Source organism: Paraburkholderia ginsengisoli NBRC 100965 (assembly GCF_000739735.1).
Lineage (GTDB): Bacteria > Pseudomonadota > Gammaproteobacteria > Burkholderiales > Burkholderiaceae > Paraburkholderia > Paraburkholderia ginsengisoli.
In genome coordinates this window covers 1-115,343 of sequence record NZ_BBJF01000019.1, presented here as the reverse complement: position 1 = coordinate 115,343, position 115,343 = coordinate 1, and the positions used below count along the sequence as shown (strand labels likewise).

98 protein-coding genes (1 of these 98 running past the window's edge) are annotated in these 115,343 nt (G+C 63.0%); 61 read left to right on the top strand and 37 right to left on the bottom strand.

The features are described 5' to 3' along the window. From BGI01S_RS23990 to ppk2, 3 genes are all read right to left on the bottom strand, one after another. Positions 1–295, bottom strand: the 5' portion of a protein-coding gene (locus tag BGI01S_RS23990) for a YsnF/AvaK domain-containing protein (protein WP_042328575.1). 182 nt of this gene lie to the left of the window's left edge; only the first 295 of its 477 coding nucleotides appear in the window; the start codon lies at positions 293–295; the stop codon falls past the left edge of the window. A gap of 30 nt (positions 296–325) precedes the next feature. After that, positions 326–1,042: a hypothetical protein gene (locus BGI01S_RS23985; RefSeq protein WP_042328574.1), complete on the bottom strand. Its 717-nt coding sequence runs from the start codon at positions 1,040–1,042 to the stop codon at positions 326–328. A gap of 278 nt (positions 1,043–1,320) precedes the next feature. After that, complete coding sequence (ppk2, locus tag BGI01S_RS23980; RefSeq protein ID WP_042328573.1) at positions 1,321–2,136, bottom strand: polyphosphate kinase 2; 816 nt, start codon at positions 2,134–2,136, stop codon at positions 1,321–1,323. A gap of 246 nt (positions 2,137–2,382) precedes the next feature. On the opposite strand from ppk2, the gene BGI01S_RS23975 reads away from it, so the two are divergent. The 15 genes from BGI01S_RS23975 (at position 2,383) to BGI01S_RS23905 (ending at position 19,498) form a co-directional block, all read left to right on the top strand. After that, complete coding sequence (locus BGI01S_RS23975) at positions 2,383–3,063, top strand: membrane protein (RefSeq protein ID WP_042328571.1); 681 nt, start codon at positions 2,383–2,385, stop codon at positions 3,061–3,063. 343 nt (positions 3,064–3,406) lie between these two features. Next, a complete protein-coding gene (locus tag BGI01S_RS23970) occupies positions 3,407–3,994 on the top strand; it encodes a BPSL1445 family SYLF domain-containing lipoprotein (RefSeq protein ID WP_042328570.1) in 588 nt (195 codons plus the stop codon). Between the two features lie 1,321 nt (positions 3,995–5,315). Next, positions 5,316–6,425: a PAS domain-containing sensor histidine kinase gene (locus tag BGI01S_RS23965; protein WP_232624438.1), complete on the top strand. Its 1,110-nt coding sequence runs from the start codon at positions 5,316–5,318 to the stop codon at positions 6,423–6,425. Further along, a complete protein-coding gene (locus tag BGI01S_RS23960; RefSeq protein WP_042328569.1) occupies positions 6,422–7,045 on the top strand; it encodes a response regulator transcription factor in 624 nt (207 codons plus the stop codon). Before BGI01S_RS23965 ends, BGI01S_RS23960 begins: the two co-directional genes overlap by 4 nt. A 162-nt stretch (positions 7,046–7,207) precedes the next feature. Beyond that, positions 7,208–7,594 (top strand): response regulator transcription factor, encoded by a 387-nt coding sequence (locus BGI01S_RS23955; RefSeq protein WP_042328568.1) that lies wholly within the window; start codon positions 7,208–7,210, stop codon positions 7,592–7,594. Positions 7,595–7,797: 203 nt separating this feature from the next. Beyond that, a complete protein-coding gene (locus tag BGI01S_RS23950; protein ID WP_042328635.1) occupies positions 7,798–8,190 on the top strand; it encodes a hypothetical protein in 393 nt (130 codons plus the stop codon). 16 nt (positions 8,191–8,206) lie between these two features. Continuing rightward, on the top strand, positions 8,207–9,520 hold the full coding sequence (locus BGI01S_RS23945) for an efflux RND transporter periplasmic adaptor subunit (protein ID WP_084585480.1): 1,314 nt from the start codon (positions 8,207–8,209) through the stop codon (positions 9,518–9,520). Positions 9,521–9,533: 13 nt separating this feature from the next. Beyond that, on the top strand, positions 9,534–12,752 hold the full coding sequence (locus tag BGI01S_RS23940) for an efflux RND transporter permease subunit (RefSeq protein WP_042328567.1): 3,219 nt from the start codon (positions 9,534–9,536) through the stop codon (positions 12,750–12,752). A 1-nt stretch (position 12,753) separates the two neighbouring features. Beyond that, entirely contained in the window at positions 12,754–14,313 is a 1,560-nt protein-coding gene (locus tag BGI01S_RS23935) for an efflux transporter outer membrane subunit (RefSeq protein WP_042328566.1), read from the top strand. After that, a complete protein-coding gene (locus BGI01S_RS23930; RefSeq protein ID WP_042328565.1) occupies positions 14,310–15,605 on the top strand; it encodes a paraquat-inducible protein A in 1,296 nt (431 codons plus the stop codon). The genes BGI01S_RS23935 and BGI01S_RS23930 overlap by 4 nt, the downstream gene beginning before the upstream one ends. Continuing rightward, the gene (locus BGI01S_RS23925) at positions 15,589–17,208 is read left to right on the top strand and encodes a PqiB family protein (RefSeq protein ID WP_042328564.1); all 1,620 of its coding nucleotides are present in this window, start codon (positions 15,589–15,591) and stop codon (positions 17,206–17,208) included. The genes BGI01S_RS23930 and BGI01S_RS23925 overlap by 17 nt, the downstream gene beginning before the upstream one ends. Then, positions 17,205–17,795 (top strand): PqiC family protein, encoded by a 591-nt coding sequence (locus BGI01S_RS23920; RefSeq protein ID WP_042328563.1) that lies wholly within the window; start codon positions 17,205–17,207, stop codon positions 17,793–17,795. The genes BGI01S_RS23925 and BGI01S_RS23920 overlap by 4 nt, the downstream gene beginning before the upstream one ends. A gap of 56 nt (positions 17,796–17,851) precedes the next feature. Then, positions 17,852–18,109 carry an RNA recognition motif domain-containing protein gene (locus BGI01S_RS23915; RefSeq protein WP_042328562.1) on the top strand — a complete coding sequence of 86 codons (258 nt, stop codon included), beginning with the start codon at positions 17,852–17,854 and terminating at the stop codon, positions 18,107–18,109. 17 nt (positions 18,110–18,126) lie between these two features. Continuing rightward, positions 18,127–19,149, top strand: coding sequence for a hypothetical protein (locus tag BGI01S_RS23910; protein ID WP_042328561.1), 1,023 nt, complete (start codon positions 18,127–18,129; stop codon positions 19,147–19,149). A 34-nt stretch (positions 19,150–19,183) separates the two neighbouring features. Next, entirely contained in the window at positions 19,184–19,498 is a 315-nt protein-coding gene (locus tag BGI01S_RS23905) for a hypothetical protein (protein ID WP_052400516.1), read from the top strand. Between the two features lie 32 nt (positions 19,499–19,530). On the opposite strand, the gene ydiK is transcribed toward BGI01S_RS23905, so the two are convergent. The 3 genes from ydiK to BGI01S_RS23890 all read right to left on the bottom strand — a co-directional run bounded on the left by ydiK (position 19,531) and on the right by BGI01S_RS23890 (position 21,984). Continuing rightward, positions 19,531–20,697: an AI-2E family transporter YdiK gene (gene ydiK, locus BGI01S_RS23900; protein WP_084585479.1), complete on the bottom strand. Its 1,167-nt coding sequence runs from the start codon at positions 20,695–20,697 to the stop codon at positions 19,531–19,533. Between the two features lie 133 nt (positions 20,698–20,830). Then, positions 20,831–21,415, bottom strand: coding sequence for a hypothetical protein (locus BGI01S_RS23895; protein ID WP_042328631.1), 585 nt, complete (start codon positions 21,413–21,415; stop codon positions 20,831–20,833). Between the two features lie 95 nt (positions 21,416–21,510). After that, positions 21,511–21,984 (bottom strand): glycine zipper family protein, encoded by a 474-nt coding sequence (locus tag BGI01S_RS23890; protein ID WP_042328560.1) that lies wholly within the window; start codon positions 21,982–21,984, stop codon positions 21,511–21,513. A gap of 325 nt (positions 21,985–22,309) precedes the next feature. Here BGI01S_RS23890 and BGI01S_RS23885 point away from each other — a divergent pair, with 325 nt between their 5' ends. The 4 genes from BGI01S_RS23885 to BGI01S_RS23870 all read left to right on the top strand — a co-directional run bounded on the left by BGI01S_RS23885 (position 22,310) and on the right by BGI01S_RS23870 (position 27,040). Beyond that, complete coding sequence (locus tag BGI01S_RS23885; RefSeq protein WP_042328559.1) at positions 22,310–23,686, top strand: DUF3300 domain-containing protein; 1,377 nt, start codon at positions 22,310–22,312, stop codon at positions 23,684–23,686. Continuing rightward, positions 23,619–24,656 (top strand): DUF2950 domain-containing protein, encoded by a 1,038-nt coding sequence (locus tag BGI01S_RS23880; protein ID WP_255219771.1) that lies wholly within the window; start codon positions 23,619–23,621, stop codon positions 24,654–24,656. The genes BGI01S_RS23885 and BGI01S_RS23880 overlap by 68 nt, the downstream gene beginning before the upstream one ends. Positions 24,657–24,842: 186 nt before the next feature. Further along, positions 24,843–26,609, top strand: coding sequence for a SulP family inorganic anion transporter (locus BGI01S_RS23875; protein ID WP_042328558.1), 1,767 nt, complete (start codon positions 24,843–24,845; stop codon positions 26,607–26,609). Positions 26,610–26,641: 32 nt separating this feature from the next. Next, complete coding sequence (locus BGI01S_RS23870; protein WP_232624439.1) at positions 26,642–27,040, top strand: RT0821/Lpp0805 family surface protein; 399 nt, start codon at positions 26,642–26,644, stop codon at positions 27,038–27,040. A 134-nt stretch (positions 27,041–27,174) separates the two neighbouring features. On the opposite strand, the gene BGI01S_RS23865 is transcribed toward BGI01S_RS23870, so the two are convergent. Beyond that, positions 27,175–27,888 (bottom strand): hypothetical protein, encoded by a 714-nt coding sequence (locus BGI01S_RS23865; protein ID WP_408638633.1) that lies wholly within the window; start codon positions 27,886–27,888, stop codon positions 27,175–27,177. Between the two features lie 367 nt (positions 27,889–28,255). On the opposite strand from BGI01S_RS23865, the gene phaP reads away from it, so the two are divergent. The 4 genes from phaP to BGI01S_RS23850 all read left to right on the top strand — a co-directional run bounded on the left by phaP (position 28,256) and on the right by BGI01S_RS23850 (position 29,816). Then, positions 28,256–28,795 carry a TIGR01841 family phasin gene (phaP, locus tag BGI01S_RS23860; RefSeq protein ID WP_042328556.1) on the top strand — a complete coding sequence of 180 codons (540 nt, stop codon included), beginning with the start codon at positions 28,256–28,258 and terminating at the stop codon, positions 28,793–28,795. 224 nt (positions 28,796–29,019) lie between these two features. Beyond that, the gene (locus BGI01S_RS30665) at positions 29,020–29,178 is read left to right on the top strand and encodes a hypothetical protein (protein WP_167335676.1); all 159 of its coding nucleotides are present in this window, start codon (positions 29,020–29,022) and stop codon (positions 29,176–29,178) included. Between the two features lie 44 nt (positions 29,179–29,222). Continuing rightward, positions 29,223–29,477 carry a hypothetical protein gene (locus tag BGI01S_RS23855; protein WP_042328555.1) on the top strand — a complete coding sequence of 85 codons (255 nt, stop codon included), beginning with the start codon at positions 29,223–29,225 and terminating at the stop codon, positions 29,475–29,477. 102 nt (positions 29,478–29,579) lie between these two features. Further along, positions 29,580–29,816: a hypothetical protein gene (locus BGI01S_RS23850; RefSeq protein WP_232624440.1), complete on the top strand. Its 237-nt coding sequence runs from the start codon at positions 29,580–29,582 to the stop codon at positions 29,814–29,816. 41 nt (positions 29,817–29,857) lie between these two features. Here the strand turns inward: BGI01S_RS23850 and BGI01S_RS23845 are convergent, their stop codons facing one another. Then, positions 29,858–31,279, bottom strand: coding sequence for an aldehyde dehydrogenase family protein (locus BGI01S_RS23845; protein ID WP_042328553.1), 1,422 nt, complete (start codon positions 31,277–31,279; stop codon positions 29,858–29,860). Between the two features lie 98 nt (positions 31,280–31,377). Here BGI01S_RS23845 and BGI01S_RS23840 point away from each other — a divergent pair, with 98 nt between their 5' ends. Then, entirely contained in the window at positions 31,378–32,325 is a 948-nt protein-coding gene (locus BGI01S_RS23840; RefSeq protein ID WP_042328552.1) for a LysR family transcriptional regulator, read from the top strand. A gap of 135 nt (positions 32,326–32,460) precedes the next feature. On the opposite strand, the gene BGI01S_RS23835 is transcribed toward BGI01S_RS23840, so the two are convergent. The 5 genes from BGI01S_RS23835 to BGI01S_RS23815 all read right to left on the bottom strand — a co-directional run bounded on the left by BGI01S_RS23835 (position 32,461) and on the right by BGI01S_RS23815 (position 37,626). Then, positions 32,461–33,462 (bottom strand): transketolase family protein, encoded by a 1,002-nt coding sequence (locus BGI01S_RS23835; protein ID WP_042328551.1) that lies wholly within the window; start codon positions 33,460–33,462, stop codon positions 32,461–32,463. Continuing rightward, positions 33,459–34,295, bottom strand: coding sequence for a transketolase (locus BGI01S_RS23830; protein ID WP_042328550.1), 837 nt, complete (start codon positions 34,293–34,295; stop codon positions 33,459–33,461). The genes BGI01S_RS23835 and BGI01S_RS23830 overlap by 4 nt, the downstream gene beginning before the upstream one ends. A 34-nt stretch (positions 34,296–34,329) precedes the next feature. Further along, entirely contained in the window at positions 34,330–35,658 is a 1,329-nt protein-coding gene (locus BGI01S_RS23825) for an MFS transporter (protein WP_042328549.1), read from the bottom strand. 65 nt (positions 35,659–35,723) lie between these two features. Next, a complete protein-coding gene (locus tag BGI01S_RS23820) occupies positions 35,724–36,473 on the bottom strand; it encodes an SDR family NAD(P)-dependent oxidoreductase (RefSeq protein ID WP_042328548.1) in 750 nt (249 codons plus the stop codon). A 253-nt stretch (positions 36,474–36,726) separates the two neighbouring features. Continuing rightward, positions 36,727–37,626: a LysR substrate-binding domain-containing protein gene (locus BGI01S_RS23815; protein ID WP_042328547.1), complete on the bottom strand. Its 900-nt coding sequence runs from the start codon at positions 37,624–37,626 to the stop codon at positions 36,727–36,729. A 382-nt stretch (positions 37,627–38,008) separates the two neighbouring features. On the opposite strand from BGI01S_RS23815, the gene BGI01S_RS23810 reads away from it, so the two are divergent. The 8 genes from BGI01S_RS23810 to BGI01S_RS23775 all read left to right on the top strand — a co-directional run bounded on the left by BGI01S_RS23810 (position 38,009) and on the right by BGI01S_RS23775 (position 48,306). Then, positions 38,009–39,544, top strand: a complete 1,536-nt coding sequence (locus BGI01S_RS23810; RefSeq protein ID WP_042328546.1) for an ATP-binding cassette domain-containing protein — start codon at positions 38,009–38,011, stop codon at positions 39,542–39,544. Positions 39,545–39,589: 45 nt separating this feature from the next. Continuing rightward, on the top strand, positions 39,590–40,585 hold the full coding sequence (locus BGI01S_RS23805; RefSeq protein WP_042328545.1) for an ABC transporter permease: 996 nt from the start codon (positions 39,590–39,592) through the stop codon (positions 40,583–40,585). 35 nt (positions 40,586–40,620) lie between these two features. After that, positions 40,621–41,646, top strand: coding sequence for a substrate-binding domain-containing protein (locus BGI01S_RS23800; protein WP_232624441.1), 1,026 nt, complete (start codon positions 40,621–40,623; stop codon positions 41,644–41,646). Between the two features lie 105 nt (positions 41,647–41,751). Next, on the top strand, positions 41,752–42,639 hold the full coding sequence (locus BGI01S_RS23795; protein WP_198488133.1) for an amidohydrolase family protein: 888 nt from the start codon (positions 41,752–41,754) through the stop codon (positions 42,637–42,639). Between the two features lie 630 nt (positions 42,640–43,269). After that, positions 43,270–44,415 (top strand): branched-chain amino acid ABC transporter substrate-binding protein, encoded by a 1,146-nt coding sequence (locus BGI01S_RS23790; protein ID WP_042328543.1) that lies wholly within the window; start codon positions 43,270–43,272, stop codon positions 44,413–44,415. A 322-nt stretch (positions 44,416–44,737) separates the two neighbouring features. Continuing rightward, the gene (locus BGI01S_RS23785) at positions 44,738–45,280 is read left to right on the top strand and encodes a sugar dehydrogenase complex small subunit (RefSeq protein ID WP_042328542.1); all 543 of its coding nucleotides are present in this window, start codon (positions 44,738–44,740) and stop codon (positions 45,278–45,280) included. Positions 45,281–45,310: 30 nt separating this feature from the next. After that, on the top strand, positions 45,311–46,909 hold the full coding sequence (locus BGI01S_RS23780) for a GMC family oxidoreductase (RefSeq protein WP_042328541.1): 1,599 nt from the start codon (positions 45,311–45,313) through the stop codon (positions 46,907–46,909). Positions 46,910–46,911: 2 nt separating this feature from the next. Further along, a complete protein-coding gene (locus BGI01S_RS23775; protein ID WP_042328540.1) occupies positions 46,912–48,306 on the top strand; it encodes a c-type cytochrome in 1,395 nt (464 codons plus the stop codon). A gap of 126 nt (positions 48,307–48,432) precedes the next feature. On the opposite strand, the gene BGI01S_RS23770 is transcribed toward BGI01S_RS23775, so the two are convergent. Further along, positions 48,433–50,199 carry a tannase/feruloyl esterase family alpha/beta hydrolase gene (locus BGI01S_RS23770; RefSeq protein ID WP_042328539.1) on the bottom strand — a complete coding sequence of 589 codons (1,767 nt, stop codon included), beginning with the start codon at positions 50,197–50,199 and terminating at the stop codon, positions 48,433–48,435. Between the two features lie 1,208 nt (positions 50,200–51,407). Between BGI01S_RS23770 and BGI01S_RS23765 the strand changes: the two genes are divergently transcribed. The 5 genes from BGI01S_RS23765 to BGI01S_RS23745 all read left to right on the top strand — a co-directional run bounded on the left by BGI01S_RS23765 (position 51,408) and on the right by BGI01S_RS23745 (position 57,940). Next, positions 51,408–52,757 carry an MFS transporter gene (locus BGI01S_RS23765; protein WP_042328538.1) on the top strand — a complete coding sequence of 450 codons (1,350 nt, stop codon included), beginning with the start codon at positions 51,408–51,410 and terminating at the stop codon, positions 52,755–52,757. Positions 52,758–52,883: 126 nt separating this feature from the next. Next, complete coding sequence (locus BGI01S_RS23760) at positions 52,884–53,909, top strand: amidohydrolase family protein (protein ID WP_042328537.1); 1,026 nt, start codon at positions 52,884–52,886, stop codon at positions 53,907–53,909. Between the two features lie 2 nt (positions 53,910–53,911). Then, positions 53,912–54,595, top strand: coding sequence for a 4-carboxy-4-hydroxy-2-oxoadipate aldolase/oxaloacetate decarboxylase (gene ligK, locus BGI01S_RS23755; RefSeq protein WP_042328536.1), 684 nt, complete (start codon positions 53,912–53,914; stop codon positions 54,593–54,595). A gap of 14 nt (positions 54,596–54,609) precedes the next feature. Continuing rightward, the gene (locus BGI01S_RS23750; RefSeq protein ID WP_042328535.1) at positions 54,610–55,317 is read left to right on the top strand and encodes a substrate-binding domain-containing protein; all 708 of its coding nucleotides are present in this window, start codon (positions 54,610–54,612) and stop codon (positions 55,315–55,317) included. Between the two features lie 1,057 nt (positions 55,318–56,374). Beyond that, the gene (locus BGI01S_RS23745; protein ID WP_042328534.1) at positions 56,375–57,940 is read left to right on the top strand and encodes a hypothetical protein; all 1,566 of its coding nucleotides are present in this window, start codon (positions 56,375–56,377) and stop codon (positions 57,938–57,940) included. A gap of 66 nt (positions 57,941–58,006) precedes the next feature. On the opposite strand, the gene BGI01S_RS23740 is transcribed toward BGI01S_RS23745, so the two are convergent. Beyond that, positions 58,007–59,014 (bottom strand): ATP-grasp fold amidoligase family protein, encoded by a 1,008-nt coding sequence (locus tag BGI01S_RS23740; protein ID WP_042328533.1) that lies wholly within the window; start codon positions 59,012–59,014, stop codon positions 58,007–58,009. 45 nt (positions 59,015–59,059) lie between these two features. Further along, positions 59,060–59,983 (bottom strand): helix-turn-helix domain-containing protein, encoded by a 924-nt coding sequence (locus BGI01S_RS23735; protein WP_174447438.1) that lies wholly within the window; start codon positions 59,981–59,983, stop codon positions 59,060–59,062. 1,377 nt (positions 59,984–61,360) lie between these two features. Here BGI01S_RS23735 and BGI01S_RS23730 point away from each other — a divergent pair. The 6 genes from BGI01S_RS23730 (at position 61,361) to BGI01S_RS23705 (ending at position 70,067) form a co-directional block, all read left to right on the top strand. Next, entirely contained in the window at positions 61,361–63,703 is a 2,343-nt protein-coding gene (locus BGI01S_RS23730) for a polysaccharide biosynthesis tyrosine autokinase (RefSeq protein WP_174447437.1), read from the top strand. A 64-nt stretch (positions 63,704–63,767) separates the two neighbouring features. Further along, positions 63,768–64,883, top strand: a complete 1,116-nt coding sequence (locus BGI01S_RS23725; protein WP_042328529.1) for a glycosyltransferase family 4 protein — start codon at positions 63,768–63,770, stop codon at positions 64,881–64,883. 20 nt (positions 64,884–64,903) lie between these two features. Beyond that, positions 64,904–66,346 (top strand): hypothetical protein, encoded by a 1,443-nt coding sequence (locus tag BGI01S_RS23720; RefSeq protein ID WP_174447439.1) that lies wholly within the window; start codon positions 64,904–64,906, stop codon positions 66,344–66,346. Positions 66,347–66,467: 121 nt separating this feature from the next. Continuing rightward, positions 66,468–67,478 (top strand): glycosyltransferase family 2 protein, encoded by a 1,011-nt coding sequence (locus BGI01S_RS23715; RefSeq protein WP_042328528.1) that lies wholly within the window; start codon positions 66,468–66,470, stop codon positions 67,476–67,478. 30 nt (positions 67,479–67,508) lie between these two features. Continuing rightward, a complete protein-coding gene (locus BGI01S_RS23710; RefSeq protein WP_042328527.1) occupies positions 67,509–68,825 on the top strand; it encodes a lipopolysaccharide biosynthesis protein in 1,317 nt (438 codons plus the stop codon). Between the two features lie 51 nt (positions 68,826–68,876). Further along, positions 68,877–70,067, top strand: a complete 1,191-nt coding sequence (locus BGI01S_RS23705; protein ID WP_042328626.1) for a glycosyltransferase family 4 protein — start codon at positions 68,877–68,879, stop codon at positions 70,065–70,067. Here BGI01S_RS23705 and BGI01S_RS23700 read toward each other — a convergent pair. Beyond that, positions 70,043–70,678, bottom strand: a complete 636-nt coding sequence (locus BGI01S_RS23700) for a phosphatase PAP2 family protein (protein ID WP_042328526.1) — start codon at positions 70,676–70,678, stop codon at positions 70,043–70,045. The genes BGI01S_RS23705 and BGI01S_RS23700 overlap by 25 nt on opposite strands. A gap of 72 nt (positions 70,679–70,750) precedes the next feature. Continuing rightward, positions 70,751–71,032, bottom strand: coding sequence for a hypothetical protein (locus tag BGI01S_RS30370; RefSeq protein ID WP_157004259.1), 282 nt, complete (start codon positions 71,030–71,032; stop codon positions 70,751–70,753). A gap of 537 nt (positions 71,033–71,569) precedes the next feature. On the opposite strand from BGI01S_RS30370, the gene BGI01S_RS23695 reads away from it, so the two are divergent. The 4 genes from BGI01S_RS23695 to BGI01S_RS23675 all read left to right on the top strand — a co-directional run bounded on the left by BGI01S_RS23695 (position 71,570) and on the right by BGI01S_RS23675 (position 75,544). Then, positions 71,570–73,084: a mannose-1-phosphate guanylyltransferase/mannose-6-phosphate isomerase gene (locus BGI01S_RS23695; protein WP_042328525.1), complete on the top strand. Its 1,515-nt coding sequence runs from the start codon at positions 71,570–71,572 to the stop codon at positions 73,082–73,084. A gap of 41 nt (positions 73,085–73,125) precedes the next feature. Continuing rightward, entirely contained in the window at positions 73,126–74,508 is a 1,383-nt protein-coding gene (locus BGI01S_RS23690; protein WP_042328524.1) for an undecaprenyl-phosphate glucose phosphotransferase, read from the top strand. A 354-nt stretch (positions 74,509–74,862) separates the two neighbouring features. Then, complete coding sequence (locus BGI01S_RS23680; protein ID WP_042328522.1) at positions 74,863–75,189, top strand: hypothetical protein; 327 nt, start codon at positions 74,863–74,865, stop codon at positions 75,187–75,189. Positions 75,190–75,325: 136 nt separating this feature from the next. Next, positions 75,326–75,544, top strand: coding sequence for a hypothetical protein (locus tag BGI01S_RS23675; RefSeq protein WP_042328521.1), 219 nt, complete (start codon positions 75,326–75,328; stop codon positions 75,542–75,544). Between the two features lie 53 nt (positions 75,545–75,597). On the opposite strand, the gene BGI01S_RS23670 is transcribed toward BGI01S_RS23675, so the two are convergent. Continuing rightward, positions 75,598–76,182 (bottom strand): TetR/AcrR family transcriptional regulator, encoded by a 585-nt coding sequence (locus BGI01S_RS23670; RefSeq protein WP_042328519.1) that lies wholly within the window; start codon positions 76,180–76,182, stop codon positions 75,598–75,600. Between the two features lie 203 nt (positions 76,183–76,385). Between BGI01S_RS23670 and BGI01S_RS23665 the strand changes: the two genes are divergently transcribed. Continuing rightward, the gene (locus BGI01S_RS23665) at positions 76,386–77,162 is read left to right on the top strand and encodes an SDR family NAD(P)-dependent oxidoreductase (RefSeq protein WP_042328625.1); all 777 of its coding nucleotides are present in this window, start codon (positions 76,386–76,388) and stop codon (positions 77,160–77,162) included. Between the two features lie 70 nt (positions 77,163–77,232). On the opposite strand, the gene BGI01S_RS23660 is transcribed toward BGI01S_RS23665, so the two are convergent. The 7 genes from BGI01S_RS23660 to BGI01S_RS23630 all read right to left on the bottom strand — a co-directional run bounded on the left by BGI01S_RS23660 (position 77,233) and on the right by BGI01S_RS23630 (position 86,152). Next, entirely contained in the window at positions 77,233–78,198 is a 966-nt protein-coding gene (locus BGI01S_RS23660) for a D-2-hydroxyacid dehydrogenase (RefSeq protein WP_042328624.1), read from the bottom strand. 17 nt (positions 78,199–78,215) lie between these two features. After that, complete coding sequence (tkt, locus tag BGI01S_RS23655) at positions 78,216–80,261, bottom strand: transketolase (protein ID WP_232624443.1); 2,046 nt, start codon at positions 80,259–80,261, stop codon at positions 78,216–78,218. A 178-nt stretch (positions 80,262–80,439) separates the two neighbouring features. Continuing rightward, positions 80,440–82,299: a TRAP transporter large permease gene (locus tag BGI01S_RS23650; RefSeq protein WP_042328518.1), complete on the bottom strand. Its 1,860-nt coding sequence runs from the start codon at positions 82,297–82,299 to the stop codon at positions 80,440–80,442. A gap of 4 nt (positions 82,300–82,303) precedes the next feature. Beyond that, complete coding sequence (locus BGI01S_RS23645) at positions 82,304–83,347, bottom strand: TRAP transporter substrate-binding protein (protein WP_042328517.1); 1,044 nt, start codon at positions 83,345–83,347, stop codon at positions 82,304–82,306. A 156-nt stretch (positions 83,348–83,503) separates the two neighbouring features. Next, positions 83,504–84,268, bottom strand: coding sequence for an SDR family NAD(P)-dependent oxidoreductase (locus BGI01S_RS23640; RefSeq protein ID WP_042328516.1), 765 nt, complete (start codon positions 84,266–84,268; stop codon positions 83,504–83,506). Positions 84,269–84,344: 76 nt separating this feature from the next. Beyond that, positions 84,345–85,343 carry a transketolase family protein gene (locus BGI01S_RS23635; RefSeq protein ID WP_042328515.1) on the bottom strand — a complete coding sequence of 333 codons (999 nt, stop codon included), beginning with the start codon at positions 85,341–85,343 and terminating at the stop codon, positions 84,345–84,347. Beyond that, positions 85,340–86,152, bottom strand: a complete 813-nt coding sequence (locus BGI01S_RS23630; RefSeq protein WP_042328622.1) for a transketolase — start codon at positions 86,150–86,152, stop codon at positions 85,340–85,342. Before BGI01S_RS23630 ends, BGI01S_RS23635 begins: the two co-directional genes overlap by 4 nt. A 211-nt stretch (positions 86,153–86,363) precedes the next feature. Here BGI01S_RS23630 and gcvA point away from each other — a divergent pair, with 211 nt between their 5' ends. Beyond that, positions 86,364–87,254, top strand: a complete 891-nt coding sequence (gene gcvA / locus BGI01S_RS23625; RefSeq protein ID WP_174447436.1) for a transcriptional regulator GcvA — start codon at positions 86,364–86,366, stop codon at positions 87,252–87,254. A gap of 390 nt (positions 87,255–87,644) precedes the next feature. Continuing rightward, positions 87,645–88,727, top strand: a complete 1,083-nt coding sequence (locus BGI01S_RS23620) for a zinc-binding dehydrogenase (RefSeq protein WP_042328513.1) — start codon at positions 87,645–87,647, stop codon at positions 88,725–88,727. A gap of 17 nt (positions 88,728–88,744) precedes the next feature. Here the strand turns inward: BGI01S_RS23620 and BGI01S_RS23615 are convergent, their stop codons facing one another. The 5 genes from BGI01S_RS23615 to BGI01S_RS23595 all read right to left on the bottom strand — a co-directional run bounded on the left by BGI01S_RS23615 (position 88,745) and on the right by BGI01S_RS23595 (position 93,314). Beyond that, positions 88,745–89,143 (bottom strand): hypothetical protein, encoded by a 399-nt coding sequence (locus BGI01S_RS23615; RefSeq protein WP_042328512.1) that lies wholly within the window; start codon positions 89,141–89,143, stop codon positions 88,745–88,747. 11 nt (positions 89,144–89,154) lie between these two features. Then, a complete protein-coding gene (locus tag BGI01S_RS23610) occupies positions 89,155–89,823 on the bottom strand; it encodes an RraA family protein (protein WP_042328511.1) in 669 nt (222 codons plus the stop codon). Then, the gene (locus BGI01S_RS23605; protein WP_042328510.1) at positions 89,820–90,860 is read right to left on the bottom strand and encodes an amidohydrolase family protein; all 1,041 of its coding nucleotides are present in this window, start codon (positions 90,858–90,860) and stop codon (positions 89,820–89,822) included. The genes BGI01S_RS23610 and BGI01S_RS23605 overlap by 4 nt, the downstream gene beginning before the upstream one ends. Positions 90,861–90,960: 100 nt before the next feature. After that, entirely contained in the window at positions 90,961–92,277 is a 1,317-nt protein-coding gene (locus BGI01S_RS23600; protein ID WP_042328509.1) for an MFS transporter, read from the bottom strand. 143 nt (positions 92,278–92,420) lie between these two features. After that, the gene (locus BGI01S_RS23595; protein ID WP_042328508.1) at positions 92,421–93,314 is read right to left on the bottom strand and encodes a LysR family transcriptional regulator; all 894 of its coding nucleotides are present in this window, start codon (positions 93,312–93,314) and stop codon (positions 92,421–92,423) included. Between the two features lie 281 nt (positions 93,315–93,595). Between BGI01S_RS23595 and BGI01S_RS23590 the strand changes: the two genes are divergently transcribed. After that, positions 93,596–94,912, top strand: a complete 1,317-nt coding sequence (locus BGI01S_RS23590) for an MFS transporter (protein WP_042328507.1) — start codon at positions 93,596–93,598, stop codon at positions 94,910–94,912. Between the two features lie 8 nt (positions 94,913–94,920). Here BGI01S_RS23590 and BGI01S_RS23585 read toward each other — a convergent pair whose 3' ends face one another. Next, entirely contained in the window at positions 94,921–95,844 is a 924-nt protein-coding gene (locus tag BGI01S_RS23585) for a LysR family transcriptional regulator (RefSeq protein WP_042328506.1), read from the bottom strand. A gap of 141 nt (positions 95,845–95,985) precedes the next feature. Here BGI01S_RS23585 and BGI01S_RS23580 point away from each other — a divergent pair, with 141 nt between their 5' ends. The 4 genes from BGI01S_RS23580 (at position 95,986) to BGI01S_RS23565 (ending at position 100,388) form a co-directional block, all read left to right on the top strand. Then, positions 95,986–97,323: an MFS transporter gene (locus BGI01S_RS23580; RefSeq protein WP_042328505.1), complete on the top strand. Its 1,338-nt coding sequence runs from the start codon at positions 95,986–95,988 to the stop codon at positions 97,321–97,323. A gap of 31 nt (positions 97,324–97,354) precedes the next feature. Continuing rightward, positions 97,355–98,530, top strand: a complete 1,176-nt coding sequence (locus BGI01S_RS23575; RefSeq protein WP_042328504.1) for an L-rhamnonate dehydratase — start codon at positions 97,355–97,357, stop codon at positions 98,528–98,530. A 76-nt stretch (positions 98,531–98,606) separates the two neighbouring features. Beyond that, positions 98,607–99,608 carry a 4-hydroxythreonine-4-phosphate dehydrogenase PdxA gene (locus BGI01S_RS23570; protein WP_042328503.1) on the top strand — a complete coding sequence of 334 codons (1,002 nt, stop codon included), beginning with the start codon at positions 98,607–98,609 and terminating at the stop codon, positions 99,606–99,608. 51 nt (positions 99,609–99,659) lie between these two features. Further along, positions 99,660–100,388 (top strand): haloacid dehalogenase type II, encoded by a 729-nt coding sequence (locus BGI01S_RS23565; RefSeq protein ID WP_042328502.1) that lies wholly within the window; start codon positions 99,660–99,662, stop codon positions 100,386–100,388. On the opposite strand, the gene BGI01S_RS23560 is transcribed toward BGI01S_RS23565, so the two are convergent. Then, positions 100,389–101,402, bottom strand: a complete 1,014-nt coding sequence (locus BGI01S_RS23560) for a LacI family DNA-binding transcriptional regulator (RefSeq protein WP_042328501.1) — start codon at positions 101,400–101,402, stop codon at positions 100,389–100,391. A 202-nt stretch (positions 101,403–101,604) separates the two neighbouring features. Here BGI01S_RS23560 and BGI01S_RS23555 point away from each other — a divergent pair, with 202 nt between their 5' ends. The 6 genes from BGI01S_RS23555 to BGI01S_RS23530 all read left to right on the top strand — a co-directional run bounded on the left by BGI01S_RS23555 (position 101,605) and on the right by BGI01S_RS23530 (position 109,329). Next, complete coding sequence (locus tag BGI01S_RS23555) at positions 101,605–102,744, top strand: ABC transporter ATP-binding protein (RefSeq protein WP_042328500.1); 1,140 nt, start codon at positions 101,605–101,607, stop codon at positions 102,742–102,744. Between the two features lie 162 nt (positions 102,745–102,906). Continuing rightward, on the top strand, positions 102,907–104,127 hold the full coding sequence (locus tag BGI01S_RS23550) for an ABC transporter substrate-binding protein (RefSeq protein WP_232624470.1): 1,221 nt from the start codon (positions 102,907–102,909) through the stop codon (positions 104,125–104,127). A 66-nt stretch (positions 104,128–104,193) separates the two neighbouring features. Next, entirely contained in the window at positions 104,194–105,099 is a 906-nt protein-coding gene (locus tag BGI01S_RS23545) for a carbohydrate ABC transporter permease (RefSeq protein ID WP_042328497.1), read from the top strand. Positions 105,100–105,156: 57 nt separating this feature from the next. Next, on the top strand, positions 105,157–106,008 hold the full coding sequence (locus BGI01S_RS23540; RefSeq protein ID WP_042328496.1) for a carbohydrate ABC transporter permease: 852 nt from the start codon (positions 105,157–105,159) through the stop codon (positions 106,006–106,008). A 54-nt stretch (positions 106,009–106,062) separates the two neighbouring features. After that, on the top strand, positions 106,063–108,027 hold the full coding sequence (locus BGI01S_RS23535; RefSeq protein ID WP_042328495.1) for a beta-galactosidase: 1,965 nt from the start codon (positions 106,063–106,065) through the stop codon (positions 108,025–108,027). 141 nt (positions 108,028–108,168) lie between these two features. Next, entirely contained in the window at positions 108,169–109,329 is a 1,161-nt protein-coding gene (locus BGI01S_RS23530; protein ID WP_042328494.1) for a glycoside hydrolase family 53 protein, read from the top strand. Positions 109,330–109,372: 43 nt separating this feature from the next. Here BGI01S_RS23530 and BGI01S_RS23525 read toward each other — a convergent pair whose 3' ends face one another. The 4 genes from BGI01S_RS23525 to prpR all read right to left on the bottom strand — a co-directional run bounded on the left by BGI01S_RS23525 (position 109,373) and on the right by prpR (position 115,086). Then, complete coding sequence (locus BGI01S_RS23525; RefSeq protein ID WP_042328493.1) at positions 109,373–109,699, bottom strand: hypothetical protein; 327 nt, start codon at positions 109,697–109,699, stop codon at positions 109,373–109,375. A gap of 244 nt (positions 109,700–109,943) precedes the next feature. Further along, positions 109,944–111,302 (bottom strand): MFS transporter, encoded by a 1,359-nt coding sequence (locus BGI01S_RS23520; protein ID WP_042328492.1) that lies wholly within the window; start codon positions 111,300–111,302, stop codon positions 109,944–109,946. A 472-nt stretch (positions 111,303–111,774) separates the two neighbouring features. Next, entirely contained in the window at positions 111,775–112,863 is a 1,089-nt protein-coding gene (locus tag BGI01S_RS23515) for a tartrate dehydrogenase (protein ID WP_042328491.1), read from the bottom strand. Between the two features lie 225 nt (positions 112,864–113,088). Next, positions 113,089–115,086, bottom strand: coding sequence for a propionate catabolism operon regulatory protein PrpR (gene prpR, locus BGI01S_RS23510; RefSeq protein ID WP_042328490.1), 1,998 nt, complete (start codon positions 115,084–115,086; stop codon positions 113,089–113,091). Positions 115,087–115,343: the final 257 nt, after the last annotated feature.

Genomic DNA, 115,343 nt, shown 5'->3' with positions numbered 1-115,343 from the left:
TTTCGGTCACCGGAACATATTCGAAGACCGGGACGATCAGAACATCGCCTTGACGGAACGGTTCGAACTCGGAATCGACAAACCGGTTGACGGGCACACGCTCGATCGTGACGGCGCGGCGCTGCAGTACCACCGGTATTTCCGTCAGCTCCTTGTGGACAATGGTTCGAACGCGGACCGTTGCCGTTTCCTGTTCCGCGACATCGACCCGCAGCCGCTGCTCGACGGCGGTGACGCTCGTCGGCGCAGCGGTCTGTGTGGCGGCGCGGTTGGCTGCTTCCTTGCTGTCGGTCATCGCAGCTCCATGGGTCGCCAATAGCGCCGATCAACGGGCCGGTTGCGCCGGCGTCGCGCGGACCGGTTGGCGGCGCGCGACGACGTCATCGCTCGATCCGCCGCCGGCTTCTTCGAACGGCGGTTGATGGCGAAAGCCTGCATGACCCGAAACGATGGAGATGATCGCGCCGACCAGCAGTGCGGCAAACGAAAACCACGACGCGCGCGCTACGCCGCGTGCCGCGGTGTCGGCGGCCTGACGTGCATCGGCTTGCGCTTGCGGACTCGACGCTTCAGCGGTGGCAGAGGCAATCGCGCCCTGCGCCCGTTGCGTCAACGAGTTGGTCATCGCGCCCACGGAACCCGACGGACTGGCCGCCGCGCCGACTGTCGCGCCGGTCGACGCGAGGCTTCCCGCGGCGCTGACAGCGCTTCCGATCAACGACGTGGCGCTATACACCACGAGGAGAATCATGACGGCCCACGCCAGCAGGCCGTGAAGCCAACCGAGCACGGGCGCGCAGCGACCCGCGAAGTAGGAGCCGATAAACACCGCGATGACCGTCATCACGATCAGATAGGCGCCGGACCCGAAACCAAAACCTTGCAGCGGGTTGGGGCGGGACAGTGGAGAAAGCGCGGACATTCCGATCGCCGCGCCGAGCACACTGAGGATGAGATAGACGGTCAGGGAAAGAATGACGCCCGCGATGACGGAACCCCATGACACACGGGGTAGACCGCCCTGGATAGTGAGGAGTCTCATAGATATACCTGCAAGGTTGCAATGCGTGGAATGACAGGAGCGAAGGCTCCGTTTAGTGGCAATCTGATAGCGCAACGGGTGTACCTGGCTGTGCGGGCGCCGTACCTCAGTTCAATTGAGGAGAAGAGATCACGTCGACGGCTACCGATGGGAAAATCTCGCGCGTGCGCTCGCAGGCTTCGCGAGGAAATCACCTTGCGCTTCAACGGTGCATGCAGGGGGGAATCGCACGTTTGACAACGCGCGGGTCAATCCGGCGGGATTGCACCCGCCCCTACTCAGAATCGCTCAATGACATACTTGAACGGATAATCCGGCTCCTGATAGCCGTGAGCTTTCTGCCGCTTCGGCAGCGTCACCTTCTTGCGGGGCATCTGCTCGTACGGAATCCTGCTCAGCACATCGCTAATGATGTTCAACCGCACGCGCCGCTTGTCGTTCGAGTTCGCCACATACCACGACGCGATCTCCGTGTCCGACGCTTCGAACATCGCGTCGCGCGCACGCGAGTACTCATACCAGCGGCTATAGGATTTCAAATCCATATCCGTGAGCTTCCACACTTTGCGACCGTCGTGAATGCGCGCTTCGAGACGGCGCGTCTGTTCCTCGGGACTGACCTCCAGCCAGTATTTGAGGAGGATCACGCCGGACTCGACGATCGCCTGCTCGACGAGCGGTACGGCTGCGAGGAAACTCTGCGCTTCCTCATCGGTACAGAAGCCCATCACCCGTTCGACGCCCGCGCGGTTGTACCAGCTGCGGTCGAAGATCACGACTTCCCCGGCCGCTGGTAAATGCGGCAGATAGCGCTGCACGTACATCTGGCTTTTTTCGCGCTCGCTCGGTGCGGGCAGCGCGACGACGCGAAACACGCGCGGACTCACGCGCTCGGTGAGCGCCTTGATCGTGCCGCCTTTGCCCGCGCCATCGCGTCCTTCGAAAACGATGCAGACCTTGCTGCCCGTTTGCACCACCCATTCCTGAAGCTTGACCAGTTCGACGTGCAACTGGAACAACGCCTTCCGGTACTCCTTGTACGACAGTGATTTGTTTTCGACGGGTGGGTCGCCTGTCGCCTCGGTCTTCGCCATTACCATGTCTCCGCGCGTACGTGAACGGGATCGCTATCCAACGATCTTTTCGCAATGTAGGGCGCGGCACGCGCGAAGGCCATACGACCTTGGTCCAATACCGGCGGCGGTTGGTGGACCTTATGCTGTACGAGTCTGCCAGTGGATCGTCGATTCGGCGATCGTCGCCGGATCGACTGCAACGCACTGGCCCGATCGCGGCCATCGCCACGGACTCAGACGTCGGTCATCGCGGCGGGAGATCTCATGGACGTTACCGGTCTAACGGATCAGCAAGGCAACGACGCTCGCGAGCCGGTTCTCGATACCGTCGACCGGGTGTCGGAATTGTGCTTTGGTCTCTTCATGGCGCTCACGTTCGTCGGCGCGGTGTCGGCCGCGACCGCCGGCGAAGGCGCCGGGCGAAAAATGTTCTACACGGCGCTGGGTTGCAACCTCGCGTGGGGTCTCGCCGACGCGGTGATGTTTCTCGTCCGCACGTTGACCAATCGCGGTCGGCGGTTGACGCTCGCGTGGACTATCAAGCATCAGTCGGACGCGGCCGCCGGCGTTCGCGCGCTGCGCAAGGCATTGCCTCCCTGGATTACACCGCTGATCGCCGATACGGAGCTCGAGCTCATCCGTGCGCGCGTGGCCACGCTACCGGATTTGCCGCGACGCCCGGTCTTCGTGCGCGACGACGTGATCGGCGCGGTGGGCATCTTCGTGATCGTGGTGGCGTCGACGTTTCCGGTTGCATTGCCCTTCGTGCTGTTTAGCGACGTCCCCACGGCGTTGATCGTTTCGCGAGTGCTGACCATCGCCATGTTGTTCGGCAGTGGGATGGCGCTCGGTTATCACGCCGGGTTCAGCGGCTGGAAAGCGGGGCTGGCGATGGCCGCGCTGGGCGTCGCGCTGACCGTCGCGATCATTTCGCTCGGCGGATGATCCGCGGACGGCTGTCGCGCCTGGCGTCGTCGCTAGCTGTCTGTAAGACCAAGGTCCGATTTCCCAATTGCCTCGCCGTGACATCATGGAAGCGGAGATGTTGCCGCCGCCGTTGCCACCCGCCGAAGACTTTCCGGTTCGACAGGTCCGGCGGAATACGGCCATCCGTGCTGTGCGAAGCAGAAGCGGCGACGCGCTTCACGGCTCCGCGCATGAAGCGGGCGATGGACCGGCAACACGAGCAGCACTGCAACTTACTGCCGGATTGTGACAGAGCAAGGGACCGAAGCGGCCGGACCTCGGGGACTGGCGATTCGCACTGTAACCACAATGGAGGTCGATAATGAACAGACGGAACTTTGTGCAAACGATCGCGATTTCAGGTGTTACTGCGAGCGCGGCCCTGGCGGGTTGCACCATGACATCCGGCAGCGGCAAGAGTCCGGAAACCAACGCATCGAAGCGGCAGGAGATCGATGCGGCCGTGAACGGAACGTTGTCGCGATTGACGTCGACGGTAAAGGGTTCGAATGAACTCATGTCGAAGGCCCAAGGCGTGCTGGTTTTCCCGTCGGTGAAAAAAGCGGCCTTCATTGTCGGTGGCGAGTACGGCGAGGGGGCGTTGCGGGTCGGCGGCGCGACGGTCGGCTACTACAGTACGACCGCCGCTTCATTCGGATTTCAGGCCGGCGTCCAGTCGACCGCGATCATCTTCCTGTTCATGACGAAGGACGCGCTGGACAAGTTCCGTAACTCGTCGGGCTGGTCGGCCGGCGCGGACATGGGGGTGTCGGTCGCGAAAGTGGGCGCCAATGGCGCAATCGACACGACGTCGGCGACTTCGCAAGTCGTGGCACTCGTATTGACCAACGCGGGTTTGATGGCGGATTTGTCGCTCGCCGGCACGAAGGTGACGAGGCTCGACATATAACGCGCGAGACTGTGCCGCCATGCCGGATCGAGCGTGGTTGTCACCGACCGTGTAATCGTTTCGCTACTCTGCAATGGCGGATGGCGGGGAGCCCACTGCGAGGCTCCCGGCTATTCCGCCAGACCGACGCAAACGCGAGGCTCGGCAAGCCGCCCGTGTTCTTCTCGACGCGCGTGCCTGTTCGACGCCGCAAACAACGCACACTGCGATGAAGCCTCTCGCTCCGCTGCGCTGCGTCTCTCTGCAAAGCAGCTTCGCTGAATTTCGACGCCGACTTTTCCGTTAATAGGTATGACGGCGTCCCACTCCATTTGAAAACCTGGCGCCGAATTGGCGCGCGGCGTCGGCGACTTTTAGTGCCGGATCGAAGCGACCGCTTCAATATCAATTACACGGCGTTGAGAGTTGCTCGAAAGCGCCGCATGCGAGTTAATGGTCCCCCTATACATGTTGGATTGGGCCAAGGGGTTAACCACGAGCGTAGCTCAAGTCGTTCGAGATTTTTGACACGCTATTCCTCGCGAGGACGTATGTATGCACACACGGAAAACGTGATTGACGCCACTCGAATGCCGCCGCGAAATCGTTTCCTGAAAAAACATAAAGCATGCGGTACCCCTGAAAGGCGGACCAGGAGATGATTCCAGCGAGGAGTCGCCGAACGCTCTCCGGAAAAATACAAAGGACCGTGCGGTCGGTTTATCGAACCTCTCGAAAGGCGAATCGATAATTGACCAGCTATGGAATCAAATTGCCGATACTCCGGCAATGCTGATGTATGTCAGAAAATACCGGATACCTTAGCCTACAGTAACAGGCGAACCCGTAAAAGTTGCGCCTATTTATTCTGAAAACGACGCTTGATGATCCTATACTGTTTCCAGATTACCGACGTACGACGCAATCGGCCACGGAATAGGACCGGGTGGTGTAATCCGGCAGGCCCGATGTTGCGGGAGTGTTGACCTGATACATGCACTAAGCATTGGTGACGGAGATACCGATGATCAATCTGATTGTGCATGGAAAAGGCCTGATGCAAGGCGTGGCCGGATTGGCTATGGCCTGCTATGTGCAACAGCGCCGTCTGCCTCAGAGCCCGCAGCGGGACGCATCGCTCTTAAGCTCCAGCCCTCACTCGATTCGTGCTCCGGAACATCGGAGTCCGGCAGCGCCGGAGCCTGGGTCCGGCATGCGCGTCGCTGCCGCTGAAACCGCGCTTGTCCGTTCGACGCCGCGCTGGCGCAGATACGCAGGCGCATGCGTGGCATGGCTGCGCGCAAGCGCACGTCCGCGACGTGGGATGACGTTGGACGAGAAAATGTCGTTGAAGGACGCGCTGGAAATCTTGCCCGTCTGCACTCTCGCGGTCGATTCGCAGAACCGGATAGCTTTCGCGAACGCCAGCACCACGCAACTATTCGGCTACACCAGAAAAGAATTGATTGGCGCGTCGACCGAGCTGCTATTTCCGATCCGTGGCTTGCGCGATTTCCGTTCGCCGGCGGCCGTGAACGATGGCGTCGGAAACAGCATCGCCGAAGACGCACGCACGCAAATGCGCTTCGCGCGGCGCAGTGACGGTGAGGGTTTCCACGTGGAAACCGCGACGACCCAATATCGCGCGTCCAACGAGATCTTGCAGATCGTCACGGTATCGAGCCGCAATGCGTGTCGCGAAGTGGATCGGAACCACAAGGAACTCACGCATCTGGCGCGAGTGGCGTCGTTGGGGGAACTGGCGAGTTCGCTTGCACACGAACTGAACCAGCCGCTTACCGCGATTCTGAGCAACGCGCAGGCCGCGCAGAAATTCATCGATTCGAAGAACATCAACAGGGAGGAACTGCGCGAAGCGGTGGACGACATCATTCTGGATAACTGTCGCGCGAGCGAAGTGATCCGGAAGATCCGCACGATGGTGCGAAAAGGCGACGTGGAGCTGCAGCCGGTGAACGTGGGCGGCGTAGTCCGCGACATTGCTCTGCTCGTGCATGGCGATGCGACCGCGCGACGGGTCCGCACGCAATTCGACATTGCCGAGTCTCTGTCGATGGTATTCGGCGACAAGGTTCAACTGCAGCAGGTCGTACTCAATCTGCTGCTTAACGCCTTCGATGCGGTAAAGGAATGCGAGCCGAAGGATCGCGTGATCGAGACGACGGTACGGGAAGAACCGGCGGGCGGCGTACGGATCACGGTGAAAGACCGGGGTCCGGGGTTGAGCGCCGAGAAGATGAGCAAAATATTCAGGCCATTTTTCACCACCAAACCTCAGGGACTAGGACTGGGTCTGTCTATCAGCCGCACGATCGTGACGGCGCACGGAGGCCAGCTATGGGCGGAGAACAACGAGGACAAGGGAGCGTCATTTCACATAGCATTGCCACAGGGTGCGGACCTGCGACGAGACCACCACCGGCCGTCGTGAGTCCGGGCGCCGCCCGTGTCTTTATCGTCGACGACGATGAGCGGGTGCGATGCGCGCTCGCCCGGCTGCTACGCGCTTCGGGTTATCACGTCGAATCTTTCGAGAGTGCGGAAGCCTTTCTGGACGAGGCCGATCTGGTCAGTACACCTGCATGCGTCGTTCTCGATCTGCAGATGCCGGGCATGACCGGACTGGACGTGCAGCGCAATCTCAACCAGCGCGTCCCCATCGTTTTTCTGACCGGGCGTGGCGACGTCAGTTCGAGCGTCGAGGCCATGAAGGGCGGCGCGCTCGATTTTCTGCCCAAGCCAGTGTGCGAATCGTTGTTGCTCGCCGCGATAGATCGTGCGCTCGAACGCGCCTGCATCGAGTTTGCGAAAAGAAGCGAAACGGCGGAGCTGCAGGAGCGCGTCAATCATCTCACGCGCCGCGAGCGCGAAGTCATGGCGCTCGTTCTAACGGGGCGTCTGAACAAGCAGGTCGCGAGCGATCTTGGCGCGGCCGAAAAGACCATCAAGATTCATCGGGCGCGCGTGATGGAGAAGATGAAGGCGCGCTCGATCGTCGAACTCGTCCGGCTTGCGGAAAAAGTCGGACTCTACGCGGCCAACGACAAGTAGTCCCGCATGGTCCGAGCGGCGCGCCCCGAGCGTCGCCCGGACTCATTCGTTGCGACCGGCGCCGCTAGTGGACCAAAGTCCTATATCTCGTTCGCGTCTGTCCCGTTAGGCTGAAAGCTCCAATGGTCTACTCATGGAGCGACCGCGTGTTCGCGCCGTCATATGGTCAACCTCAACCCAATCGTTGCTGTGGTCGACGATGACGAATCGGTTTGCCGGGCCATCAAGCGTCTGCTGCGCGCCGCTGGAATCGACGCGGAGACGTTTTCAGGTGGCGACGAGTTTCTGAATGCGCTGTCGACAGATCCGTCATACCGGCCCGCGTGCGTCGTTCTGGACGTTCAGATGCCGGGCACCGGCGGACTGGAAGTTCAGCGTCGGCTCGTGCCGCTGGGTTTGCCGGTCGTCATGATCACCGCGCACGACGAGCCTTCCGTTCGCGTTGCCGCGCTTGCGTCGGGCGCAGTGGCGTATCTGCGCAAACCGTTCGATGCGGCCAGTCTGATCGAGGTGGTGCAGGCCGCGATAGGCGGCGCGCCGCGCGCCTGAAGCACGCGTACCCCACCGCGCGATATGGGACTAAGGTCCGATTGCCGCGCGGTATTGCAGCTACCAAACTGAGCTACGTCAGCGTGTCGATCGGACACTTCGAAGCGGATGCGCGGCTACCTGATCTGACGCGTGCGCCGGTTGTCCACGCACGCGCCGGTTCACTGCGCGCGCAGCGTTCAAAGAAAATGCGGGAGTACGCGATGAAATCCGGGTCCGTTTTACTCACGATTTTACTGAGCATTGTCGCACTGGATACGTCGGCCGCCGACTTCGACGGCAGCAAGCCGCTGCTGTGCGCGACGATCGACGCGCACGCATGCGATCCCGGACTCACCTGCACCCGCTCGTTGCCCGCGGATGTCGGCGCGCCCCGATTTCTCTCTCTCGACTTCAACAAGCAGGTCATCACCGGACCGACGCGCACGACGCCGATGCATATCGCCAGCAAGGACGCCAACGAAATCATCATGAACGGCGTCGAGATGGGGTACGGATGGACCCTCATCCTCGATTCGACGGACGGATCGATGACGTTGACGATCGGCAATTACTCGGAAGCGCTCGTGCTGTTCGGCAACTGTACGGTCTTGTGATGGAGCGGGTCTCGCAATGAAAACCCTCCCCATCCTCCCCACCGCGCCGTGTTCGTCATCGCGCGGGCCCGCCGACACGTCCGGCGGTTTGCGTCGCTCGGGGCGCGCGCTGCTGCTGCTGATCGCGGCGACGGCGCTGCTCGCCGGTTGCAAGAAGCAGCCCGCCGCGCCGGCGGCGAGCGCGCCGGAAGTGACCGTCACCACCGTCGTCCAGCAGGACACCCCGGTCGATTTCGAATTTACCGCTCAAACGCAGAGCTCTCGCGAGGTCGAGATTCGCGCGCGGGTGGACGGCTTTCTCGACAAACGCCTGTATGTCGAAGGGGCGGTGGTGAAGGCGGGACAGACGATGTTCCAGATGGACAGCAAGCCGTTTGAGGCCGCGCTGCAAACCGCCAAGGGACAGCTCGCGCAGCAGCAGGCGCGCTTGCAGGTTGCGCGGGCGAATCTCGCGCGCGTGGAGCCGCTCGCCGCTCAGAACGCGTTGAGCAAGAAAGATCTCGACGACGCGATCGGCAACGAGAAGCAGTCGGCCGCCGCTGTCATCGCCGCGCAAGGGGAAGTGCAGACCGCGCAACTGAATCTCGGCTACACGACGATCAAGTCTCCGCTCATGGGTCTATCGAGCTTCGCGCGTCAACAGGATGGCAGTTATGTGACGGCCACCGCGAACGGCCTGCTGACCTACGTCTATCAACTCGACCCGATGTGGGTGAACTTCAGCATCTCCGAGAACGAGATGCTGAAGTACCGGGACCAGATTGCAGCGGGTCAGTTGAAATTCCCGGCGCACAACGATTTCATCGTCAACCTGATTCTGGCCGATGGTTCGGTGTTCTCACAGTCGGGGCGCATCGACTTTGCGAATCCTGCGTTCAACACCGAGACGGGGACCTTCTTGGTGCGCGCCGTTTTCGCCAATCCGAAGGGGATGTTGCGCCCCGGCCAGTTCGTGAAGGCGCGTGTTTCCGGCGCGATCCGGCCCAGCTCGATTCTTGTGCCCCAGCGCGCCGTCCTGCAAGGCTCGAAGAGCCACTTCGTCTGGGTCGTCGACGATCAGTCGAAAGCACGGCAGCGCGTCATCGAAGTGGGCGATTGGCACGGCGAGGACTGGTTCGTGTCGGACGGTCTCAAGCCGGGCGAGCGCATCGTGGTGGACGGCGCGCTGCGGGTCTCGCCGGGGAGCTCGCTGAAGATCGTCAAAGGACCGGCTCCCGCATCCGGCGCGGCGGCGCCCGCGGCGGCAGCCGGATCTGAAAGCTCGACGCCCGCGCCCTCCACGCAAGCTCAGGGGGCGGCGCAGGGAACCCGCAACGGTGCGACCCAATGACAGGGCGGCCGATATGAGCATCTCGCACTACTGCATCGATCGTCCGATTTTCGCATCGGTCATTTCGATCGTCATTACGCTGGGCGGCGCGTTGGCCATGTTCTCGTTGCCGGTCGCGCAATACCCGGACATCACGCCGCCGCAGATCACCATCTCGGCCACCTATCCGGGCGCCAACGCCGAGGTCGTGGCGAACAACGTCGCCGCGCCGATCGAGCAGCAGGTCAACGGCGCGGACAACATGATCTATATGAACTCGTCGAGTTCATCCACCGGCAACCTGACCATCAATGCTTTCTTCGAGATCGGCACGAATCCGGAACTGGCTCAGGTCGACGTGCAGAACCGCGTGAATCTCGCGTTGCCGCAGCTTCCGCAATCGGTTCAGTCGCAAGGCATTCAGGTGCAGAAGAAGTCCTCCGCGTTCATGATGGTGATCGCGGTTTATTCGCCTACCGACCGCTACGATTCGGTCTACATCGCGAACTTCACGAACATCTACGTGCTGGACGCGATCAAGCGCGTGCCGGGCGCGAACCAGTCCAGCATTTTCGGCAATCCGGATTACGCGATGCGTATCTGGCTCAAGCCAGACCGGATGGCGCAACTCGGCGTGACCGCCGCCGACGTGCAGAAGGTGGTGGCGAACCAGAACCAGCAGTTCGCGGTGGGCAGCATCGGGCAATCGCCGACGGGCCAGTCGGTCGAGCAGTCGTTCGCCGTGACGACGACCGGCCGCCTGGCCGAGCCGTCGCAGTTCGAGAACATCATCGTGCGCGCGGCCAGCGGCGGCGCGGCGATCGTGCGCATCAGGGACATCGGGCGCGCCGAACTGGGGCAGAAGGACTACTCGATTCGCAGCCGGTTTCAGGGCAAACCCGCGACCGTGCTCGCCGTTTATCAGCAGCCGGGCGCCAATGCGCTCGAAGTCTCGAAGAAGGTTCGCGCGACGCTGGAGGAGCTGAACAAGTCTTTCCCCGAAGGGCTGAAGTATGAAATAGCGATGGATACGACCGAGTTCACCCGGGCTTCGATCTCCGACGTCATTCACACGTTCTTCGAAGCGCTGGTGCTCGTCGTCATTGTCGTGTTCGTGTTTCTGCAAAGCCTTCGCGCGACGCTGATTCCGGTCGTGGCGGTACCGGTTTCGATTGTCGGCACCTGCATGTTCATGCTGCTGCTGGGCTTCTCGATCAACATGCTGACCCTGTTCGGGATGGTGCTCGCGATCGGGATCGTCGTGGACGATGCGATCGTCGTGATCGAGAACGTCGAGCGAAACATGACGGTGTTCAAACTGAGTCCCAAAGACGCCGCTAAAAAGGCGATGGATGAGGTCGCGGGACCGGTCGTCGCGATCGTGCTGGTGTTGTGCGCGGTGTTCGTGCCGGTGGCCTTTCTCGGCGGCATCACGGGGCAGATGTACAAGCAGTTCGCCATTACGATCGCGATCTCGGTGGTGTTGTCCGGCATTGTCGCGCTGACCTTGTCGCCGGCGCTCGCCGCGTTGCTGCTGAAGAACACGCATCACGAGAAGAAGGGCTTTTTCCGCTGGTTCGACAACAAGTTCGCGCAGATGACCTCGGGCTACTCGCGCGCGGTCAGACTGCTGATCAAGCGCTTCATTTTTGCGCTGCTGTTTTTCGTGGGCATGATCGTCCTCTCGGTACTCATGGTGCGGTCGATTCCGTCGGCGTTCCTGCCGCCGGAAGATCAGGGCTATCTGCTCGGCGCGGTGATCATGCCCGACGCGGCGAGCCTCGATCGCACCGGCGAGGTCTCGCAGAAGGTGACCGACTACTTCATGAAACAGGAGGCGGTCGGCAGCATCACGGTGGTCGACGGTTTCAGCCTCCTCGACAGCCAGAACAAGAACAATTCGAGCACGTTCTTCGTCGGTCTGAAGAGTTTCGAAGACCGCTACACGTCCGCGAACATCAGGACGCAGAACGCCCGCACGGTGCTGCTCGACGCGTACCGTCACTTCGCTGATGTGAAGGAGGGCGTGGTGTTTCCGGTCAACCCGCCGTCGATTCCCGGTCTCGGCACGACCGGCGGCACGGAAGTGTGGATTCAGAGCAAGGGCGACGCGAGCATCGCGCAACTCGCGGAGGTCGCGCAGGAGTTCGTGCAGAAAGCGCGGCAGCGTCCGGAGCTGACCGGCGTGACGATGACGTTCAACGCGTCGTCGCGGCAATTGCTGGTGGAGGTGGACCGCGACAAGTCCGAGACGCTCGGCGTGCCGGTCGAAGACGCATATAGCTCGATGCAGACGATGTTCGGCTCGCTCTACGTGTCGCAGTTCAACCGTTCGAGCCGGCTGTGGCAGGTGATCCTGCAAGCGGAGCCGTCGTACCGGTTGAAGCCCGCCGACCTCGATCAGATCTTCGTGCGCAGCAAGACCGGCGCGATGCTGCCGATCACGTCGGTGGCGACCTACCGGTTCGTCGTCGGTCCCGATCTGGTCACGCGCTTCAATAATTTCCCGGCCATCAAGATTACGGCGAATGCCGCGCCCGGATTCAGTTCCGGCCAGGTGATCTCGACCCTGGAGGAACTGGCCGCGCAAATGCCGTCCGGCTATGACGTTGCGTGGAGCGGCGAGGCGTATGAGGAACGGCAATCGGGCGGCACGTCGGGACTCGTGTTCGTGTTCGGCCTCGTGATGGTGTTCCTGATCCTCGCCGCGCAGTACGAGAAATGGAGCCTGCCGGTCGGCGTGCTGATGGCGGTGCCGTTCGCACTCTTCGGTGCACTGCTCGCGATTCTGCTACGCGGCCTGAACAACGACGTGTACTTCCAGATCGGCCTGACCATGCTGGTCGCGCTCGCCGCCAAGAACGCGATCCTGATCTTCGAATTCGCGGTGCTGAACCGCGAGACCGGCGCGTCGGTGCTCGACTCGACGATGACGGCGGCCGAAGAGCGGCTGCGTCCGATCGTGATGACATCGCTCGCGTTCATTCTCGGCTGCGTGCCGCTCGCGATCGCGACCGGCGCGTCGGCCAACAGCCGCCATTCGATCGGTACGGGTGTGATCGGCGGCATGCTCGGCGCGACCGCTATCGCTGTGTTCTTCATTCCGATGTTCTATTACCTGCTCGAATCGATGTCGTCGCGCTCGCGCGGCGGCAAGCCGACACCGGACAAGGGCGCGGCCGCGGCAGGGCCGGATTCGACCGCGGCGGAGCCCGGCTTGCCGCCGCGCGCGCCATCGCAAGAGAGCAATTGACATGGACGGGACGGTACTGGCGCGTTTGCTCGCTTCCGCCGCGCTGCTCGCGCTGGGCGGCTGCCTGCTCGGGCCCGACTACGCGCGGCCCAAGGTCGACGTGCCGGCGACCTATCGCTTCACGCAGGGCGAGGCCGCCGAGATCGCCAACGTCGCATGGTGGGAGCAGTTTCAGGACCCCGTGCTCGACGAGCTGATTGCAAGCGCGCTGCAGGAGAACCGCGATGTAAAGATCGCGGCCGCGCGGGTCGACGAATTCCAGGCGCAGTTCGTGACGACGCGCTCCGCGCTCTTTCCGCAGATCGGCGCGGGCGCCGATGCGTCGCGCCAGCGTGCGTCGGCGGCGGCCGGAATACCGATACCGAACGGTATCAGCCCGATCTACAACCAGTTCGATGCGACGGTTTCGGTCGCGTGGGAAATCGATCTGTTCGGCAAGGTGCGCCGTCAGACCGAAGCGGCGCGCGCGAATCTGCTGGCGAGCGAAGAAGGCCGCCGCGCGACCATTCTGACGCTGGTCAGCAACGTCGCTTCCGCGTACATCAACTTGCGCAGTCTCGACCGGCAACTGGAGATCGCGAAGGAAACGGTGGAAAGCCGCGGTGACTCGGTGCGGGTCTTCACGCTGCGTTTCAAGGGCGGCGAAGTCTCGCAGATGGAACTGGCGCAAAGCCAGTCTGAATACGAGGCCGCGAAAGCGACCGTCCCGCAGATCGAATTGCAGATCGGCCAGCAGGAAAACGCGCTGTCCGTGCTGCTCGGCAAGAATCCCGGCGCGATTCTGCGCGGCCGCGAACTGTCGACGATGGGCACACCGCAGATTCCGAACGGACTGCCTTCGGACCTGCTCGAACGCCGTCCGGATCTGCTGCAGGCCGAGCAGACGCTGGTGTCGGAGAACGCGCTGATCGGCGCGGCCAAGGCGCTGTACTTTCCGTCGATCTCGCTGACAGGACTGTTCGGCACGGTCAGCTCGCAGTTCTCGAATCTGTTCACCGGGCCGGCGCGAGTGTGGTCGTTCGCGGGCAGCGTGACGCAGCCGATCTTCACGGCGGGCAATATCTCCGGCCAGGTGCGCCAGGCCGAGGCGCGTCAGCAGGAAGCGCTGTTCTCGTACGAGAAGTCGATTCAGGTGGCGTTCCAGGAAGTCGAGGACTCGCTTCTCGCCGTGCAGAAGACGCATGAGCAACTCGCCGTGGTGGGCAACCAGGTCGAGTCACTGCACACCTACGCGCATCTCGCGCGACTGCGTTACGAAGGCGGTTACACGAGCTACATCGAAGTGCTCGACGCCGAACGCAGCCTCTTCAACGCGCAACTGAGCTACACGCAGACACAAGGGGCCGAGCTGACGTCGTTCGTCACGCTCTACAAAGCGATGGGCGGCGGCTGGGTGCTCGCCGCGGAGAAGCTGTCGGTGCCGCAGCTGCCTGGATCGGCGACACCGGCGACACCGGCAGTACCCACAACACCCGCAGCACCCGTGACACCGACAGACACCGCTCCCGTCGCACACAACGCCGCTCCAATGGGCGAGCCGGTCGCATTGGAGGCGAGATGACACGCCGCGAACTCATCGCCTGCGAGGAGTGCGATCTGCTGCAGCTTGCCGCGCCTCTCGAACCCGGCAGCTCGCTGCGTTGCCGGCGCTGTCACGCGGAGTTGCGAAGAGGGCGCACCAACGGGCCCGAATATGCGCTCGCTTTCACGCTCGCGTCCGCAATGCTGCTCGTCATCTCGAACGTGTTTCCGATCGTCGGCTTATCGATCAACGGCAACCACGTGCAGACGACGCTGGCCGGCTCGGTCCGCATGCTGTACACGCACGGCACCTGGCCGCTCGCGGTGCTGGTGTTCCTGACGACGATCCTCATGCCGGTGCTGCAGACCGTGTCGATGCTGTGGCTGCTCGTGCCGCTGAAACTGGGACGCGTGCCGTGGCATGCGGTCGAGGGCTTCCGGCTGTTTCAACTGGCGCGGCCCTGGGGCATGACCGAGGTGCTGATCCTCGGCCTGCTGGTCGCGCTCGTGAAGCTCGCGCATATCGCCAAAGTCGTGCCGGGCACCGCATTGTGGTCGTTCATCGTGCTGATGCTGTTGCTCGCGGCAGCGTCGGCGGCATTCGATCCGCGCGAGATATGGTCGCGCATCTGCGCAATGAAAAATGCCGGCGGGGTGTGGCGCTCGCCGCCGCTGAAGCCGCGGCGCATGGCGGTGACGGCCTCCGATTACGGGCTCGTGCTCTGCGAAGAGTGCGGGCTGCTGGTGCGTGATCCGGCGCGCGATCCGGCACGCTTGGGCGTGCACGGTTGCCCGCGCTGCAAGGCCCACTTGCATATGCGCAAGCCCGCGAGTCTGTCGCGAACGTGGGCCTATCTGAGTGCCGCGATGGTGCTGTATATCCCCGCCAATGTACTGCCGGTGATGAACACGAGTTCGCTGTTCGGCGCGCAGAAAGACACGATCATGAGCGGCGTCGTCTATCTGTGGGTCTCCGGTTCATGGCCGCTCGCCGTGCTGGTGTTCATCGCGAGCATCGTGGTGCCGATGCTGAAGATCCTCGGCCTCGCGTATCTCGCGGTGTCGACCCAGCTTCGTTCGCAATGGCTTCCCGTGCAGCGCACGCGCATCTATCGCGCGATCGAACTGGTTGGGCGCTGGTCCATGCTCGACATCTATGTGATCACGATGCTGGTGGCGCTGGTGCAGTTCCAGGCCCTGGCGACGATCGAGGCCGGGCCGGCGTCGATCGCGTTCGGGGCGGTCGTCGTGTTGACGCTGCTGGCAGCGATGGCTTTCGATCCACGTCTCATCTGGGACGCAGCGGAGAGAGATCATGTCCGCGCCCAATGACGAGCCTGATGTTCCCGATCTGCCGCCGGCGGACACGATTCCGCGTTCGCGCTGGCGCATGCAGCTGGTGTGGCTCGTGCCGATCGTGGCGGTGCTGATCGGCGGATGGCTCGCGACCAAGGCGATCCTCGAACGCGGCGAGAAGATCACCATCAGCTTCAAGACCGGCGAAGGTCTCGAAGCGGGCAAGACGAAGCTCAAGTTCAAGGACGTCGACATTGGCGTGGTCGAGGCCGTGGCGCTGTCGCCGGATCACAGGAACGTGGTGGCGAAGGCGGAGGTCGCGCGCGACGTGGCGAATCTGCTCGTCGACAACACGCGGTTCTGGGTGGTTCGCCCGCGCATTTCGGGCGGCACGGTGTCGGGGCTCGGCACGCTGCTGTCCGGGTCGTATATCGACGTCGACGTCGGCAATGCGGCGAAAGCGCGCCGCAACTTCGTCGGGCTCGAAGAGCCGCCCGTGTTTGCGAGCGACGTGCCGGGACGCGAGTTCACGTTGAAGGGCTCGGGACTCGGCTCGCTGGACGTGGGGACGCCCGTCTACTTCCGCCGGCTGCGGGTCGGCCAGATCGCCTCCTACAAGCTGGACCCGGACGGCCGCGGCGTGACGCTGAAGGTGTTCGTCAATGCGCCCTACGACCGCTTCGTCAAAACCGATACGCGCTTCTGGCACGCGAGCGGAGTCGACATGGCGTTCGACAGCAACGGTCTGCGCGTCGAAACCCAGTCGATCGTGTCCATCATCATCGGCGGCGTGGCGTTCGAGTCGCCGCCGGATTCGGACGAAGTCGCCGACGCCGCGCCCAACACGCAGTTCGAACTGTATGCAACACGAACCGACGCGATGAAACAGCACGACCGGATCGCCGATAAGTACATCGTGAACTTCATGGAGTCGGTGCGCGGCTTGACGGTCGGCGCGCCGGTCGATTTCCGCGGCGTCGTGATCGGCGAGGTGACCGCCATCTATACACGCTTCGATCGCGCGAACAATCGCTTCAGCATTCCCGTCGAGATACAGCTCTATCCGGAGCGCTTCACGTCGCGCTACCAGCGGGGCCGCGCCGAGGGGCGCATAAGCGAGGACCCGCGCGGCATGGCGAACTATCTGGTCGACCATGGCTTCCGCTTCCAGCTGAGGAGCGGCAATATTCTGACCGGCCAGCTTTACATCGCGCTGGACTATTTCCCGGATGCGCCGAAGGCGTCGATCGACTGGAGCAAGACGCCGCCCGAATTGCCGCCGATACCGCGCACGCTGCAGTCGCTGCAGGACTCCGTCACACGTTTGCTGGCCAAGATCAACAATGTTCCATTCGAGGCAATCGGCAACGATGCGCGCACGACGCTGCGCACCACCAACTCGCTGATCGCGCAACTCAACAACGAGGTCGTGCCCAAGGCGCGCGACACGCTGACGTCCGCGCAAACCACGCTCGATTCCGCGAATAGCGCGCTGCAACCGGATTCGTCGCTGCAGCAATCCACGGAAGAAGCGATGCACGAGATGACCCGCACCGCCGCCACGCTTCGCACGCTGGCCGACTATCTGTCGCGGCATCCGGAAGCGCTCGTGCGCGGCAAGCCGGAGGACAAACGATGAGGCACGCGAGCGCCTGTCTGCTTCTTGCCCTTGCAGTCGCCGGACTCGGCGGCTGCAAGTCGCCCTCGGCCAGTTTCTACACGCTGAGTCCCGACCGTTCGCTCGCCAGTTCCGGCGCAACGCGGTCGATTGCGGTGGTAATCGGTCCCGTGACGATTCCGGACATCGTGGATCGGCCGCAAATCGTGACCCGCGTCGGCGACAACCAGGTCGAGGTCAATGAGTTCGCACGATGGGCGCAACCGTTGAGCGGCGACATTGGCCGCGTGATCGCCGCCGACCTGGCGGTGCTGCTGAACTCGCCGCAGATTTCGGTGTACGACCTGACGCACGATCCGCTGGGCGTCTGGCATGTGCGTATCGACGTGATGCGCTTCGAGTCGGCGCCGGGCCGCGACGTGACCGTCGACGTGCTGTGGGCCGTGCGGCCGCCCGGCAAAGCGCGCGCCGTCACCACCGGCCGCTCCGTTGCGCGCGAGGCGGTGTCCGGTCCGGGCTACGAGTCGCTCGTGGCCGCTCACGATCGCGCGCTGGCGTCGGTCAGCCGCGACATAGCGTCCGCGTTGCAGGCGAGTCCGGGTCAGTGACGCGGCGCGCGCCGCGATCGCGCTGCGCGCAGGGCAATAGTCGAGGAGCAATCATCATGGCTGAACTGATGCTGGGCAATGTGGAGGAGAGCGTCACCGATGAGGAAATCGGCGAGTTCCTGACACGCTATGGATTTCCGCCGTTCAGTTCGATCCAGCGGATTCCGGGCGCGGGCTCGCGGCCGGCGGCGCTGGTGGTGTTCGACGACGTGACGGCCGACGGGCTGCGAACGTTGCAGCCGCGCGTTCACAACCTGTTCTGGAAGGGCCGCACGATCACCGCGCTGCTGCTTCCCGAGCGTGACGAATCGTAGGCCGCGAGGAGTCGGGCATGGGTCTGCTGTCGTGGTGGTCGGGCAGGCGCCGCGCGGCGGACGCAGACGATCTTCGGCAGGCCGCGCAGATCGTCGAGCGCATTGTCCGGCTCAGTCCGCAACTGCGCCTTGCGTGCGATTACGAGGCGCGCCTCGGCCCCGTCGCGCGCGACGCGCTACGCTATCTGCGCGGCCTCGTCGGGCAGGTGCCGGCGGCGCGTGAAGCGAGCGCGGCGGCATGGGCGGCGGACCCCTACATTCATGCATTTTTTGCTACGCCTGAAGAGGTGAGCCCGGTGTTCAGTCACTCGGAGGCGGTACGCAGCTGCTTTTACGATCATCCCGAGGCGACCGAGGTTTTCGCGGTGCTCGGGATGGCGGTCGGCGAGCGCCGCACGTTGGGCGTCGCGTTGCACGGCACGACGACGCGCACCGACGTAGCACAAACGACGGTCAGCTTCAGCGACCACCAGGTGCGCGTGTGCGCCGTGTCGGAGGCGGCGCTGCGGGAGGAAATCATCGTACGGGCCGTCGATCAGCTTGCGCTCGAAGGACTCGCGGCGATCGAGGCGGACACGCAACGGCGCGAGTCGCTGGAACACGAGCGGGCGCTGCTGAAGACGCGCTTGAAGATCCTCGAACGGCAGGGCACGGGGGTACGGTCGCTGCTGGGAAGCGACGCGTCGAACAGCTTCGCGGAAGTGGCGCGTCTGCAGGCGCAGATCGACGAGAACGATCGGGCGCTGGCGAATCTGGGCCTGAAGACCGAGTCGCTGGAGCGCGCGCTGGAAGCGGTATGCGGCGTGCTCGCGTCGGCGGAGAAACATGTGTACGTGCAGGCGAGAAAGTTTTTGCTCGACCGGATGAATGTGGTCGTCAACGACGGCGACGCGCGCGCGGCGCAGGAAGTTGAAATCCGGATCGCCCATCTGCCGGCGACGCCGAATGCAATACGCGCCTTCTCGCTGGTGCGCTTCAAACGTGGCGATCTTCTGCCCGCGCGCGACATGTTGAAGGAAGCCGGACGCCTGCTGATTTGACCGCAACCGGTTCGCTCATGGTGGAGGCCGCGGCGTGAGTATCATCGGCGGTGAGAATGCGCTGGACACGACGTTCATACGGATCGGCCGGCCGTTTTTCGACCGCGACCACGGGCTGTGTTTTTCCGCGTATGCGGTGGGCTGGGGATACGGCGCATTTTCGCTGGAGGCCGCCATCGCACATGAAGTGCTGGGAAGCGTCGACCTGTCGCCGAGGCAGATCCTGCTGGCGTTTCTTATCGAACAGGCCAGCGTCCGCGCAGCCGTGCAGCGAGCCGCGCGGCCAGGCTGCGGCGAGCGCCGGCTCGCCGCGGGCGATTTTCACTGCCCCGCCCGCCATGGCTCATGACGTTGCGCTTTTTTCGCGGCGCACCGTTCGCGTCAATCGGTGCGGGGAGACACGATGTCGGGATTGGCTTGCGCCGCCGCCCTGTTCGGCTGATCGATCCACGCCAGCAGCAGATGGTAGGTGACGGCCAGAATCACCGGGCCGATGAACAGGCCGACCGCGCCGATCGCGATGAGGCCGCCCAGCACGCCCGTGAGAATGAGCACCAGCGGCAGCGCAACCGCGCGGCGGATCAGTATCGGCCGCAGGATGTTGTCGAGCGTCGAGACGCCGATGCTCCAGATCAGCAGCACGATCGCCGTCAACTGCGAGTCGTGCATGAATAGCCAGATCACACAGCCGAGCAGCGGCAGGAGCGGCCCCAGTTGTACGAGGCACATGACGAGCATCAGCGCGCTCAGCACGCCCGCGAACGGAATGCCCGCCAGCCACACGCCCAGCGCCCCGAGCGAAGCCTGTACCAGTGCCGTCACCACGACGCCGAGCGCGATCGCGCGGATCGACTGGCCCGTGAGATGCACGATGTTCGCGCCGTTGTCCGGCGCGACGCGCAAGGCCAACGCTATCACGAGCGCAACCGTGGCTTCGCCTTTGCCGTACAGCAGGCCGCACACGATCAGCATCAGGATCAGGTGCACGGCGAACGCGCCCACCAGGCCCATCTGAACCAGCAGCCATTTCGCGACCACGGCGGCATAGGGCTCCACCTTGGCGAGGATGCCGCCGGGTCCCGCATCGGAGAGGCGCTGCCACTCCTGCGTGATGCGTTCGGTCAACGGCACGCTGTCGAGCCAGCGAGGCGGCGAGGGAAGCGCATAGTCGGGCAGGCGTTCGACGAACTTCATGATCTCGGCCGAATGATCGGCCAGCGTCGACACCGCGCCGTAGGTCGGGATGCAGATCACCACGATTTCGAGCAGCAGCATCACGGCGACGGCGAGCCCGCGTCGTCCGCCGAGCCGCTGCTGGATCGCGAGCATCAGCGGCCACGTCGTGACGACGATCGTGCCGCCCCAGATCAACGCGGGCACGAACGGATGCACGATGTAGAGGCTGCCGCCGATGAGCAGGATCAGCGCGCCGACCGCGAGCACGATCCGCGCGAGATCGACAGCGGGCCGAGGGGGCGGGCGCGCCGGCGCGGGCCCGGATTCCGGCTCGGGCCCCGGCTTGGGGGCAGGTGGGGCGATGTCGTCCATCGTCTGTGCGGCTCCAGTGGAACGACGCAGTCATGCGCAATCACCGAAGCCATGCGAGCGAGCGGCGGCAAACCGGCGCTCGCGCCGATGACGACGATGATTGGCCGACCTTCTTCCTGTGCCGCGCGCGCGGCTATTTAGCCTGCGGTTCGACGGAAATTGCCACAGCCTCGGTATAGACCACTTCCATCTGATCGCCCTTCCTGATCAGCTTGAGCTGGCTGGGATCCTGCACGATCAGATCCACCGAATTACCCTGCGGACCCTTCAACGTCACCACGCCGCTCTGATGGTTGACGGCGGTGACATTGGCCATGATCGTCACTTCTCTGCTGGCGGTGCCGCCGGGTTTGGCGCCCATCGGCGCGCGCTCCAGAGTCTGATTTTCGTTGGCCGCAAGTGGCGCGCCGCCTTTCTTGAGCGTGACGGTCATCGCTTGCGAGTACTCCGCCGTGACGACGTCGCCGATCTTCAACTGATCGAAGTTGCGCGCTTCCTCGCCCACCACGACCTGCACGACCTTGCCTTTGGCGTCCTTGAGCCAGACGGTTCGCGTGCTGGGTTCGATACCCACGACAGTCGAAGTCGTCTTCACCGTGCCGGTCACGGAAACTTTGCCCGGCGCGCTCTGCACGCCCACTTTCGGTTCCGTCTGCGCGAGACCCGCAGTCGCGAACGACACGAGTGCCGCCGCGACGATGATCTTTCTGCTTCTCATGCTGTTCTCCTTGAACGCCTGCGCGCACGTTGTTTCACGGCCTCGCCGACGGTCCTTCATGATGGAAGCGCGTTGCCGCGCCTGTGCGCTGCGGGTCATTTGATCGAGTAGCCACGGCCTTCCATGCACGCGGCGTAGGCGCGGTTGAAGGTATCCATTGCACCCTGTGTCTGCGACTGTGACGATGCCGCGGCCGCGCGCCGGTTCTGGCGCGCGCGCGATCCGCCGACCATCGTGCCCGTCGCCGCGCCGATTGCCGCGCCTTTGCCCGCGTCGCCCGCTATCGCGCCGATGACCGCTCCGCCGGCCGCGCCGCGCGCGGCGCCCTGCACGCGCTCGCCACCGCCCACCGCGGGCCCGGAAGGCGGGGGCGGGGCGTTGGCCACCACGGTCGGGTCCACGCCGGTGTTGCTCTTGGCCCACGAATAACAGGCACCGTCGTCCTGCTGCTGCTTTTGCGGGCTTTGCCCCTTGGCGGGATAGGCGATGGGTTTGCCTTGCGCCATGCCATCGAGCGGCAGCGACCCAACTAAAGCGGCGAGAACGAAGTACTTGATCAATGTAGTCATGGCAACTCCTTGTGAGCTCACGCCCATGCAGATTGCCGGTCGTCTGTTCGCGCGAACGTGAAGCGATAACCGGCACCGGTCGTTGCGGTCCTGTCAGAGTCGGGCGCTGGGCGGTGTGCGTGCATCAATGGCAGTTTCGCTTTCATCATTGCGTCCCGGCATCACGTGCGCAATCGGACCAAGGTCGTATTTGCAATGGGGCACATCCGCGGTCCAAACTGTATCTGTGCATCGTCACGTGTGGGTCTCGTTTCCATTGCTTCGGATAACTGTCTTTTGAAGCGTGAAGCCCGAGTCGGATGATGAAGCGTGAGGGGAAGTTTCAATGGACCGCGTTACGCGTGCTTTTGAACGGATCATCCCATTAGCATGGGCGGCGAAGGCCGTCGACTTGCGGCGTCGCGCGGCGATGGTTCACGCGCTGGCTGCCGCGATGCTGGCGCTCTGCGTTGCGTTGTCCGCGACGCCTTCGATCGCGCAGGCGCCCGCCGCGGACGGTGGCGCACCCGCCGCGGTTCCCGCCGCGACCCTCGACAAACTCGTCGGCCCGATCGCGCTCTATCCGGACGACCTTATCGCCATCATTCTGCCCGCCGCGACTTATCCGGTGGAGATCGTGCAGGCGGATCGCTTCATCGAACAGAAGAAGAACGACAAAACACTCAAGGTCAACGAAAACTGGCACGACCCGGTGAAGGCGTTGCTGAATTACCCCGAGGTCGTCAGGAAGATGAGTGCTGATCTCGACTGGACGATCGCTGTCGGCGAAGCGGTCGTCACCGATCAGGGCGCGGTGCTCGAAGCGGTTCAGCGCTTCCGGCGTCAGACGCAGTCGGCGGGACAACTCAAGTCCGACGACAAGCAGGTCGTGGTCGTCGAAAAAGAAGTGATCAAGATCGTCCCCGCCGATCCGCAAGTGATTTACGTGCCGCAATACAACCCGTCGACGGTCGTGGTGAGCGGCGCACCGCCGTCCTACGGCTACCTGCCCGCTCCTTATCCGGTCTACTACTATCCGTACGCGCCGGGCGCGGCACTCGCGACGGGTCTGGTGTGGGGCGCGGCGATGTCCGCGGTCTGGCACGGCGGACACTATGAGGCGCATTACGGAGGCGGCGGCAATAACAACATCAACATCAACCGGGAGAGGAACGTCGAACGGGGCAATATCAACACCGGCGACGTCAACCGCACGCGATCCCAGACAGGGCAATCGTCCGCATGGCGATCCGACAAGAAACCCGGCCAGGTCAGCGGCACGACGGGCCGGTCCGCGAACACGGCGCGGGTCGGCGATCTGCCGGCTCGCGGTGGTGCGGGAGGCGCCGGCAATGTGGGAGGAGGCGGCAATGTGGGAGGAGGCGCCAATGTTGGCGCAGGCGGCAACGGGGCGTCAGGCGGACGGCAGCAGGCCGCGCAGCGCCCCGCGTCGCCGACCACACGTGACACCGGTGCGCGCGCCTCGCAAACGCCCAGGGGAGATGCATTCAGCGGCTATGGCTCCGCGCGTCACGCGCAAGCGAATAGTTCGCGAGGCGCGGCCAGTCGTCAGTCCATCTCCAACACGCACGGCCGGACCGCTCCAACCGCCGCGCATACCGGAGGAGGATTTTCAGGCGGAGGCGGCCGCGCCGGTGGTGGTGGTTTTTCAGGCGGTGGCGGCGGTGGCGGCGGTGGCGGCGGTCGCGGTGGACGGCGTTAGGGGGATGATCATGACTGCCCGCAGCATGACTGGCAAGAACCCGCGCGCCGACTGGAGGCACCGCTTCGCTTTACGGTGCGGGTGGTGCGTGATGGTCGCCGCGCTGACGATTCCGCTGGGCGTCCTTGCCGCAGCGCAACGAACCTTCGACACACCGGAGGACGCGGTTGCCGCGCTCGCCACCGCGTTGAAGGCGCGCGACGAGGCGACGCTGGTCGCCATCTTCGGCGAGACGCACAAGGACCTCGTGGTGTCGCCGGATCAGGCAGAGAACGCGCAGAACTGGGCCAAGGCGAGCGCGGAGCTCGATGCCTATCACGTGCTGGAGGACGCGGGCCCGGATCGGCGGATTCTGCTGGTCGGCGACGAGGCCTGGCCGATGCCGATCCCCGTCGTGAAAGAGGGCGGCCATTGGCGCTTCGCGACCGAACAGGGCGAAGAAGAAATCACGAATCGCCGGATCGGCGCCAACGAGCGCGAAGCGATCGCGGTGCTGCGCGCGTATCTCGACGCGCAGCGCGACTACGCATCGCGAGATCGAAACAACGACGGCCTGCTCGAATACGCGCAGAAGCTGGCCAGTACGCCCGGCAAGCAGGACGGCCTCTACTGGAGCACGGCTGAGGACAGCGATGAGGAAGCCAGTCCATTCGGACCGCTGATCGCCGCGAGCTCCGGGTACCTGAAGGGCCACAAGGCCGGCGACGCCTATCGCGGCTATCACTTCCGCATCCTGACGAGACAAGGCAAGCATGCCCCGGGTGGCGCGTTCAGCTACATCATCAACGGACACATGATCGCGGGCTTCGCGATGGTCGCCTACCCGGCCCGATACGGCACGAGCGGCGTGATGACGTTCGTGGTCAACAACAACGGCGTGATCTACCAGAAGAATCGCGGCGAGAATGCGGCGCCGCTCACCGTGTTCGATCCGGACGACAGCTGGCAGCGCGTCAAGGAACCGTTCTGAAACGATTTCGGCAGGCTGCGTCGGCACGGACGGCGCCCCTGGGACCAAGGTCCGATAGGGATCGCTCCGGGCACCGGCTACGCTTGAGAATCGGAACGGGCCGCCGGGGCATCGTCATGCGCTGGATCGTAGCGCGGAGTGCGCGCGCGTTTCCATCGAGTCGGCTTCTGCACACGAGGCGCTACGTTGAGCAACGAATCCCGCGTCACCGATCCGGAGGCGGCCAGGCTGCCCGCGCGCGGTTGGCGCCAGGCGTTTCCCCCCGCGCAGTGGCTGCGAAACTATCAGCCTCGATGGCTCGCGAACGACGCGATTGCCGGCGTGACGCTCGCGGCCTACGGGATTCCGGTCTCGCTCGCGTACGCATCGCTTGCCGGCCTGCCGCCGCAATACGGCATCTACGGGTATCTCGTCGGCGGACTCTGCTACGCGCTGTTCGGCTCGTCGCGGCAACTCGCGATCGGACCGACCTCGGCGATCTCGATGCTGGTCGGCGTCACGGTCGCGACGATGGCCGACGGCGATCCGGCGCGCTGGGCATCGATCGCGGCGCTCACGGCGGTGCTGATCGCCGTCATGTGTCTGATCGCCTGGCTGCTGCGGTTGAGTTCGCTGGTCAATTTCATCAGCGAGACGATTCTGCTCGGCTTCAAGGCGGGCGCGGCGCTCACGATCGCGATGACCCAATTGCCCAAACTCTTCGGCGTCAGCGGAGGCGGCGAGTCTTTCTTCGAGCGGATCGCGGTGCTCGCCGGCCAGCTTTCGCACACCAATCTCGCGGTGCTCGCGTTTGGTCTCGTCTGCATAGCGTTGCTGCTGCTCGGCGAACAATTCTTGCCGGGCCGTCCGGTTGCGCTCGCCGTCGTGGCCGCTTCGATCGTCGTGTTGTCCGTCACGCCGCTGGCCAGTTTCGGATTCAGGATCGTCGGCGCGCTGCCGCAAGGTCTGCCGGAATTTCATCTGCCGGGGCTGCGGCTGCGCGATGTCGACGGCGTGATCCCGCTCGCCTTCGCGTGTCTGCTGCTGGCGTATGTCGAGAGCGTGTCGGCGGCGCGCGCGTTGGCTCAGCAAAACGGCTATGAGATCGACGCGCGCCAGGAACTGCTCGGTCTGGGCGCGGCGAATCTGGCGGCGGGACTGTTCCAGGCTTACCCGATCGCGGGCGGGCTCTCTCAATCGTCGGTGAACGACAAGGCCGGGGCGAAGACGCCGCTTGCACTCGTCGTCGCGTCGATCGCCATCGGACTCTGTCTGATGTTCCTCACCGGCCTGCTCGCCAACCTGCCCAATGTCGTGCTGGCCGCGATCGTGCTGGTGGCCGTGAAGGGACTCGTCGATCTCCGTGAATTGCGCCATGTGTGGCGTGTCAGCCGCTTCGAGTTCGCGATCTCGATGGTCGCGTTGGCGGCCGTGCTCATGTTGGGAATACTGAACGGGGTCATCGCGGCGGTGCTCGTGTCGATGCTGCTGATCATCCGGCGCGCCGCGCATCCGCATGTGGCGATTCTCGGACGCATTCCCGGCACGCGCATTTTCTCGGACATCGAGCGGCACGCCGAGAACGAGGCGATTGCGCATGTGCTGGCCGTGCGCGTCGAGGCGTCGCTGCTTCACTTCAATGTCGAGCATGTGCGCGAGACGATCTGGCGGAAGATCCGCTCGGCAACCGAGCCGGTCCGGCTGGTGATCTGCGACCTGTCCGCATCGCCAGTCGTCGACCTCGCGGGCGCGCGGATGCTGAAGTCGTTGCACGACGCGCTGCAGGCGTCCGGCACGGCGATGAAAGTCGTCGCGGCACACGCGGGCGTGCGCGACATGCTGCGTGCCGAGGGTCTGGAAGATCGCTTTGGCCACATCGGCCGACGCGGCTCGGTGGCGGACCTCGTCGACGAGTTCCAGACGCACGGGCGCGTCGCCGACGACCCCGATGCGACGCCGCGGGCCGCGACGTAGCGTGCCGCCTCAGCTATCCACGGAGATGACCTATGCCAGTCCAATTTCGCATGACCGTCCGCCTGTTACCGCATTGGCTCGCGGGCGCCGCGCTGCTGGCCGGCGCGACCCCCGGCCATGCCGCGAACCTCAACTTCCTGAAGGACACGCCGGTCAGCTACATGAAAGAAGCTGACCGTAAGGCGCTTAACGACGCGGCGCAAGTCGCGCTCGAAAAAAAGCAGGATGGCGAATCATTGAAGTGGAGTAATGCGGGCACCGGCAACTCCGTTTCGATCACCGGCACGATTACGCCGCACGATACGTCGAAACAGGGCGACAGAACCTGCCGCAAAGCGACGCTCGTGGCGATGGCCAAAGGCCAGACGCAAAGCTGGACGCCTACGGTCTGCAAGAACGGGAGTGGACCCTGGAAGATCCTCAAGCAATGAGAAAAAGTTCTGCATGCCTTAATGAGTCGGATGCAAGGCCGCCGCGGTTACACGCGCACGCGTCGGGAATCGCGACGCCGACTAAATGTTGAGGGTCGCGATTCCCGAGCCGTACTTCGCTATGCCCGTGACGATCAGTCGACCAGGCACCAGCGGCCGGACTCCGGACACACAGTCGCGTGCGCGCCGTTCAGCAGGACTTGCTCGTCTTCCGGTTGCAACGAACCTGTGGGAGCGACATCGAAATCGACTTTTAGTGCGCGCGCGACATGCGCGTCTTCGATGGGCAGTTCCCAGGTCAGGAATAGCTGAACATGATCGTGGTCCGGCGGAAACTCGGCCGCATTGAAGCCGCTGCTGCCGCGCTGAATCACACCATGTGGCTGGGCGGTATCGAAGAGCATCACCGTCCCGCGGGTCAACGGAATGCGACGGCCCGCGGCGGGGAAATGCACGTCGAGTCCCTTGTCCTCGCTGAGGAAAAGATTGCAGAAGGCCGCACCGCCGTATTGCTCGCCATCGTGGTGATATCTCGCGCCGCGGCAGGCCATCAGGGCTACGTCACGGATCGCAAGCGCGTCGGGGAGACCCAGCGCCGACGTCCAGCCGGACGCCGCCTGCACGCAGCGCGTGTAGTCGGGCCAACGCATCAGCGCCCGCGCCAACGGCATGACCTCGACGTCGCCGGGTTCCAGAACCATGCGCGACGATATTTCCCTTTGCCAGTCCGCGAGCAGACGCGCAGGGGGAGCAGGGATATCGACCGTGCCTGAGAGCACGACGTCACTCACGCTTCGAGTGCGGATGACATCTCCACTCCAGAAGTAGGACGTCAGCATGTCGCGCATTTGTTGCTCGGGGAGGGCGGGGAGTTCATCGGGAGCATTGTAACGACTTCGGGGCTTCGCTCTGGTCGCCAGCCGGTCGGTTGAAGGCACGCGGCCTGCCCGCGCTCGCCTTGACGTGTGGGTTAGCGGTCCTCTTACCTCTGACCAATGCGGCTCACATCAAACGGGCCTTTACCCAGGGTAATCACCTAGAAAAGAGCACGCCAGCTACGCATTTAACAAAGTTAGAATGAATCATCTAATGCTGCATTGCGGAACGTGCCGAGCCTTGACGGACGGCCGTCTGAGCGGCGTTCAGTTCGATGCCCGGCGGATTTTGTTGCCGTCGGCGTGAGCGAATTAATACGTATGACTAAAGGAGTGAGCGGTGTACTTTTCGACGAACGAACATCCCGGCACGTTGCAAAGCGAGAGCGTTGCCGCCGCGTTTTCGTTGACGCAACGAGCATTCCAGTGTTTCGAAGAACTCGTCCGCTTCAATCAGCAAATGATCAAGGCGACGCTCGTCGAGAGCGAAAAGGCCTGGCAGGTCGCGACGTCCGGCAAAGCGCCGGGCGAACTATGGGTCGAGCAAACCCGTGCCGCGCGATCGCTCGCGGAGAAGGCTCTCTCGTACAACCATCAGATGCTTGCACTTGCGACTCACACACAAGTCGAGTTGATGAAGTTCACCAAGGCTGGCTTCGAGTATCACAACGGCAAACTGCAAGTGCTGGTCGACGGCGTCGCCACCCATGCTCCCGCGGGTTCCGACGCGGCCGTCACCGCGTTGAAGTCGACTGTTTCCAGTGCCGCTGCTGCCTATGACGCCGTGTTGAAGGCCACCGCGCAAGCCATCGCCGTGGCGCAGCGAAATCAGCCAGCGGCTCCGGCGCCGGAACCGGGCGCGGAAAAAGTCGGACTCTAAAAACTCGCTCGACCCAGCTCACGGACGAGTCGAGCGCTGCTGGGTCATTCAAACTTTTTTCACGGAAGCAGGACGGATCGCATGATCCGGACCGGCGTGGTGTCGCATTGCCTGTTGGCTTGTTCGTGAGCGGGATTGAAGGCCGTATGAGTGCGATCACTTCTCTTCTCCGTTCATTCGTCGGAATCGCTGAATAACGTTGTTTTCTTTCAGACGAGGTTGCAATGATCGAACGATGGATGGGTTTGACGATCGGCGTCGCTGCATTGCTGATCGCGATACCGCTGGTAATCAGCCATTATCGGCGGGAATACCGGCGTGGACAGCTTCTTCGGAGCCTCGATCATGTGGACTGGTGGTATCGCACGCGCGGACCGAAATAGAAATGACACAACGCATTGATAAAAGCAGGCAGCCCCGGAGTGCAATGGGCACTGACGCTTCTTACAAGAGCGATCTCTTGCATATTGAATCGAGCGTCGTTGCGCTCGAACGAATAACGAACAGCGGCGACTCGATTGCTTCCACCTCGCTGATCAACGAGCCGGGCTATTGGCGCCGGCGCATCGAAACGCTGCTCAGCCAGCGCGATATCTCGCAGGTCGATCGGGACCATGCGCAGGCTTTATTGAACAGATTGCGCGGCATTGCCAGAAGTCAGGCAGAGAGCCAACGGATCTAATAACGGTCCGGGCATGACAAAAACGTGGTTAGACACACGCTAGGGGAACGCATGACGAGTGGACACTTCGAACCGGAATTCCAATCGCCGATAACCGGCGATATGGAACGTCAGCGGCTGGTGGTCCGCGCACAGGTTCAAGGGACGCGCATCGCGGCGATCTGGCAGGTGTTGCTGCCGTTCTCGCGCCACGTCGAGCACGTGGATATCAAAACGTTTCCGGAACGCGGCTTCGAGGAAGTGGAGATAGCGCTCGTTCAGGCACGACGTGAGTTGCTGGATGCGATCCTCGCGCGGTTCAACAGCATGTCCTGGGTGATGAGTACGAGGATTTATTGAGGGCGTAGCGCCCTCATCGCCGGGGCTCGACGCTGCGCGGATCACAGCACACCGAGCACCGACCTAGGTTCGAGAAACGCCTCCAGCCCGAACGTGCCGTACTCGCGCCCGATGCCGGATTGCTTGAAGCCGCCAAACGGCGCGGCGGGGTCATGCGCGAGTGTGTTGACGAGCACGCGTCCCGCTTCGATTCGCGACGCGACGGCGTGCGCGCGCTGGATATCGCCAGACAGCACATACGCTTGCAAGCCGTAAGGCGTATCGTTGGCGATCCTGATCGATTCCTCGGTATCGTGATACGCGATGATCGAAAGCACAGGGCCGAAAATTTCTTCGCGCGCAATCGTCATCTCGTTCGTAACGTCGCCGAATATAGTCGGACGGACGAACCAGCCTGCGTCGACGCCTTCCGGCCGCCCCTCGCCGCCGGCGATCAGCCGCGCGCCTTCGTCTATGCCGATGCGGATATAACGCTGCACGCGGTCCCATTGCTTGCGGCTGACCATGGGGCCGATGGTCGTTTGCGGATCGCGCGGGTCACCCGCGTGGACCTGTTCCATCTCCTGCTTCACCCGCGCTTCGAATTCAGCGAGCCGCGTGTGCGGCACGAGAATTCGCGTGCCCGCAATGCACGCTTGCCCGCTGTTCATGAAGCCGGCCTGCAGCGCGAGCGGCACGGCCTGCTCGAAGTCCGCGTCGTCCAGCACGATCACCGGCGACTTGCCGCCGAGTTCCAGCGTCACCCGTTTCAGCGTCTCGGCTCCGGTGCGCAAGATCGTCTTGCCGACGGCGGTGGAACCGGTGAAAGACAGTTTGGCGACGTCCGGATGCGCACTGATTTCCGCGCCGACCGTGTCGCCCCGGCCGGTCACGATGTTGAACACGCCCGGCGGCAACCCGGCATCGTGCAGCGCTTCGGTGACGATGTGCGTCTGCATTGCGCTCATCTCGCTCGGCTTGACGACGGCGGTACAACCGGCTGCGAGCGCCGCCGCGAGCTTGCCGCAGATGAAACCCGCGTCGCTGTTCCATGGCGTGATCAAACCGGCGACGCCGAGCGGCTGCATCGTCACCTCCGCTGTGCCGGCGCGCCGGGTGAACGGATAGTCGCGCAGGAGTTGCGCGGCATCCAGCAGCACACTGCTCGCGTGGCGCGCCATCCATCGTCCGCGCGACACGGGCGCGCCGTATTCGACGGTGATCGCTTCGTACAGCGCGTCTTCGCGAGCGATGACGGCGGCGTGCATGCGCTCGAGCATGTCGATTCGCTCGCGCTTGTCGGTGCGCGAGAATGCTGGAAAGGCGCGCTTCGCCGCTGCGATCGCGGCGCGCGCATCCTCGGCATCGGCAAGACGCACGCGGCCGATCACCTGCTCCGTCGCGGGATTGAACAGGTCGAACATTTCGTCGCCGTGCGGCGTGACGAACGCGCCGTCGATATAAATCGTGTCAATGATCTGCATTGCCCTTCTCCTGAATTGCGTTACCGCTCAAGATAGCCCCACGGCATTGTGCTGACTAGCCGTACAATCGTGGATGACGTATTGAGCGATCCAGGACAATGAAGACATCGGGTTTGGGAGAACTGGAAGCGGTGCTCGCGGTATCGCGCCGTCGCAGCTTTCGGGCGGCGGCGATAGAACTGGGCGTGTCGACGTCAGCACTCAGTCATGCGGTCGCGGCGCTCGAAGCGCGTATCGGCGTGCGGCTATTCAATCGCACGACGCGCAGCGTGTCCTTGTCCGAAGCCGGTGAGCAGTTCGTCGCCAGCGTCGCGCCCGCGCTCGCGACGATCCGCGACGCGATCGAGCAGGCCGGCAGCTTTCGCGACACGCCGTCGGGAACATTGCGCATCAACACCTCCACCGGCGCCGCGAACCAGGTGATGCCGCTCTTTATCGCATTCCTGCAACGCTATCCGGAGATGAAGATCGATCTCGTCACCGAGGGCCGCCTGATCGATATCGTCGTCGACGGATTCGATGCGGGCATTCGACTCGCGGACAGCGTGCCGCAGGACATGATCGCGGTGCCGTTCGGCGACGCTCAGCGTTTTGCGGTGGTCGGCAGTCCGGCGTATTTCGCGGAACACAAACGGCCTCGCACGCCCGCCGAGTTGAATGCGCACCGTTGTATCCGTACGCGCATGCCGAGCGGTGCGATCTATCAATGGGAATTCGAGCGACACGGCGAGACCGTGCGCTTCGACGGCAACGGTGCGTTGACGCTCGACGAACCGGGGCTGATGCTGACCGCCGCGCGTGCCGGCCTCGGGCTCACCTATCTGACGGAGTGGAATGTGGCCGCGGACCTGAAAGCCGGCACGCTGGTGCGCGTGTTGGAAGACTGGACGCCGCCGCTCGACAGGCTATGTCTGTACTATCCGGGACGTCGCAATGTGCCGGCCGGGTTGCGCGCGTTGATCGAGATGATCCGCGAGGCAGCGAGTGCGCAAAGCAAGCCGAAGCCGAAGCCGAAGGTGATACAGAAACCGAAGGCGCGCAAATAACGGGCTCTACTATATGAGCCCGAGGGTGGGGTCCGGGTTGCGAGTCGGCGCGAGAAATCACGCCGAACCCAGCCGCGCAGTTGCAGGCGCCCCACACAGCAGCGCCTCCAACCAGGGGATTCCGCGCGCAACCTCTCACCCCAGCCAGCCCTTGATCGCTTCCGACATCGTTTCGGTCGAAATCCCATACCGGTCATGCAACGTCGGCAGCGCGCCGGCGTCGAGGAACGCGTCCGGCAACCCAATCTGTCTGAAGCGGCACGCGACACCCTCGCGCATCAACTCCGCGGCAACCGCTTCGCCGAGCCCGCCGATCACCGTATGGTTCTCCGCCACCACCACGAGCCGCCCCGAGCGCTTCGCTTCGCGCACGATCGTCTCCGTGTCGAGCGGCTTGATGGTCGGCACATGCAGCACGGCCACGCCGACGCGATCGCGTTCGAGCGCTTTCGCCACTTCGAGCGCGCGCATCGTCATGATGCCCGACGAAATCACCAGCACTTCCGCGCCGTCGCGCAGCAGCTTCGCTTTGCCGAGTTCGAACTGATAGTCGTATTCGTCGAGCACCGCCGGCACGTTGCCGCGCAGCAGGCGGGCATACACCGGGCCCTTGTGCGCGGCGATGGCGGGCACCATCTGCTCGATGTCGAGCGCGTCGCACGGATCGATCACGGTCATGTTCGGCATCGCGCGCATCAACGCAAGATCTTCGGCGGCCTGGTGGCTGGGACCATAGCCGGTCGTCAGGCCCGGCAGCGCGCAGACGATCTTCACGTCGAGATTGTCTTCGGCAATCGTCTGGTGCATGAAGTCGTAAGCGCGGCGCGTCGCGAACACCGCGTACGTGGTGACGAACGGTTGCGCGCCTTCGTGCGCGAAGCCCGAGGCCGCGCCCATGAGCAATTGCTCGGCCATGCCCATCTGATAGAAGCGCTCGGGAAACTCCTTCGCGAAGATGTGCAGGTCCGTGTACTTGCCGAGGTCGGCGGTCATGCCGATCACGTTCTGCTTCTGTCGCGCGAGTTCGACCAGCGCGTGACCGAAGGGCGCGGAACGCGTGAGCTGTCCTTCGCCGGCGATCGACGCGATCATCGCCGAGGTCTTCAGGCGCGGCTTGCTGGTGGTGGTATTGCTCATGCTTGTCTCCCTGCTTCGAGTGCTTGCAGCGCCAGTTGCCACTCATGGGCATCGACGCGGATAAAGTGGTTTTTCTCGCGCTGTTCGAGAAACGGCACACCGCAGCCCATGCGCGTATCGGCGACGATCATGCGCGGTTGCTCGCCTGGATGCTTGCGGGCCGCGTCGAACGCGGCGGCCACGGCGGCGATGTCGTTGCCGTCGACACGTTGCGTGAACCAGCCGAACGCTTCCAGCTTGTCGACGAGCGGCTCGAACGCCATGATTTGTGTCGAGGGACCGTCCGCCTGCTGATTGTTCACGTCGACAATCGCGATCAGGTTGTCGAGCTTCCAGTGACTCGCTGACATCAGCCCCTCCCAGATCGCGCCTTCGTCGAGTTCGCCGTCGGAGAACAGCGTGTACACGAAGGACTTCGAACCTTTGCGCTTCAGGCCGAGGCAACGGCCGACCGCGATCGTCAGACCCTGGCCGAGCGAGCCGCCGGACATCTCCATGCCGGGCGTGTAGCTCGCCATCCCCGACATCGGCAAGCGGCTGTCGTCGCTGCCGTACGTTTCGAGTTCTTCGGGCGGCAAAAAGCCCGCTGCGAATAGCGCCGCATAGAGTGCAATCGCGTAGTGGCCGTTGGAGAGCAGGAAGCGGTCGCGTTCTTCCCAATCCGGGTCTTCGGGGCGGTAGTTCATCGCACCGAAGTAGGCGACGGCCAGTACGTCGGCGATGTCGAGCGCTTGCCCGATGTAGCCCTGGCCCTGCACCTCGCCCATCAATAGAGCGTTCTTGCGGATTCGGTACGCGTGATCGGCGAGCGTCGCCGTGGATGGTTGGTTCATGTCGTCTCCAATGATGGGTCGTAAAAGCATGAGTTCAGCGGTTCACCGACTTCGCGGGCACCAGGAACACCAGCGCGGCGCCGAGCGCGATGGCCAGTGAGATGAAGATCAGCCCGGCGGTCGATTTGCCGGTCAGGTCGTTCAGCCAGCCGACGATCGCCGGAGAGAAGAAGCCCGCGAGATTGGCGAAGCAATTCACCGCCGCGATGCCGGCCGCAGCCGACATGCCGCCAAGCAGCGCGGTCGGCAAAGACCAGAATTGGGAGGACGACGCGAGGATGCCGGCGGCCGCCACGCTCAGGCAGACGATCGAGGCCGGCACGCTGCCGAGGGTGGGCAGCACGATGAAGGCGGCTGCGGCGATCAGCATCGGAATGGCCAGATGCAGGCGGCGTTCGCGGCGACGGTCCGCGCTCATGCCGATCAACGGCAGCGCGATGATTGCGCACAGATACGGACTCGCGGTGAACACGCCGATCCACAGCGGGTCGGCGACGCCCGACTTGCGGATGATGGTCGGCAGCCAGAACGTCAGGCCGTACTGGCCGAGCACCACGCAGAAGTAGATCGACGCCATCAGCCACAAGCGGCGGTCGCCGATGAACGATCTGATCGACACGTGCGCGATCTTGTGCGCGTTGTCATTGGCAACGTTGCGGGCGAGCAGATTCTTTTCGGAGTCCGTGAGCCACTTCGCTTTGGCGATGCTGTCGTCGAGGTAGAGCAGGATCGCGACGCCGAGCACGAGCGACGGCAGTGCTTCGAGCATGAACAGCCACTTCCAGCCGGCCAGATCGAACGTGCCTTGCAGCGAGTGCATGATCCAGCCGGACAGCGGTCCACCGACCATGCCCGCGAGCGGAATCGCCATGAAGAACAGCGACAGCGCCTTGGCGCGGCGTGCAGCCGGAAACCAGTACGTCAGATAGAGAATCACACCGGGCGCGAAGCCCGCTTCCGCGACGCCGAGCAGAAAGCGCAGCACGTAAAAGGCGGTCGGCGATTTTACGAACACGAAGCTCGCGGAGATCACCGCCCAGGTCAGCATGATGCGCGCGAGCCAGCGGCGCGCGCCGACGCGATGCAGAATCAGGTTGCTCGGCACTTCGAACAGGAAGTAGCCGAGAAAGAAAATGCCCGCGCCCATGCCGTAGACGGTTTCGCTAAAGCGCAGGTCGCTGAGCATCTGCAACTTCGCGAAGCCGACGTTGACGCGGTCGAGATAGGCGCCGAGATAGCACAGCATCAGAAACGGGATCAGCCGGCGACTGACTTTCGCGTAGGTTTTCGACTCGAAGCTGGCCGAGTCAGTAGGGGGCGCGAGATCGGCGGGAACGGGTAAAGCCGTGGACTTCGATTTCATGTCTGTCTCCTTCCATGCCCCGGGTGGGCCCGGGTGCCTTGCACGTGACTGCTGCTGATGCGTGGCTAGTGAATGAGCATGCCGCCGTTCACGTCGAGCGTGATACCCGTGAGATACGTCGACAGGTCGCTGACGAGGAACAGACACGCGTTCGCCACATCGCTTGCATCGCCGAGCCGGCCGAGCGGAATGCCCTTGATGATGTCCGCGCGCATGGTCGGCGTGAGCTTGTCGCCGGTGATGTCGGTCTGGATCAGGCCCGGCGTGATCGAGTTCACGCGAATGCTGTCGGCGCCGAACTCGCGTGCCATCGCCCGTGAAAGGCCGAGCACGCCGGCTTTCGCCGCGCTGTAGTGAGGGCCGCCGAAAATGCCGCCGCCGCGTTGCGCGGAGACCGACGACATGCAGACGATGCTGCCGCTCTTGCGCTCTTTCATTGCCGGCAGAACCGCCTGCGACATGTAGAGCGTGCCGCGCAGATTGACGTCGACGATCGCGTCGAAGCCCGCAGCGGTGATGTCGAGCGTGCGGACCGGCTGCGTGATGCCGGCATTGTTGATGAGGCCGTCGATGCGGCCGTAGCGTTCGAGCGTCGCCTTCGCGGCCGACTCGCATGCGAGCTTGTCGGTGACGTCGCAGGCGAGACCTAGATGCGCGTCGCCGAGATCGGCGGCGGCCCGCTTCGCCTCTTCATCGCGCAGATCGAGGATCACGATGCGCGCGCCCTGTTCCGCGAGCGCTTTGGCGGCTGCCTTGCCGATACCGCGCGGCGACGCCGCTCCGGTGATGATGATGACTTTGTTCTCGAGCAGCATGGTTGTCTCCTGAGTGTTGATCTGATGGCGCAAGTGTCTACCGCGCGCCCGGTCCTATCAACGACGTCCGGCTCAACTATGTTTGAGAAATTTTCAGGTGACGTGCTGCGCGAACGCATCGCGTGCATGGTGCGACGCGGCATCGGCGCACGGGCCGCGATGCAGGCAAGCATGCGGGTCAATGCGTGCTGGAAAACCCTGGTGAAAAGTTCGGCGCGACGCGCGGGTGTTACGCGTGGACTTATGCGCGGCTTCAGGTGTTGTTGCGATCCATGCGCCCGACCTCGCGCTCGATCCACGCGATAAAGCGCGCGACCCGTGGCAACTCCGCGTTCTGCGGCGGATACACCAGATGATGCGCACCGACTTCGACCGCATGTGTGTCGTCGAAGACCGGCACGAGCGCGCCTTCCTTCATTCGCACCGACGCGAGCATCATGCTTTCGAGCGCGATGCCGAGACCGAGCGCGGCTGTTTCCAGCGACATGTACGAGCGGTCGAACGAAAAGTCGAAGGTCTTGTGGGCAGCCGACACGCCGGTGCGCCCGAACCATTGCTTCCACTGCACGAGCGGCGTTTCCGAATAGATCAGCCGATGTTTCAGCAGGTCTTCGGGCGCGCTGACCGGATGGCTTTCCAGATATTTCGGCGACGCGAGCGGCGTGATGTATTCGCCGCGCAGCGTGCGCACTTCCAGGTCGCGCCAGTTCGCGTAGCCGTGGCGCAGGTCGACGTCGTAGTAACCGCTGGTGAACGACACGTCCTCATACGAGCAGGCGAGGTTCAACTGGATATCGTCGTTGGCTTCCTGAAACGACGCGAGCCGCGGCAGCAGCCACATGAGCCCGAAGCTCGGACTCGAATGCACGCGCAGGATATCGACGTCGGTACGGCTCGACGCGCGCTCGGTGGCGCGGCTCAGGTCGGCGAGCGACCCCGTTACGTCGGACAGATAACGCTCGCCAGTCGGCGTAAGAACGAGCCCTCGGCCCGAGCGGTAAAAGAGCGGCTGGCCGATGACCGACTCGAGATTGCTGATCTGATGACTCACTGCGGAGGCGGTTAGTCCGAGTTCTTCGGACGCCCGGTTGACGCTCTTTGTTCTGGCCACGCTCTCGAACGCAACGATGGCCTTCACCGGTGGAATGCGCATAGTGAAATTTTTTTCAACTGCAGTTGAATGAAACCGCCTTGTTCGCACGCTGCTCGTACTGCCATTCTGTCGACAAGCCGGGCAATCCTTGGGCAGGCAGTCCTCTCGATACCGATCCGGCAGCTTCAATGCCGCACACAGCGGCCAATCATAAACACAGGTTGCGCAGTGCAACAACTGCGCCGGAGACAGCAATGAATTATCCAACTTTCCGCTCGAGTGCGCGATCCGTCGATGCCCGAGCGCACGTTCCCCGTTCTGTTCCTTCCCGGCCTGGCTTGCGGTCCCCGGTCGTCGCGTAAGCGAGCCGCGTTGACCCAATTCGTTGGCATCGCCAAACAAACGCGCGGCGCCGCACGGAATTCGTCGAAGGAGACGGAACATGACAGAGCAGCGTTACCTGTTGACGGCGCGTTCGATCGTCAAGAGCTTTGGGCCGACGAGCGTGCTGAGGGGCTTCGATCTGTCGATCGCGCCCGGCGAAGTGCACGCGTTTCTCGGCGGCAATGGTGCGGGCAAGTCGACGCTGATCAAGATCATCTCCGGCCAGTTCGATCGCGATAGCGGCACGCTCGAATTCGATGGCCAGGAGATTGGCGCATCGGTCGGCGCGCACGTCGCGGCCGGCACCATTGCGGTCGTCAATCAGGAACTCGCGCTGCTGCCGCATCTGTCCGTCGCCGAGAACATCGCGATGCCGCGCCTGCGTCGCGGCACGGCTCGATATAGCGAACGCGCGTCGATGGAGATTGCGATCGAAGCGTTGTCGCTGATCGATCCGCAGTTCGCGCACGAATCGTCGGGACGGCTGGTCGGCGGCTTGACGCTGCACGAGCGCCAACTGGTGGAGATTGCCCGCGCACTCGGCTCGGGCGCGAAGCTGTTGCTGCTCGACGAGCCGACCGCCAATCTGACCGCTGCGGAAACCCTTCGGCTCTTTACGGTGATTCGCCGGCTGATTGCCGATACGGGTCTCGCGGTGCTGTTCGTCTCGCACCGGATGCGTGAGATTCGCCAGATCGCGGATGTCTGCACGATCATCCGCGACGGCAAGACGGCGGTGGATCGCGTCGCGCTCGATGCGATCACGGACCGCGAGATTATCGAGTGCATGGGGCAGAGCGTGGTGGTCGACGAGGCGGCGGCCAGCGTCGCGGAATCGGCGGAACTGGAGCATGCCGCCCAGCCGTCGACGCAAACGAGCGCGGTCGCCGCGCATGGCGGCGCGCTGCGCATCGAACGCGACGGCGTGGCGATCGAGGTGCCGGCCGGCGCGATCATCGGCCTTGCGGGTGCACCGGTCGGCCCGTCGTCACTGATCGACGCGCTGACCGGCATCGCGCCAGCGGGCTCATGGGCGATCACGCGCGATGGCACGCGCGTCAGCTATCCGCACCCGTCTGCCGGCGCGCGCGACGGCGTCGGCTTCGTATCGGGCGACCGTTCGAACAAGGGCGTGCTCGCCACGCTGCCAATCGTCGACAACCTCGTCGCGGCGGCGCGTGTCGTCAAGCGGCGCAGTGTCGTGAAGCGCGACGAAGTCAAGCAGAGCTCTGCACTGCTCGACGCGCTGAAAATCCGCGCGGGCTCGCTGTGGGACCTGCCAGCCACCTTGAGCGGCGGCACCCAGCAGAAGCTGCTGATCGCGCGCTGGCTGTTGCTGCGGCCCAGGCTGCTGGTGCTCGAAGAGCCGACGCGCGGCGTGGACATTCGCACCAAGCGCGAGATCTACGCGCTGATTCGCAAGATGGCGCAGCAGGGCACGACGATCGTCTGGTGGTCGACCGAATACATCGAACTCGTTGAACTGTGCGACACCGTGCTCGCGTTCGATCTGGACGGCAAGCCGACCGAAGTCCTGCGCCACGCCGACGTCAACGAAACCCAACTGGCGGCCGCCACCGGCATGGCGGCATAGACCTCATACCCGATTGCGCCAGCACGCATTCACCCGGAGACACTCATGAAAACAGCCACTCATTCGCTCGCGGACGGACGCCCGCAACGCGCCGGCGCGGGACGCCGTCTGCTGTCGGCGTATCGCACCGAGATCGCGATTGCAATTGCGATCATCGTGATCGAACTCGCGGTCGGCATGGTCGTGCCGGCGGCGCTGTCCGGCGGCAATCTGTCGAACGTCACGCAGGCGGCCGCGCCGCTCGTCATCATGGCGTTCGGCGTGCTGCTCGTGATCATCACCGGCGGCATCGATCTGTCGGTCGGTTCGGTGTTCTCGCTGACCGGCATGGTCACCGGCCTCGCGATGACGCACGGCTATGGCGCTATCGCGAGCAGTCTCGCGGGACTGTCCGTCGGCGTCGTGATCGGCGCGCTCAACGGCGCACTCGTCACCTTCGTCGGCCTCGCGCCGTTCGTCGTCACGCTGAGCACGTATGCGATTGCGGGCAGCCTGTCGTTCATCGTCACGGACGGCCATTCGCTGCCGATCTCCGATCCCGATTACTGGATGCTCGATTCGGGCACGCTAATTCCAGGGATCCCGAACTATGTGCTGTGGTGCGTGCTGCTTCTCATCGCAATCGAGTTCTGTCTGCGCAAGGTGGTCGCGGGACGCTGGCTGTATGCGATCGGCAGCAGCAGTTCGTCGGCGCGCGTGATCGGCATTCCGGTCAATCGCGTGCGGCTCGGCGCGTATCTGCTGTCAGGACTGCTGGCTTCGTTCGCGAGCATCGTCAGCGTCTCGTACATCAGCAATGCGGAAGCCACGGCGGGGTCGAGCCTGATGTTGCAGGCGATCGCGGCGGTGGTGATCGGCGGCGCGAGTCTGTTCGGCGGCACCGGCTCGGCGATCGGCGCACTGCTCGGCGCGCTGATGATCACGATCATTCAGAACGGCGCGAACCTCATCGGCGTGAACAGTTTCTGGCAAGGCACTGTTACCGGCGTCGTCATTCTCATCGCGGTCCTCGTGGACCGTGTTACCAAAGCCCGGCCTTGAGCACGGGTTCGCTAAAGCAGGCAGCCAGGAGACACATGATGGACAAGCGCGCGTCAAAAGCAGTCAAGGGATTCACGGGCCGGCCGGCCGCACGGGTCGTCGCGGCGTCGTTGGTGGCGCTCGCAGCGGCATTCGCGTCGCACACGACGCTCGCGGCGGGCAAACAGACGGTTGCCTATATCGCGCCGTCGCTCGACATTTCGTACTGGCAGTGGGTCGCATACGGCGTCAAGCAACGGGCGCAGGAACTCGGCATGGACTACGTCGAGTTCACGTCCGAGAATTCGCCGGCCAAGCAGATGGACAACGTGCGCACGGCGATGACGCGCGGCGTCAACGCGATCGTGATCGGGCCGGTCAGTTCGACCAGCACGCCGCCGGTGCTGCGTCTGCTGAAGTCGAAGTCCGTGCCGGTTGCGTTCACGGGCATCGGACCGCAGGCCGGGCAGACCGACTACACGTCGGCGGTGACCGCGAACAATTACGACACCGGCAAGGCGCAGGGCACGTACGTCTGCAAGCTGGCAAAGGAGCGCGGCAGCAACAAGGTGGCGATGCTGTCGTTGCCGCAGGATCGCGAGAATGCGCAGAAGTACATGAAGGGCGCGAAGGAGTCGTTCCAGGCCGATGGCTGCGAACTCGTGCAGGTGCTCGAAACGCACGGACTCACGGTGAACGAGGCGGTCCAGCAGGCCAACGACGTGCTGACGGCACACCCCGACGTCAAGGCGATCTACGGCATGTACGACGAAGCGGCGACCGGCGCGGCGAAGGCGTTGCAAACGCGCGGCATGGTCGGCAAGGTGGCGGTCGTGACGGCCGACGGCAGCCCGACGACGATCAAGCTGCTGCGCGACGGCGCGATCCAGGGCATCTTTTTGCAGGAGGCGGTCGGGCAGGGCATCGACGCGACCACTCAGGTGTTCAATGCGCTGAACAGCAAGCCGACCACGCAGGAACTCGCGCTGAAGGAGCCGCTCGTGACCAGGGAGACGATCGATCATCCGGACGCGCAGGCGACCGTCAAGCGGGTGTATCCGCCGTCGGCCGGGAAGTACTGATCGCAGGTGCGCGTAACCGGAGCCGCTCCGCTTGCGCGTGCGCGCCCGTTCACTGCGAACGGCGCCGCGCGCCGGCTCAATTTATAAGGAGGCAATGTGGACAATCTGCCCATCATCGATCCGCATCATCACCTGTTCGATCTGAAGACCGGCAACTACCCGTGGTTGCAGGGGCCGATGCTGAAACGCGTTTTCGGCGATTACACGGCGATTCGCAAGGACTATCTGATCGATGACTTTCTCGCCGACATCAAGAACCAGAACGTGGTGAAGACGGTTCATCTGCAGGTCGAATACGATCATAACGATCCTGTTGCCGAAACGCGCTGGCTGCAAGGCGTCGCCGACGCGCACGGCTATCCGCATGGGATCGTCGGCTTCGCGGACCTGGCCGCGCCCAATGTGCAGGCCGTGATCGAAGAGCATTGCCAGTATCCGAACGTGCGCGGCATCCGCCAGTGCCTGAACTTCCATCGCGACCCGGTGAAGACGTTCATCGACAGTCCGCATCTGATGAGTGACCCGCAATGGCGGCGCGGCTACGCGTTGCTCAAGCGCCATGATTTGTCGTTCGATTTGCAGCTTTACTACACGCAGATGGAAGAGGCGCTCGCGCTCGCCCGCGAGTTTCCCGATACGCCGATGGTGCTCAACCATACTGGCATGCCGGTCGATCGCGCGCCCGAAGAAATCGACGCGTGGAAAAAGAGCATGACGCTGCTGGCGTCGGCGGACAACGTGTTCTGCAAGATCTCTGGGCTCGGAATGGGCGACTGGCACTGGAGCGTGGACAGCATTCGCCCGTTCGTGCTGCATGCGATCGAAGCGTTCGGCGTGAATCGCTGCATGTTCGCGAGCAATTTCCCGGTCGATAAACTGTTCAGCAGCTACGACGCCGTGTTCGACGCATTCAAGGAAATCACCCGGCAGTTCTCGCCGGCGGAGCGCGCGGCGCTGTTTCATGACAATGCGCAGAGGGTGTATCGGCTGTGATGCTGAAGCCGGCTCGGGGACACGGCCGGTCGTCGTTCGAGGGGTGTTTCGCCGGTGGACCTTTACTCGGGGCCTGTGGCGGACCCCCTTTTTTTATCGGCGCGTCGTATGAACTCGCGAGGCGGTTGCGCGATTTCTTAATGAATAACAGGGCGAGACTTGCATTAATTTCATCAAATTAAAAGCAGATTTATTTGGAGATAAAGGCGGTTTTTGCAAATCTTGTCGATTTATCTGTCCGATGCGTGCTAGCGTGCCAAAGCGGGACGCGGCAGGCGGACGGCGAAGTGGCGATGAACGCAAACTGCGCATGATCCGCTTGAGCAGCTTATTCATTCAGCGACACCGATAAACCGCCAAAGCCTTGCGCGAGCCCGGCGCGAGCGGCCCAAGCCACGGGCGTTCGCGAGGTTCGAGACGCTAATTCGTAGTTCGCGCGCGCGGAGCCGATGCCGTCGAAGCCTTTTGCGATCGCCGGTTTTGCGTTATTGTCCTGCACCTAAAATCCGACGACGCGGGGCAGTTTGCCCTAAAGTCGCCGAAATGGATTCCCGTAACGGATATCCGCCGGATCAGCCGTCTTGATAGTCGCATAACCAATTGATTTGGAAAACAAAGAGGAGATTTTGAATGTCGTTCAAGCTTCACACGCTGCTGCCGATCAGCGCGGCAGTCGTAGCATTCGCAGCCATGACGGGCACGGCATCGGCTGACCAGGTCGTCAAGATCGGTCACGTCGGCCCGCTGACGGGCGGCTCCGCCCACCTCGGCAAGGACAATGAAAACGGCGCGCGCCTCGCGATTGAGGAAATCAACGCGAAGGGCCTGACGATCAACGGTCAGAAGGTCACGCTCGCGCTCGACGCGCAGGACGACGCCGCCGACCCGCGCCAGGCCACCCAGGTCGCGCAGAAACTGGTCGACGACAAGGTCGTGGCGGTGGTCGGCCACCTGAACTCGGGCGCATCGATCCCGGCGTCGAAGATCTATAGCGATGCGGGCATCGTGCAGATCTCGCCGTCGTCGACCAATCCTGCGTACACGCAGCAGGGCTTCAAGACGACGTATCGTGTCGTCGCGACCGACGCGCAACAAGGTCCGGCACTGGCGAACTATGCGGCGAAGAATCTGAAAGTGAAGACCGTGGCGGTCGTCGACGATTCGACGGCATACGGCCAGGGTCTCGCGAACGAATTCGAAAAGACCGCCAAGGCGCTCGGCCTGAAGGTCATGTCGCACGACGCGACCAACGACAAGGCGGTCGACTTCCGCGCGATTCTCACGAAGATCAAGGGCGAGAATCCGGACGCGATCATGTACGGCGGCATGGACGCGACCGGCGGTCCGTTCGCGAAGCAGGCGCGCCAACTCGGCGTGCGCGCGAAGGTGCTGTCGGGCGACGGCGTCTGTACCGAAAGCCTCGCGCAACTGGCCGGCGCGGCAGCCGGCAACGTGGTGTGCTCGCAGGCGGGTATGGCCGTCGAGCGCATGGACGGCGGCGCGCAGTTCGCCGAGAAGTACACGAAGCGCTTTGGCCATCCGATCGAATTCGACGCGCCGTTCACGTACGACGCGGTGTATATCGTCGTCGACGCGATGAAGCGCGCGAACTCGACGGAGCCGTCGAAGGTTCTCGCGAAGATTCCGGGTACGAACTTCAAGGGTGTGACCGGTCAGACGGCGTTCGATGCGAAGGGCGATCTTCAGCATGGCGTGATCTCGCTGTATGACTATCAGGATGGCAAGAAGACGCTGGTTGATGTGGTGAAGATGTAATCTGCTGTAGAGACTGAACTGGGGCTTCGATGGGGTGTGTGCACTTCATCGGAGCCTTTTTGTTTTTTGGCGTGATGCAATCTGGAATGGCGGCCTGAACGGCCGCTTTTTTACGCCGATGTCCCGCCCAAAAGACGGCGCCCCCCACGCCGAAGCCACCGCGAACCGCCGTCAGCAACAGACAACCCTCGGTCCGCCGGCCAACCCGCCATTCCCCTGTGCGCCGGAAAGAACACATCGCCGCTCCCGCGCTATAATCGCGCCCCATGCCGAAAAGCAAGCATGTTTCCCGGCGCCGGTGTATCAGGACTTTTACTTACAAATGACTCAACCTCACGAGCCCGATACGGGCCACGCCGCACCGAATGCCGGTCGGCGACTTCTGCTCGCCAGCATCCTGGCGAGCTACGCAAGTTCCTTCATCCCCTGGTCGTTGGCCAGAGCTCAAACCGCAGCCCCCGCGCAAGCCAATGCGCCGGAAGCGTTTCTGAGCGTGTCGCGCGTGATCACCGGCCGTGCGGCGCTCGACCCGACCCAGGCAAACCGTCTGTATGCCGGTCTCGTCGCCACGGTTCCGTCGTTTGCCGGACAGCTGGATGCGCTGGCGGCGTTCATCGCCGCTAATCCGTCCGCGGCACCGCAGTTGCAGGCCGCGCTCGATGCCGCCAACGCGCCGTTCGCCAAACTGCCGCGTCAGATCGCGACCGCCTGGTATGTCGGCGTGGTCGGCGCGGGTCCGGTTGCGCGTTGCGTCACGTACGAAACGAGTCTGATGAACGTCGTCGTAGCGGACCGGCTGAAGCCGCCGAGCTACGCATACGGACCCTACGGAGCCTGGAGCCGCAACCCTCTCACGGCCGCCTGACGCTTCAGCGGTAATTCAAGGAACACAGCAATGTCTGACCAGTTGTCAGCCGATATCGTTGTTATCGGCTCGGGTATCGTCGGCTCGCTCGCAGCCCATCGTCTCGTCTCGCAAGGCGCCTCGGTGTTGATACTCGAAGCGGGACCGCGTGTGGATCGCGGCCGCATCGTCGCGAATTTCCGCAATTCGCCGCGTAAGAACGACTTCATGTCGCCTTACCCTTTTTCATCGTGGGCGCCGCATCCGGTCTACCAGCCCGTCGATAACAACTATCTCGTGCAGGCGGGTCCGTATCCGTACAAGGCCGAGTACATCCGCATGGTGGGCGGCACGACCTGGCACTGGGCCGCGCAGGCGTGGCGCATCCTGCCGAGCGACCTTCGCCTGCAAACGCTGTACGGCGTGGGCCGCGACTGGCCGATCTCCTACGAAGATATCGAACCCTTCTACTACGAAGCGGAAGTGAAGATGGGCGTGTCCGGCGCGCCGAACAACGGTTCGCCGCGCAGCAAGCCGTTTCCGATGCAGCCGGTCGCCGAATCGTTTCTCGAACAGCGCTTCCGTGAACGGCTCGCGCCGGGCGGCTACGAGGTCATCACCAATACGACCGCGCGCAACAGCCGCAACTACGACGGCCGTCCGGCCTGCTGCGGCAACAACAACTGCATGCCGATCTGCCCGATCGACGCGCAATATCACGGCGGCCTCGCAGCGGACGCAGCCGAGAAGGCCGGCGCGAAGCTGGTCGAAAACGCGGTGGTGTACCGCATCGAGCACGATGAGCGCGGCCGCATTGCGGCGGTGCATTACTACGATCGGAACAAGGTCTCGCACCGCGTGACGGGCAAGACCTTCATTCTGGCCGCGAACGGGATCGAGAGTCCGAAGCTGTTGCTGCTGTCCGCGAGCGACAAGTATAAGAACGGCCTCGCGAACAACTCGGACATGGTGGGCCGTCATCTGATGGATCACCCGAGCAATGGTCTCGTGTTCGACGCCGATGAAGAACTGTGGCCCGGTCGTGGCCCGATGAGCCCGAGTTCGATCAACTCGCTGCGCGACGGTGCGTTCCGTTCGGAGCATGCGGCGTTCCGTATCGACATCTCGAACGCGTCGCAAGTGCTGTCGGTCACGCAGGCGCTGATCGCGAAGGGCGTGTATGGCGATGAGCTCGAACAGCAGATCCGCTATCACGCGGCGCGTCAGTGCAGCCTGAAGAACGTGCTGGAAATCCTGCCCGATCCGAACAATCGCGTGACGCTCAGCGACCGCAAGGACGCGCTCGGCATTCCGACGCCGCAGATGCACTACGCGATGAGCGACTACGTCCACAAGGGCATGGCCGCCGCGCGCGAAGAGTACACGCGCATCGCGAAGCTGATGGGCGGCACGAACCTGCGCTACAGCCCGGACGGCGTGTATGGCAACAACCAGCACATCACCGGGACCATGAGCATGGGCCACGATCCGAAGGACTCGGTCGTCGACGCATTCGGGCGCACGCACGATCACGAGAACCTGTATATCGCGAGTACCGGTGTGATGCCCACGGCCGCCACGGTCAACTCGACGCTCACCGCCGTCGCGCTCGCGCTGCGCTCGGCAGAACACATCCACGCCAACGCCTGAAGATGACTTATTTACCGTTCACGGCGTTCACACGCCGTTTGTGCGCGGCCCTGCTCGCGTCGGCAGGTTTCGCGGCCACGGCCCACGCGGCCGGGGATGACCTGGTCAAGCGCGGCGAGTATCTCGCCAGGGCCGGCGATTGCATCGCGTGTCACAGCGCGCCGCAAGGCAAGCCGTTCGCGGGTGGCCTGTCGCTCGCGACGCCGCTCGGCGAGATCGTCTCGACCAACATCACGCCGTCGAAAACGCATGGCATCGGCAACTACACGCTCGACCAGTTCAGCGCGGCGCTGCGGCGCGGCGTGCGGGCCGACGGCCAGCATCTGTATCCGGCGATGCCCTACACGTCGTACGCGCAGGTCAGCGACGACGACGTGAAGGCGCTGTACGCGTACTTCATGCAGGGCGTTGCGCCGGTCGACACGTCGCCACCGCCGACCGCTTTGCCGTTCCCGTTCAACGTGCGTCTGTCGATGGCTGCGTGGAATCTGCTGTTCCTCGATCGCGAACCGTTCAAGGCTGATCCGGCGAAGAGCGTCGAGTGGAATCGCGGCGCGTATCTGGTGCGTGGGCTCGCGCATTGCAGCACCTGTCATACGCCGCGCAATGCGCTGATGGCCGAGGACATATCGGCGAGTCTCGGCGGCAGCGTGGTCGGCACGTGGTACGCGCCGAACATTTCGTCGGACGCGCTGAGCGGGATCGGCTCGTGGAGCGAAGAGGAACTCGCCGCGTATCTGCGCACCGGTCACGTGGAGGATCGCGCGCAGGCGGCGGGGCCGATGGCCGAAGCCGTGGACAACAGCTTCCAGCATCTGGATGCGAGCGATCTGCGCGCGATGGCGGTCTACCTCAAGTCGACGCCGCCGGTGCGCAATGCCGGCGACCGCCAACCCGCTCATACGTGGGGCGGCGCGCGTTCGAGCCTCGACGAGATTCGCGGCGTGCCGCTGCCCGACGACGCGAACCGGATGAGCGGTCCGCAACTTTACGACGCGTATTGCGCGAGCTGCCACCAGGCGCAGGGTGAAGGGACTGGACAAGGTATCGACGGTCCGGGGCTGCCGTCGCTCTTTCACAATACGGCGCTCGGTCACACGAACAGCAATAACCTCGTGATGGTGATGCTCGAAGGCGTGCATCGTCAGGACAGCGCGCCGGATGTGCTGATGCCCGCGTTCGGCCGCCTGCTATCCGATCAGCAGATCACGACGCTCGGCAACTATCTGCTCAAGCAGTACGGGAATCCGGCTGCATCGGTGACCGTGGAGCAGGTGAAGACCTTGCGCGCGGGCGGCGCGGCATCGCCGCTGATTACGATTGCGCGCGTGGGGATGGCTGTCGGGGCGCTGGTCGTGCTGGGCCTGCTGTTCCTGCTGCTACGCAAACGCCGGTGAACCGAGCGTCGCGATTGCGCTCATGCGGATGAAAGAAAAATGGCGGCTCAATTTGAGCCGCCATTTTTTCATTGAGGTCCGCCATGCATCGGCGGGATTTTGCTTACCTGAAAACAGACTCGCTGCTTACGGCGCCGCGACACCCTGCGACTTCAACGCATACGGCTTGTAGAAGCTGGAGCCGGCCCATGCAGGCGTCTTCGCGGTATACACGGCTGCGGCTTGCGTGTAGTTGCTGCCGCTGTGCCAGTCGCCGGAGCCGGTGTACTTCGCGATGGCCGGATACGGGTACACCGGACGCGACGCGGTCACCGCGTTGTTCGAGTCGGTCTGATACGTCATGACCGAATTCGGCGCCTTCGCCTGCTCGACCCAACCGGTCACCTGCGAGACCAGGTCGATGTTCGGGAAGCCTTCGCCGCCGCCGCAGTGACCCACGCCCGGCACGACATACAGTCGCGCGAAGTCGTTCACGTTCGACTCGCCCATCGTGCTTTGCATCGCTTCGTAGTATGCGATCGTGAAGAGCGGCGAGATGTGCTGGTCAGCCCAGCCGTGCCACAGAATCAGCTTGCCGCCAGCACTCTTGAATGCGGACAGGTCCGGGTTGGTGGCATCGTTGAGCGGGTGGTTGGCCTGCAGGAAGTTCGTGTAGAAGCTTGCGTCGTGATAGCCGAATGTGTCGATGTTCGGCATGCTCGGCGAACCCGTGAAGATCAGGTTGTACGCGCCGGTCACGATGTTGTAGCTGAACAGACCCTTCGTCGGCACCGGTGCATCCGTCGAGTTCGTCGTCGGTACTTCGACACCGACCCAGTTGGCTTCCGAACCGTACTGCGGCGAACCGGCCAGCATGCGTTCACCGGTCGTGGCATCCGTCGGGCCACTGTAGATCCTGGTGGCGGTGGTGACTTCGGCTGCGGTCAGGCAGTTGGCGGTGCTCGTCGCGCCGTTCGCGCACTGGATCGTCGCCGGATCGAAGTGGCAGGTGCGCGGATCGGTCAGCAGGCCGTCGGGCGCGCCGCTCGTGCCGCCGCAAGCAGCGACGACAGCTTTGTGCAGCACTTGCGCCTTGTCGGCGTAAAGCACGGCGTTGCCGAGGCTGGTGCCGGTGGTGCTGTTCGATTCCACACTCCAGCCGTGATACAGCGAGTTCTGGATCTGGAAGTGAGCAGCCGGCGCGCCAGCGACGATGCCGTTGTAGTCGGTCGGGTAGCGTTGCGCGGCCATCAGCGCTTCGCGGCCGCCGTCCGAGCAGCCAATGAAGTACGAGTACTTCTGCGCCTGCCCGTAGTAGGCTTTGATGAGCTTCTTCGCCGCGAGCGTCGTGATGTGCTGACCGCGGTATGCAAAGTCAGCCTGCTTTTGCGGGTCCGACGCCCAGCTCGTATCCTGGCCCGAGTGGCCCATGTCGGTCGCCGCCGTCACGAAGCCACCTTGCTGCACCAACGGGCAGGTGTAGCTGAAGCTGAACGAGCTTTGCTTGGTCGGATCGCTCAGGTTGCCGCACAGGCCGCCGCAGCCGAGTTCCGCAAAGCGTTGGGTCCACGTGCCGACTGGCAGCGCGACCTCGAACGTGTTCGACGGCGCGAGCGTGCCTTTCACCGTGCAGAAGTTGACGGTGGCGCCGTTGACCGTAGCGGCCGTGACGGTAGCCGACGTAATCGAGCTGCCTGCGCCGCCGATATCGGTGATATCGACCGAGGCGAGCTTCGAACAATCGACGACCGGATTGACGACAGCCAGCGGTGTGGGGCTGAGACCGCCGCTGCCGCCGTTGCCGCCGCACGCGGCGACGATCGTGGCGCTCACGCACACGACGAGCAGGGTCAGCAGCGAGGCCGTGCGCGTATGAGCGCGCGCGAGCAGCCCGACGGGATGTAGCGTTCTCATGCCTGTCTCCTTGAGTGATTGTCTTCATCGAGCATCAGAACTACGCATGTGCGTCCGGACCGCATGACGCGCGCGCGATTTGCGCATTGCCTACTTAGCTTCATGGATTCACATCTCCTCTTTTAATACTTCGTTTTTAATACTTCGTTTCCCACTGATGTCTTTCCGGGCGTCGGCATAGTTGCCGGCGCTGTGCTTATTCGTCACGACCCGCCAGGGCGCGCGGAACAAATCGAGTGAGCCGCACTCCGTTCTTCAAGATGCCTAACTTGTTTTGAATGGCCGCTTCGAAGGCGCTCTTCACGTAGTCCTGTCTCTATTCGAAATGCCGGAGCGCGTGGCCGTGCCCGCTGAGTTTTGTCGCGACGTTAGCTGTGCGGGAAGTGGGGCGAAATCGGGGGTTAACCAGAATCTTGCGCAAGCGGCGAGGCCGGTGACGTGCTAATAGAGCCGCCGCCGTTTCAATCGATCCCTGCCGGCAGGCCGACCGCACAAGGATTGGCGTGTCGCTCACGAACTCGCCTCACGCTCTCGGGAGCGGTCCGCGCGACGACACGCAATAATTTTTTTAGATGGGGAAAGAGATCGAAAGAGATTGAAATTGAAAGTGCAATCGATGGACGCCGCGATGCTCGCACTTTGTTGAAGACGACGCTCCGCGCGTCATGAGGAAGACGATGCGAGTCGCGGCCGCCGTGTGAGTTCGAAGCAGAGCCGACACGTCGTCCACGCCAACCAGTTTGCGTTCCTATAGATCGCGCATTGACGGGTATCAATCGGCGTCGTCAGGCCCGAATCGACGCAACGGCGAAAAGCATCGGTCTATCGTCCACGTTCTATGCGACTTCGTTCCCGAGTCATCTGATCTGCTTATCGAGGTGCGCTTTGGAGGACGCTTGCCGAACCCGCCACCGAGGGCGTCCGGATTGCGCTCGCGCCTTATCCGATGGGCAGAACGAGGTGTTTTTCGACCGCCGGCGCTGCTATGCGGAACAGCAAAAATGCGGATACTCCGTGCACACATCTGGTTAACCCGCCCTTTTGGAGCCGGAGGCCGAACCGCTACCTTCAGTCCGGATCATTTGGGAAAGGTATGCGAGTCGCCATCGGCATGACCGGAAGCGGGACCAACGAGAGCGTGAAGCTACGAGCTTCGGCCGCGCGATAAAACCAGTAAAGGAGACAGGAGAAATCTGATGACAAGTGGAATGACGAGCGGTAAGAGAATTGATATCAAGGCGTTCATCGACGAACGGTCGATCTCGGCCTATCAGTGGCTGCTGGTGGCGCTGTGCTTCCTGATCGTGACGGCCGACGGCATGGACGTCGCCATCATGGGCTTCGTCGCGCCTTCCATCATTCACGACTGGGGCATTTCGCGGCCCGCGTTCGGCCTCGTGATGAGCGCGGCGCCGATCGGTCTGGTGATCGGCGCGCTGACGGCGGGACCGGCGTCGGACCGCATCGGACGCAAGTGGGTGCTGATTACGTCGGTCTTCCTCTTCGGCGTGTTCACGATTGCGACCGCCTTCACGCAGACGCCGACCGCGATGGCCGTGCTGCGCTTGCTGACCGGTATCGGCCTGGGCGCCGCGATGCCCAACTCGACGACGCTGTTGTCCGAGTACGCGCCGCAGCGCAAACGCGCATTGCTGATCACCATCATGTTCACCGGCTTCAACCTCGGTTCGGCGCTGATCGGCTTTGCTGCCGGCTGGCTGATTCCGGTTCATGGCTGGCGCTCGGTGCTGATCTTCGGCGGCGCGCTGCCGTTGCTGTTGATCCCGTTCCAGATCTGGCTGCTGCCTGAATCGGCCCGTTTGCTGGCCGTGCGTGGCGCATCGCCCAAGCGTATCGGCGCGGTGCTCGGCCGCGTGTGCGGCGCGCGCTTTGCCGGCGACGAAGTGTTCGTCTCCAGCGAACCGCCACTGCCGACGCGCAAGCCGATCGGCGTGCTCTTCTCGCAAGGCTATGGCTCGATGACGCTCGCGCTGTGGGTCACGTATTTCATGGGCCTGCTCGTGATCTATCTGCTGACCGGCTGGCTGCCGACGCTGATGAAAGACGCCGGCCTGACGGTCACCGCGGCCGCCAACATTACCGCGATGTTCCAGATTGGCGGCACAGTCGGCGCAGTGCTGGTCGGCTGGGTGATGGACAAGGTCCGCCCCGCGCCGGTGATCAGCGCGGCCTATTTGGGCGGCGGTCTGTGCGTGCTCGCATTGGGTTATATCGGCGCGTTGTCGTCGTCGCTGGCCTTGCTGGTGTTTGCCGCGGGCTTCTGCATGAGCGGCGCGCAAACCGGTCTGAACGCGTATGCGCCTGGCCGTTATCCGACGGTGGCGCGTGCGACCGGTGTGAGCTGGATGCTCGGCATGGGCCGCTTCGGCAGCATCTTCGGTTCGGCAATCGGCGGCGCGCTGCTCGGCTTCGGCTGGCAGTTCGGCGCGATCCTCGCGATGCTGGCGATCCCCGCTACACTGGCTGCGATTGCTATTCTCGTGAGTCAGCGCGTGAGCGCGGGTGAGGCGACGGTCAGCGCCAATGCGGCGCATTGAGCTGCATATCGAGCTGCACATTGATATGCGCAGAGAGCGGCACACGCAGCCGCTCGAGCAGGAACGCGGCGCGCGCGAGTCGTATCGCAACGCGTCGCTGGTCAAATCATTTTCTGAGGAGAGACCGTGATTATCGACATTCACGGCCACTACACTACCGCGCCGAAAGCGTTGGAGTCGTGGCGCAACCGCCAGATCGCGGGCATCAAGAATCCGTCGGAGATGCCGAAGGCGTCGGAATTGCAGATCAGCGACGACGAACTGCGCGAATCGATCGAAAGTAATCAATTGAAGTTGATGCGCGAGCGCGGCCTCGATCTGACGATCTTCAGTCCGCGCGCGAGCTTCATGGCGCATCACATTGGCGACGCGCAAATCTCCAGCACGTGGGCCGCTATTTGCAACGAGCTGTGCTACCGGGTGAGCCAGTTGTTCCCCGACAGTTTCGTGCCGGCCGCGATGCTGCCGCAAAGTCCCGGCGTGGACACCGCAACATGCATTCCGGAACTGGTCAAGTGTGTCGAACAGTACGGCAACGTGGCGATCAATCTGAACCCCGACCCGTCGGGCGGTCACTGGACCAGCCCGCCGCTGTCCGATCGCTACTGGTATCCGATCTACGAGAAGATGGTCGAGTACGACATTCCGGCGATGGTGCATGTGAGCACGAGCTGCAACGCGTGCTTCCACACCACCGGCTCGCATTACCTGAATGCGGATACGACCGCGTTCATGCAGTGCCTGACGTCGGACCTGTTCCGCGATTTCCCGACGCTGCGCTTCGTGATTCCGCATGGCGGCGGCGCGGTGCCGTATCACTGGGGACGTTTCCGCGGACTCGCGCAGGAATTGAAAAAGCCGTTGCTGAAGGACCATCTGCTCAACAACATCTTCTTCGACACGTGCGTCTATCATCAGCCGGGTATCGATTTGCTGACGCGCGTGATCCCGGTCGACAACATTCTGTTCGCGAGCGAAATGATTGGCGCGGTCCGTGGCATCGATCCGGAGACCGGCCACTATTTCGACGACACGAAGCGCTATATCGAAGCAGCGCACGTCGATGCCGAAGAACGTCAGAAGATCTACGAAGGAAATGCGCGGCGTGTCTATCCGCGTCTGGGCGCATTGCTTAAATCGAAGGGGCGGTAATCATGTATGAACTTGGAGTCGTCTATCGCAACATCCAGCGCGCCAACGCCGACGTCGCCGCAAAACTCGGTGCGCTCGGCTCGGCGACCGTGCACGAGGCGATGGGGCGCACGGGTCTGCTGAAGCCGTACATGCGTCCGATCTACGTCGGCGCGCGCGCGAGCGGCACGGCGGTCACCGTGCTGCTGCAACCGGGCGACAACTGGATGCTGCACGTGGCGGCCGAGCAGATCCGCCCCGGCGACGTGGTCGTGGCGGGGGTCACTGCCGATTGCACCGATGGCTATTTCGGCGACCTGCTGGCGACGAGCTTTAAAGCGCGCGGCGCTCACGCATTGATCATCGACGCCGGCGTGCGCGACGTGAGTGTGCTCACGGAGATGAACTTCCCGGTGTGGAGCAAGGCGATCTCCGCGAAGGGCACGGTCAAGGCGACGCTCGGTTCGGTGAACATCCCCGTGGTGTGCGCGGGCGCGTTGGTTACGCCGGGCGATGTCGTCGTCGCGGATGACGATGGCGTTGTCGTGGTGCCGGCGGCGGCAGCGCAAGCGGTGCTCGAAAAAGCGGCCGCACGCGAAGCGAACGAAGGCGAAAAGCGCGCGAAGCTGGCGACCGGCGTGCTGGGCCTGGATATGTACAACATGCGCGGGCCGCTGGAACAGGCCGGACTCCGCTACAAAGACTGAAGAGGGCGGCGAACATGGTCAGCGGTCACACCGTGCGCACGCCGATCACCGGCATTTCGTCGATGGCCACGCGCCAGGTGCTGGCCGAACTCGCCGCGACCTACGAGCGTTTGTCGGGACAACCGGTCGCGATCGAGTCGGTCGGCGGCGTTGATGCGGCTCGGCGCATTCAGGATGGCGAAGCATTCGATATCGTCGTGCTGGCTGCGGACGCGCTCGATCGCCTGGCCGCTGCCGGTTGCGTCGATCCGGCCAGCCGGGTCGCGCTCGCGCGCTCGGGCATTGCCATGGCCGTCGCTGCGGGGCAACCGCATCCTGACGTCAGGACCGAAGCGGCGCTGCGCGATGCGGTCCTCGGCGCGCGTAGCATTGGCTATTCGACCGGTCCTAGCGGCACGCATCTGACCCGCCTGTTCGAGCGTTGGGGCATCGCGGAAACGATCGCGTCACGGATCGTGCAGGCGCCGCCCGGTGTGCCGGTCGGCGCACTGGTCGCACGCGGCGACGTCGCACTGGGTTTCCAGCAACTGAGCGAACTGATCCATTTGCCGGGCATCGATGTGATCGGTGCGCTGCCGCCCGAGGCGCAGTCGATGACGGTCTTTGCGGCCGCGATCTGCACGCTGTCGAATCAGCGCGAAGCCGCGCAGGCGCTGCTGGCGTTTCTGACCTCGCGCGAGGCCGATGGCGTCAAGTCCGGAAATGGAATGGAGCCGGCGTGAGCGCAGTACACCGCGTGCTGCACCGGCACTTTAATGCTTCAATGCAAATACGTCCGACCTGGCGGATTAATGCGGTGAACTGTCTGAAACAGTCCGCGTTGTTGTGATTGGCTTTTTGCGGCTAATTGGCGCGGTGCCGGCTCCGTCTTTGCGATCCTCTCACGCCCGGCCTCGCGCCGGTTAGCATCGTTATTCGCGAACGTTGGCGGAATAACGACGCTTGTTCCGTACTCTCGCACTCCGGCCAATTCTGAATTCATTGGCGCATGTTTGAATGCGGATGAAAAAGATAAAAGCGCCGAAAAAGACGTCGAAAATCAGAGCGCAGTGGCGCGCGTGAACCCTCACGACGCAGGCCTAAAACCAACTTATTCGGGCACGCCACTGCTGCCCTGGCATTCGCGCCAGCTTCCGTTCCTACCGGTAATGCGCTCCAACGGTGCATGACGCACCGACCTGCGGCGGTCGTTTCGGACGCTTTCGGCAAAAGTACCCGAATCTATAAGGGTCGAAGTCGCAAAGTTTGCGCGTATCCAATCCTCTGATCATCCGCAGAAAGTCTGATTTTTTGCGAAGCTATAAATTATTAGCAATATTTATACTTTTTCTTTAAAAAGTACCGTTTCTTCTGTGCCTGTCCGGTCAATGCGGGTACGATTCACCCCGGTCAAGGCGTTTGCAGGAAGAATTTGCTGACAGAGGCAGGGCGCGCACCCGCGAAGTGAAACGTTTGCGCGGCGCGCGACGGCCGATTTTTGGCAGCAGTGGCCTTTTGTTCCGGACCGTCGTCCTTGGTTATCAAACACGAGTGACGCACGCATGGGCTCATCCTGGACGGTGGGTCATGCCCGTCCGTTGGATTGCCGCGTTTCATCGAACTCCGCGTTCGGAAGTTAATCGAGCTATCAGGCTCTGCTCGACATGCACTGGAAGGACTCTTATTAACCAGTGACGCGAATTGGAGATGCATTTCCAATTCGACGACCCATTAGAACCTCCAAAAATTGATCTTTTGGATTTTGATCGAGATATTTCTCGACAGTGGAAATAATTTGCCATGCTAAAACGACGTCGGTTTATTGGTTGCCTGACAGCACTCGGTGGGAGTTATCTTTTGAGCGCCTGCGGTGGCGGCGGCTCTGAAGACGGTAATAGCGGCAGTACGTCGGCATCGGCCGACAGCAAGGCGACGGCGCATTCGAGCGCCGCCTCCGCGAGCGGTACGGCGATTCCGCCGGCGGCTTCCATTACGGATAGCGCGGGCGTCGTATGGACTCTCTCGCAAGGTTCGGTCTGCAAGAACGGGGTGAAGGACACCGGCACGTACAACGTGTCGATGGTGTTGTGGTACAACGGGACCATCTATCACGAAGGGACCGGCGGGCAGTTCTATTCATGGAACGGCTCACACTGGGCGGGCTGCAACGACCCGCGTCTGGGCGGTACTTCCGCGGACGGCACGACGCTCCCCTCGTCGCCGTACATCATCGACAAGACCGGCGCAATCTGGACGCTCGTCAACGGCGTCATCTACAAGAACGGCGCGACCGTCGGCAACACGTATAACGTGTCGCTCGTTCTCTGGTACGGCGGCAAGATCTGGCATTGCGGCACGGGTGGACAGTACTACGTCAACGCCGGTGTGGCCGCTCAATGGCTGCCGTGCAGCGATCCGCGCATTGCCGTAGCGCCAGGCGCGGGGATGTTCTACGGTATCAACGGCCACTACGATTACACCTACACGCCCGAACAACTCGTGTCGATCCTGAAGGGTATGGGTTGCACGAGCTACCGCGTCGGCTGCACGGACGACCCGAACCAGTTGAATGCCGTGGTCAAACTGGCGCAAGCATTCCAGGCGGCGGGACTCAAGCTGCTTGTCCTGATCGATCAGGGCGTCTATCAATCCGGCACTACTCTGTTTGCCAGCGAATCCGCTGCGTATAGCCGCGGTTTCACGGTCGGCAAGGCGGTGGCGGGCGCGTTGCAGCCGTACGGCGTGACGATCTACGAATGCGGCAATGAGTTGACCCGGCAAGGCGCGACCGTGATGGACTTCACGTATGCGGGTACAAAAGCGATCGACTTCAACAATGCGAACTGGCCGATCATGCGAGGCGTGATGCGCGGGATGATCGACGGCGTGAAGTCGGTGCAGGCTTCCGCGAAGTGCGGTATCAATTTCTGCGTGGCGGATATCGGCGCGTCCGACGCGTTGTGGGACGGCATGCAGCCCGACGGCAGCGGCGGCTATCCGAAGGTGCGCTGGGACATCACGACATGGCACAACTATGAGGTGTATGGCGACATCTTCAACGTCGGGTCCGACGGTGCAGGTCCGGGCTTCGATCTGCCGACCTATTGCAAGGCGCGCTATGGCGTGCCGTTCATCATCACCGAGTGGAATACGGGCCCTGAGCAGACCGAGGCCTATCGCGGCACTTACATCACCGGCAGATTGGGCGCTTTCTATCAGGCGCGAAAGACCCACAACATCCAGTCGGTGATGTACTACGTACTCGACAGTGGCGACAATACCTACGGCATTATGACGAACGGTGTCGCGTTGAATCCGTCCTACAGTGCTTTCACGAGCTTCACGGCGGCCAATCCGGACAACTAGCCCGGTGGGTTCTCCAGGCGGAAGCGCGAGCCTTTCCTTGGCATTGCCGAGGGAAGGCTCGCATGCTCACGTGAGCAGCTTTCCCCATTCGTAGTCGATACGGTCCGGCGTGAATGGCAATACGCCCGCGCCGGGCGTGAACGTCAATTCGCCGAAGTAGACGTGGTTGTCCGGTGCGTATAAGTCCACGCGGACATAGTCGAAGTCTTCGGAGAGGGCGGCGGCGGCATCTAGCACCGACTCCAGGTTCGCGGGGCGAGGAGCCGGTTTGGCGCTGCGCTTGTAGAAGCCGATCGCGATGTCGAGATGATTCCAGTTGGCGTCATATACGTCGCCATGCGTCGCGCTTCCAAATCTGTCCGATATCACGAGTATGTAGAGGATCGGCGGTCCCGCTTGTCCACCAAAGCAGTGCACCTTGAAGTCCGCCGGTATCTGGCCGCGTGCGTCGAGCAGCAGGTGCTCGAAGAAGATGCGCGGCTTGATGGTGCAGTAGTGCCGCTCCCGCGCAATGTCGTAGAAATCGATAGCCAGCCATTGCTCGGCGCGACGCTTCAGCTTCTCGAAAGAAGTGTCGGATTTGTCTCTCACCACTTCGACGAAACTGCTGCCGTGATTCGCCTTCATGACGAAAGCATTCGGGAGCGCATCGAAGACTTCGCGCGTGAAGACCTCCGGCGTCGCGACGAGCGGTATGAGATGCTCCGCGCCTATCTTCGCGGCGATGTATTCGCGGACCCGAAGCTTATCGGTCAATTCGATGTAGCGGGGATCGGGCCTGAGATTGCGCTGCAGGATCTTCTCATTGAAGGTCACGGGGCGAACCAGATTCGGATAGCGGCCGATGCACTTATGATGCAACAGACTCAGGAAAAGAGAGTCCGGTAGCAGTGTTTTCGCCGCCTCCTTGATCCGTTTGATCGTGGGGACCGACCGCTGCGGTAGCTGGTAAGGATCGATCGCTACGCGGCTCGCCTCGGCGGGTACCCTATCTTCAGACAACGTGGCTTCCTTATGCCTCGGAGCGGATGCGGGGGCATCCCCGTCGAACGGAGCGGACTTGATAGTCGTCATTTTTCATCCCTGACTGGGCGGCATCGCGAAGCTGTAGTGAGAGTCTCAAGGAGCTTCTCGCACGGTCTCAGTTGCGGCATTCCAGCTTTCCTCGGGAGCCGCGTATCGCTCTTCGGGCTCGAAGTGTTGCCGAGCTCGAAACTGCGTGGGCGACATGCCGTACCGCTCCTTGAACAGCCGCCCCAAGCGATTGCCATCGCCCATCCCGCATCGCCGTGCAATCTTGTCGACGGGCAGATCGGTATTCCTGAGCATCGCGGAGACAACCTCAAACCGCGTACGCAATAGATATTCGAGTGGGGTCATACCGAACTCGCATTTGAAGCGGCGCTGAAAATTGCGCTTGCTCATCGCGGCGGACTCCGCTGCCTGAGCGACCGAGATCGCCTTGCTGTAGTTCTCCTTGATCCAGCGTGCCGACTCGCGGACTTTTTCGGTCGTCGTGGTCACGTTTGCGTCGTCCAGTTCCGACTTGTTTTGCTCAACGTGACTTGCTTGCAGAACGCGCGCTACCTTTCGCGCCGTTTCGGAACTCAGATCGCGCTCGATCTGCGAAAGTGCCAGGTCGGTCGGTGTTACATTGCTGCCGGAGCGGATCGCATTACTGCTGTCATCAAAAAGAAAGATAGGCACGGTCGATTGCAAGGGGTTCCTGCATACCACCGCGAGGTTCGCACCTTGCTGAACACGAAAGGACGCAATGGACCCCTGCAGTGAAATCCATGCGAGAAAGCGATCGTTGGATTCCGCAATTTCTGTCGCGTCACGACACGCGACGAAGAAGGCGTGGAAATCGGCGAGGCTATAGCGTTGGAGACTTTGCGTCCAGATCGAAATGCTGGACGAGCTGGTGACCAGGCCCCCTGCATCCGACAGCACCGAAAGTCGATAAGGCGGCTCTTCGCCTTCGGCTTTCTCGAACTCGTTAGCAAGACGAAATGCGTCGCCGATAGCTCCTGTGGTTGCCATCGAACATTCCTGGAAAACCAGAAGACCAATGTGTTTCATCGCTGTCAGTCCATTCCGACGCTATTCACGTCCGACGTAAGCAAATCGGTGGAAGTCATCAGGCTGAGTTCCCGGACAAGCTAATCACTCTAGTAGCGAGATTAACGCATCGAAATTGACTGAGCGAACTTGGCCGGTGTTCGCGGGTGTTTTGGCGTAATCGTCATGATCGGAGAAATTCTTACCTCGCATTCTGTGAAAAAGCGTTCTAACATGTATTTCCACCAGAAACTTTTTCCGTAGCTAAAGCGCAGGATTGTTGTGAATGGTGCCTCGTGCGAGTACCTTTCATTCGATCCGGTAAGGGCTGTAGCCGGATAAGCGCTATTAAATCGGCATTTCGCGTAGAAGAGGCCATACGGCGATCGGCTTATCGTATTTGGCCTGACCCGTATAATTCTGTTACATCAATTGCAGAAAGCAACAAGGCTTTCTGCAAGCCGCTGCATGCGTAATCGCCTCCACATAATCGGCCATTAACACCCGAATTTATGCCGACGTTGTATTGATGCTTTTTCAACGGGCTATGCTTCACCGCAACATCGAGAGAGAAATAGGCGAGTTGAATTGGACTATTTCCGACTCCGCATTATGAGTAATGCTCTTTAACGCGCCATCGCCCGGCTTTGGCGACGAGATGTCAAATTGTTGTCCTCCCGGATCGCCGGATTTGTATTTGTCAGGTTGAATGCGTTGCGCGAGATGACTGGTGCGCGTTCACGTGAAGGCTTGCCCACAGCGGCGTGCGGGGCTTGCGTCGAGCGTGTCGCGTCGGGCATTCCCGGCGTAAGGCTGGACCGTCCGGCGTTCGCATACATAGAGATCGACCTACGGGGCTAGCGTCTGACTGGCGAATGGATAGCCATGTCGGACGCGAGCGATTGACCGCGGGCTTTTCTGTCGAACTACCTGTGCAGTGATAGGGCGGCGTCATCAATGCCACCGAGATCCCAATTCGTTACTTCTGCTTTTGCGGTGGGGGCCAGCAATTACATAACAGTCAATACGTCGCAATTTTCTTCGCGAAATGATGAAAGCTTTTCGTAGCACGAATGATCGAGCAGTCTGAATTTGTCGAGGTCGTCGGTGGAAGGAAGTTGCGTTGCTGGCGATGTAGTCATGGTGTGGAAGACAGGCAATTGGCCGTAGCGTCCTCCGTCGTTCACGCGGTCCCGAACGCGGTTCTCCGACCCACTCTAACCCAGCACGTCGCTCCGAGGTGCTGCCGGTCAATGCCATACCCACCCTGGCCGGCGGCGGTTGCAGATCGCGAACTGGTGGTGCAGCAGAGCAGTATCGAATCGCTACTCTGCCCATCGAACATGGAAGGATCAACCGGTGGATTACTACCCTCTAAATTCGCTCTCTCCGGCTGCCGGTATCGAGCGTGGTCAACTCAGCGTGAGGGGGATGCTCACGCTGATGCGCGATCACATCTGGGAAATCATTGTCACGATGGCGGTTGTTCTGACGCTGGCGGTAGCCTATCTACTCATCGCCACGCCGATCTATTCCGCCGACGTCCTCGTGCGCGTGGACCCGCCCGAGCCGAATGCGCTTGGTCTCGCGTTGCAGAGCCAGGACATGCTGCCGCAGCCTGCGCCGTCTTCTGTGACTGAAATGGCCGTGATGCAAAGTCGCTCGGTACTCGATCCGGTGATCGACAGATACCGCTTCGATGTATCGGTGAAGCCGCACAAGGTGCCGATTCTGGGCGACATTGCCGAGAAGTTCGCCACGCCCGGAGAGCCGTCGGCTGCGTGGCTGGGATTGAAGTCTTTTGCGTGGGGCGGAGAGCGCGTTCAGATTGGCTCTCTGGAAGTACCGCGAGAACTCGAGGAAGAGAAGCTGACCCTCGTGGCTCTGGAGAACGGCGCATACGAATTGCTCGGACCGTCGGATCAGTTGCTCGTCAGAGGCGTGGTGGGTACCCCGGCCGTGGAGAACGGCGTGTCCATGCTCGTGAAGGAGCTGGATGCGCGGCCCGGGACGAAGTTCCAGGTCATTCGCTGGAACGAGCTCGACGCGATCAAGCGCTTTGGCGAACTGGTGAAAGTCAGCGACAAAGTGAAAGACTCGGGTCTTCTGCAAATAGAGTACGCGGACAAGAGTCCGGATAAGGCGACCGAAGTCGCCAATGCGTTGGCGCAGCAGTACCTCGCCACAGCAATTGCCGGCCGGCAACTTAACGACACGACCACGCTCGCGTTCATCAAAGGCGAACTTCCGCGGCTGCTCGCGGATCTGCGCAAGACGGAGGACGATCTCAAACACTTCCGCGCGAATTCGCAGTCGATGCAACCGACGACCGAAGCGCAAGCCTATCTGCAGGGCGGCCTGGATATCGACCGGCAGATTGCCACCCTGCAATTGCAGCGCACGCAACTGCTCGAACGCTATACGGCGAACAGCCGCTGGGTGCAGAGTATCGACACGCAACTGACGCAATTGCAGGACGCGAAGGCGAAATTCGACAGCCATTTCAGTGGCATGCCGTCGTCCGAGCGCGAGAGCGTCGATCTGCTTCGGGCGCAGAAAGTGGCGGAAGCGATTTACCTCGGGATGGTGCAGAAGGCCGAGCAATTGCAGGTGCGGCGCGCCAGCACCACGGGGGGCGCGCATATCATCGACCGGGCAATCAGGCCTCACCGTCCGGTCAAGCCGCAACCGGCCATCGTGCTTTCGGGAGCCTTGCTGCTAGGTCTCGTTTCCGGCGTCACGCTGGTGTTCATGCGCCGCCATGTGATGACTGGCGTCACCGACCCCAAGTACGTGGAGCGCCGCATGAGCGTGCCTGTCTTTGGGGAGATTCTGTTCAGTCAACAGCAACTGCTGCTCGACCGGGTTTCCGCTGGTGTGGTCCGAAAATCGCTGCCCGGTTTGGGAGGGCGAAGCACGCTGCCATTGCAGAAGGCGTCGCCCGAACTCCAGTTTCGCGCCGATGCGGCCGCAATCGGTAATGCGGGTTCTTTGGATGGCGACAACAGCCTGATTCTGGCCTCGCGTTTTCCGCACGACACGTCGGTCGAGGCGCTTCGTGCCGTACGTACCGCGATGACGCGCGATCTCACGCACGCGCGCAACAACATCCTGATGGTTATCGGGCCGACGCCTTCGGCGGGTAAGAGTTTCGTGGCCGCCAACCTCGCGATCCTGCACGCGGAAATCGGCTCGCGGGTCGTGCTGATCGACGCCGATATGCGCCGCGGCCATCTCGCGTTGCTGTTCCACGGCAGCAATCGTGGCGGACTGTCCGAAGTGCTCGCGGAGCGCATGCCTTTGCGTAACGCATTGCGCCCGACCCACCTCGAAGGCTTGACGTTCCTGTCTTGCGGCATGCGCCCGGAAAACCCCGCGGCACTGCTCATGAAGCCCCGGTTCAAGGAGGTACTGGATCGGCTTGCTGAGCAGTTCGATCTGGTGATCATCGATACGCCTCCGTTTCTCGCGGTCACGGACGCATCGATCATCGCGAGTGAGGCGGGCGCATCCCTGCTCGTCCTGCGTTCGGGAATGCAGAGCGAGGAAGAAATCGCGGATACGATCAAGAAGATGGAACGCGCCGAAGGGCGCATTGCAGGCGCGGTCTTCAACGGCATTCCGTTGAGGCGAAGTACACGCAATTACGGCTACTCGACGAACTACGCGAGCGATATCGGCGATCTGGAAACCGCGCATTGATCTTGTCCTGACGTGAGCGAGTGCAGTCCGTGCTGTTTCGTGACGGTGTTCAACGGAGAACCCGATGACCTTTGCAATCAACGGAAAGTTCACATCGCAACCCGTCACAGGTGTTCAACGGGTTGCGTATGAACTCACGAGAGCCATGCAGATGCGCGCCATTCCCGGCGATGAACTGGAGGTTTTCGTCCCGCAGAATGCGGTCGAACCGGGCGTGCTGCTCAAGCGGCAGCGGCGTTTTCCGTGGCTGCGCGGCACGCTGTGGGAACAGATCACCCTGCCGATTGCGGCGCGGGGCATGACGCTCCTGAATCTGTGCAACACCAACCCGCTGTTCAAGCGCGGACAGGTCGTGATGGTTCATGACATGGCGATCTACGACGTCCCGCAAGCCTTCTCACGGAAATTTCTGCTCTGGTACCGGGTTTGCTTTGCGGTGCTGCCACACACCCGGCCGATGATCCTGACGGTTTCTTCGTTCTCGAAGTCGCGCATTTGCCATCACCTGAAAATCGATGAATCGCGCGTCACGGTGGTGACGCCCGGCGCGGATCATCTCGATCGGGTCGCATCGAATCCGGAGGTATTGAACCGCCTTGGGCTCGTGAAAGACACGTACTGTGTGATCGTCGGCAGTCTCGATCCGAGAAAGAACCTGCACCGGGCTCTGAAAGCGATCGACAAACTCGGCCATCTCACCGACGTGAAGTTCGTCATCGTGGGTGGCCGGAATCCGCGCATCTTCAGTAGCGAAGGCGACGGGAAGCCGGCATCGTCGAAGCAGGTCCTGTGGGCCGGTTTCGTCTCGGACGGCGAATTGAAGTCCTTGTACGAGAACGCGGGTTGCCTCATTTTTCCATCGTTGTATGAGGGCTTCGGACTGCCGCCGCTTGAGGCGATGTACTGCGGCTGCCCGGTCATTGCCTCTTCGCACGCATCGATACCGGAAGCGTGCGGCGATGCCGCGATGTATTGCGACGCGACTTCGGCTGACGACATCGCCGCAAAGATCGCGCAGATGATGAGCGACGCGGAATTGCGCCAGCGTCATCGCGCGCTGGGCTTGCTCCACGCTCACGAGTTTCGCTGGGAACAGTCGGCGCAGAAAGTGCTCGAGATTCTCTACGGCCACACCGGTGACCGCTTGCCGGATCTGACGCCGCGCGCGTCGACGAGTTAGGCATGTTTCTGGGTCGGCGGATGGATCGCGTCGTGAGGAGTGCCGGCAGACGGCATGCGTTGCGCACACTTGCGGCGCTCGCCGGCGCGACGATACCGCTGGCGCGCGCGAAGAGCGTGCTCGCGTTGGCGTCCGATGCGCGGCCCGCAGGCGCGGGCACTCGCAGGATTACCGATTTGATCGGCTCGAACGGCTGGCCTGGATCGGCGGGCGATGTCCAGATGTGGCGCGCGATGGGCATCAGTTGGGGACGAGATTCAGTGGGACCTGGCCAGCCGCACGGGCCGGGAGACGCGATGCGCGTCGACAGGACCGGCTTCGCATTCGATAGCGATCTGCCGTCGGTACTGCTTCGAAATGATCGCAATGGGATTGGCTCGCTGCTGCTGCTCGGTTACACGCCGAAGTGGAATGCCAGTGTGCCGGGAGATTCGAATTCGGCGCCTGTGGATGAGAAGGCGTGGACGAGCTATGTCGACGCGGTAGTGCGGAAGTACTCCGCACCGCCGTTCAACCTGCGCCATTTTCAGATCTGGAACGAGGCGGCCGGCAAGTTGTCCGGCGGTTTGCAGCAATCCACGTTCTGGCATGGCCCGGACTTCGACACCGACCAGAAGCGTGCGAAGCCGTACGAGCGTGCGATGCAGGACTACGTGGAGCGCATTCATATTCCGGCGGCGCGCATCATCCGCAGTTACCGCGCGTATGTCGTGTATGGCGGCTGGCCGGATCAGGGCGGGCTCGGCAACTTCCGGAAGTGGCTGGAGTACAGGAGTCCCGTGTTAAAGGAGCGCATGCTCGATTGGGTCGATTACCTCGACACGCACTACCTGTCGGTTGCCGATCTCGATCCTTTGTATCAGCAGTACGTGAAGAACGGTCCCGCGCGAGGAATCTGGCAAACGGAAATCGGTAACGAGTACATGAAGGATCCGCATTACGTGGCGCGCTATTTCTTCGACTTCGCCGTGTGGGCATTGGGTAGGAACTGGGACGAGCCGGACAAGTACCTCTCGATGATCTATCACTGGGACGGCTATGAACCTTTTCGTCTCACGCATCGAGGACCGCCCGAGCGGACTTACAACGTATCGGGCCAGAGTCTGATCGTGCTTCGGCAAACCGTCAGCGGCTCGCTTGCCGGTTTTTCGAAGCCGTTGCAGTTCGGTTCTGGCGCCTCGGGAACCGCCTTGCTGTCCGGCAACGACGTCGTGATGCAGGTCAGGGCGGACCCGGGCTGGCAAACAGTGTTCGTGCCGGGACTCCTGCCGCTGTCGTCGCGCGTGACGCAGGTCGAGGTGATCGATGCACTGACCGGCGCGTCAAGTGCTCGCGACGACGTTGCGTTGACGTGGGACGACAGGTTGCTGAAGGTTCGATTCAAGGTGCCGGAACGAGTCAACGGTGCCGGCAACAATCCGCCGAAACACCTGGCTTATGTCGTCATTCGGCGAGCCGCGTAGCAAGGCGATCGGGCGGGGTGGCGCTCGATCCGGTTGACGCGGGCGGGTTGGCTGTGTGTGTCGTCAGTTTCACGGTTGCCGGATGCCGGCGGACCGAACTTTTGAATAGCGCCGGGAAATTATGAACCACGTCACTGTCGTGATTTGCAATTACAACTACGAGCACTATCTGGCCGAGGCGATCGATTCGGCGCTCGCACAGGACTATCCGGGAACGGAGGTGATGGTCATCGACGATGGCTCGACCGATGGTTCGCGAGCCATCATCGAAACGTACGGCACGCGCATTTCCGCCATCTTCAAGAAGAATGGCGGTCAGGTGTCGGCGTACAACTACGCGATCGCGGTACTCGAAACGGAATACGCGATCTTCCTCGATTCGGACGACGTGCTTTACCCGAGCGCGGTTTCCGAAGTGATGCGGCTCTTCGCGGACGGCGCATGGGCGAAGGTGCAATTCCAGCTCGACGTGATGGACAGTGTCGGCAGGTCGATCGGCGCGTATGTGCCCCATAGCGAACCGCCGCACGATTGCGGAAAGCTGCTGCGCGGCGGTTGGCTGTATCCGTCGCCTCCCGCGTCGGGGAACGCCTATCGTGTGAGTGGGCTCCGGCGTGTTTTCCCGGTGCCGGAGGAGGGCATTAACCGCTATGGCGCGGACTTCTATGCAATCTACGGTGCGGCATTGACGGGTCCCATTGCGACGGTGCCGAAGGCGCTCGGCGGCTACCGCGTACACAACGCCGACAGCGAGACCGTCTCGTTCGCCAACTCGGAGCAGCTCAACAAGGCGCCGAGGGCTTTCAACCTGCGCTGGGAGATCCTGCGCAATATCGCTCGTGCACGACTGCAGATCGAACTGCCGCCCGCCTTTCACGACTTTTCGCACGAGAAGGCGACCTTCTGCTCGAGCGTTTATCAGGCGACGCTTTTGAGCCGCTGGCGCTGGATGATGCGCGACTCTCGCGGCTACTTGCATACGATCGTCGCGAATCCGTTCTGGAGCGTCAAGAAAAAACTGGGCACGCTCGCGCTTTCAGGTTTGTGTCTCTTCCCTTACTCGCCGCTGTCCGACTTTGCGGTGCGTTATATCTCCAACCCGCTTGCGCGCCGTCGCGTGGCTGGGCGCTAATGTCCAGTCACGCGAGCACAAGGGGGCAGTATGGATAGACGAGCGAGCGCGAACGTTATTGCGTTTGTCTACGGCGGGTATTTGATGAGGTACGTGTACCTCCTCATCGTCGTGCCGTTTTACGGGAGGATTCTCGGTGTCGCCGAGTACGGCCGCGTACTGGCGTCGATGTCGCTGATGAACGTGATCTGGATGCTCGCGAGCTATGGGTTCACGTTCGTCGGCATGCGCGAAGTGTCGAAAGCGCAATCGGCGGCGGAGTGCAACACCATCTACTCGTTGCACGTGAGCGCTCGTCTTCTGATGGGACTGCTGGGCGGGGCGATCGGCATCATCGCCACGATGATGTCGCCCTTGTTGTCGGAGCGGCCGGTGATCGGCTTGCTCGCGACGCTGCTGGGTGTCGTGTCGGCGTTGAATCTCGGCTGGCTCTTTCAGGGGCGTCAGCATTTTCGCACTCCGATCATGATCGAGGTGTTCGGCTTTGCGTTGAGCCTCGTGCTGGTTTTGAATCTCGTCAACGGACCCGACGACGCCGTGTGGGTGCTCGCGAGTCTGCTGATTGCAGGCATCGCGTCTTCGATGATTTCGTATGGCTTGACGACTTATCAATTGGGCTTGCCGCGGCTGAAGTTCGCGGGTGTCGTGCCGCTCGTGAGAGGCTCGACGATGCTGTTCTGCTATTCGTCGGGCTCGGTCGTGCTCACGGCGTCGTCCACTTACCTGTTGACGCTGCTGTCCACGCCCGCCCAGGTGGGCTATTTCGGCGCGGCCGAGCGCTTCGCGACGATCGGGCTCAGTCTGATGGGGCCGGCATCGCAGGTGTTCATTCCCACGATTTCGCGGCAACTCGCGCAGGGTGACAAGGACGGCGCGCATGTGACGACCCGGCGAGGCGCCACCTTGCTGCTGGGTTTCGGACTACTGATTCTGTGCGGCGCGCTGACGCTTTCGCCTTTCGTGCTGCCTTTGATACTCGGACCCGCATTCGAACCCAGCGCGCACGTGCTGCAGATCTTTGCGTGGATGTTTCCATTCGCCGCGTTCAACGAATTCGTCGCGTTCTATGTATTCGTGCCGCGTAAGAAAGACAGGCTGCTGGCGATCGCAGGCGTCGTCGCCGGATTGATCAATTTCGCGGCGGCGCTTTTTCTTGCCTCCCGATACGGTGCGGCGGGCATGGCATCTGCGCGGGTAATCGGCGAGGCGACGCTGGCCGCGACGCTGATGGGAATCATGATTCGCCTGGAGCTGATCAGTCTGCTTCCGGGCGCCGAGCGCGCGCTTGGAATGGTACGAATGGCGTGTGGCCTTCGACCTCAGGCGGGCGCTGCAAAGGATGAATGAAACAGGATGCCGGACACGCAGGTCCCGGTTGCAATCTCACAGGAGGTCGAAGTGAAAGTCGCTATTGTTCACGATTGGTTAGTGGTTTCGGGTGGCGCGGAGAAGGTATTGAAAAATATCATCGAGTGCTTCCCGAGCGCGGACATCTTCTCGATTGTCGATTTTCTCGAAGATCGCGAATGCGTGAAGGGAAAGTCCGTCCAGACGTCGTTCATTCAGCGGCTGCCTTTCGCCCGCCGGCGTTACCGCGCCTACCTGCCGCTCATGCCGCTCGCGATCGAACAGGTCGACCTGTCGGGCTACGACCTCGTCATCTCGAGTTCGCATGCGGTCGCCAAAGGCGTGCTGACCGGCCCGAACCAGGTCCACGTCAGTTACGTTCATTCGCCGATTCGCTACGCGTGGGACTTGCAGCATCAATATCTCAGGGAATCGCATCTGAGCACGGGCATCAAGTCCGCGATGGCCCGTGTGCTGCTGCACTACATTCGGGGATGGGATGCGCGCTCGGCCAACGGCGTCGATCATATGGTCGCGAATTCGTACTTCATTGCGCGACGGATCAAGAAGGCCTATCAACGTGAATCGACGGTCATCTATCCGCCGGTCGATCTCGCCAATATGAAGGTGTGCACGCAGAAGGAAGACTTCTATGTGACGGCGTCGCGGATGGTGCCATATAAACGCATCGATCTGATCGTACGAGCCTTTTCGCAAACGCCGGAACGGCGGCTCGTGGTGATCGGCGACGGTCCCGAGATGAAGCGGATCAAAGCATTGGCCGCAGAGAACGTCGTGATCCTCGGTCATCAACCGTCGGACGTTCTCGTCGATTATTTGCGGCGCGCCCGCGCGTTCGTGTTTGCGGCGGAAGAGGACTTTGGTATCTCGGTTGTGGAAGCGCAGGCATGCGGGACGCCGGTGATCGCCTTCGGCAGAGGTGGCGCGCTCGAGTCGGTCATCGGTTTGCCGCTCGAACGGCCGACCGGCGTTTTCTTCGGCGAGCAGACATTGGAGTCGCTGCTGGAAGCAGTAAGCCGGTTCGAAGACAATGCGGCCCTGTTCGACCCCCGGCAATGCCGCCGGAACGCCGAACGTTTTTCATCGGAGAACTTCAAGGCGGCGCTGACACATTTCATCGACTCGCGGCTTCCGTACGCCTGCGTCGAACAGTTTCTTCCGTATCCCGTCCGCGACCCGCTATCGGTCGAAGAACGTCATCTCGCCGACGTGGCGTCGTGAGACTGAACGCGATAGCGGATTCGCCCAAGCACGGCCATCACGGATGGCACGTGGCTGCGAAGTTGCGGCGAACGGGTTTCGATCAGGTGCTCGAATGGCGCCTTGTGTCCATAGGCGAGCGTGGAGACAAGCAGAATGCTGAGCGTCGGCCAGATGGCGCTGAAGCGCTCGAGCTCGACGTTGACGGCGGCTCGCAGAAAAAATAGGCCCGCGATTGCGCCGAGACTCCAGCCTGCGATGACTTCAGGCACCGAGTGCGAGTGGTCGATGATGCGGGAAAAGCCGGTCAACGCACCGATGACCAGGCCGGCGACGATGCCGGGAAACGCCGGTTGCCGCCACCACTTCAGTAGAAGCGTGATGGCGACCATCCAGATGGACGTTGACAGCATCGCATGGCCGCTAATGACGCGGAAATCCTCGGCCGGAATGGAAAGGCCCCAGCCGGCGTAGACCACCTTGGTCACGCCCACCAGCGCAGCGCCGAGCGCGAGCACGCCGACAAGGCGCAATGCCAGGCGCACATTGAATAACGCAATCCAGCCGGCGCAAATCGCTGCCACGGGCAACGTAATGGCGGCGTCGCCCAGATTGGCGAACACTTTCCACATAGAATTCTCTCGTCGTCGTTTTTTGCCGGCGTGCGGCTGAAAAGGCGGCCCGTTTGGGACAGATCGGTGCGATCAGTCCGTATTATCGCTCACGACGGTGTGCGGCTGTCCGAGGCGCGGGGTTGCCGCTCGAACATGCCGGCGCTGATCGATTGTGCCGCGAGCAACATCGAGACGATGTTCAGTGGCCGCCATCAAAAGCAGACGGATCGACGAAATCGGCTTGATAATCGGCGGGTAACTTCTGCCGAAAAAACGCCGTGAACAAAGCAGAGGCAGAAAGAATCCCACTTCGCTCAGATGGACGAGATTCGTCGCCGTCAGAGATAACGCAAGTAACGCTATGTAAGCCATTGCGACTCAATGAAAACGAAATGGCATATCTTCGAAGCGTAATGCATCGAGACGTTCAATGAACGGTACCACGTGTCGTCATTGATTTCGAAGTTCGTGCCTTCTTCGATCAGCCAGAATTGGCCTCATTCAAGTCGTTAAGAAAGCCAGTCAGACGAGCAGGGCCAAAACCTCAACTGTTCGCGCCACCGATGCTGTGGTGCAGCGTGGTCTGACTATGATTGACCACATCGAGTACTGCACTTATCGCAACAGCCGGCGTCAGCCTGCTGGTACGACGCAGATCTGTTTTCGTTGCCATGCCGCGCCATGCGGCGACCCGAACACGATGATGCCTTCTGTATTCAGGCCGAATGAACCATTGGCCGAGCGTGCATCTTCTGTCGTTGCGAACTGAACGGTTGGCTCGGTCTGTCAATTGCGGATGTCCTGTCATTAATCACATAAGAGACCTTGGTGCGATTCACGTCGCTACGCGTTATGCGTGGGCGCCTGGCGAGTCGTTCTCGAGTCGGCATCAAGGTAAGGGAGCTTTATATGGGCAAGGTCACGGTGGTGGCGGACGGGACGGCGGATATCGAATCGATCGACGAAGCATTGGCGGACTATCCGCCGCTCGTCCAGGTGATTCTCGCCGGCGGCTCGGGAACACGCCTATGGCCGATGTCGCGCGAACAGTTTCCAAAGCAGTTGATCGACCTGATCGGCAACCAGACGCTATTGCAGGCCACGATGGGGCGTATGGCAGGCTTCAGCAGCACGTGGGACGTCTCGCCGGACCCGGTCGTCGTTTGCGGTGCCGAGCATTACTTTGCTACTTACGAACAGGCGCGGGAAGTTGGCGTGAACGCGCGCATCGTGGTGGAGCCCGCTCGCCGCGATACCGCACCGGCACTGACACTCGCCGCGCTGGCCGCCTGCGCCGACGGACGGGATGTCATTCTGGTCGTGATGCCCGCCGATCACGCAATAGCGAATCTCGATGCGCTTCATCAGTCAATTGAAATCGCCGCGCGCTACGCACTGTCCGGTTCGATCGCCACGCTCGGGATTCCGCCTGACCGTGCAGACACTGGCTTCGGCTATATCCGGCTTGGCAGCGAATTGCGTCATGGCGCGCGTCGCATCGAGCGCTTCGTCGAAAAGCCCGCGGAACTCGCGGCTCAATATGTCGAGTCGGGCAATTACTGGTGGAACAGCGGGATGGTGGTGGTCCGTTCATCCGTATGGCTCGCCATGATCGAGCGGTTCCAGCCGGAGATTCACGCGGCGTGTGTTCACGCCTATCAGGGTGCGAAGAAAACGACAGAATGCGTCATTCCCGATGCGACGGAATTCCTGCGCTCGCCGTCGGATTCGATCGACTACGCGGTGATGGAGGAGTTGGGCAAACCGGATTCGCCGTTCTCCGGCGTGGTGGTGCCGCTCGAAGCGGGTTGGTCCGATCTCGGCTCGTGGGACGCGGTCTGGCAGGCAATGGAAAAAGACGAGTGCGGCAACGCATCGAATGGACGCGTGCTGTTCGAAGGCGCGACAGCGACTTATGCGCGTTCGCAAGGCGGCCGATTGCTGGCCTGTGTCGGCACGAACAATCTGATCGTGATCGAGACCGACGACGCCGTGCTGGTGGCGGACCGCTCGCACGTGCAGGACATCAAGGGGCTGGTGTCGCGCATCAAGCGGGAGAAGTCGCCGGAAGCCGACGCGCACAGAAAGGTTCGCCGGCCGTGGGGCTTTTACGATTCGATCGATCACGGCGACCGCTTTCAGGTCAAGCGCATCGTCGTGATGCCCGGTGGGCGGCTGTCTTTGCAGATGCATCACCACCGCGCGGAGCATTGGGTCGTCGTGAGCGGAACGGCGCTCGTCACGCGTGGAGAAGAACAGTTCCTTCTCGGCGAGAACGAGTCGACCTATATCCCGTTGGGCGTGCGCCATCGTTTGGAAAATCCGGGCCGGGTGCCGCTGCAGATCATCGAGGTTCAGTCCGGAACCTATCTCGGCGAGGACGACATCGTCAGATTCGACGACAAGTATGGGCGTTGCAACTGAGTCAATTGTGTGGAATGTCGGCGTGCTCTTAGGGGGCTGCAATGCGATTGATTACTGGTCTGTTGGCGAGATTGTTCGACGTCGCGATGATTCTGGGCGGCGCCTTCGCGGCCTCCCAGATTCGCTTCGACTCGGGCTCGCAGCGGAGTTTCTATCTGGCGTTCGTGGCATTTGCCGCCGCATTCTCACTTGCCGTGTTTCCCGCGCTCGGAGTTTATGAATCATGGCGCGGCCGCTCCAAGCGAGCGCTCGCGGGACATGTCGCGCTCGGCTGGCTGGTCGTGCAGGCGTGTGCAATGGCATTGATGTTCTCGTTGCATCGCATCGATTTCGTGTCGCGTCTGTGGTTCGTGTACTGGACGGGAATTTCGGGCGCCGCGATGATGGCCGGCCGGCTGGTGACGCATGCGCTGCTCGGCCGGGTTCGCCATGCCGGTTTGAACTTGCAGCAGGTGGCGGTGGCCGCTTGCGGAGATCATTGCGACGAGATCATTCGCAAGATGGAAATGTCGCCTGCTGCGGGCTTTCGCGCCAACGCGCTATACAACTTGCGCCCCGGCACGAGGGACGCGGGCACGTCGTCCGTGCGCGTGTTCGAGGAGCATGCCGCTTTTGTCCAGTATGTGCGCGAACAGAACATCGGCGAAGTCTGGCTGGCGTTGCCGCTCACCGAAGAGCGTTCGATTCTTCGGCTCGTCGACGAGTTTCGCAACGACCTGATCAATATACGATTCATGCCTGACGTGCGCACGCTTGCGCTCTTCGAAGGCAGCATGACCGACTTGCTGGGTTTGCCGACGATCAATCTGGCCGCGTCGCCGCTGCCGCCCAATGCGATGGTGCAGAAGGAACTGTTCGACCGCCTCTTTGCATTGAGCGCGCTGATCGCGGTGTCGCCGATTCTGCTGGCTTGCGCCATTGCGGTGAAACTGAGTTCTCCCGGACCGGTCTTCTTCAGACAGGCTCGAAAAGGCGCTGACGGACGGGTCTTCAAAATCTACAAGTTTCGCACCATGCGGCTGCACGAACAGAAACCGGGTGTACTGGAGCAGGCGACACGCGGCGATCCACGCGTTACCGCGGTGGGCCGATTCCTGCGCCGCACGAGTCTCGATGAGCTGCCGCAGTTCTTCAATGTGCTGCGCGGCGACATGTCGGTGGTGGGACCGCGTCCTCATGCGCTCGAACACGACGATCTCTACCAGAACATTGTTTCCGGCTATATCCACCGCTACCGCATCAAACCCGGCATTACCGGATGGGCGCAGATCAACGGCTTTCGTGGCGAAACGGATCGCATCGAAAAGATGGAAGGCCGCGTCGCGCACGATTTGTATTATTTGCGAAACTGGTCATTCAGACTGGACGTAAAAATCATTTTCGCGACTGTATTCAAGGGGCTTCATCATCCTAATGCCTATTGATCTTAGATCGTGGCTCCAGTAATACGGTACAGGAAGTCGTCAGTCGGTTTCAAAACCAGCAACCTGGAAGGACCCGGCAAGCGAGCGACCGGATAGACGAGTTGGACGGAACGAGATGTCATTAGACGTTGAGAGCATAGCGAGACAATCGGCGAAGGGGGTAGCGCGCTACATGTTTCACCGGGATCATGGCGTCCGGGTGAAGCGCGCGCCGCACATGCTGGAGAAGCGATACGGCAGGCCCGACTCCGCCAGGCTGAGGCTGGCGGAAGCGTATGCGCGCGAAGTATCCGGCGAAGTATCCGGCGAAGCGCGCAACGCGCCGTGGCTGCGCGTCTATATCGGAGACAGGACGTGAACGAACGGCTATGGTGCGTCCATATCGAAGGACTGAACGATTTTATTGCCACCGATTCCCACGACTCGGCAAGGCAGGAAGCGTTAGCGATCAACGCGTATATCGACAAGGCCGAGAAGGGACCGCGTGCGGCCATTCTGCGAGCGGTGGTGATCGAGTGGCCGTTCACGCCGGCGAGTCATGCGCGCGCGCTTCACGACGACTCCCGCGATCTGCAAACGATGCCGCACCGAAGGCCGCCGTCTTCCGACGCACACGACAGCATGCTGACGAGTATCGCGCGGCGTGTGAAAGAGATCGTGTCGGTGGCGCGCGGCAAATGACGCGCATCGGCGCGGCGGGTGGCCGTAGTCGTCGCGAGCTGTAATTCGGTAATTTTACGCAACACAACCGTAGTCTGAATGTCGGGCTACGCATCTACGATGTCGGCATGTCCTCTATTCACCGACGAGGTAGCCGATGCTCACCCATCACGAAGTCGCGACCCTGCTGCGTCTCAGCGACGCCGAAAGGCGTCTGCAAGAACTCGATGCCGAAGTGCTCGCGCTGAGCCGCTACGAACTGGTCGAGATCGCCTGGCACGACGACGGCGATATCTCGACGCTCAAGCTGACTGGCCGCGGCCGCGAACTCGCGCGGCGTTTGAGCCAGGCGAGCGACGGTTCCGGGCTGCTTTAACCGGCGGCGGGTCCGGCGTGCGATGTGCTTGCGCCGAAGCGCGAGCGCACGGCTTACGCCGCGTCGCCGCCCTGTGCCACGATCAGTTCGAGCGACGCGGAGAGAATCGATTTCGCCAGTTGCCTGTCGTCGACGGCACGCGCCAGTGTCACCGCGCCGATGATGGTCGCGACGATCCCCAGCGCCGCGCTCTCGCTGTGGTCCGCCAAAGTCTCGGCGATTTGCGCCGCCAGCGTATGCACATAGGCCGTCAACCGCTCGCGAATCTCCGGGCTGGCATGACGCGCTTCCCCGGCCAGCGCGCACAACGCGCAGCCGCTGCCGGGATTGCGGATATGGCGCTCGCCGAGGAACGTCTCTGCAATCGCCCGCAACGGCTCTTTCGCCTTCGACCCGCCGGCGCCCGTCTTCAGCGCCTCGATCCTTTTCCTGCTCTGCGCGACCGCGTATTCGAGCGCCTCGACAATCAACGCATCGCGCGAATCGAAATGGCCGTAGAACGCGCCGTGCGTGAGTCCGGCGCTGCGCATGCAGTCCGCGACGCCGAGCGCGGCGATGCCGTCTTCGCGAATCTGCCGTGCCGCCGTTTCCAGAACACGCTGCCTGCTTTCAGCCTTCTGTGCCTGCGAGTAGCCCATTTTCCGTTCTCCGCTGCTTGACAATTCTATATGACGAGCATAATACTGAAAATGTGCATGATAATCAACATGCAGATTGAAGGGGCGGGTGCCCTTCGGGATACGTCGTTTATCAGCGGCGGCACGAAGCCGCTTAACCGTTTAACGCGTCGCGCGGCCGTGGCTTGCCGGTCATGTCGGCGGCGCGATCAAGGAGAAGGATGATGCGTTTCACAGGAAAAACAGCGTTGGTCACGGGCGGGAATAGCGGAATCGGCTTTGTCACGGCGAAACTGCTGATTGCCGAAGGCGCGCGAGTGGTGATCACCGGCCGCGACCGTGCGAAGCTCGACCAGGCGGTGACCGAGTTGGGCGATAACGCGCTGGGCGTGGCAGCTAATCTCGATGACGAGGCGGCCATCGACGCGTTGTTCAAACAGATCGGAACGAAGTTCGGTTCGCTGGACATCGTGTTCGCCAACGCCGGCATTTCCGGGCCGACGCCGCTCGGCGGCACGTCGGCGGCGGCGTTCGAGGCGATTCTTCGCACGAACCTGACCGCCGTGTTTCTGACCGTGCAGGCGGCGCTCCCGTTGATGAGCGCGGGTGGCTCGATCGTGCTGAACGGCTCGGTGATGCGCGAACTCGGCTCACCGGGTTCGGCGGCGTATTCCGCCACGAAGGCCGGCATCACGGGAATGGCGAAGGTCTTCGCATCCGAACTCGTGCAGCGCGGCATTCGCGTGAACACGGTGATTCCGGGCGGCACGCGCACGCCGATCTGGACACGTGGCGCGCGCGAGGGCGCGACGCTCGACGGAGCCGAACAGGCGCTCGCACCGCGCATTCCGATGGGCCGTCTCGCTGCGCCGGAAGAAGTGGCGGCGGCAGTGCTGTTTCTCGCATCGGCGGACGCGTCCGGCGTGACTGCCGCCGAGATCGTCGTGGACGGCGGCACGATCGGCGCGCCGTGGGGCGCGCAAATGTACCGCGCGGCCTGAGCGGCGGTGACAACGGGTGCCGATGCCCGCGTAGAAAATGCGAAAACGGCACCCCGTCGGGCACTTTCTCTCAGTACGCCCCCTGCACCAGATTGCTCGGTGTACCGTTCACGAAGTTTTCGATGTTGTCCATCAACTGATCGGCGAGACGCTGCTGTGCCTCGTCCGATGCCCACGCGACATGCGGCGTCAGAATGACATTGGGCCGGCCCGCCGCGCGCAATAGCGGATTGTCGTCGGCGGGCGGCTCACCGGCGGTCACGTCGAAGCCCGCGCCGCTGATGAGGCCTTCGTCGAGCGCCTGCACCAGCGCGCTTTCGTCGACGAGGCCGCCGCGCGCCGTGTTGATGATCAACGGCTTGCGGCGCATCGCGCGGAACTCGGGCATCGCCAGCATGTTGCGCGTGTTCGGCGTGAGCGGACTGTGCACGGTGATGATGTCGCTGGTCGCCAGCACCTCGTCCCACGGCGTGTACAACGGACCGAGACCTTCGCGTCCCTTGTGCGCGGCGAACATCGGCTGCATGCCGAACGCCTTGCCGAGTTCCGCGACGCGCTGTCCGAGCACGCCCTCGCCGATGATGCCCAGACGCGCGCCGGCCAGATCGTGAATCGGGTGCGTGAAGAAACAGAATTGCCCGGACTTTTGCCACTCGCCGGCCAGCACGTCGTCGCGATAGGCGACCAGATTGCGCCGCAATGCGAGGATCAGCGCGAACGTATGCTCGGGCACCGTGTTGATCGCGTAGCCGCGAATATTGCTCACAGCAATGCCCAAACGCTGGCAGGCCGCCTTGTCGATGCAGTCGGTGCCGGTCGCGGCAATGGCGATCAGCTTCAGTTCCGGCAGCTGTACGAGTACTTCGGCCGTCAGCGGCACCTTGTTGGTAATGGCAATCGAAGCGCCGGCGAGGCGCTTGAGCAATTGATCCGGCGTGGTGCGTTCATGTTCGATCAACTGATGGTCGAAACGCGGCTCGCGCAAAACGATTTGCGGCGCGAGGGTAGTGCGGTCGAGGAAAACGATCTTGTGCATGTCCATGTCCCGATGATTTACAGATGCCGCTTCGCTTCGGCGACGATGTGCTGCGCCGTGATGCCGAAGTGTTCGTATAGCGTTTCCGCAGAAGCGGATGCACCGAAGCCCGTCATGCCGACAAAGCCGCCACGCTCGCCGAGATAGCCGTCCCAGCCGAAACGCAGCGCTGCTTCGACGCCGACCCGCACGGTGCCCGGGCCGAGCACTTCCGCGCGATAGGCCGCGTCCTGTTCGTCGAAGATCTCCCAGCATGGCATCGACACGACCGCGGTCGCAATGCCTTCGTCCTGCAACTGGCGGCGCGCCTGCAAGGCGAGCGCGACTTCGGAACCGGTTGCGAGCAACGTGACGGCGCGCGGTCCGTGTTCCGCCTCGGCCAGCACGTACGCGCCGCGTTGCGACAACGGCTCGGCGCTATGTTCGCGGCGAACCAGCGGCAGCAGCTGGCGCGCGAATATCAGCGTGCTCGGACCGCGCCGATGTTCGAGCGCGAGCGCCCAGCATTCGGCGGCCTCGACCGCATCGGCGGGACGCAGCACGCGCATGTTCGGCATCGCGCGCAACGACGCGAGGATTTCGACGGGCTGATGTGTGGGCCCGTTCTTGCCGACGCCGATCGAATCGTGGCTGAACACGAAGTGCACGGGCAAGCTCATCAATGCGGCCATGCGCATGGCGGGGCGCTGATAGTCGGAGAAGGCCAGATAGGTGACGCTGGTGGCGATCACGCCGCCGTGCGCGGCCATGCCGTTGGCCATCGCGCCCATCAGATGTTCGCGCACGCCGCAATGGACATATGCGCCGCGATGGTCGGCAGCGGTGAAGGCGACGAGCTGGCGCTTGTGGCCGGTGGGCGCTTCGAGGTCGGCGCAACCGACCATGCGCTCCGGCAGCAACGGCGCGAGGAGATCACTGATTTCGCCCGATACCGCGATGCCGGCTTGCCCTTCGTCGCGCTCGACGGCGCGCTTGCGGTAGTCGTCGAGTACGTCGCGCCAGCCTTCGGGCAGATGGCCGGCGTGGACGCGTTCGAATTCCGCGCGCTGCGCCGCCGGCAACGCGGCGACGCGCGCCTGCCACGCGGCATGCTGCGCGTCGCTGCGGTGCCCAGCCGCGCGCCACGCGCTCAGGATGTCCGCCGGCACGTCGAAGGCGGCATGCGGCCAGCCGAGTTGCGCACGCGCCGCGTCGGCGTCCGCCTGGAACAGCTTGCCGCTATGGCCGCCGCGTTGCCCTTGCAGACGCGCAATGCCGCGGCCGATCACCGTCTTGCACGCGATCATCGAAGGTCGCGGATCCGCACGCGCGATCGTCAATGCCGCCGAAACCGCTTCGAGATCGTGACCGTCGACTTCGATCACTTGCCAGCCACCCACACGGAATCGCGCACACACGTCTTCGCTGATCGACAGCGAGGTGCTGCCGTCGTCGGTGATCTGGTTGTCGTCCCAGCAGAGGATCAGCTTGCCGAGTCGAAGATGCCCGGCCAGCGAAATCATTTCCTGGCCGATGCCTTCCTGCAGACAGCCGTCGCCGACGAACGTGTACGTGTAGTGATCGACGAGTTCGCTGCCGAATTTCGCCGCGAGATACGCTTCGGCAATCGCCATCCCGAACGCGTTGGCGATCCCCTGGCCGAGCGGGCCGGTGGTGGCTTCGATACCGTGCGCCGGTTCGTACTCGGGGTGGCCCGCGCAATGCGAGCCGAGTTCGCGGAAACTCTGGATCTGCTCCAGCCCGATCGCGTTATATCCGCTCAGATAGAGCAGCGAATACAACAGCAGCGAGCCGTGGCCGTTCGACAGCACGAAGCGGTCGCGGTCGGCCCAGGTGGGATCGGCGGGATTGAATTTCAGATGCCGCGTGAACAGCGCGGTCGCGATTTCGGCCATGCCGAGCGGCACGCCCTGATGACCTTCGCCGGCGCGCAGGATTGCATCGATCGACAGAAAGCGGATCGCGTCGGCGAGTGGCAGTGGCGACGTCGGCGCAAGAGAGGGCGAAGCGGGCGAAGCGGTCGATGCAAGCGCCGCGGCAGGCTGTGCTTCGGTGGTGGACATGGCAAAAGGCTCCTCTACGCCGCCCGGAAAAACAGGCGGCGGCAATCATACGGATGGAACGGACCGGTACGCGGCGATTCACGGCGAACCGGGGCAAGCGGAAAGAACATCACGCGAGAGACGGGAGCGGCCTGCTATGCACGGCGTCCGTCTCACGCATTGGCGACTCGATGCTGGCTCAATGCAGGAAGCCGATTGAAATCCACGGCACGGCCGCCACGACGATCAACCCGACCAGCAACGCCGCGATATAGCCGAGGATCGGCTTCATGCCTTCGTCGGGATGAATGCGGCTCACCGCGCAGGCGGAGTAGTAGCCCACACCGAACGGCGGCGCGAACAGGCCCACGCCCATCGACAGAATCACGACCATCGCGTAGTGCACGTCGTGGATGTGCATGGCCCGCGCGATCGGGAACATCAACGGCCCGAACAGCACGATCGCCGGAATGCCTTCGAGCACGCTGCCGAGAATCACGAACATGCAGATCGACGCCGCCATGAACATCGCCGCGCCGCCCGGCAGACCGCCGAGTGTCTGTGCAAGCTGGCCCGAGAAGCCGGACTGCGTCAGCGCCCACGCCATTGCGGTCGCCGCGCCGATGATCAGCAGAATCGCGCCGGACAACGTCGCGGTATCGATCAGCATCGGCTTGAGCCGCGTCCATTCGAATCGGCGATAGATCAGCAGGCCTGCCACCACCGCATACGCGATACCGATGGTGGACACTTCCGTGGCGGTCGCGATGCCTTCGACCACCGCCGCGCGAATCACGAACGGCAGCGCGAGCGCGGGGAACGCGATCAGCAGTTTGCGCAGAATCTCGCCACGCGTTGCGCGTTTGACGCTCGACATATCCTCGCGCCGGTAGCGCCACTGCACGACCATGCACAGCGTGATCGCCAGCACGATCCCAGGCAGCATGCCGCCCGTGAAGAGTGCGGAGATCGACACGCCCGTGACCGAGCCGAGCGTGATGAGCACGAGGCTCGGCGGAATCGTCTCGGTCTGTGCGCCGGTCGCGGCGAGCAGCGCGACGAGGTCGCCGGGCTTCGCACCGCGCGCTTTCATCTCGGGGAACAGCACCGGCGCGACCGCTGCCATGTCCGCGGCTTTCGATCCAGAGATGCCGGACACCAGATACATCGCGCCGACCAGCACGTACGAGAGGCCGCCGCGCACGTGACCCAGCAGGCTCGCGAGGAACGCGATCATCGCCGCGGCCATGCCGGTCATCTCTATCAACTGGCCGAGAAACACGAAGAGCGGTACGGAAAGGAGGATCAGATGCGACATGCCTTCGTCCATCCGCCCAACGACCACCGGCATCGGCGTATTGGTGGTCAGCGCGAGATAGCCGAAAGTTGCGAGTCCGAATGAAAAGGCGATCGGCACGCCGCTCAGTACACCGAGCGCTACCAGTCCGACGAAGAAGATCAGCAGATTGATGTTGCCGAGGTCGCGCAGCACCGGCCCGAGCGCGATGAAGATGCCGACCAGCGCGCCGACCGTTGCGACTGCGGCGAGCACGAGCCGCCAGTTCGACATTCGCGCGAGCCGCACCACGGCGACCAGCAGCATCAGCGCGCAACCGATCGGCAACGCGGCGGCGCGCCACGAGTTCGACAGTTCTAGTGCGGGCGTGGTGATGAACGACTCGTCCTGCGCGAAGCTGATCGCCGGGCCGATCACCATCGCGAGAAACGCGATCGGAGCGGCGACCGCCACCACGTCGAGAAAAGCGCGCACGCCCGGCGGCGCCATACCCACCAGCGCCGTCATCCGCATGTGTTCGCCGCGCCGCAACGCGATGACCGCGCCGAGCATCGCGAGCCACAGGAACAGCATCGACGCGAGTTCGTCGGACCACACGAGCGGCGCGTGCAGCACGTAGCGGCTCAGCACGCCGGCCAGCAGCACGACAATTTCGGCGAGCACCAGCAACGCGGCGGGAATCTCCACCAGATGCCCGAGCGCGGAATCGAGCGCGCAGGCGAACCGATGCTGCGCCTCGTGTGAATAGGAGATCGAGATCATCGCATTACCCCAGTTTTCCGACGGACTTCTCGAGCAGGCCCCATGCTTCGTCGCCGTATTTGCTGCGCCAGTCGTGATAGAAGCTGGTCTTGGCGAGCGCGCCGCGGAACGCCTCACGATCGACGTCGATAAAAGTGATGCCTTTCGTCTTCAGATCGGCTCGCAACGAGGTGCTGAGCTTGGCGATGTCCGCGCGTTGCAGCATCGCGGCCTTTTCGAATTCGCGCGTGACGATGGCGCGGATGTCCGCCGGCAAGCGCTCCCACGCGGCGCGGTTGCCGAGAATCCAGTAACCGTCCCACACGTGCGACGTAAGGCTGATGTACTTCTGCACTTCGTATAGCTTCGCGGTCGCGATGATCGGCAGCGGATTCTCCTGGCCTTCGACCACGCCGGTCTGCAGCGCCGAATAGAGTTCGTTGAAGTTGATCGGCGCCGGGCCCGCTTCGAGCGCCTTGAATAGCGAGGTCAGCATCGGCGCTTGCGGCACGCGGATCTTGAAGCCTCTCAGATCGGCCGGCGCACGCAGCGCGCGCGTCGACGAACTGATCTGCCGGAAGCCGTTGTCCCACACCTTGCTGACCGACACGATGCCCGATTTCGCGATCTGCGCGCGGATATAGTTGCCGAGGTCGCCGTCCATCGCTTTCCAGACCGAGTCGTAGTCCTTGAATGCGAAGCCCGTGTTGACGATGCCGGCGGCGGGCGTGAGCGTCGCGAGAATCGACGACGCCTGATTGAAGAACTCGACGCCGCCATTGCGCACCTGCGAGAGCAGGTCGGTATCGGAGCCGAGCTGGTTCTGCGGAAACAGCTTGATGTCGAGGCGGCCGTTGGTCGCCTCGCGAATGTGATTGATCGCCTCCTGCGCACGGATGTTGACCGGGTGAGTCGGGTCCTGCCCGGTGGCGAGCTTGTACGAGAACTCGGGTGCTGCCAGCGCGTGCCGCGAGACGCTCCAGAGCGGTGCGGCGGCGGACAGCGTCGCGCCGGCCTTCAGGAACGTGCGGCGACTGATGCCCTTCGGGGCGTTTGAACGGGTAGTCATGGTGTCTTCCTCCAATATGGCGTGTCGTTATAGTTGTCGAGTGTGTTGCGCGGCGGCTGCACGTGTCGCGCGCCGCGCCGGTCTGTTCTCTGCTACGGGTCTTGCCGGTCTCCATCGCCGCCGCCGGCCTCCCGCCAGACGGCCCGTCCTGCCAGATCAGCCGTGAATCAGCATGCCGCCGTTCACGTCGATCACGGCGCCCGTGATATACGACGACAGGTCCGACGCAAGGAACAGGAATGCGCCGGCCACATCGTCAGGGACACCTAAACGATTCAGCGGAATGCCCGCGAGAATTTCGCCGCGTTTGTCGTCGCTGATCTTGCCCGCGTTGATGTCGGTCTGAATCAGGCCGGGCGTCACGCAGTTCACGCGAATGCCGTCGTTGCCGAGTTCGCGGGCCATCGCTTTCGCGAGTCCCAGCACGCCGGCCTTGGCCGCCGAGTAGTGCGGACCGCCGAGAATGCCGCCGCCGCGTTGCGCGGAAACCGACGACATGCAGCCAATCGAGCCGCTCTTCTGCTTCTTCATCTGCGGGACGACGGCTTGCGACAGATACAACACGCCGCGCAGATTGACGTCGAGAATGCGATCCCAGCTTTGCGGATCGATCTCGAGCAGCTTGGCCGCCTGCGTGATGCCCGCGTTATTGATCAGGATGTCGATCGAACCGAAATCGGCGACGGTGCGCTCGACGGCCGCCTGACAGGCTTCGCGATCGGTGACGTTGCATACGTAGCCGCGATGCTCGGGGCCGATCGACGCGGCGGCTTCCACGGCGGCTGTTTCGTCGAGATCGAAAATGGCGATGCGTGCGCCTTGTGCCGCGAACTTGCGCGCGGTCGCCATGCCGATGCCGCGCGGTGATGCACCGCCGGATATAACGGCGACCTTGCCGTCGAGAAGACGTGAGTCGGACATGATGCGTATCTCCTGAGTGTGATGGTTATGGTTTGCTGCGGGTCTGGCTATCGGTGACTACGCGTGGCAGCGCGCTTCAGCGCAGCCAGCCCTTGATCGTGTCGCACATCGCGTCGGTCGAAATGCCGTAGCGGTCGTGCAGCGTCGGCAGTGCACCCGCGTCGAGAAATGCGTCGGGCAGACCGATTTGCCGGAATGGCGGCGTGACGCCGTTGGTGAGCAGCACGGCGGCCACGGCTTCGCCGAGCCCGCCGATCACCGTATGGTTCTCCGCGACGATCACGAGCCGCCCAGGGCGGCGCGCTTCGCGCAGCAGCGTGACGGTGTCGAGCGGCTTGAGGGTCGGCACATGCAGCACGCCGACGTCGATTCGATCGGCGGCAAGCGCTTTGGCCGTTTCGAGCGCGCGCATCGTCATGATTCCGGACGAGACGATCAGCACTTCGGCGCCGTCGCGCAGCAGCTTCGCTTTGCCGAGTTCGAAGCGGTAGCCGTATTCGTCGAGCACGACCGGCACGTTGCCGCGCAATAGCCGTGCGTATACAGGGCCGCGATGATCGGCGATCGCGGGCACCATCTGCTCGATGTCGATCGCGTCGCACGGATCGATCACCGTGAGGTTCGGCATGGCGCGAAACAGCGCGAGGTCTTCGGCTGCCTGATGGCTCGGACCGTAGCCGGTCGTGAGGCCCGGCAACGCGCAGACGATCTTCACGTCGAGGTTGTCCTCGGCAATTGCCTGATGGATGAAGTCGTACGCGCGTCGCGCGGCGAACACCGCGTAGGTGGTCACGAACGGCTGCGGGCCTTCGTGCGCGATGCCGGCCGCCGCGCCCATCAGCAACTGCTCGGCCATGCCCATCTGGTAGTAGCGCTCGGGGTACGCCTTCGCGAACAGATGCAGGTCGGTGTATTTGCCGAGATCGGCCGTCATGCCGACCACTTCGGGCCGCTGGCGCGCGAGTTCGACCAGTGCATGACCGAACGGAGCGGAACGCGTGACCTGCCCTTCGCCCGCGATCGACGCGATCATCGCCGAAGTTTTCAGGCGCGGTTTCGGTGCGGCGGCGCTCATGCGTTTCTCCCGGCTTCGAGCGCTTGCAGCGCGAGTTGCCACTCGTTCGCGTCGACGCGGATAAAGTGGTTCTTCTCGCGCGCTTCGAGAAACGGCACGCCGCAACCCATGCGCGTATCGCAAACGATGATGCGCGGCTGCGCTTCGGGATGCGCATGCTCCGCGTCGAACGCCGCGACCACCGCCGCCAGATCGTTGCCGTCCACGCGCTGCACGAACCAGCCGAACGCCAATAGCTTGTCGACCAGCGGCTCGAACGCCATCACGGTCGACGACGGACCATCGGCCTGCTGATTATTCACGTCGACCATCGCGATCAGGTTGTCCAGTTGCCAGTGCGCAGCGGACATCAGGCCTTCCCACACCGCGCCTTCGTCGAGTTCGCCATCGGAGAAGAGCGTGTAGACACGTGCACCCGAGCCTTTGCGTTTCAGGCCGAGGCAGCGGCCTACCGCGATCGTTAGCCCTTGCCCGAGCGAGCCGCCGGACATCTCCATGCCGGGCGTATAGCTCGCCATGCCGGACATCGGCAGGCGGCTGTCGTCGCTGCCGTAGGTCTCCAGTTCTTCGTCGGCGATGATGCGGGCTTCGATCAGCGCCGCGTACAGCGCGATCGCGTAGTGGCCGTTCGAGAGCAGGAAGCGGTCGCGGCCTTCCCATTCGGGGTCGTCGGCGCGATAACGCATTGCGCGAAAGTAGGCGACCGCGAGCACGTCGGCGATATCGAGCGCCTGGCCGATATAGCCTTGCCCCTGCACTTCGCCCATGCGCAGCGCGTTGCGGCGGATCTGATACGCGTGCTCCGCCAGTTCGGCAAGGTCGGCGGGTTTGGCATGTTTAGCGCGTTTGGCGCGTTCGACAGACGGCGCGGTTTGGCTGCTGTTCACTGTTGTCTCCTCGTGTCTTTTGCGTGGACCGCATCGACACCGCGGCCAGTGACTCAAGCGTAATCTCGTGCCCGCACGCGCTCAAACGAATTAACATGGTCGATGGATGAATTGAATTCACGTGGGTGCTGCCATGCACAATCGCGTTACTCTCAAGTCGATACAGGCTTTCGAAGCGGCCGCGCGGCTCTCGTCGTTTGCGCTTGCAGCAGAAGAACTGTTCGTGACACCGTCGGCGATCAGCCATCAAATCAAGCTGCTCGAAGAGCAATTGAGTATTCGTCTGTTCCATCGATTGCATCGCACGGTGCTGCTGACGGACTCGGGGCGGCAATACGCAGAGGAAATCACGTCGGCGTTCGCGCGTATCGACGCGGCCACGCGCGAGATCGGCCGCGTCGCAAAGAGCGACATCCTCACGATTCATTGCACGCCGAGCTTCGCGACGCAGTGGTTGATGCCGCGCATCGCGCGCTTCAGCGCGGCGCATCCGGATATCGACGTGCGGCTGAACGCATCGTCGGAGGCGGCGGATCTGATCTCGGGCGCGGTCGATATCGACATCCGCTACGGTCCGCGCAAGCTGCAACCGGCGGGCACGATGGTGCTGGAGTTGCCGCCTGAAACGATCGTGCCGCTATGCTCGCCCGCGCTGATGGCCGGCGACTCGCCGTTGCGCAGCGTCGCCGATCTGCCGCAGCATCCGTTGATTCATAGCGAGGGTTGCCTGGTCAGCTGGCGTGACTGGATGCGGCAGCATCGCAAGACGCGGCTCGATATCGGGCGCGGGCCACGCTTCGATCGTTCGTTCATGGCATTGAGCGCGGCAGTCGATGGCCTCGGCGTGTGCCTGGAAAGTCTGCTGCTGGCGCAGCGCGAACTGGAGACGGGGCGGCTGGTTGCGCCATTCGGACTGGAGGGGCTCAACGTACAGGGCTACACGCTCAATCTGCTGAAGTCGCGTGCCGAGTTGCCGAAGCTGCGCAGCTTTCAGGACTGGCTATTTGCGGAGTTGGAAAGGTAAGGGCAGGACACGTCGATTCGATCGGCTTACGTCCTGATGCCTTGAAGCGCCAATAGCTGAAGCCGTGCTCGCGTTGCGGCCCTCACGCCGCGCGGCTGAACGCGCGATCGCCATCCGCCATTGCGCAAGATACTCGACGGGCGCGCTGCCCACTTGCCGGCGAAAGCGCGCGGCAAACGCGGTGCGCGACATACCTACCGCACACGCGCGGCTCTCGACGGTCCAATGTTCGCCAGGCTGCGCGCAGCATCGAAAGTACGTCGGAAAGAGCGTCCATAAATGTACGGTCTGATAGGAATAAAGGCTTTTCAATTGTAGGCACGGTGATTTTTTGGCGCGATCATAGCGCCATTCACGCGTATCGACGCACACTCACGGAGGACTTCGTCGATGAAAGCATGGCAACTCGAACGGCTCGGCGGCGCGCTGAGCCTGAACGACATTCCCGTCCCGCAGGCGCGCGCGGGAGGCGTCGTGGTGCGCGTCGAAGCGTCCTCGCTGATGTCGTATATGAAGGCCTATGTGGCCGGCAAGCTGCCGAACTCGATCTATCACGCGCCGTCGCAGCCGTTCGTTCCTGGCGGAAACGGCGTGGGCGTCGTGCACGCGGTGGGCGAGGGTGTGTGGCATTTGCAGGCGGGGCAGCGGGTCGTGCTGTCGTCGTATTTCGTCGCACAGGAAAACGTGCGCGAGCCCGCGCAGATTCTGCTGGGCGTGACGGCGAGCGGCGCGATCGCTGAGCGCATGCAGGCCGACTGGCCGGACGGCACGTTGGCCGAATACGCGTCGTATCCCGCGAGTGCGGTCACGCCGGTCGATGATCTGCCGCTTCTGAGCGCCGTGCAGCTCGCGATGACCACCCGCTGCATCGTGCCGTTTGGCGGCCTGTTACGCGGCCGGCTGGCAGCAGGGGAAACGCTGATCGTGTCCGGCGCAACGGGCGCCTATGGCACTGGCGCCGTGCTGCTCGCATTGGCGATGGGAGCGAGCCGGATCGTCGCGATCGGCAGGAATGCGCGCACGCTCGAGGCGATCGCGACGCTCGGACGTGGACGTGTCGTCACGGTCACGGCGAGCGGCGACGTGGCTGCCGATACCCATGCGCTGCGCGACGCCGCGCACGGCGGCGCGCATATGGCGTTCGACATGGTGGGCAATGCAGACGACCCCAGTCTCACGCTGGCCGCGCTCCGCGCCCTCGCGCCAGGCGGCCGGCTGGTTCTGATGGGTAGCATGGCCGTGCCATTGCCGGTTCCCTACACCGAAGTCATGTTGAATGGCTGGGAGATCCTCGGCCAGTTCATGTATCCGCGTGAGTCGTATCGCCGTTTGCTCGACCTGGCTTGCAGCGGGCAACTCGATCTCACGGCGTTGCGTCCGCGTGTTTATCCGCTCGCCGCGCTGCCGGAAGCGATGGACGCGGCGGCTGCGGCGACCAGCTTCGAATGTGTCGTTATCGATCACGCGCAATGATATTCACGCCGCGAGCATCACCCCGGAAGCGGCACGTCCTCGATCAACTCCGCGCGCAGCGCGCGGATTCTGCGGTCGACGAAATACCCGCCGCCTTCGACATAGCGCAGATACAGTCGCGTGCACAACGAGCACTGCCACACAGCGCAGCGGTTGTACGGGAAGTAGCGCGGCGCGATCGGGGCGTCGGCCGAACAGTAGTTCGTCTTGCCCGGCAGATACTCGCTGAACGTCGGCTCGGGATCGTCTTCCGGCGTCAGCGTGCCGATGTCCTCGAATTGCGTTTCGTCGAGCGACAACGGCTGCGATTGCCAGCCGTCCAGCGGTGTCTTCGTGCACGCGCAAGGCGCGGTGGCGCGCGCTTGCGCAGCGCGCGCGAGGTCAAGCAGAGTCGCAGCGTTCAGGTATTGCGCCATGTGGATCACAGTCAGGTGTTCATCATCCGGTCCCGCTGGGGAGCGACCCATGCGCGGTCGAAACTACCGTCGGCGATCGACGCCAGCGCAGCCGCTTCTTTCGCCTGCTGCCGCCGCGCTCCTTCGATCACTGCGTCGACGTCGGCGGGTGCGATAGCGAGCATGCCGTCTTCGTCGCCGACAATGATATCGCCTGGATGCACGATCATGCCGCCAACCGTGACCGGCACGTTGATCTCGCCCGGTCCGTTCTTGTACGGCCCGCGATGCGTGACGCCGCGTGCGTACACCGGAAAATCGCGCTGGCGCAGCGCGCCGACGTCGCGAATCGCGCCGTCGATCACGAGGCCGCGCACGCCGAGACTTTCGGCGAAGGTCGCCATGATCTCGCCCATCAACGCCTGCGTGAGATCGCCCGCGCCGTCGATCACCAGCACATCGCCGGGCCGGCACAGTTCGAACGCGCGATGAATCGCGAGATTATCACCGGGTCGCGTGCGGATCGTGAGCGCGCTGCCCGCCAGCGGCTTCGGCCGGTGATACGGGAGCAAGCCGACCGCGCCGCTCGCGCGTGCCATGTTGTCGCTAAGCAGCGAGACCGCGAGTTCACGCAATGCGTCGAGTGTGGCCGATGCGGCCTGCGGCGCGCATTCGTATTCACGCCATCCGATTGGATTCATACCGTTGCCCCCTGGGTGCCCAATTGTCGATCGAGTTGTCGCGTGAGTCGCGCATAGACGCGGCGCGCGTTGTCTTCGTAGATGCGCTTCCGGTCCGCGTCGCTCAGCCATTCGATCGCGTCGATATAGCGGCGCGTATCGTCATAGTGGTGGCCCGTGCGCGGATCGATGCCTTGCACCGCGCCGATGGTCTCCGACGCGAACAGGATGTTCTCGACCGGAATGACCTTGGCGAGCAATTCGGCGCCCGGCTGGTGATAGACGCACGTGTCGAAGAACACGTTCTTTAGCAGATAGTCGTCGAGCAGCGGACGCTTCATGTCCTGCGCGAGTCCGCGATAACGTCCCCAGTGATAGGGCACTGCGCCGCCGCCGTGCGGAATGATGAAGCGCAGTGTGGGGAAGTCCGCGAACAGATCGCCCTGCAGCAACTGCATGAACGCCGACGTGTCGCCATTGATGTAATGCGCGCCGGTGGCATGGAAGTTCGGATTGCACGACGACGATACGTGAATCATTGCCGGGACATCGAGTTCCACCATCGCTTCATAGAGCGGATACCACGAGCGGTCCGTGAGCGGCAGGCCGCTCCAGTGACCGCCCGACGGATCGGGATTCAGATTGCAGCCGATGAAGCCGAGCTGTTCGACACAGCGCCGCAATTCGGCGATGCAGTTGGCGGGCGGGACGCCCGGCGATTGCGGCAACTGGCACACCCCCACGAAATTGCGCGGAAACAGTTCGCACACGCGGTGCACGAGGTCGTTGCATTCGCTCGACCAGGTTGCGTTCGCGTCGGCGTCGCCGAGATGATGGCCCATGCCGGCGGCGCGTGGCGAAAAGATCGTGAGATCGGTGCCGCGCTCGCGCTGGCTACGCAACTGGCCGTGTTCGATGCTCTCGCGGATCTCGTCGTCGCTGATCGCGGGACGGGGCGGCGGCATGGCGCCGTCCTTCAGCGCGGCGATCTGTTGTTCGCGCCAGGCTTCGTGCTGTCGCGGGGAAGTCGTGTAGTGACCGTGGCAATCGATGATCATGGTGTGCAGTACCTTTTGATGTCCCTGCAGGTCGACGTGTGGAAGTGTCGGCGACCCGGCTTTGCGCGCGCTGTGCGCAGTTTCAGATCGGTTATTAGGCTTACGGCGCGCCGTCGCCGGTGGCGAGCGAAGCGGCTTCGTCTTCGGCCGGCGTGACGCGCATCACCAGTGCGATGATCGTCGCAACGACCAGGAACGCGGCGATGGTCAGCAACGCGAGCTTGAAGTTGCCGGTCGCGTTGCGCACCAGCCCGATGCTCCATGGGCCGACCAGTCCGCCGAACTGCGCGATCGTGTTGATCAGCGCGATCGTTGCCGCGCCCGCCGCGCCGGTTCTGAATGACGACGCCAGACTCCAGAACAGCGGATTGCCCGCATAGATGAACAGGCCGGTCACGCACAGCAGCGCATACGCGATCACGGGGCTCGGCGCATACGCGCTGCCGGCGATGGCCAGCGCGCTCATCCCATAGACGAATGCGAGGTGTTTCTTGCGATCGCCCGTGCGGTCCGAACTGCGGCTGATCAGGAACGTGCCCAACACACCGAGCAGCGGCGGCGCGGCCGATAGAAAGCCGACTTCGATGTTGCTCAACTCGCCGAGACTCTTGACGATCTGCGGCAGCCACAGAAAGAGGCCGTAGATGCCGACCAGCGCGCAACCGAACAGACACGCGAGACTCCATACCCGAACGTCGCTCGCCACGCGCAGCAGCGGAAAATGCCGGCTGCCGCCGACCGCCTCGCGTTCGGCGGCGAGCGTCGTTTCGAGCCAGCGCTTTTCGTCGGCGGAGAGCCAGTTTGCGTCGGCCGGGCGCTCGGTCATGATGCGCAGCGTCAGCAGGCCCAGCAGCATCGCGGGGACGCCTTCGAGAATGAACATCCATTGCCAGCCTTGCAGACCGAGGATGCCGTCCGCGTAGGTCATCAATGCAGTCGAGATGGGGCCGCCCAGCACCGCCGAAAACGACCCGGCGATGATGTAGCCGCCCACTGCCCGTGCGCGGTAGCGCTCCGGAAACCATTTGGTCAGATAGACCGCGATACCCGGCAGAAAGCCCGCTTCCATCACGCCGAGCAGAAAACGCAGCACGTAGAAGCTCGTATCGTTGAAGACGAACGCGGTGGCCGCGGCCACCGCGCCCCACGTCAACAGAATGCGCGCAATCCAGATACGCGCGCCGACGCGGTGCAGCAGCAGATTGCTAGGTACTTCGAGCAGCATGTAGCCGACGAAGAAGATGCTGCCCGCGAACCCGAACACAGCGGGACTGAAGCCCAACTGCTTGTTCATGTCCAGCGCGGCGAAGCCGATATTGATCCGGTCGAGATAGTTGATAAACATCATCGCGAAGAGCAGGGGCATCAGCCGCCCGTACACTTTTCGCATCGTTGCCGTTTCATTGAATGCGGTCATGCTGTCTCCTGCCATGCAGCGACGACCGTAGCCGTCGTTGCGTTTTTGTCGTGTACGCATCCCAATGATAAGAACGCGCCGACGAGGAGTCCAAGACCGCTTGCTTATGCTTGTATAGATTTTTACTTATAGTGCAGCGACTTTCAGCGGTCTTTCAGCGGTGTCGGCAGGCACGCGAGAAAGGCCCGCAGGTGCGGGGACGCATCGTCGGTGCGGAAGGTGGCCGCGAGGGTCGAACGATACGACGAGCCCGGCCCCGTCAGATGACGGAACACGACGTCGGTGCGTCCGTGCCTCGCCACCGATTCGCCGATGAACGTCACGCCCAGGCCCGCGGCCACCAGCGCAATCGCCGTCTGAATTTCGTAAGCCTCATGCGCGACGAGCGGCGTGACTCCCGCATCGCGATAGAGCGACTGCACCGAGCGCTTGAACTGCGCGTTCTGATGCTTAGGATAAAGAATCAATGGTATGTCGGCGAGATCGGCAATACGCAGGGTCTTGCGCTCGGCCAGCGGATGGCCGGCTTCGAGCGCGACCATGACCCGCTCGCGTAGCAATGAGCAGGATGTGCAGCCTTCCACCGTCAGCGGTTGCCGGCCGATGCCGATGTGAATGCGCATGTCGCGCAGCGCGTCGGTCTGTTCCTCGGTGAGCATTTCGAAGAGCTTGAGTTCGACCTGCGGGAAGGCCTTATGAAAGGCCTTCAGCGCGGGCGGCAGCACGCTGTACATCGACGAGCGCGTGAAGCCGATGCTCAGCCACCCACGCCGGCCAATGCCGATTTCCTGGGCGGCAAGCGTCATCTGTTCCAGCGAACCGAGTAGCTGACGCGCCTCGGTGCACAAGTAGTGGCCGGCTTCGGTCAGCATCAGCGGACGTCTTGCCCGATCCACGAGTTGCGTGCCGAGCCGTTCTTCGAGCGAACGGATCTGCTGACTGAGCGCGGGCTGCGCGATGTGCAGCCGCTCGGCGGCGCGGCTGAAATTGAGTTCCTCCGCGAGAATCACGAAGCACTGTAAGGCCCTAAGGTTCATATCGGTGTTCCAGGTCTCCAGACAGCAATGTAAAAAGGGATGGCTCGCCGACGAGCGTGCAGGCGACATGCCTGCACGCCCACCGGCACGAAGCCGCGCGCAGCAGCGATAACCACGAGTGATCGCAGTATCGAAACAATTCATTGGTCAATTATCGCCGCGGTCCAGATAATGGCCGCACAAAGCTGAGCGCCGCGCCTCGTATGAGTCCGGTTGAAGGCATCAGTCCGCCCGCATCCCGAGACATATCGGGCACCGAGGCCATAAATCCGGAGGAGACAATGTTGCATCGACCCAAAGTCAGTCGGGCGATTCTCGCGATCATGTGCGCGATGTCGTTCATCATGTACCTCGATCGCGTCAACCTGTCGGCTGCGGCGGGGCTGATCCGCGACGACCTGCATCTGAGCAATACCAACGTCGGTCTCGTGTTCGCGGCGTTCGCCTATACATACACGATCTGTCAAGTGATCGGCGGCTGGGTCAGCGACCGCTTCGGCGCGAAGCTCACCTTGATCGTCTGCGCGAGTATCTGGATCGTCGCGACGGTCGCGACCGGCCTCGCGGGCGGTATCGTCTCGCTGTTCTGCGCGCGCATGCTGCTCGGCATCGGCGAAGGGGCGGCATTGCCGGCCCAGGCCCGAGCGTTGACCAACTGGTTTCCCTCCAGCAAGCGCGGCTTCGTGCAAGGGCTGACCCATTCGTTCTCACGGCTCGGCAATGCAATCACGCCGCCGTTCGTCGCGTTGCTGGTCGCGTATTCGTCGTGGCGCGCGTCGTTTCTCGTGGTCGGCGCGTTGACCTTCGTATGGGTCGTGGTCTACGCATGGTATTTCACCGACAATCCGCGCAAACATCGTCATATGACGGCGCAAGAGGAAGCCGAGCTGCCGCCGGCCGGCAAAGTGGTGGTCGAGAAGACGCGCGAGCCGACGCCGTGGCGGCGTCTCATCAAACGCATCGGGCCGACCATGCTCGTGTACTTCTGCTATGGCTGGACAGGCTGGCTCTTCTTCACCTGGCTGCCGACTTTCTTCATGCACGGCCGCGGTCTCGACCTGAAAAGCTCGGCGATGTTCTCGGCCGGCGTGTTTCTCTCCGGCGTAGTCGGCAACACGGCGGGCGGCGTGATCAGCGACCGCGTGTTGAAGCGCACCCGCAATGTCGTGACCGCGCGGCGCAACGTGATCATCGGGGCCTTTCTCGGCGCGCTGGTGTTCCTTGCGCCGGTGATGGTGGTGAAGTCGTTGCCGGTGATGGCGGCGTGCATGAGCCTGTCGTTCTTCTTCCTCGAAATGACGATCGGACCGATCTGGGCCGTGCCGATGGACATCACGCCAAAACACGTCGGCGTCGCCAGCGGTCTGGTGAATGCAGGCTCGGCGGTGGCGGGGATTTTCACGCCGATCGTGTTCGGCCTTGTGGTGGATCGCACGGGAAGCTGGACCTTGCCGTTCGCCGGCTCGCTCGGGCTGCTCGCAGTGGGGATCGTCGCGACCTTTTTCATGCGGCCGGATATTCCGCTCGACGCGGCGCTCGCCTCGGACGATCTCGCGAGTCGCGGCGAGCTTGAATTCGCCGGACGATCGGAACGCTGAAGCGCGATTCACCCCGCGCGAATCGAATCGATCACCAGTTGCGTGGCGGGCGTGATGCGCCGGTTCTTTCGCAGAATCAAACCGTAGGGCGCGAGCCGTCCGCGCAGCGGCGTGGCGACCGCCGCAATCGCGGCGAGCTCGACGTAATATTGCGCGACCGAACTAGGCAGCACCGCGAGCATGTCCGAGTCGCGCAGCAGCGACAGCGTGGTCAAAATCGACGACGTTTCCACCGTGCTGACCGGCGGCGCAACCCGCGATTCGCGAAAAGTCTGGTCGATCACTTGCCGCATCGGACTCGGATGCGGCTGGATGATCCACGGATAGCGCGCGAGCTCCGCCAGCTTAGGCCGCACGGTCGCCAGCGCGGCCGGATGATCGGGGCGCACGACGATCGACAGCGCCTCTTCCGACAAGGTCTCGAAGCTCAGATCGAGCGCCGGAAAGCCATCCGGAATCCGGCCGATCACGATATCGAGCTGGTCCTGCTGCAACGATTGCACGAGCACGTCGCTGGTGTCGATCGTGACCGCCATCTGCAGACGCGGATGCGCTTCCTTCAGCTTGACGATGGTGTGCGTCAGCAATTCCGGCGACGGCGCCATCACCGCGCCGATGCGCACCTTGCCGACATCGCCGGCCTCGATAGCTGCCAGTTCCTCACGCAACTCGTCGAGATCTTCGAACACCACGCGCGCATAGCGCATCACGGCCTCGCCGAACACGGTCGGCTCCATGCCGCGCGCGTGCCTCACGAACAGCGATACGCCGATCGTGTCTTCGAGTTCCTGCAACGCTTTGGTGGCCGCGGGCTGGGTCATCGCCATTTCGTCGGCGGCGCGGCGCAACGATTCCGTCTCCGAGAGCGCGACCATCAGTTGCAAATGGCGCAGACGCAGGCGTTTACGAATGGCGGAGGCGGGCGCGATCATGTGAGTGATAACTCCAGGGAATCAGCTGATTCGATTTATTCAATGGTCAGTTATTGGATAGTTTCGCACACTAGCGGCTATCGAACGACTCGCGCATCACACTGACAAGCCGGGTCGATGACAAAATCCAGGAGACGACACATGACGACGACCGCCAGCACGGCGCTCGACAGCGCGATTGCGAAAGCGCGCACGAGGCTGCTGCCCTTTCTGATCCTGATGTACGTGCTGGCCTTTATCGACCGCGCGAACGTCGGCTTCGCAAAGAACGTGCTGCAGGCCGACACCGGTTTGAGCGACGCGGCCTTTGCATTCGGCGCAGGGATCTTCTTCGTCGGCTACGCGGTCTTCGAGGTGCCGAGCAATCTGCTGATGTACCGCTTCGGCGCGCGTATCTGGATGAGCCGCATCATGGTCACGTGGGGCATCGTGTCCGCGTGCACCGCGCTGGTCCACGACGCGACGAGCTTCTACGTGCTGCGCACACTGCTCGGAATCGCCGAAGCGGGCTTTTTCCCCGGCATCATTCTGTTCCTGTCGAACTGGTTTCCCGCAAAGATCCGCTCGCAGACGATGGGCATGTTCTATTTCGGCTTTCCGCTCGCGCTGCTGCTCGGCAGTCCGGTCTCGGGTCTGTTACTCGACTCGGGCAATCCGTTCGGCCTGCTGCCGTGGCAATGGCTGTTCGTCGTCGAGGGGCTGGCGGCGTCGGTGGTGGGTGTCGTCGCGTACTTCTATCTGACCGACCGGCCCGCCAAAGCCGCGTGGCTCGATGCCTCACAACGTGAGGCTTTGGATCGCGCGCTGCGTGACGAAGACGAGCACAAGCTTGCGCATGGCCCCGCTTCGGTGCTTGCCGCGTTGCGCGACTCGCGCGTGTTGTTCTGCGCACTGATCTACTTCGCGGTGCAGATGAGCGTGTACGGCGTGGTGTTCTATCTGCCCACGCGCATCGCCGGACTCACCGGCGGCCACGTCGGCACGAAGGTTGGCCTGCTGACTGCGATTCCGTGGATCGCGGCGATCGTGGGCACCTTCTGCGTGACGCGCGTGGCCGACCGCCACGGCCATCATCGGACGTGGGCAGCGGCGATGCTCGCACTCGCGGCGCTCGGCATCGGCGCGTCTGCGCTCACCTCGTCGGTCACGCTCGCGCTCGCGGCGTTCTGCGTCGCCGGGATCGGTTTTGTTTCCGTGCAACCGCTGTTCTGGACGTTGCCGACCAGTTATCTCGGCGGCGCCGCAGCAGCGGGCGGCATCGCGCTGATCAATTCGATCGGCAATCTCGGCGGCTTCGTCGCACCCAATCTGAAAGGAATCGCCGAGCACGTTTTCGGCTCGCCGCAAGCCGGGATGCTGTCGCTGTCGGCGGTCGGTCTGGTCGGCGCGGCGTTGCTGCTCACGTTCCGGCGCGCTCCGCGCTCGTCCGCTTCGGTTTCTCCTCATCCTGTACCGCTCGGCGAACGGCCGGGCCATTAACTCTTCCGAACTCTTTCGAGGAATCATCGACATGAAAATCAAGCACATCCGCACGCGCGTCTTTGAATGGAAAGGCAAGGTCGTGCCGCCGCAAGCACATTTCTGCACGAACGCGGTGGACATTCTCTACGAACGCGGCGATGCGATGGGCTCGTTCCGTTTCCACGGCTGGCTGGTGGTGGAAATCGAATGCGACGACGGCACGGTGGGCATTGGCAATTGCGCGCTCGCGCCGCGCATCGCCAAGCAGATCATCGACGAGTACCTCGCGCCGATCGCGATCGGCGAGGATCCGTTCGACAACGAGTACATCTGGCAGAAGATGTATCGCCGCACGCTTGCATGGGGCCGCAAAGGCATCGGCATGGCGGCGATCTCGGCGGTCGATATCGCGCTGTGGGACATCATGGGCAAGGCGGTGAAGAAGCCGGTGTTCAAATTGCTCGGCGGCCGCACCAAGGAAAAGATCTGGTGCTACGCGTCGAAGCTTTATAACAACGACGACCGCGACGCATTTCTCGGCGAGGCGCAAGGCTACCTCGAAGACGGTTTCACCGCGATGAAGATGCGCTTCGGCTACGGGCCGAAGGACGGCCCGAAGGGCATGGCGAAAAATATCGAACAGGTGCGGCTGTTGCGCGAGCTGGTCGGCGACGAGGTCGATATCATGCTCGAATGCTACATGGGCTGGACGCTCGAATACGCGCGCCGGATGCTGCCGCGTCTGGCCGAATTCAATCCGCGCTGGATCGAGGAGCCGGTGATCGGCGATGACGTCGAGGGTTATCAGGAACTGAAGAAGATGAACATCATGCCGGTGTCGGGCGGTGAGCACGAGTTCACCAGCTATGGTTTCAAGGACCTGCTCGAACGCCGCGCGCTCGACGTGATCCAGTACGACACGAACCGCGTGGGCGGCATCACGGCGGCGCGCAAGATCAATGCGATGGCCGAAGCGTGGTCGGTGCCGGTGATTCCGCACGCGGGGCAGATGCACAACTATCACCTGACGATGGCGAGCACCGCGAGCCCGATGTCCGAATTCTTTCCGGTGTTCGACGTGGAAGTCGGCAACGAGCTGTTCTACTACATCTTCGAAGGCGAGCCGCGTCCGGAGAAAGGCTTCCTGCAACTTTCCGACGACACGCCAGGCCTCGGCATCACGTTGAGCGACAAGTATCTCGCCGATTTCAATATCGTCGAGTAACACGCGTCGTCATTCGGGCTGCCGTATCTTCCGAATTCGCATTGCCTGACAACAGAGACAGGAACAGGATAGCAACATGAAACCACGCATTGCAGTGCTGCTCGGCGATCCTGCCGGCATCGGTCCCGAACTGATCGCGCGTTTGCTCGCGCAGGCCGCGAACCGTGCGCGCGCCGACTTGCTGATCATCGGCGACCGGCGTGAGCTGGACGCCGGCATGCAGATCGCGGATCAGCGCTTCGACTACGAAGTCGTCGAGAGCGCGGACGCCGCGTTCCGGCACGCGGGCGTGCCTGCGCTGATCGACTTCCGCCTGCCTGACGAGCAGCCTTACGAACGCGCGGTGTCCACCGAGCGCGGCGGCCGCTACAGCCTGGAAGCATTCAGGCAGGCGCTCGCGCTCACGCAGCGCAACGTCACGCAAGGGATGCTGTTCGCGCCGGTCAACAAGACCTCGCTGCACATGGCCGGCATGGAAACCGGCGACGAGATGGAATGGTTCGCGCGGCAACTCGGCTACACGGGCAGCTTCTGCGAGTTCAACGTGCTCGACGAACTGTGGACGTCGCGCGTCACGTCGCATATCGCGTTGAAGGACGTCAGCGAGAAACTGTCGGAGCAGCGTATCGTCGGCGCGGTGCAGTTGATTCACGACGGCCTGAAGCGTGCCGGCAATCCGGCGCCGCGCATCGCGGTGTGCGGTTTCAATCCGCACAACGGCGACAACGGCGCGTTCGGACGCGAGGAGATCGACGTGATCGCGCCGGCGGTCGAAGCGGCGCGCAAGCTCGGCTACGACGCGCAAGGCCCGTTCCCCGCCGATACGATCTTCGTGCGGGCGCGCGACCAGAAAGCGTTCGACGGCGTGGTCACGATGTATCACGATCAAGGGCAGATCGCGATGAAGCTGATGGGTTTCTGGCGCGGCGTCACCGTGCACGGCGGCTTGCCGATTCCGATTGCGACGCCCGCGCACGGCACGGCGTTCGATATTCATGGCCAGGGCAAGGCCGATGTCGGCGCGACGCAGAAGGCCTTCGACATCGTGACGCGAATGGCGATGGACCGCGTGGGGTGAGCGCTTTATCGCCTATGATGGGATGAGCCGTCAATCCGTCGAGGAACTCCTATGCAATTGACTGACTTCGATACGCTGACCTTCGACTGCTACGGCACGTTGATCAACTGGGAGACCGGCATCTTCGACGGCTTGCGGCCGCTAATCGAACGCGCCGGGCCGCAACTCACGCCCGATCAGGTGCTCGAAGCGCATGCGCGGCACGAGTCGTCGCAGCAGAGGTACACGCCGCATCTGCGGTATCAGGAACTGTTGGCCATCGTCTATAAGCGGCTCGCGGAAGAATGGCGAGTGCCGGCCACGCTCGCGGATTGCATCGCGTATGGCAAGTCGATCCGCAACTGGCCGGCGTTCGACGACTCCGCAGCCGCGTTGCAATACCTGAAGCAGTACTACAAGCTCGTCATTCTGTCGAACGTCGACAACGAGAGCTTCACTCACAGCAACGCAAAACTGCAGGTCGAATTCGACGCGATCATCACGGCCGAAGATGTCGGCTCATACAAACCGTCGCCGCGCAATTTCGAGTACATGCTGGAAAAACTCGGCGAGCGGGGCGTGGCTAAAGCAAAGATTTTGCACACCGCCGAGAGCCTGTTTCACGATCACAAGCCGGCGAACGATTTCAGTCTGGCGTCGTGCTGGATTCATCGCCGGCATGCGAAGCAGGGCTTCGGCGCGACGATGGACCCCGGCTCGCAGCCCAGGTTCGACTTTCGCTTCAACAGCATGGCCGAATTCGTGCAGGCGCATCAGGACGCGTTGCGGCAGAAACTCTGACTAGCGCCTCCGGGGTCCGGTCGATGCCCGCACCACCAGTTGCGGCGGTGGCGCGAGCACCATCGATGGTTGCTGCTCCGGTGCCTGGATCAGACGGATCAAACTCTCTATCGACAACTCCGCGACCGCCGCCGTCTGGATCGCGACGGTCGTGAGCGCAGGGTGCACCTGATGCGCGAGCTGGATGTCGGTGATGCCGATCACCGACACGTCGTCCGGCACCGCGCGGCCGAGCGTGATCAACGCCTGCGCCGCGCCGATCGCGAGCAGGTCATTAGTCGCGAAGATCGCGCTCACTTGCGGTCGGTTCGACATCAACTGCATGCAGGCGGCGTAGCCGGCGTCGATCGAGTCGCGAATCTGCAGCACCGCGGCGACATCCGCTTCGATGCCGGCCGCGCGCATCGCCGCGCGAAAGCCGTTCGAGCGCGCATCCTGCAAACCGCCGCAACCGTCGCCGATCAACAGACCGATCTCACGGTGGCCGAGTTCGAGCAAATGCCGCGCGGCGAGCTCGCCCGCCAGCGCGAAGTCCACGGCGATACACGGCAGCGCGGGCGGCGACTCGGGATGCTCCCACATCGCCAGCAGAATCGGCGCGCTGTGCGTGGCCGACGCGCACAGATCGTTGATCGCGATGTCGGTGTTCATCACGAGCACACCGTCGGCCAGCGTGCCCGCGATCTGGTTCAAATACGCGCGCCCGATCTCGGCATCATCGTCAGTATTGCAAACCATCAGGAAGTAGCCGGTCTTGCGCGCGGCGCGCTCGGCGGCCAGCACGAACTCCGGATAGAACGGGTTCGAGATGTTCCCCAGCATCAGCGCGAGCGTCGACGAGCGGCCCTCGGCCAACGCGCGCGCATTCAGGTTGGGCCGGTAGCCGAGATCGGCGATCGCCTTCAGCACGCGCTCGGCCGTTTCCGGACGAACCTTGTCGCGATTGCGCAGCACATTGGAGACGGTGGCGGCGGTAACGTGCGCGCGCTTCGCCACTTCGGACAGCGTGACCATGGACAGTTATCCCATATTTAGGGAATGCGATTCAAATGTTGCAGGCAGCCGGCGAGATTGATAAGTTTCTGAAAAACCCAAGGAGACACCCGCCATGACTTTTCCTCTCGAACTCGAATTTAAGCGATTAAATGCTGACTGCACAAGGGTCGGCCGTTTATTTTTCGTGAAAATTTAAGCGGTTAAATCCGACGGAGGCAGCATGGCGAGTATTCGTTTGACGGACGTGCAGAAGTCATACGGCGATCATCCGCCGGTGATCCGGCGCGTCAACCTGGACATCGCGCAGCACGAGTTCTGTGTGTTTCTGGGCCCTTCGGGTTGCGGCAAGTCGACCCTGCTGCGAATGATCGCCGGGCTCGAAGACCTGAGCGAAGGTGAGCTGCATATTGGCGGACGTCTCGTGAACGACGTGCCTTCCGCGCAGCGCGGCGTCGCGATGGTGTTCCAGAGTTATGCGCTGTTCCCGCACATGACCGTGTTCGACAACATGGCGTTCGGCCTGAAGCTCGCGAAGCAACCCAAGGACGTGATCGACCGCAAGGTGCGTGAAGCCGCGCGCATTCTGCAGCTGGAGAGCTTGCTGGAGCGCTATCCGAAAGCGCTGTCGGGCGGGCAGCGGCAGCGCGTCGCGATTGGCCGGGCCATCGTGCGCGAGCCGGGCGTGTTCCTGTTCGACGAGCCGCTGTCGAATCTGGACGCCGCGTTGCGCGGCCAGACGCGTGTCGAAATCGCGCGTCTGCATCAGCGCTTTGCGAACGCGAGCGTGGTCTACGTGACTCACGATCAGGTCGAAGCGATGACGCTCGCCGACCGCATCGTGTTGCTACACGCAGGTGCGGATGCCGAGCGTTACGGCAGCATCGCGCAAACCGGTGCGCCGCTCGAGCTGTATCACCATCCGAAGTCGCGCTTCGTGGCGGGTTTCATCGGCTCGCCGCGAATGAACTTCATCGACGCGACCGTCGATTCGATCGCGCCGGGCAGCGTAACGGTGTCGCTGGCAAAGAGCGGCGAGAAGCTGATCGCTCACGTGGACGGCGAGCGCCTGCAGCGCGGCCAGCAGGTCACGCTCGGCGTGCGTCCGGAACATTTGCGGCTCGACGGCGACGAGCAGTTCATTCAGTGCACGACGGTGCTGTCGGAACGCCTCGGCGAGCACAGCTACATTCACGCGGACCATGCAACCGGCACGCTGATCGCGAAGGCGGCCGGAGACGCGCTGATCGGCTCCGGTGAGTCCATCCGCATTCACGTGCCGCCGTCCGCGTGTCATCTGTTCGACGCGGAAGGCATCGCGTTGCGGCGTAGCACGTTCGAGCCCGAGCGCATCGCGGCCTGAAGATGGATAGTCAGGATGCCAAAACAGGATGAAGCCGCCGGTTTCATCAAACCGAATTCCGCCACAGAGCGGGTTACTTCGCTGACAGCCGTCCGCTGTCAGTCAACAAGGTAGTCAAGGAGACACAAGATGATTGCTCTTCGCCTTCGCCGTCTTGCCCAGATGTCGATTGCAGCCGCTGTGGTCGTCGGCACGCTCGGCAGCGTCACGGCCGACGCCGCCACGCTCAACGTCAACGTTTCGGCGCGCGGAAATCAACGCTCGACGTGGCAGGACGCGTTCGACAAGTTCAAGAAAGCTAATCCCGACGTCGACCTCAAGGTGACCTACATCACCGAGGAAGCGTACAAGGTGCAAATGGGCGGCTGGCTCGCCACCGATCCGCCGGATGTGGTGTCGTGGCACGACGGCGAACGGATGGCCTATTACGCGCAACGCGGGCTGCTCGAAGACCTGTCGTCGGACTGGAGCAAGAACGGCTGGTCGCAACAGTACGCGTCGGTCAAGGAAGCGTCGACGTATAAGGGCAAGCAGTACGCGGCGCCGCTCGGCTATGACGCGTACGGCTTCTTCTATCGCAAGGATCTGTTCGAGAAGGCCGGCATCAAGAGCGAGCCGAAAACCTGGGACGAGTTTCTCGAAGCGAACAGGAAGCTGAAGGCGATCGGCGTCGCGCCGATCGCGGTCGCCGCTCGCGATAGCTGGACGCTCGCCGCGTGGTTCGATTACCTGAATCTGCGCATCAACGGCAACGAGTTCCATCAGAAGCTGATGGCTGGCGAAATTCCGTACACCGATCCGCGCGTGAAGAAGGTCTACACGACGTGGAAGACGCTGATCGACGATCACTACTTCATCGACAACGCGCTCTCGTACGATCTCGATTCAATCGCGCCGTTCCTCGCGAGCGGCAAGGCGTCGATGATGCTGATGGGCACGTTCTTCTCGGCGGGCCTGCCGCCGTCGATCAAGCCGCAGATCGGCTTCTTCCGCTTCCCGGTGATCGATGCCAATGTGCCGATGGCAGAAGACGGCCCGGTGAACGTGCTGCTGATTCCGGCGAAGGCGAAGAACAAGGCCGACGCGCGCAAGCTGCTCGCTTTCATGGAACAGCCGCAGATCAATGCCGAACTCGCGAAGGGCTGGGGACAGCTGCCGTCGAACAGCCAGGCGGCCGAGCCTGAGGACGCGATCTCGAAGGTCGGCTTCCAGACGCTCGCGAACACGAAGGGCGGCATCGCGCAGTTCTACGACCGCGACATGCAGAAGGAAATGGCCGACGAAGGCATGAAGGCCATGCAGCAGTTCTACAGCGATCCGTCGCAACTCGACGCCGTGCTCGCCCGCCTCGAAGCGACGCGCAAGCGCATCTACCAGAAGTAAGTCCCGCAGCGCCGGCGGCGTAGCAGACGCCGGCGCTCGCCTTCGATTCCCGACGAGGCTCGATCCATGTCTCAATCCGCAGCGAGCCGCTTACCCGCGGCCCGGCGCCGTCACGTCTCGACGACGCGCCGTCATCAGCACCGCGCGGCATTTTTCTTTCTGTTGCCGGGTTGCGTGCTGTTTTGCCTGTGCGTGGTCTACCCGATTATCAGCAGCATCTCGCTCAGTTTCTACAACTGGGACGGCATGACGCCGAAGACCTTCGTGGGTCTCGGCAATTACGTCGAACTGTTCCAGTCGGACACGTTTTATACGGCGCTGAAGAACAACCTGATCTGGCTCGCGCTGTTCCTGCTCGCTCCGCCGCTCGGTCTGATGTTCGCGTTGTATCTGAACCAGCACGTGCGCGGCATGCGTGTCGTGAAGTCGCTGTTCTTCGCGCCGTTCGTGTTGTCGGGCGTGGTGGTGGGCCTCGTGTTCAGCTGGTTTTACGACCCTGGCTTCGGCTTGCTGCGGTTGATCGTCGGTCACGGCATTCCGGTGCTCGGCGATCCGCACACGGTGACGTTCGGCATCATCTTCGCCGCGCTGTGGCCGCAAACGCCGTTCTGCATGGTGCTGTATCTCACCGGGCTCACGGGCATCAATCCGGAAGTGGTCGAGGCGGCACGCATGGAAGGCGCGAAAGGTCTGCGTCTGCTGTGGCACGTGATCCTGCCGCAATTGCGGCCCGCCACGTTCATGGCCGTCGTGCTGACCGTGATCGGCGCGTTGCGCAGCTTCGATCTGATCGCGGTGATGAGCGGCGGCGGTCCGTTCGACAGCTCGACCGTGCTCGCTTACTACATGTACGACCAGGCCATTAAATATTATCGCGAAGGCTATTCGGCGGCGATCGCCGTCGTGCTGTTCGCGATCATGCTGGTCTACATCGTGTTCCATCTGCGCCGCATGCTGCGTGAAGAACGCTGATTCGTCGTCTGCCTTTTTTGCCGCCTGCTTATTGCCGCTTGCCAGGAGTTACGTGTCATGTATCCGCTTCCCGTCGAACGCTGGAAACCCGTCAATCGCGCGCTCTATAAAGCGTCGTTGCCGCTGGCCTTGCTGATCTGGCTGTTGCCGATGCTCGCCGTGCTCGTCACGTCGATCCGCTCATCGGAAGAGCTTTCGCTGGGCGATTACTGGACCTGGCCGAAGCACTTCGCGCTACTCGAAAACTACGGCGCCGCGCTCACGCAGACGCCGATGCTGCATTACTTCGCCAACAGCGTGTTGATCACGGTGCCGTCGGTGCTCGGCGCGATCGTGCTGGCGTCGATGGCCGGCTTCGCGTTGGCCACGTACCGTTTTCCCGGCAACACGGCGGTGCTGTTCGCGTTCGTCGCCGGCAACTTCGTGCCGATCCAGATTCTGATGATTCCGGTGCGCGACATGGCGCTGAAATTCGGCCTCTTCAATACCGTGTGGGCGCTGGTGATTTTCCACGTGTCGTTCCAGACCGGCTTTTGCACGCTGTTTCTGCGCAACTTCATCAAGCAGTTGCCGTTCGAGATGATCGAAGCGGCGCGCGTGGAGGGCGCGAGCGAATGGACCGTCTATCTGCGCATCGTGCTGCCGCTGATTCGCCCGGCGCTCGCCGCGCTCGGCATTCTCGTGTTCACGTTCGTGTGGAACGACTACTTCTGGGCGCTGTGCCTCACGCAAGGCGACGAGGCCGCGCCGATCACCGTGGGCGTCGCCGCGCTCAAGGGGCAATGGACGACCGCATGGAACCTGGTCGCGGCGGGCTCGGTGCTGGCCGCGTTGCCTTCCGTGCTGATGTTCTTCGCGATGCAAAGGCACTTCGTCGCCGGCCTGACCTTCGGCGCAAGCAAAGGCTGAGCACACGCTTGACGTCAATTCTTCTACTCGTCAACTCATAACGAGACTTCTCTCATGCAACTTGGTGTCTGTTATTACCCGGAACAATGGCCGCGCGCGATGTGGGCCGACGATGCAAAGCGTATGGTCGAACTCGGCATCACGCACGTGCGGATCGCCGAATTCGCGTGGAGCCGCATGGAGCCGCGCGCGGGCGTATTCGAATGGCAATGGCTCGACGAAGCCGTCGAAACGCTCGCGGCTGCCGGCCTGAAACTCGTGCTCGGCACGCCGACCGCGTCGCCGCCGAAGTGGTTGATCGACGCGCATCCGGACGTGTTGCCGGTGCGCGTCGACGGCACCCGCTGGAACTTCGGCTCGCGCCGTCACTACGACATTTCGAGCGAGACGTACCGGCGCGAATGCGTGCGCATCGTCGCCGCGATGGCGCAGCGTTACGGACGGCATCCGTCGATCGTCGCGTGGCAAACCGATAACGAACTCGGCTGTCACGAGACCGTGCCGAGCTATTCGCCCGCTGCGCTCACACGCTTCCAGGCGTGGCTGCAACAGCGCTACGAAACCGTCGCGATGCTTAACGACGTGTGGGGCAACGTGTTCTGGAGCATGGAGTACCCGTCGTTCGACGCGATCGGCCTGCCGAATCTCACACCGACCGACGCGAACCCGATCCATCTGCTCGACTTCCGCCGTTTCATGTCCGACGAAGTGGCGAGCTTCCATCGCGAGCAGATCGAGGTGCTGCGCGAGCATGCACCGACGGCGGATCTGCTGCACAACTTCATGGGCTTCTTCACGACCTTCGACCACTACCGTTTCGCCGACGACAACGCGCTCGACGTCGCCGCATGGGACAGCTATCCGATCGCGCGCACCGAGTCGATCGCGCTACCGGAAGAGCAGAAGGCGCGCTTTGCCCGCACCGCGCATCCCGACGTGTCCGCGTTCGACCACGACCGCTATCGCGCGATCGGCAAGGGACGCTTCTGGGTGATGGAACAGCAGGCCGGCCCGGTGAACTGGGCGCCGTGGAATCCGGTGCCCGCGAAGGGCATGGTCAGGCTGTGGGCCTACGAGGCGTTCGCGCACGGCGCGGAGTTGGTGTCGTATTTCCGCTGGCGTCAGTGTCCGTATGCGCAGGAGCAGATGCACTCGGGCCTCAATCTGCCGAACAACGAGCTGTCGCCGGGCGGCCTCGAAGTGCGCCAGGCGGCGCGCGAGATTGCGGAGTCCAGCGCGTTGTCGAGTTTGGGTGCGCCGTCGCGCGCGGCCGTCGCGATCGTGTTCGACTACGAAACGCAATGGATGTTCGAGATTCAGCGTCACGGCAAGACCTTCGACTATCAGACGCTGGTGTTCGACTACTACGAAGCGCTGCGCGAACTCGGGCTCGACGTGGATATCGTGTCCAGCCGCGCGGACCTGTCGGCGTATCGCCTCGTGGTTGTGCCGAGCCTCGCCGTGATCGACGACGCGCTGGTCGCGCAGATCGAACGCAGTGGCGCGCAATGGGTGTTCGGCCCGCGTAGCGGCTCGAAGACGGACGCGTTCGCAATTCCCGGCAAGCTGCCGCCGGGCGCGTTGCAACGCGTGCTGCCGATGCAGGTGCTCGAAGTCGAATCGCTGCGGCCGACGCTCACGCCCGCGCTGTCGCTCGACGGCACGCAGGGCAGCGCCGTGTACTGGCGCGAGCATGTGCGGGCCAACGCAGACACGCGGGTCGCCGCGCAATTCGACGACACGTGGCCGGCGCTTCTCACGCGCGGCAAGGTTCGCTACGTGGCGGGCTGGCTGTCTCATGCACTGCATCGCACGGTGTTGCAGCAGGCCGCACGCGACGCGGGCATCGATACGCAACTGCTGGCAGACGGGCTGCGCATTCGCCGGCGCAGCGGACTGACCTTCGCGTTCAATTTCGGTGACCAGCCGGTGAACGCGCCGGCGCCGTCCCACGCGACATTCGTGCTCGGCGAGCCGCGCCTGAACACTGGCGACGTCTGCGTATGGAAAGACGCCTGAGAAGGCCGACCGTAGGAACCGGATGAGTGGGCAGAGGGTGCAGTCGAAGAAGCAGCAAACCGGAGGTTGAAACACAGGCGCATCAAACCGGACCAGGCGGCCTTTCAAAAGAGCCGCCATTCAATAGATGGAGGATGACGAATGAACCGAAGAGAAATGCTGGGATGGCTGGCGTCGGCCGCTGCGGCGGGCATGGGCGCGACGGTGGGCATGCCCGCCGTCGCGGGCGAACGCGAGTCGTCGGCGCACGGCGGCGGCCGTTTTGCGATGGGCGCGGACGTGTCGACGCTGCTCGAACTGGAAGCGAACGGCGCGAAGTTCTACGAGCATGGCGAGCGGCTCGACTGTCTGCGGATTCTGAAGGATCACGGCGTCGACTCGATTCGTATCAAGGTCTGGAATGATCCTGGCAATCCGAACTATTTCCCGGCCAACCAGAGTCCCGCAGCAGGCTACAACAATGCCGAACACGTGCGCGTGCTGGCGCGCCGCGCCACCGCGCTCGGCCTGCGCGTGCTGATCGACTTCCACTACAGCGACTGGTGGGCCGATCCGGGCAAGCAGTATCCGCCGCACGAGTGGGAAGGCAAGGACATCGCGCAGACCTGTGCGCTGCTGTCGGCGTACACGTCGGATGTGCTGAGGATGCTCAAGCACGACGGCGTGCATCCGGAGTGGGTGCAGATCGGCAATGAGATCACCGGCGGCATGCTGTGGCCGCTCGGCAAGTACGATCAGTTGGACAACCTCGCGCTGCTGTTGAAGGCGGGGCACGACGCGGTCAAATCCGTCGACCCGCGCACCAAGGTCATGCTGCATATCGACAGCGGCGGCAACAACGCGACGAGCCGCTGGTGGTTCGACAGCGCGACGCAGCGCGGCGTGACGTTCGACGTGATCGGGCTGTCCTACTACCCGCAATGGCAAGGTTCGCTGAGCGATTTGCAGAACAACGCGAACGATCTGGCGACGCGCTACGGCAAGGACGTGATGGTGGTCGAGACCGCGTATCCGTGGACGACCAGCGACGGTGATTCCGAACCCAACTCGATGACCAATGTCGGCACGTCGACCTTTCCGCAGACGCCGGCGGGCCAGGCGCAGTTTCTCGGCGCGGTCACGGACATCGTCAAGGCGATCCCGGACGGTCACGGCAAGGGCGTGTTCTGGTGGGAGCCCGAATGGATTCCGACGCCGAACGTCGGCTGGGAAAACGGCGCGGGCGATCAGTGGGACAACAACACGTTGTTCGATTTTCACGGCAACGCGTTGCCGTCGCTGGATGCGTTTCGCCGGCGCTAGCGTGTGTGTGTGCCGGCGGCGCAAGCGCCGCGTAACGCAGGCATCACTGCGCGGGTGCCTGCCCCTTCTTCTTCAGACAGTCCGACGTGATCGCCATGCTCGCCTGATCGGGCGTCATGCGCGGCGCGTCCGGGCTGAAAATCTTCTCGATGATCGCGTCGACCGCCTCGCGGTCGGCCGGGTCCTTGTAGTACCTGGCCGCCTGCTCGAGCGCCTGGGCCCGGGTTTTCCTGTGCGCGCGCCACGACACGACCTGGCCGGCGATATCGCCGAGTGCAAAACATTGATCGCTGACGGTCTGTGCAACGGCCTGGGCGGCCGGTTGCGCGAGACACACCGCCAGCAGCGCGGATACGACTACGCGTTTCATTACCGGAATCCTGACTTGAGATGAGCGGCGCGGCGGCGATGGCGTCGGCCATCGCGGCGGCCGCGCGGGTGAGCAACGGCGTAGTTTATCGGGAAGTGACGCGCCTCGCTTTTTTGCCGGCTCGCTCAGCGTCTCGTCCGTGTTCCGCGGCAACAAAAAAGCCGCCCCTGCGGGGGCGGCTTCGGGAGAGACCTGCGGACCATCCGGCGCGCCCGTCACCGGGCGCCACACGCGGCGCGTTCGCTCAATGCCCGAACGATTCCGCCTTCGAGGTCGGCGCCGTCGCCACATGCGGCCGCGCCGCCTGCTTGATCAGCAGGGCCACGCACGACAGCAGACCCGCCACCGCAACGGTCGCGAAGATGCCGCCGAACGTGAAGTGACGGCGCGTCAGTTCGGCCACGAGGAACGAACCCGCGATCCCGCCGAAGCGGCCCACGCCGAGCATCCACGCGACGCCCGTGCCGCGGCCTTCGGTCGGATAGAACGCGGCGGCGAGCGCCGGCATCGACGATTGCGCGGTATTCATCAGCACGCCCGCGACGAACACGATGAACACGAGCGCGCCCACGTTGCCCGCCGCCTGGCCGATGAAATACACGCTCACGGCAGTCAGCGCATAGCAGGCAGCGATGATCCGGTTCGCGTTGAAGCGGTCCATCAGCACGCCGCAGACCACCGCGCCGACGCCGCCGAGCGGGAACAGCGCGGAGATCAGCGTCGCGCGTTGCGGCGTGAGTCCGGCATCCTTCAGCAGGATCGGCATCCAGTTGATCGACGCGTAGAAGATCACGAGGCCCATGAAGTAGGCAACCCACAGCATCACCGAGCCGATGATGTACGAGCGCGACAACACCACGCCCAGGCCCTTGCTGCCCGTTTGCGGCGCCGTTTCGGTCATCGTGAAGGCGCTGGCTTGAACGGCGTCGCCGGAAATGCGCGAGAGCGCCGCGCGAATCCGTTCGACCGGCCGATTGTTCGCCACCATGTAGCGCACCGACTCCGGCATTTTGGTCAGCAGCAGAATCATCAGCAGCAGCGGCGTGATGCCGCCGAGCAGCAGCACGCTGCGCCAGCCGAAATGCGGGATCATCCACGCGGCGAGGAAACCGCCGAACGCGGCGCCCAGCGGAAAACCGCAGAACATCAGATTGATCACCGTCGCGCGGCGGCGGTCCGGGCAGTATTCGCCCATCATCGTGACGGCGTTCGGCATCGCCGCGCCGAGGCCGACGCCCGTGATGAAGCGCAGCGCGGTCAATTGTTCGATGCTGTTCGAGAACGCCGAGGCGAGGCACGCGACGCCGAACAGCAGCACCGAGCCGAGCAGCATCACGCGCCGGCCGAGTCGGTCGGACAGCGGGCCCGAGCCGAGCGCGCCGCACGCGAGGCCGAACAGCGCAGCGCTCAGCACCGGCGCGAGCGCCGGCTTGGAGATGCCCCATTCAGCGATCAGCGAAGGCGCGATGAAGCCGATCGCGGCCGTGTCGAAACCGTCCAGCAGGACGATGACGAAGCACATGAAAAAAACCAGCCACTGGAACGGCGAGAAGGGATGTTCGTTGATGAAGGTTTGAACGTTCACAGCGGTGCTGCGGCTCATGATGGTCTCCTGATTGCAAAAGGCGCTTTGCAACGCGCTTGCTTTTCTTACGATCGTACGCCGATTGTCAGCGCTGCACGATGCCCGCGTTCGCCGCAAACCAGGTTGCCCGCGACGACGGCGATGCACCGTGCCGGGTGTATCTTGCCGCCGATGCGTGCGAATGCCTTGACGTTTTGAACGCAGACACGCCTGAACGCCGGAGCGTACCGGGACAGCCTGGCCTGACGACCGTGCGCCGGGCTCTCTGCTTATGCGTGTGATGCGTATGACGTGGTGTCGCGCAGGCCGGGGCGGGCGCGAGGCCCGCGTGACTGCCAGAAACCCCCCCCGGCTGCCAATCTCCCTTCGCGGCGAATTTGTTCGTATATAGAACTGTGATTCTTTATCCGAACATGGAACTGTAAGTAATCCGCTAGTGGCGGGTCAACGCGGGATTACCCGACGCTGGTCCGCCGGCGGAGCAGCAGACTCACGCGGCGGCGAGCTTTGCCGCGATTGCCTGACCGACCTCGGTCGTGTTCGCCTTGCCGCCGAGGTCACCCGTATGCGGACCTTCGAGCAGCGTCGCTTCGATCGCCGCGAGCATCGCGTCGTGCGCTGCGCGTTCCTTGCCGGTCGAGTTGCCGAGGAAGTCGAGCATCATCGCCGCCGACCAGATCATTGCGATCGGATTGGCGATGTTCTTGCCGGCGATATCGGGCGCCGAGCCGTGCACCGGTTCGAACAGCGACGGAAACTTGCGGTCCGGGTTCAGGTTGCCCGACGGCGCGAGGCCGATCGTGCCGGTGCAAGCCGGACCGAGATCGGACAGAATGTCGCCGAACAGGTTGGTCGCCACCACCACGTCGAAGCGATCCGGGTTCAGCACGAAGCGCGCGCACAGTATGTCGATGTGCTGCTTGTCCCACTTCACGTCCGGGTACTGCGCCGCGATGCCGGCCGCGCATTTGTCCCACCACGGCATGCTGATCGCGATGCCGTTGCTCTTGGTGGCGACCGTGATCTGCTTGCGTTCGCGGCGCTGCGCGAGATCGAACGCGAACTTCAGCACGCGTTCGCTGCCGTGCCGCGTGAACACCGATTCCTGCAGCACGAACTCGCGCTCGGTGCCTTCGAACATCACGCCGCCCACCGACGAATATTCGCCTTCGGTGTTCTCGCGCACGATCCAGAAATCGATGTCGCCGGCTTTGCGGCCCGCGAGCGGGGACGGCACGCCGGCAAAGAGGCGCGCCGGTCGCAGGTTGATGTACTGATCGAACTCGCGCCGAAATTTCAGCAGCGACCCCCACAACGAGATGTGATCGGGCACGGTGTCGGGCCAGCCGACCGCGCCGAACAGAATCGCATCGGCCGATTGCAACTGCGTCTTCCAGTCGTCCGGCATCATCTTGCCGTGCTTCGCGTAGTACTCGCAGCTTGCCCATTCGATGTGCTGGTACTCGATCTCGATGCCGAAGCGCTGCTGCACCACGTCCAGCGCGCGAATGGCTTCGGGCATGACTTCGACGCCGATGCCGTCGCCGGGTATGACGGCAATCCGATATTTGTTCGACATGCTGTGCTTCTCCTTTGGGGCTCTGGATCAGAGCTTTCGATGATTCAACGGCGCTTATTCTATTCCTGTCGTTTGCATCTGAAAGGGGGCGCCTGGTCGAGCCACCGTGCAGGACTCGTGTGCTACTCACGTATCGGCACACAGCGAGTCACGCACGCCGTCCCGCTAGCCGATCCCGCTGCGTTACGCGTGGTTTGCGAAGTCGCCTGGAGCGCCGCGCCCGCGCTAACGCGCCGCGTTCAGCTTGCGCCATAGCGTCGTCTTGCTGATGCCGAGCGCGTCGCAGGCCGCGTCGCGGTCGCCATCGTGGGCCGCGAGTGCGGCGCGAATCTGATCGGCTTCCACATGACGGCTGCGCTCGCGCAGCGTGAGCGCGGCGGACTTCGTCGGCCGCGCGTGGGCGTCGACGATTTCAGGCGCGACAGTGCGCAGCATTTCGCGGGTGACGACGGCGGTGTTGTCGCTAACAGATTGCTGCGCACCGTTGCTCGTCTCCACATCCACGCCGATGTCCGCATCCGCGAGTTCGACCGCGATCCGTTCGATCACGTTCTGCAACTCACGCACGTTGCCCGGCCACGCATAACGCTTCAGCGACCCGCCGAGACCGGCAAGCACACGCTCTGCCGTTGCGGCGTCCGGCACGCGTGCCGCAAGCCTCGGTTCGCGCGCGGCGGCCTGGCGCAGCAATTCGGCGGCGAGCGGCAGCAGATCGTTGGGTCGCTCGCGCAGCGGCGGCAACGCGATGCTCAGAATGTTCAGCCGATAGTAGAGATCGGCGCGAAAGCTGCCGGACGCGACGCCTTCGGTCAGCGCGCGATGCGTCGCCGCGACGACGCGGATATCGACGCGTGTCGGCTCCGTCGATCCCAGCCGCACTACCTCGCGTTCCTGCAGCACGCGCAGCAGGCGGCTTTGCAACGACAGCGGCATTTCGCCGATCTCATCGAGAAACAGCGTGCCGCGATGCGCGACTTCGATCAGCCCCGCCTTGCCGCCCTTGCGGGCGCCGGTGAACGCGCCTTCCTCGTAGCCGAACAGCTCGCTCTCCAGCAACGCCTCGGGAAACGCGCCGCAATTGATCGCGACGAACGCGAAGTCGCGCCGCGCGCTCAACTGATGCATGCTCTGCGCGACCATCTCCTTGCCGGTGCCGCTTTCGCCGAGAATCAGCACCGTCGCGTCCGACTTCGCGTAGCGCCGCACGAGCGCGCGCACCCGCTCGATCGATTCCGATGCGCCGACGATATCGTCGAGCCGGTAACGCGCGGTGAACTGCTGCACGCGTTGCCGCGCGCGCAATGTTCGATCGAGCCGCTCGACCGCGCGCGATTCCTGAAACGTCAGTACGGTGCCCGCCGCCGCGCTGTTGCTGGCCAGCGGGCCGCGATGCACGACATAGCTCGCACCGCGCAGCGTGCAGAAGTTGTCGCCGTCCGCGTCGGGCAGACTGCCCGCGAGATCGGGTGCGAGGTCGAGCAATGCGCGGCCCACGGCTTTCGCCGCGTCGATGCCGAGCACGCTGGCGAGGCGCTGATTCATCACTTCGACGTGGCCTTGCGCATCGAGCGCGACGACGCCGTCGCGCAGATGTTGCAGCAGATTGTCGAGCCGTTGACGGCGCACGGTTTCGCGGCGCGTGGCTTGCGCGACTTCGAGCGCAGTGTCGAAGCCCGCACGCACCGACGCGCGCGAATAGAGGAACACCGCCCCCATCCCGGCGTTCGCGGCGAGATCGGTGACGAGGCCGGGGCCGACCACCACGTCGATGCCGCGATCGCTCAGGTCGAGCACGACGCTCTCCGCGTCCTGCACGGACTGATACGACGCGAACGTGACGTCGAGCGCGTAGGCCGCCGTGAAGCGCCGCACTTCGTCGGGCGTGTCGCCGTGCGTGACGAGCGCGACGCGCGCGCCGTCGCGCCGCGCGCGGGCGAGCGCGTGCATCACGTCGAAGCCGGTCGGGTTGATTCGCACGACCGGCACCGACACGCGCGTTTTCAGATACGCGCCGTTCGAGCCGCCCGCGATCACCACATCGGGACGACCCGCGCCCGCGCTCTCGATCTCGCGCACCGCGTCCTCGAAACCGTGCGAGACGATGCGCAGGTCCGCGCGTTCGACGTATTCGCCGGCGATGTCGAAAAACAGATCGCGCAGGCGGCTGATGCTGAGCGCCCAGATGCGCGGACGCGGCGATGGTTCGAACAGAGGTGTGCTCACGGCGGGAGGCTCTCGCGGCGGGTGGGTGAAGTCCGCCTATTATGCGCGCACCGATTCCCGAACTGAAATGCCGATTTCATTTGTGAAATGAGCCGGTGGCGGCGCGCGGCGAGTGTTTTCCGTGAAATCAGGCACTTAGGTGGCGGCATCGCGGCTGGCCCGTTCTTTGCGTTTAACGAGGCCAGTCAAAAACCCCACCATGCCTCAGGAGACAACCGATGAGCGAAGCAGACAACAGCACGCCGAACACGGGCGCA

Bases quoted from the DNA above. Each gene is read 5' to 3' on its own strand.
- BGI01S_RS23985 (WP_042328574.1), bottom strand. From the start codon at position 1,042: ATGAGACTCCTCACTATCCAGGGCGGTCTACCCCGTGTGTCATGGGGT.
- ppk2 (WP_042328573.1), bottom strand. From the start codon at position 2,136: ATGGCGAAGACCGAGGCGACAGGCGACCCACCCGTCGAAAACAAATCA.
- BGI01S_RS23975 (WP_042328571.1), top strand. From the start codon at position 2,383: ATGGACGTTACCGGTCTAACGGATCAGCAAGGCAACGACGCTCGCGAG.
- BGI01S_RS23970 (WP_042328570.1), top strand. From the start codon at position 3,407: ATGAACAGACGGAACTTTGTGCAAACGATCGCGATTTCAGGTGTTACT.
- BGI01S_RS23965 (WP_232624438.1), top strand. From the start codon at position 5,316: ATGTCGTTGAAGGACGCGCTGGAAATCTTGCCCGTCTGCACTCTCGCG.
- BGI01S_RS23955 (WP_042328568.1), top strand. From the start codon at position 7,208: ATGGTCAACCTCAACCCAATCGTTGCTGTGGTCGACGATGACGAATCG.
- BGI01S_RS23950 (WP_042328635.1), top strand. From the start codon at position 7,798: ATGAAATCCGGGTCCGTTTTACTCACGATTTTACTGAGCATTGTCGCA.
- BGI01S_RS23945 (WP_084585480.1), top strand. From the start codon at position 8,207: ATGAAAACCCTCCCCATCCTCCCCACCGCGCCGTGTTCGTCATCGCGC.
- BGI01S_RS23940 (WP_042328567.1), top strand. From the start codon at position 9,534: ATGAGCATCTCGCACTACTGCATCGATCGTCCGATTTTCGCATCGGTC.
- BGI01S_RS23935 (WP_042328566.1), top strand. From the start codon at position 12,754: ATGGACGGGACGGTACTGGCGCGTTTGCTCGCTTCCGCCGCGCTGCTC.
- BGI01S_RS23930 (WP_042328565.1), top strand. From the start codon at position 14,310: ATGACACGCCGCGAACTCATCGCCTGCGAGGAGTGCGATCTGCTGCAG.
- BGI01S_RS23925 (WP_042328564.1), top strand. From the start codon at position 15,589: ATGTCCGCGCCCAATGACGAGCCTGATGTTCCCGATCTGCCGCCGGCG.
- BGI01S_RS23920 (WP_042328563.1), top strand. From the start codon at position 17,205: ATGAGGCACGCGAGCGCCTGTCTGCTTCTTGCCCTTGCAGTCGCCGGA.
- BGI01S_RS23915 (WP_042328562.1), top strand. From the start codon at position 17,852: ATGGCTGAACTGATGCTGGGCAATGTGGAGGAGAGCGTCACCGATGAG.
- BGI01S_RS23910 (WP_042328561.1), top strand. From the start codon at position 18,127: ATGGGTCTGCTGTCGTGGTGGTCGGGCAGGCGCCGCGCGGCGGACGCA.
- ydiK (WP_084585479.1), bottom strand. From the start codon at position 20,697: ATGGACGACATCGCCCCACCTGCCCCCAAGCCGGGGCCCGAGCCGGAA.
- BGI01S_RS23895 (WP_042328631.1), bottom strand. From the start codon at position 21,415: ATGAGAAGCAGAAAGATCATCGTCGCGGCGGCACTCGTGTCGTTCGCG.
- BGI01S_RS23890 (WP_042328560.1), bottom strand. From the start codon at position 21,984: ATGACTACATTGATCAAGTACTTCGTTCTCGCCGCTTTAGTTGGGTCG.
- BGI01S_RS23885 (WP_042328559.1), top strand. From the start codon at position 22,310: ATGGACCGCGTTACGCGTGCTTTTGAACGGATCATCCCATTAGCATGG.
- BGI01S_RS23870 (WP_232624439.1), top strand. From the start codon at position 26,642: ATGCCAGTCCAATTTCGCATGACCGTCCGCCTGTTACCGCATTGGCTC.
- BGI01S_RS23865 (WP_408638633.1), bottom strand. From the start codon at position 27,888: ATGCGCGACATGCTGACGTCCTACTTCTGGAGTGGAGATGTCATCCGC.
- BGI01S_RS30665 (WP_167335676.1), top strand. From the start codon at position 29,020: ATGATCGAACGATGGATGGGTTTGACGATCGGCGTCGCTGCATTGCTG.
- BGI01S_RS23855 (WP_042328555.1), top strand. From the start codon at position 29,223: ATGGGCACTGACGCTTCTTACAAGAGCGATCTCTTGCATATTGAATCG.
- BGI01S_RS23850 (WP_232624440.1), top strand. From the start codon at position 29,580: ATGGAACGTCAGCGGCTGGTGGTCCGCGCACAGGTTCAAGGGACGCGC.
- BGI01S_RS23845 (WP_042328553.1), bottom strand. From the start codon at position 31,279: ATGCAGATCATTGACACGATTTATATCGACGGCGCGTTCGTCACGCCG.
- BGI01S_RS23840 (WP_042328552.1), top strand. From the start codon at position 31,378: ATGAAGACATCGGGTTTGGGAGAACTGGAAGCGGTGCTCGCGGTATCG.
- BGI01S_RS23835 (WP_042328551.1), bottom strand. From the start codon at position 33,462: ATGAGCAATACCACCACCAGCAAGCCGCGCCTGAAGACCTCGGCGATG.
- BGI01S_RS23830 (WP_042328550.1), bottom strand. From the start codon at position 34,295: ATGAACCAACCATCCACGGCGACGCTCGCCGATCACGCGTACCGAATC.
- BGI01S_RS23825 (WP_042328549.1), bottom strand. From the start codon at position 35,658: ATGAAATCGAAGTCCACGGCTTTACCCGTTCCCGCCGATCTCGCGCCC.
- BGI01S_RS23820 (WP_042328548.1), bottom strand. From the start codon at position 36,473: ATGCTGCTCGAGAACAAAGTCATCATCATCACCGGAGCGGCGTCGCCG.
- BGI01S_RS23815 (WP_042328547.1), bottom strand. From the start codon at position 37,626: ATGCGCATTCCACCGGTGAAGGCCATCGTTGCGTTCGAGAGCGTGGCC.
- BGI01S_RS23810 (WP_042328546.1), top strand. From the start codon at position 38,009: ATGACAGAGCAGCGTTACCTGTTGACGGCGCGTTCGATCGTCAAGAGC.
- BGI01S_RS23805 (WP_042328545.1), top strand. From the start codon at position 39,590: ATGAAAACAGCCACTCATTCGCTCGCGGACGGACGCCCGCAACGCGCC.
- BGI01S_RS23800 (WP_232624441.1), top strand. From the start codon at position 40,621: ATGATGGACAAGCGCGCGTCAAAAGCAGTCAAGGGATTCACGGGCCGG.
- BGI01S_RS23790 (WP_042328543.1), top strand. From the start codon at position 43,270: ATGTCGTTCAAGCTTCACACGCTGCTGCCGATCAGCGCGGCAGTCGTA.
- BGI01S_RS23785 (WP_042328542.1), top strand. From the start codon at position 44,738: ATGACTCAACCTCACGAGCCCGATACGGGCCACGCCGCACCGAATGCC.
- BGI01S_RS23780 (WP_042328541.1), top strand. From the start codon at position 45,311: ATGTCTGACCAGTTGTCAGCCGATATCGTTGTTATCGGCTCGGGTATC.
- BGI01S_RS23775 (WP_042328540.1), top strand. From the start codon at position 46,912: ATGACTTATTTACCGTTCACGGCGTTCACACGCCGTTTGTGCGCGGCC.
- BGI01S_RS23770 (WP_042328539.1), bottom strand. From the start codon at position 50,199: ATGAGAACGCTACATCCCGTCGGGCTGCTCGCGCGCGCTCATACGCGC.
- BGI01S_RS23765 (WP_042328538.1), top strand. From the start codon at position 51,408: ATGACGAGCGGTAAGAGAATTGATATCAAGGCGTTCATCGACGAACGG.
- ligK (WP_042328536.1), top strand. From the start codon at position 53,912: ATGTATGAACTTGGAGTCGTCTATCGCAACATCCAGCGCGCCAACGCC.
- BGI01S_RS23750 (WP_042328535.1), top strand. From the start codon at position 54,610: ATGGTCAGCGGTCACACCGTGCGCACGCCGATCACCGGCATTTCGTCG.
- BGI01S_RS23745 (WP_042328534.1), top strand. From the start codon at position 56,375: ATGCTAAAACGACGTCGGTTTATTGGTTGCCTGACAGCACTCGGTGGG.
- BGI01S_RS23740 (WP_042328533.1), bottom strand. From the start codon at position 59,014: ATGACGACTATCAAGTCCGCTCCGTTCGACGGGGATGCCCCCGCATCC.
- BGI01S_RS23735 (WP_174447438.1), bottom strand. From the start codon at position 59,983: ATGGCAACCACAGGAGCTATCGGCGACGCATTTCGTCTTGCTAACGAG.
- BGI01S_RS23725 (WP_042328529.1), top strand. From the start codon at position 63,768: ATGACCTTTGCAATCAACGGAAAGTTCACATCGCAACCCGTCACAGGT.
- BGI01S_RS23720 (WP_174447439.1), top strand. From the start codon at position 64,904: ATGGATCGCGTCGTGAGGAGTGCCGGCAGACGGCATGCGTTGCGCACA.
- BGI01S_RS23715 (WP_042328528.1), top strand. From the start codon at position 66,468: ATGAACCACGTCACTGTCGTGATTTGCAATTACAACTACGAGCACTAT.
- BGI01S_RS23710 (WP_042328527.1), top strand. From the start codon at position 67,509: ATGGATAGACGAGCGAGCGCGAACGTTATTGCGTTTGTCTACGGCGGG.
- BGI01S_RS23700 (WP_042328526.1), bottom strand. From the start codon at position 70,678: ATGTGGAAAGTGTTCGCCAATCTGGGCGACGCCGCCATTACGTTGCCC.
- BGI01S_RS30370 (WP_157004259.1), bottom strand. From the start codon at position 71,032: ATGGCTTACATAGCGTTACTTGCGTTATCTCTGACGGCGACGAATCTC.
- BGI01S_RS23695 (WP_042328525.1), top strand. From the start codon at position 71,570: ATGGGCAAGGTCACGGTGGTGGCGGACGGGACGGCGGATATCGAATCG.
- BGI01S_RS23690 (WP_042328524.1), top strand. From the start codon at position 73,126: ATGCGATTGATTACTGGTCTGTTGGCGAGATTGTTCGACGTCGCGATG.
- BGI01S_RS23675 (WP_042328521.1), top strand. From the start codon at position 75,326: ATGCTCACCCATCACGAAGTCGCGACCCTGCTGCGTCTCAGCGACGCC.
- BGI01S_RS23670 (WP_042328519.1), bottom strand. From the start codon at position 76,182: ATGGGCTACTCGCAGGCACAGAAGGCTGAAAGCAGGCAGCGTGTTCTG.
- BGI01S_RS23665 (WP_042328625.1), top strand. From the start codon at position 76,386: ATGCGTTTCACAGGAAAAACAGCGTTGGTCACGGGCGGGAATAGCGGA.
- BGI01S_RS23660 (WP_042328624.1), bottom strand. From the start codon at position 78,198: ATGCACAAGATCGTTTTCCTCGACCGCACTACCCTCGCGCCGCAAATC.
- tkt (WP_232624443.1), bottom strand. From the start codon at position 80,261: ATGTCCACCACCGAAGCACAGCCTGCCGCGGCGCTTGCATCGACCGCT.
- BGI01S_RS23650 (WP_042328518.1), bottom strand. From the start codon at position 82,299: ATGATCTCGATCTCCTATTCACACGAGGCGCAGCATCGGTTCGCCTGC.
- BGI01S_RS23645 (WP_042328517.1), bottom strand. From the start codon at position 83,347: ATGACTACCCGTTCAAACGCCCCGAAGGGCATCAGTCGCCGCACGTTC.
- BGI01S_RS23640 (WP_042328516.1), bottom strand. From the start codon at position 84,268: ATGTCCGACTCACGTCTTCTCGACGGCAAGGTCGCCGTTATATCCGGC.
- BGI01S_RS23635 (WP_042328515.1), bottom strand. From the start codon at position 85,343: ATGAGCGCCGCCGCACCGAAACCGCGCCTGAAAACTTCGGCGATGATC.
- gcvA (WP_174447436.1), top strand. From the start codon at position 86,364: ATGCACAATCGCGTTACTCTCAAGTCGATACAGGCTTTCGAAGCGGCC.
- BGI01S_RS23620 (WP_042328513.1), top strand. From the start codon at position 87,645: ATGAAAGCATGGCAACTCGAACGGCTCGGCGGCGCGCTGAGCCTGAAC.
- BGI01S_RS23615 (WP_042328512.1), bottom strand. From the start codon at position 89,143: ATGGCGCAATACCTGAACGCTGCGACTCTGCTTGACCTCGCGCGCGCT.
- BGI01S_RS23610 (WP_042328511.1), bottom strand. From the start codon at position 89,823: ATGAATCCAATCGGATGGCGTGAATACGAATGCGCGCCGCAGGCCGCA.
- BGI01S_RS23605 (WP_042328510.1), bottom strand. From the start codon at position 90,860: ATGATCATCGATTGCCACGGTCACTACACGACTTCCCCGCGACAGCAC.
- BGI01S_RS23600 (WP_042328509.1), bottom strand. From the start codon at position 92,277: ATGACCGCATTCAATGAAACGGCAACGATGCGAAAAGTGTACGGGCGG.
- BGI01S_RS23595 (WP_042328508.1), bottom strand. From the start codon at position 93,314: ATGAACCTTAGGGCCTTACAGTGCTTCGTGATTCTCGCGGAGGAACTC.
- BGI01S_RS23590 (WP_042328507.1), top strand. From the start codon at position 93,596: ATGTTGCATCGACCCAAAGTCAGTCGGGCGATTCTCGCGATCATGTGC.
- BGI01S_RS23585 (WP_042328506.1), bottom strand. From the start codon at position 95,844: ATGATCGCGCCCGCCTCCGCCATTCGTAAACGCCTGCGTCTGCGCCAT.
- BGI01S_RS23580 (WP_042328505.1), top strand. From the start codon at position 95,986: ATGACGACGACCGCCAGCACGGCGCTCGACAGCGCGATTGCGAAAGCG.
- BGI01S_RS23575 (WP_042328504.1), top strand. From the start codon at position 97,355: ATGAAAATCAAGCACATCCGCACGCGCGTCTTTGAATGGAAAGGCAAG.
- BGI01S_RS23570 (WP_042328503.1), top strand. From the start codon at position 98,607: ATGAAACCACGCATTGCAGTGCTGCTCGGCGATCCTGCCGGCATCGGT.
- BGI01S_RS23565 (WP_042328502.1), top strand. From the start codon at position 99,660: ATGCAATTGACTGACTTCGATACGCTGACCTTCGACTGCTACGGCACG.
- BGI01S_RS23560 (WP_042328501.1), bottom strand. From the start codon at position 101,402: ATGGTCACGCTGTCCGAAGTGGCGAAGCGCGCGCACGTTACCGCCGCC.
- BGI01S_RS23555 (WP_042328500.1), top strand. From the start codon at position 101,605: ATGGCGAGTATTCGTTTGACGGACGTGCAGAAGTCATACGGCGATCAT.
- BGI01S_RS23550 (WP_232624470.1), top strand. From the start codon at position 102,907: ATGTCGATTGCAGCCGCTGTGGTCGTCGGCACGCTCGGCAGCGTCACG.
- BGI01S_RS23545 (WP_042328497.1), top strand. From the start codon at position 104,194: ATGTCTCAATCCGCAGCGAGCCGCTTACCCGCGGCCCGGCGCCGTCAC.
- BGI01S_RS23540 (WP_042328496.1), top strand. From the start codon at position 105,157: ATGTATCCGCTTCCCGTCGAACGCTGGAAACCCGTCAATCGCGCGCTC.
- BGI01S_RS23535 (WP_042328495.1), top strand. From the start codon at position 106,063: ATGCAACTTGGTGTCTGTTATTACCCGGAACAATGGCCGCGCGCGATG.
- BGI01S_RS23530 (WP_042328494.1), top strand. From the start codon at position 108,169: ATGAACCGAAGAGAAATGCTGGGATGGCTGGCGTCGGCCGCTGCGGCG.
- BGI01S_RS23525 (WP_042328493.1), bottom strand. From the start codon at position 109,699: ATGAAACGCGTAGTCGTATCCGCGCTGCTGGCGGTGTGTCTCGCGCAA.
- BGI01S_RS23520 (WP_042328492.1), bottom strand. From the start codon at position 111,302: ATGAGCCGCAGCACCGCTGTGAACGTTCAAACCTTCATCAACGAACAT.
- BGI01S_RS23515 (WP_042328491.1), bottom strand. From the start codon at position 112,863: ATGTCGAACAAATATCGGATTGCCGTCATACCCGGCGACGGCATCGGC.